Here is a 112079-nt window from a genome sequence, read left to right as displayed (position 1 = left end):
CCAGCTCGGCTGCGACGGCTTCGGCGCGGCGCTTCGACAGGTCGAGATTGTACTCATGGGCGCCTTGGCTGTCGGTGTGGCCGACGATGAAGACGTTGAGCTGCGGCTGGCTCGTCAGCAGCTTTGCGATCTGCTCCAGCGTCGGGCGGCTTTCCGGTTTGAGCACGGCCTTATCGGTGTCGAAATAGATGCCGTAGAGCGCGATGTGACCGGTCTCGCCAAGCCCCTTTGCCATTGCGGCGGCGTCCACCATCTTGTTCGCGATGGCGCCGAGCTCGGCGACGGTGACCTGCGCCGTGATGTCCTGGTTGTTCTGGCTGACCAGGACGCTGGCGAAGGTCTCGCGCCCGCCCTCGGTCTTGCGGCCGGCGTAGTAACGATAGTTGAAACCATCGACCCACATCTGCGGGACCGGCAGCGTGTCGATAGCTTCGGTAAAGGGAATGGCGCCGCAGGCATCGGTGTCGCAGGCGAGCAGGGTCTCGAAGCCGGCTTTCGCAAGCTGCGTCTCGAAATTGCGCGACACTTCCAGAATCGAGGGGCCGGGATTGGTGCGATAGGCGATGCGAAAGACGCGGCCCTCGAGCCGTCGCGCATCGACGGGCTGGCCGTCCTTGAAGGGAGCCGCCTGCATCCGCGCTGCGTCAAAATCCTTCATCACATAGCCGGTGATGACGCTGCCGGCGAACCGGCCGATGCCGGGATAGTCGCGGCCACCTGCGACATCGCGCGTCTGCGCGGAGGCGGCCGTCACGGTGAGGCAGAGCAAGGCGGGGACGGCGAGCATCCGGCGCGACATGGACATGATCATGGAGATCCGCATAGGCATGGTCATCTCGATCGGTTGGGGAGGGGGCGAGCGCATTTGATTTGTCGCAGGCAGGCAGCGATCGGTTCTGGCGAGGATTTGCCGCTTTGACGCGAATCCGGTTCCCGGGCATGATCGCGCGCTGCTTCCCCCGCCCATTCCCTGTAGGATTCATCCGAATGTCGAAATACGCCTTGGCCATCGCCTTCATCGCCTGTCTGGCCGGCGGATCGGCGCAAGCCGCGCGCTGCGGCGGCGACTTCAACAGCTTTGTCGCCAGCATGACCTCGGAAGCGCAAGCTGCCGGCGTCTCGGCGAGCGTGACCAGCGCGGCGCTCAGCGGTGTGCAGCAGGACGGTGCGGTGCTCGCCTTCGACCGGCGCCAGCGCTACACCTTCAACAAGAGTTTTGAGCAGTATGTCTCGACCCGTGTCGGCCCCGGCCGCATCAATGGCGGCAAGGCGCTGCTGCAGCGCCATGCCGCGCTGCTGTCGCGCATCGAGCAGCAGTTCGGCGTGCCCCGCTATATCCTGGTCGCGATCTGGGGCCTGGAGAGCGATTTCGGCAAGGGCGACATCGGCAAGCTGCCGGTGGTCCGCACGCTGGCGACGCTGGCGCATGATTGCCGCCGCACCGAGCTATTCCAGGGCGAGCTGCTCGCGGCGCTGAAGATCGTGCAGCGCGGTGACCTGCCGCTGCGCGACCTCATCGGTGCCTATGCCGGCGAGATCGGCCAGACCCAGTTCCTGCCGTCCTCCTACATCAAGTACGGCGTCGATTTCGACGGCGACGGCCACGTCGATCTCCGCCACAGCGTCCCCGACGTGCTCGCCTCGACCGCGAACCTGCTCCACACCAGCGGCTTCAAGATGGGCCAGCCCTACGGCGAAGGCACCCCTAATTTCGAAGCCATGCGCGAATGGAACAGGGCGGTGATCTATCGCAAGACCATCGGGTATTTTGCCGATCGGCTGGCGGGGCAGTGAGGGACGTGATTTCTCTCCGCCGTCGTCCTGGCGAAAGCCAGGACCAATTACCCCAGGCGGGACTCGTTACAACGACTCGCAGTCACGTCCCGGGTAACTGCCAGTCGTCGCCAAACTGAATTCGGTGGCTATGGGTCCTGGCTTTCGCCAGGACGACGGCCGCGGGTGAATGATGCCATTCGCCTCATGCCTCACTTCGTCCCCTTCGCCATCCTCTCCAGCTTGCGCTGCAACGGCGCCCAGTATGTTGCCGGGCGGAAACGCTGCAGGAGATCCATGAAGCGGGCGTCGTTGCCGATCAGGATGCGCGGCTCGTTTCTCTCGATGCCCTTGATGATGCGCAGCGCGGCGTCTCGCGGCGTGGTCTTGGCCGCGTTCTCGAACCGCTGGATCGATTGCGAGCGGCGCGCATTGTCGGTGACGCCGATCCCGGTGCTCGAATTGCGAGCGATGGCGGTGGCGACGCCGCCGGGATGCACGACCGACAGCCTGACAGGGCTGCCCGCGACTGCAAGCTCGTGCCGCACGCTCTCGGAAAAGCCGCGCACCGCGAATTTCGCCGCGGCATAGGCCGACTGTCCCGGCGGGGCGATGATGCCGAAGATCGAGGACAAATTGACGATGTGCGCCTCGCCCAGCGTCTTCAGATGCGGCAGGAAGGCGCGCGTGCCGTGCACCACGCCCCAGAAATTGATGTCGAACAGCCAGTCCATCTGCGCCTGGTCGATCTCGTCGAACGAGCCCATCAGCGCCACGCCGGCATTGTTGACGAGGATGCCGAGCGCGGGATGGGCGGTGGTCGCCTCACGCGCGAATTGCGCGATGTCGTCGGGTTCGCCGACGTCGACGCGGTGCAGGCTGACCTTGCATGCGGCTCCGATCTCGGCCGCGAGCGTCTTCAGCCCAGCCTCGTCGCGATCGGCGAGCGCGAGATCGCAATCGCGCCGCGCAAGCTCGATCGCCAGCGCGCGGCCGATGCCGCTTGCCGCTCCGGTGATAGCCGCGGCGCCGCGGATTGCAGTCATGATGATCCCCCCGTAGAGCCGCGAGCGGGAACTATGATTTACATTTTTTCATAATGGAACCGAACCGCATCGCTGTTCCCACCTTAACCTACGTTACTTGATGAAGACAGGCAGCATTGGGAGCCGCCGATGGGACAAGCACAACCGTTTCGAGCCACCGCACTGATCGTGGAAGACGACCTCATGCAGAGGGAGATGCTCAGTCTTCTTCTCGAAGAAAGCGGCTACGACGTCATCCAGTGCGAGAGCGCCGAGGCGGCCGAGCTTGTGCTGGAGAAGAGCGCCGGCGCGCTCTGCCTGATGATGACCGACGTGCAACTCGCCGGCCGCATGAACGGCGTCGAGCTCGCGCATGTCGCCAAGGACCGCAACCCGAAGCTCGACGTCGTCGTCACCTCCGGCCGCCCCTTAATGCAACCCTTGCCGAACGGCGCGAAGTTCTGGGCCAAGCCCTGGGCGCCGCTCGACGTGCTCCGCGAGGCCGAGATCGCGCAGCTGGCCTGACGGTCGGTCCGGCAGGCCGGCTTTCGTGGTCCCGGGCGCGGTGATAAGGTCGGTCCATGACCTTGTCCTTCCTGCTCACTTCGCTGATCGTCGTCGCCTCGCCCGGCACCGGCGTGCTCTACACGCTGGCCGCCGCGCTGACCCGCGGCTCGCGCGCGAGCATCGCGGCCGCGTTCGGCTGCACCCTCGGGATCGTGCCGCACATGACGGCCGCGATGCTCGGGCTCGCCGCCGTGCTCCACACCAGCGCGCTCGCCTTCGCCGCGCTGAAATGGTGCGGCGTCGCCTATCTGCTCTACATGTCCTGGCAGGCGCTACGCGAGACCGGGGCACTGGCGGTCGACGGCGAGATCCGCGAGCGTTCGGCTGGCCGGGTGATCGTGACCGGCTTCCTGATCAACATCCTCAATCCAAAACTGTCGATCTTCTTCCTGGCCTTCCTGCCGCAGTTCATCGCCGCGGACGAAGCCCATGTGCTGGCGCGGATGCTGGAATTGAGCGGCGCCTTCATGGCGATGACGTTTGCGGTGTTCGTGGTCTACGGCCTCTGTGCGGCATCGGTGCGCGAGCGCGTCATCTCCCGCCCGCGCGTCATGGCCTGGCTGCGCCGGAGTTTTGCCGCCGGCTTCGCCGCGCTCGGCGCCAAGCTGGCGTTCGCGGAGCGATAGCTTCTCCAGCCAATAAAGGCGGAAGCCAATAAAAAAGCGGGCCTTGCGCCCGCCGTCTTCCAACTCAGAACTCCTACCCGACGCCCGGGCGGAGCGAGCTCCACCCGGGCAAAGAATAAGAAGCCTCGTTACTTCTTCTTCGCTGCCTTCTTGGCCTTCTTCTTCGTCGCCTTCTTCGCCTTCTTCGCTTTCTTAGCCATAGGATCCTCTTCAGGGTTAATGGTGAAACGCGACACGAGGGATGCTCGGCGGAGGGCCAGCCTCGCAACATCCTCGACGACGAACTCAGCAGATTCGCGCGCTTCTGCCCCGCACTGTCACATCCGTGTCATCGCGTTATCCACAGCTCAGATGCATTTTCGGGTGATTTTGGCCCGCGAATCCGCATCGCCGGCGTGCTCGACGATCCGACCATGCGCTAGCCGTTCATGAATCCAAAACCAAAGGCATGTTTTCGCGGATCGCAGTGAGACTCCGTTAAGCGCGACGGCCGCATTGTCCTCCGCAAGAAAACGGGGACGGGGTCATGGACGGACAGCTGGCAGGGACAGAGGGCGCGACGCTGCGCGTGTGGCGCGCGCCATGCTGAACGTGCCGACACTCTGGACCGTGTTCGTCGTCAACTTCCTGGCGCTCGGCCTGATCTGGGCCTACGTGACGCGCTCCTATCCGAAATTCGCGGCCGCGCGGTTCTGGATGGCATCGTGCTTCGTCGGCGCGACCGGCACGATGGCGGCCCTGATCCGCCTTTTCGTCGTTTCGCCTGTCCCGCTTCTGCTCGGAGCCGCCGGCGTCATCGCGGCGAGCTGCCTTGCCGCCATGGGCATTCAGCGCTTCTACGGCCAGCCGGTGTCCTGGCGCGTCATGGCCGCGACGGGAATTCTCAGCCTCGGCGGCGTCGTGTTCTTCATGGTCGCATACGATCACATGCAGCTGCGCATGCTCAGCTACTCGCTCGGCCAGGGGCTGCCGCTGGCGCTGTCGCTGCGTTTGCTGCTGTCGCCGCCGGAAGGCCGCGCCAGCCCGGGAGCCCGGCTCTCCGGCATCGTCATCATCACCATCATCGCGATCTTCGCGGCCCGTGCGATCGGCAATCTGCTCGGCGGCGATTTCTCGTCGGTCGCCGGCGGGCAGTCTCATGCCGTCATGGTGCTGGGCCTGCTGTTTCTGTCGATGACGTTGAATTTCGGCTTCCTGCTGATGGCGATGGACCGTCTGCGCAACGAGGTTGCCGACCTCGCGCTGCTCGACGATCTCACCGGTGTCGCCAACCGGCGGCACCTGTTGCAGCGGCTGGGTGAAGAATGCGCCCGCTCGGAGCGCAGCAGCGAGCCGTTCTCGCTGCTGGTGATCGATCTCGACGGCTTCAAGACCATCAACGACACCCATGGTCATGCCGCGGGAGATGCCTGCCTCCAGCACTTCACCCTGATGGCGCAGACGCGCTTGAGGCCCGGCGACATGCTCGCCCGCACCGGCGGCGACGAATTCTGCGTCGTGCTACCGTCGTCGACCTTGCGCGAGGCGGCTGCGATCGCCCGCCGCGTGCTCGAGGTCTGCCGCCAGGATGCCGTCAACTGCACCGGCATCGACATCCCCATCGCGATTTCGATCGGGGTGGCGCAGTGGGACCGCGGCGTCGGCCAGTTTCCGGACCGGCTGATCGCGCATGCCGACCACGCCCTCTATGCGGCCAAGAAGAACGGCAAGAACGACTTTGCCGTCCACGATCCGGCGCCGCCGCTCATGCCTGACCCGATCGGTCCAGGCGAGGCCTTGCGCAAATTCGCGTAAGGGCGTGCTAACGTCCGGTCCGCATTGGACCCGCATGATGATCTCTCGCCTGCTCGGGGCGGTTCTCGCCGCCCTCATTCTGATCGCACCTGCCGCTGCGACCGACGCCGAGCTCGCAAAGCTCGCGCGCGCCTCCGGCACGCCCGACATTCCCGGCCTGAAGATGGTGTGGCTGGCGCCATGGGGCGATGTCGGCAACGCAAAACCGTGGCGCAACATCATCGTGCACCAGACCGAGGGACCGGCCGGCTCGGCGCGCGGCGGCGCGCAAGAGCAGGCGAAGAACCCCACGCGTCGCGGCGTCACATTGTGGGTGGAGACCGACGGCACCGTCTATTGGGCGGTCGCGGAAAACCTGGTGCCGACCCACGGCGACGGTGCCAACCGCAACGACAACAAGTACATCGACAACAAGCCGACCTATCGCCAGGTGGTGCGCGACAATTCGATCGGCGTCGAGTTCGCCGGCAACTATCCCGACGTCACCACGGGCCCGACCGCGGCGCAGGTCGCGGCGTGGAAGATCCTCGTCCAGATCCTGCGCGCGCGCTACGGCATCCCGCTCGAACGCGTCTATGCGCACAACTGGATCGACTACAAGGATGCCCGCTACTGCGAAGGCTGCTGGCTCGCGACGCTGGCGCGGATTTGGGGGGCAAGAACTTGGGGGGAATGACGAGCTACACCGGTTGCGACATCCAGCCGAACAGCCGCCGGATCAAGCCCGGCCGCCGCGGCAGTTCCGGTGGGTCATCCACCGCCAGCACGCGTTTGAAGAAGTAGTCCAGGAACACCATGTCGTTCGGCTCGGTGACGGTGAATGTCTCGTCGCCAAAGTAGACGCTGTAGTTGAAGAAGAACGGACCCATCAGCGGGATCGTCGCGGTCGAGGCGTAGTCCTTCGAAATCACGAACTCGGACGGCTCGAGCCCGTGGTCGCGCATCGCCTGCTCGACCAGCGGCAGCTTGCGCGTGAACTGGGCGGAGAAGCCGCCGACGGTGGATTGCAGGATGATCGACACGGTCTGTGTCCGTTCTCTTGAGGCTGCCGGTCCAATGCTTTTGGTCGGTCCACCGGCAGCACGGGTTCAAGGCAGAGCCACAAACCGGCTGTCATCGCCCGGTTCAACCGGGCGATCCAGTATTCCAGAGACCTGCATTGAAGACCTCGCTATCGCAATTAGCGCTGCGGCGTACTGGATGCCCCGCCTGCGCGGGGCATGACAGCGAGAGTTGCGGACAACAAAAAAGCCGGCGTTGCCGCCGGCTTTCTGTCTCTTGTCGATCCGCCAATCTCTGGCGCTAAAAACCTCGCGCTTAGAGCGCGGCTTCCAGCGCGGCCTGTTCGGCCTTTGCGATCGTGCCCTTGACCGCGGACTGCACCTTCTCGAAGGCGCGGACCTCGATCTGGCGGACGCGCTCGCGCGACACACCGAACTCGGCGGCAAGGTCTTCCAGCGTCATCGGCTCATCCGCGAGCCGGCGCGCCTCGAAGATGCGGCGTTCGCGCGGGTTGAGCACGCCCATGGCGCCATTCAGGGCGTCACGGCGGTGATCATACTCCTCGTGCTCAGCCAGCATGGCTTCCTGGTTGGGCGAATTGTCAACCAGCCAGTCCTGCCATTCGCCGGCTTCGCCGTCGTCGCGGATCGGAGCGTTGAGCGACGCGTCGCCACCGAGGCGGCGGTTCATGTCGACCACGTCCTGAGCCGTGACGCCGAGACGCTTGGCAATGATGGCCACCTGGTCGGGGCGGAGATCGCCTTCGTCCAGCGCGGAAATCTTGCTCTTCGCCTTGCGGAGGTTGAAGAACAGCTTCTTCTGGTTCGCGGTGGTGCCCATTTTCACGAGCGACCACGAACGCAGGATGTACTCTTGAATCGACGCCTTGATCCACCACATCGCGTAGGTGGCGAGACGGAAGCCCTTCTCGGGCTCGAACCGCTTCACCGCCTGCATCAGGCCGACATTGCCTTCCGAGACGACCTCGGAGATCGGCAGGCCGTAGCCGCGATAGCCCATGGCGATCTTGGCCACGAGACGGAGATGGCTGGTGACGAGTTGGTGCGCGGCGTCACGATCATCGTGCTCGCGCCAACGCTTGGCGAGCATGTATTCCTGCTGGGGTTCCAGCATCGGAAACTTGCGGATCTCGCCGAGGTAACGGGAAAGGCCGGATTCGCCATTAAGGACCGGCAGGGTAGCTGTACGGGCCATAGTGCGCCCTCCAAACAGGTTCAGGCCCCCGATAGCGGCGGGCCAGGCAGACGACCGCTTGGTTAAAGCCGATCGGTGCTGCGATGTTCCGCGTTGGTCTTCAACGCAAGCGCAATATACTCCATCGGGAGGCAAAAAGGGAAGGATTGCTGACGTCACGTCCCCGTGTGGCAGCTATAACTTTTTGTAATGTAAAGCATTTCTGAAGCGGCCTGCGTCATAGCGCCGCTTTCAGGGCCCCCTGAAGGAGAAGCAAATCCTCCGGCAGAGGCGCCTCCCAGTGGAGTAATTCTCCTGTCCTCGGGTGCTCCAATACCAGCAGGTAAGCGTGCAGGGCCTGCCGGCCCAGCGCGGTGAGAACGGCCTGCGACTCAGGGCTGAGCTGGTTTGCCTTGGTCTTGAAATGCGGGCCGTAGACGGCATCGCCCATCAGGGGGTGGCCGATATGGGCGAGGTGGACGCGGATTTGATGAGTGCGCCCGGTCTCGAGCTCGCAGGCGAGCAGCGCGGCGATAGGCTTGCCGTCGCGCCCGGCAAAACTCTCCAGAAGCTCCCAATGCGTCACGGCCTCGCGGCCGCCCTGGCGCACCGCCATCTTCTCGCGCGCATGCGGGTGGCGGTCGATCGGCGCGTCCACGGTGCCACGATGGCGGCCCGGCAGCCCCCAGGCGAAGGCCATGTAGCCGCGCCGCATCGGCCCGGTGCGGCCGTGATCGGCGAATTGCGCGGTGAGCGAGGCATGCGCAAGGTCGTTCTTGGCGACCACCATCAATCCCGTGGTGTCCTTGTCCAGCCGGTGCACGATGCCGGGCCGCCGCACCCCGCCGATCCCCGACAGCGATGAGCCGCAATGGGCGATCAGCGCATTGACCAGCGTGCCGGTCTCGTGGCCCGCCGCGGGATGCACCACCAGCCCCTTCGGCTTGTTGAGGACGACGATGTCGTCGTCCTCGAACACGATGTCGAGCGCGATATCCTCGCCTTTCGGCTCCGGCGGGGCCGCTTCCGGCACGTCGATTGTGATCGTATCACCGGAGGCGACGTGATAAGCGGGATCCCGGATCGCGGCGTCCCTGAGGCTCACCGCGCCCGCCAGAATCAGGGCTTTCAGCCTCGATCGCGACAGCTCGGCAAGGTGCGTCGCCAGCACGCGGTCGAGCCGGGTTGAGCCCTCGGAGCCTTCGACGACAACCTTCAACCTTTGCGCAGAGCCAGAATTTTCCATGACGACGTCTGATACCGTTGTTCCCGAACCGAGCCCCGAGCAGGCCGCGCTGTTCGCGCGGGTGCGGCGGATGATGCTGATCGCGGGGTTGACCACGGCGCTGGCAATCTGCGCTGTGCTGATCGGGGTGGGCTACCGCCTTTTCAAGTCGGAGGGAAGGGCGCCCGAGCCTGTCGGCGACGTCACCGCCACCCTGCCCAAGGGCGCCAAAATCGTCTCGACCGGCGTGGCCGGCGACCGGCTCGTGATCACGCTCGACATCGGCGGCGTCACCGAGATCCGCACCTTCGACGCCCACACCTTGCGGCCTGCCGGAAAGCTGAAATTCGCCAATGAGCCGTGAGGCGGCGGCTGGGGCGCGGAACCGGCCGCCATCGTCGTCCTGGCGAAAGCCAGGACCCATAACCACCGGATCCTGTTGCACGAACGACATCGTCGTTCCGATCTGCCTTAACCATCCGCATCTGGGGTAATGGTCCTGGCATTCGCCAGGACGACGCCGAGCGAGCGTCCAAAACCCCTCGATCCCCGCTTGCCGCCGGCAAAATTCGAGGCTATGTCCTCTCCCTCACGCTCCCTTCGTCTAGCGGTTAGGACGCGGCCCTCTCAAGGCTGAAACAGGGGTTCGATTCCCCTAGGGAGCGCCAACTTTAGAGTCGATCGGCCCCCGTTTGGCGATTGACTGTTCCGCCCACAGGGTGAGTCTGTGGCACTTGCCATCAACATCCGGGCCGACCATGCCTCCGCTGGCGAGATAGAACGTCTGTGGGATCAGGTTGCCGCGTTCGAGGTCGAGCCATCGATGCGTGCGCTGGGCTATCGGCCACATTTCACATTTGCCATCTACGATCCGCCTGCCATCGACGAGAAGACCGCATGGGGCGCCATGCAGGCGGCCGTCGTCGACGAACCGCAATTGCGCATCGAGTTCAAACGTATTCGCTGGTTCGAAGGCTCGCCACTCGTTCTCTGGGTGGAGCCGACCTGCAATGAGGCGCTAAGCCGCATCCACAGCTCTATCAGCGCCGCAATCGACCCGGCACATTGTCGTCCTCATTACCGGCCGGGAATGTGGACGCCGCATTGCACGCTCGGCACGCGTATCGCCGATGAATGTCGCGGTGACGCCCTTGCATTCGCACGCTCATTCGAGCGACGAATTGAAGTGCTGTTCGATGTGGTGGATTGCGTCGCCTTTCCGCCGCTGCGGATCATCTCCGAACAGAGACTTCCGTCGTAGCTGGCCGTCACGCGACTCATGCCGCCTTGTAAGCCGTGATCTTCTTGATTTGCGGTGCGAGCACGTCTTCGGCCGTTTCGAGGTCGAAGCGCGCCCGCATGTTCATCCAGAATGCAGCGCCGGTCTTGAAGAACTTGCCGAGCCGCAGTGCTGTGTCGGCAGTGACGGGCTTTTCCTCGCGCGCGATACGCTCGATCCCGGTGCGCGGCACGTTCAGGGCAGCCGCGACCGCGTAAGGTGTCAGCTTGAGCGGAACGAGAAATTCTTCACGCAGGATTTCGCCGGGATGAATCGGTGGAAGTTTTCTTGGCATCTGCGAGCTCCTGCCGGTTGACGCCCGTGGATGGCAAGCCGCGCCACGCTTGGATTCGCGGACCAGAGATGAGGAAATCGGATCACAGGCGAGTACCGACCGCACCGAAGCCCACGTCTCGTAGCGCTCTTGCTTGTAACTGTGCCCGACGAGCTATTCAAGGAAGTCACGAGCACAGTCGATTGGACCAATCGCCCGTCGGGCAAAACAGCTCCAATCAGTCAACCCCTCCCCACAAAAATATTCCACTTTACCGAAATTCGGAATTGTCGTATGTGTCGGCAATCCCAGCCCACAAAAGGGGCGGTCGTACGTCGTCACGAACGCGGTTTGGGAGTTGCGGTGGACGCGGGCGGCGTTAAAGGCGGGGTTGTGCATGCAGGGCGAGATGAACCTCGTGAGCATGGCACGAACCGCATCGACGGACGGCGCTCATGCTTGCGAAGTCTTTGGTGAAGCAGGACCATGTCCTGCGAAGCCGTTAGGCGAAGCAGGAAAGCCTGCGTACGGCGAAACCGTGTGGTCCTGGCCGTCGTTGCTACGGTCAAGCCTTTGCGAAGGCGTCAGCGCGTCAACCGGCGCGGTGCCGTGCGTTTCGCGGAGGTGACGGAGGCAAGAAGGAACTCGTCTCCGGGGAGAGCACGGCATAGGCCGTCAAACCATCGCGCAGGGAAGGCCTGGTCTCGGCTGCCCTGTGTCTCCCCTGTGCATTGCGTGTGCAATCAGTTCGCATGGGGGTTTTGATGGGTGCCAGCCGGCGCCCGGTCTTCCCTGCGCCCTTTCTTCAAGGGCGTTAAGCGAGAAGCATAGCTCGGGCAAAACATGCCGCGAGACTGCGGGCGCGTGTCCACGACCCGCATGTGAATTGACCCCGCTTTCGAGCCTGCCTTTCGAGCCTCCCTTTTGAGCCTTCCTTGCGAGCATGATGCGTCGGCATCGGTGGAGGTGGTCGTCCCTCGCGGAATCTGCCTTGATGCGAATTCAGCGTGAGGGAGCGACGATATGAGCGGCTTGGTGATCTCTGGCGGTCGGGTGGTGGATCCCGCCAGCGGAATGGACGCGGTTGGCGATGTGGCGGTGGTGGACGGCAAGGTCGCCGCGGTCGGCGCCTCGCTCGGCGGCGCCGAGCGGGTGATCGACGCCACCGGGCTCGTGGTCGCCCCCGGCTTCATCGACCTTCACGCGCATGGCCAATCGCTCCCCGCGGATCGCATGCAGGCGTTTGACGGTGTCACGACGACGCTCGATCTCGAGGCCGGCGTGCTGCCGGTCGGCTCCTGGTATGAGCGCCAGGCGCGGAAGGGACGCGTGCTGAACTACGGCGCCGCCACCAACTGGGCTTTCGCGCGTATTGGCGCGATGACGGGCTCCAATGCGGAGAGCTCGCTGGAGGCGTTCGGCAACGCCATGCGCGATCGCCGCTGGATGGACAACGTGGCGAGCGATGCAGAGGTTGCCGGCATCCTGGAGCGCCTTTCGCGCGGCCTGAACGAGGGCGGCATCGGCATCGGCATTCTGAACGCCTATGCGCCGGGCGCCGGCGTGCAGGAGTTGACCGCGGTCTGCCAGCTCGCGGCCGCGCAGGACGTGCCGACCTTCACCCATGTCGCCTACATGTCGCGCGTCGATCCCGAGAGCGCGGCGGAAGCCTATATCCGCCTGATCGGCTATGCCGGCGCCACCGGCGCGCACATGCACATCTGCCATTTCAACTCGTCGAGCAAGACCGACGTCGAGCGCTGCCGCGTGCTGATCGCGAAAGCGCAGGCGCAGGGCCTGCCGATCACCGTCGAGGCCTATCCTTACGGCACCGGCTCGACCGTGCTGGCGGCGGCCTTCTTCAGCGACCCCGAATTCGTCGAGCGCAACGGCACCGGTTACGATTCCGTGCAGCGGGTGACCGACGGCCATCGCTTCAGCGATCGCGAGGAGCTCTTGAAGGCGCAGGCCGACGAGCCGTCGTCGCTGGTGCTGTGGCACATCCTCGACACCGAGAACAATGCGCATCACCGCGACCTGCTCGACATGTCGGTGCTCTATCCCGGCGGCGCCATCGCCTCCGACGCGATGCCGTGGACGACGTCGGACGGCAAGACCTATACCGGCGATGCCTGGCCGCTGCCGGATGACGCCACCTCGCATCCGCGCTCGGCGGGCTGCTTCACGAAATTCATCCGCGAATGGGTGCGCGAGCGCAAGACCGTGTCGCTGCTCGAAGGCGTGCGCAAATGCGCGCTGATCCCGGCGGAGATCCTGTCGCAGAGCACGCCCGCGATGCGCGCCAAGGGAAGGCTCACGAAGGACGCCGATGCCGACATCGTCGTGTTCGACTACGAGAAGCTCAGCGATCGCGCGACCTTTACGGCGATGAACCGCCCCTCCGAAGGCGTACGGCATCTCGTCGTCAGCGGCCAACCGCTGATCACAGATGGTGTGTTGGATGTCGCGGCGCGGCCCGGCCGTCCCGTGCGCCGCCCCGTCGTCGGGGGCTGAGACATGCCGGTCCCCATTCTCCTGGTGACGGGCTTTCTGGGGGCCGGCAAGACCACTGTCGTGAACCATCTGCTGGCGCATGCGGAGGGACGGCGGATCGCCGCTGTGGTCAACGATTTCGGTGCGATCAACATCGATGCCGAGCTGATCGCGGGCGCAAGCGATGGCGTGGTCAGCCTCGCCAATGGCTGCATCTGCTGCACGCTCGAAGGCGACCTGCTGCGCACGCTTTCGACGCTGCTGCGACGTGATCCGAAGCCGGAATACATCGTCATCGAGACCAGCGGCGTCGCCGATCCCGCCGAGATCGTCCGCAACCTGATGGATCCCGTGATCCTGCGTGAGGCGCCGCTGGAGACGGTGCTCTGCGTGATGGACGCGGCGACACCGCCGGCCGCTCTCGACGATGCGCTGCATCGTTCACAGCTGCGCGTCGCCGACATCGTGGCGCTGAGCAAGCTGGATCTGGCAGACAAGGGCGCGGGCTCCCGCATGCGCGAGGCCATCCGCGCGCAACGCGTTCCTGCCGTGGTGGTCGATGCGCCGCACGGCGAGATTCCGTCCGCGCTGCTGTTTCCCGCGACCGTCGATCGGGCCCCCGCGCGACGCGAGCCCGGACCGAGACGGCCGGCAGAGCAACGCTTCGAAACGCTGAGCTGGACCTCGGACCGGCCGATCTCGCTGCCCCGCCTGCAGCAGGCGATGGGCCGCCTTGCGCCAAAACTCGCGCGAGCAAAAGGCCTGTTCGAGACCGTCGAGCAACCCGGGCGCCAGATGGTGTTTCAATTCGTCGCGGGCCGCGCCACGCTGGCGCCTGGCGAAGTGCCGACGTCGGGCGTGCCGCGTGCGCGGATCGTCTTCATCGCAGAGCTAGGCGTGCTCTCGCAGGCGGAGCTCGACGGGATCATGGAGACATGCGTTGTGAATCGGTGAAGCGATTGCCTCAAGCGAATTGCGCGAGGCGAACACGGTGATCTGGAAGGACCGCTAGCTGTCAGCACAACGCGAGCGCGTTGACGGCCCTCGTTGTCGCAGTCCCGTTCTCGTTGCCGACGAACTGGCAGACGGCGGCTCCAAGCTCACCCGGCTGGTTGCCGCGCGCCACCGCCAGCAGCCGCATCAATTCTGTCTCGTCCTGCGACAGGCGCCGGCACGACGGCGGCATGAAGCACAATGGGCATGGCCGGCCGCTGCGCAGGAGTCTGACCAGCGCGGCGACGCGTGCGACCAGCAGCGGGCTGTCGGCGATGCCGGGCGCCTCGTCGGCAAAGCGATAAGCCGCCTCCCAGCAATCGGACGCGCCGGTTGCATAGGCGGCGGCGATGAACCGGAACAGCGAGAGCGTGACGCGGCCAAAATCATCGTAGCTCTCGATGTCAGGCCGAGTCGCGAGCGCGACCCGAAGCGGACAGAGCCGCGCCTGGCCGGCTTCCGTGACAGACACAGAGCCGCAACTATCCTGCATCAGGCGCGCTTCCCGTCAGTGCAAGGTGGGGCTACCGACCAGCCAGCTCTTCATCGCCATCGTCCGGTCATGGTCGAAAGACGGAACGTGTCGGTCGGGCAGGATGAGACCCGCCATGCGGAAGATCGTTGCAAGCCCCCGCACGGGCGCGAGAGCCCAATCGGCGCCGACCGGCGGCAGCCAGCATTCGAACTGCTCGCGCGCGATATCGTCGCGCTCCTTTTGCGCGGCGGCGATCGCCCGCAACATGCCATGCTCGCTGTCGGACATGCGCGGGCAGGTTGGGCAGTGCACCGCGATGGCCGTATGCGCCGTGCAGGCAAAGATCTCGATGATGCATTCCAGCGAAGGCACGGCGTCGCCCACGCGAAAATGGTCGTACACTTGCTGAATATCGGCCGCGGTCGGAACGGCGCTTCCGCTGCGCGCCTTGGCCCGAAATCCCCAGATGAAGAGCCGCTCCGCCGCGCTCAGCGCCGGAAGGTCGAGGGATCCTGTCGATGTCGATTGATGCATTGAGCCTCTGGCCTCCGGCTGCGCCCGCGCCCCGGCTGGCGCTGATGATCTGCGCCGATCGTTCCGTCAGAGCCCCCTGCAAGTCAACGCTCGGAGGGGCGATGTCGAGGTCTTCTAGTTTTGAAGAGTTCGCATCTCGGATGCAGCGAGCCTGCGAGGCCGTCCGGGACATGCCGGTAGGATCCTACGGAGTTTGCGGGTTTTTGCGGGAACCCGAATGCTTAAAGCTTTGCTAAGGGACGCGGGATAAACTGGCATATCAGCCCTTCCAAATCTTGCGAGCACCGATGTTTTTCTCCCGCATCAGTTTCAAGCTGGTCCTGATTGTCGGCATCAGCCTCCTTGGCATGATCGCGCTGGCGCCGATCGCGCTTTCGACGCTGCGCGCGCAGATGATTGCGGATCGTGAGGCCAAGACGCAGCACATGGTCGATGTCGGCTACGGCATTCTGGCGCACTACCAGAAGCTCGAGAGCGAAGGAAAACTCCCACGCGAGCAGGCCCAGGCCGCCGCCATCGCAGAGATCAAGAGCCTGCGTTACGACAAGGTCGAGTATTTCTGGCTCAACGACATGACCCCCAAAATGGTCATGCATCCGATCAAGCCCGAGCTCGACGGCAAGGATCTCTCCGGGATGAAGGATCCGTCCGGCAACGCGCTGTTCGTCGGCTTCGTTGACGTCGTCAAGAAGCAGGGCGCGGGCTTCTACAGCTATCTCTGGCCGAAGCCCGGCTTCGACCAGCCGGTCGGGAAAATCTCCTATGTGAAGGGCTTTGCGCCCTGGGGCTGGATCATCGGCACCGGGATCTATCTCGACGACGTCGACGCCGTCTTCCGCCAGAATGCGATGACCTTCGCCCTGGTGTGCCTGGTCGTGTTCGTGCTTGTGCTCGGCGCCTCCTTCGTGATCGGCCGCAGCGTGACGCGGCCGCTGGCGAAGATCACCGCGCTCACCGAGCGCCTCGCCTCCGGCGACAGCGCGTTCGACGTGCCCCATACCGACCGTCGCGACGAGATCGGCGGGCTCGCCAAGGCGCTCGCCGTGTTCAAGGACAATGCGTCGGCCGTCGGCCGGATGCACGCCCAACAGCAGGAGACGAAGCAGAAGGCCGACGAGGAGAAGCGCAAGACGATGACCGATCTCGCCGGCAAGTTCGAGGCGAACGTTCAGGCTGTCGTCCGCGACGTCTTCAACGAGGCGCGCGCGATGCAGCAGGCCGCACAGGGCATGTCCGAAACCGCCAACAAGGCGACCGACCGCGCGAGCTTCGTCGCCACCGCCTGTCAGCAGGCTTCGAGCAACGTGCAGACGGTGGCCTCCGCCGCCGCGCAGCTGTCGTCCTCGATCACCGAGATCAGCCAGCGCGTCGCGCAGGCTGCAACCGTGGCCGACAAGGCCGCTGCCGACGGTCAGCGCACCAACGACACGGTGCAGGGGCTGGCGGCGGCCGCGCACAAGATCGGCGAGGTCATCGACCTCATCAACCAGATCGCCTCGCAGACCAATTTGCTGGCGCTCAACGCCACCATCGAGGCAGCGCGCGCCGGCGAGGCCGGCAAGGGCTTCGCGGTGGTGGCAAGCGAAGTGAAGTCGCTGGCGAGCCAGACCGCGAAGGCAACCGACGAGATCGGCGCGCAGATCACCGCGATCCAGGCCGAGACCAACCAGGTCGTCGGCAACATCGAGAGCATCCGCAGCACCATCATGGAGGTCAACGAGATCTCCTCGTCGATCGCCGCAGCGGTCGAGGAGCAGGGCGCCGCGACCGCGGCGATCGCCCACAGCGTACGGGAGGCCGCCTCCGGTACCGACCAGGTTTCGCAGAACATCTCGGGTGTGACGGACGCGACGGCGGAGACCGGCCAGGCCGCCGGCCTCGTGCTGCAATCGAGCGGTCGGCTGTCGCAGAAGCTGCAATCGCTGGAAGACGAGGTCAGCGCTTTCGTTGCGGGGGTTCGGGCGGCCTAGCGCGCGACCGCACGAAAATGCGCCGCGATGTCGGCGCGTGTCGCGACCCAGACGCGACCATCGAGCCGCGCAAGCTCGGCGAGAATGGCCTTCACGGCACGGAAGCGCGCCGGCCGGCCGCAAATGCGCAGGTGAAGGCCGATCGACAGCATCGCGGAGCGGCCGCGTTCGGCTTCCTCGGTCAGCGTCGCGAGCGTGGCGCTGACATAGTTTGGAAAATCCTCCGGCTGCACAAAGCCGTTGGGGTGGAAGAACTTCATATCGTTGGTGTCGAAGCCGTAGGGCAGGATCAGCATCGATCCCTTTGGTGACCCGCTCCAATAGGGTAGGTCGTCATCGAGTGCATTGGAATCGTAGGCGAAGCCGAGCTCGATCAGGATATCACGCGTCCAGGCGCTCTGGCTGCCGCGCGTCATGAAGCCGACTGGTGTGACGCCGGTCGCACGCGTAATGACGTCGCGCGTCTTCTCGATGTCGCGCCGCTCGGTCTCGGCATCGCCATAGAGCGCGTGCGGCAGCCAGCGCCAGCCGTGCACCGCGGGCTCGTGCCCGGCTTCGACCGCGGCACGCGCAAGGTCCGGCACGCGCTCGACGGCACGGCCGCACATCATGAAGGTTGAGCGGACATTGGCATCCGTGAAGGCGTCGAGGAAGCGCCACAAGCCCACGCGCATGCCGTAGTCGAACACCTGCTCCTGCACCAGATCGCGAACGCCCGGCGGCGATGTCGAGGCGACCTCCCCGTAACGTTCCGTTTCCGCGTCGCCCTGCTCCACGGCGAGCTCGGCGCCTTCCTCGAAATTCACCACCAGCGACACCGCGACACGGGCGCCGTTGGGCCAGACGACATCGGGGCGTGCCCGGCCATATCCGCGAAGGTCGCGTTCGATCGGCATGGTCAGCGGTTCCCAATCTGACGGCTGATGCCGCCGAAGATTTCCGCACAGACGAGACCGGTCAACGTCACGAGTACGATGACGCCGGAGACGGCGGCGACGCGCACATCGAGGCTGCCTTCGAGGATCGCCCAGAGCTTGATCGGTAGCACTTCGGTGCGTGCGTCGGCCAGGAACAACGACACCGGAACATTGTCGAACGAGGTCAGGAACGCCACAAAGCAGCTCGCCACGATGCCGCGGCGGATCAGCGGCAGCGTGACGCGGCGGAAGGTGTACCAGTGGCTGGCGCCAAGGCTGAGCGAGCAGGTGATCAGCACCGGATTGAGCTGCTGCACTGACGCCCCGACCATCCGGATCACGAAGGGCACGCAGATGATGGTGTGGCCGAGCACCAGCGTCGCCGCCGACAGGCGGATGCCGAGCAGATTGAAGACCAGCAGCAGCGACAGGCCGAAGGCCATGGCAGGTAGCACCATCGGTGACATGAACAGCGCATCGAGTGCGCGCGCGATCTTCAGCCGGCTGCGCGCGAGCCCAAGCGCTGCTGCGCCGCCCAGCACCGCGGAGAGGATTGTCGCCGCCGCCGCGACCTTGAGACTGGTCAGCGCAGGCTCGATGATTTCCTGCGATTGCAGTAGCTCGACATACCAGCGCAGCGACCAGCTCGGCGGCGGAAATCTCAGCGTGATGCCGCCGCTGAAGGAAATGATGACGACGACCAGCGTCGGCGCTAGCAGCAGCAGCATGCCGAAGCCAGTGATCGTTCCGACGACGGCGGAATAGGCGCGGTCGACGAGGCTACGCTGCATCGACGCCTCGCACGTAGCGGCGGGACAGCGCGCCGATGGCGAAGACGATGCCGGTCACGGCCAGCGTGAAGATCAGCGACAGCGCGGCCGAGAACGGCCAGTCCTGCACGCCGACCGCCTGCTGGTAGATATAAGACGGCATCAGGATGATGCGTCCGCCGCCGACCAGCGTCTGGGTGATGAAGGCGGTCGCTGCCGCCGCGAAGACGAGGAGCCAGCCGGCAATCGCGCCCGGCAGCGTCAGCGGCAGGATGACCGTGATGAAAATGCGCGCGCGACTCGCGCCAAGCCCTTCCGCCGCCCGTGTCAGATTGCCGTCGAGCCGCAGCAGGCTGTTGATGACAGGCAGAGCCATCAAGGGAAGCTGGATTTGGGTCAGCGCCAGAACCATGCCCTCCCAGGTGTAGAGCAGCCGGGCCGGCGCCTGCCAGAACCCGAGTGACAGCATCGCCGAGTTGATGATGCCGTCGCGGCCGAGGATGACGATCCAGGCAAAGGTGCGCACCACCGTGCTGGTCAGGAGCGGCAGCATGATCAGGAAGGTGATCAGCGTACGCATGAACGCGCCGCTCGCGACGTAGACCAGCGCGAGCGGATAGGCGAGGACCAGCGCCGCCAGCGCGACCTCGGCGCCGAGCCACAGCGTATCCGTCAGCACCCTGAGGCTGAACGGGTCGGACAGGAAACGAAGATATTGGACCAGCGACAGGCCCGAGAATTGTGGATCGCGGAACAGGCTGACCAGCACAAGCGCGGCCAGCGGCAGCACAAAGGCTGCAAGAAACAGCACTGCCAGCGGAGCCACCGGCAGCAGCTGTCTTGATGCACTCGTGCCGGCCGGTGCCATCTAGATCTTCACTTCCTTGCTGAAGCGGGTGATCCATTCGCCGCGCTGCGCCTGGAATTTGGTCCAGTCGAGCAGCACATTGCTGGCGACGAGGTCGTCGACGCTCTTGGCAACGGTGAGGTTTGCGCCGGTCAGCGGCACCTTGCCGTTAGTGGGCATCATCACCCAGGGCGAAGCTTCCAGCCCCTTCTGCGTCTCGACCGACATCACCGTGTCGAGATAGTCCAGCACCGCCTTGGGGTCCTGATTGTTCTTCACGATCTGCGCGCTGGTGCGGATCACGACCGCGCCGGACTTCGGTTTGGCGAAGGCGATGTCGACGCCCTTGGCGGCGAGCAACGCCACGTTGTTCCAGAAATTGAAGGCGATATCGATCTCGCCCTGCTGGAACAGCGCAGCCAGTGCGCCGGGCGAAGCCGCGATCGCGCCGACATTCGGCAGCAGCTTCTTGATGGCCTCGAAGGCCGGCTCGATGTTGGTTTCGGAGCCGCCGTTGAGCTTCGCGATCTCGACCATGAAGGCGGTGCCGAGGCTCGAGCCGAGCCCGGTGATGCCGACGCGCCCCTTGTATTCCGGCTTCCACAGATCCTCCCACGAGGTCGGCGGCGTCGTGATCTTCTTCGGGTTATAGGCGATGCCGATCAGCTGACAGGTGATGACCGGCGCGTAACCGTCAGGATGACGGAATGCGCTTGGAACGTCGGCAAAGGATTTCGACTGCTCGACCGGGAATTTTTCCAGGACGCCGCTCGCAATCGCGGGGATCAGCGGCCCCTCGTCGAACAGCACCACGTCGAAGGGCGGCGTGTTGCGCGAGGCCTGGATCTTGCCGATCTGGTCGACGCCGAGCAGCGGCGTGAAGGTGACGCTGCTGTCGCTGGCTTTCTTGAAAGCGGGCCCGACCACCGAGCGGAAGGCTTCGTCAAAGCTGCCCGGATAGGTCGTGGCCACGATCGAGGAGGCGGCGCGCGACGTTGTCGGCCATCCCCAGCTTGCCGCCGCAAGAGCGGCCGAACCTGAGGCGAGCAGCGATCTCCGGGATAGACTCATGTCAAACACTCCTTTGCTGATCGGTTGGGACGCCGTCGGCCGGCGTGCTGAAAATGCTGACGCGCGAGACGTCGGATATAGCGAGCCAGGCGGTCGATCCTGTCTGCACTTTCGCGATGCCGGCCGCGCGGGCCTGGCTGATCTTCACGGCCTCGCCGCTCGCAGTGATACCTTCGGTGACGCTGACGGCGCCGAGCGGCACGGTGGCGCGGATCGTGATGGGAATGGCGCCGGGTTGTTCCGCCGCGCCGAACGCGATGTTCTCCGGCCGGACCGAGATCGTCACCGGGGTGCCGCGTCGGCGCTGCGCGGAACGGCCGAGGTCGATCTCGGGCCCTGAGTCCAGCTGCACGCGATCCGTCTCGGTGACGGTGCCCCGCAAGAGATTGGTGTGGCCGATGAAGCTCGAGATGAACAGGCTTGCCGGGCGGTCGTAGAGTGCGTCGGGGCTGTCGATCTGTTCGATGCGTCCTTTGTTGAGCACGACGATGCGGTCGGCCATCGACAGTGCCTCCTCCTGGTCGTGCGTGACGATGATGGACGTGACGCCAAAGGTCTTGAGCAGGCTCTTGATCTCGATCTGCATGTCGAGGCGCAAATTCTTGTCGAGTGCGGAGAACGGCTCGTCGAGCAGCACGAGGCCCGGATCGATCGCAAGCGCACGCGCCAGCGCCACGCGCTGCTGCTGTCCGCCGGACAGCTCTCCCGGAAGCCTTCGCGCGTACGATGTCATCTGCGCGAGGCCCAGCATCTGCTCGACCTTGGCTGCGACCGCCACGTTCGGTGTCTTGCGCGCCCGCAATCCGTACGCGACGTTCTCGAACACGGTGAGATGCGGAAACAGGGCATAGTTCTGGAACACCATGCCGATGCGGCGGCGGTTGGCGGGGATGTGCTCCACCCGCGCACCGTCGAAGCGGACCTCGCCCTTGGACGGACGCAGGAATCCCGCGATGATCTGGAGCATGGTGGTCTTGCCGCAGCCGGAGGGGCCGAGCAGCGCGATCAGCTCACCGGCTGCAGCGGTGAGGCTGATCTCGTCCAGCGCAACCGTCGCGCCGAAAGCGTGGCCTATGCCCTTGAGATCCAGCGAATGTCCGCGTACGTCGCTCAACGCCAGCTCCATCCTTCGCGTTGTCCTGCGCGAGGAGAGGTTAGCAATCGTCGTGCCAGCGCGGTCCGTTCGCTAAGGCGTTGCAGGCGTTGTGATAATTTTAGGCGCCAAAAATTGGCGCCAATACAATGACCATATTGTAAACAGTAATAGTTCCGGTTTGTATAAAAAATGGGCTGCGGCAACATTCCAGAATCCTGTAAAACCGACGCATGAAGCGAAGCCGTCCCCTCAAGAGCAAGCCGAAGCGCTCCGAGCCGAAGCGTCCGGAGCCTGACGCGATGGATCTCCGCAGCATCGACGACGATCCGGTGGTGCAGGGCATCCTGACCGCGATCAGCCAGAAACGGCTGAAGCCCGGTGCCAAGCTCGGCGAGGACAAGCTCGCGGCTGCGTTCGGCACCACACGGATTCACATCCGCCAGGCACTGTCCCATCTCGCCTCGCGCAAGGTGGTGATGCAGATCCCCAACCGCGGCGCCTTCGTGTATCGGCCGAGTTGGGAGGAAGCCCAGGACATCTTCGCCGTGCGGCGCCTCATCGAGACAGCGACCGTCGCCGCGGCGATCGACCGGCTGGACAAGTCAGGCAAGGCCGCGCTGAAATCGCATATGGAGCTCGAGGCCAAGCACGACCGCAACGACCGCTGGGCCTCGCTGTCGCTCACGGCGGAATTCCACGTCCTGGTCGCCAAGCTTGCGGGCAACCAGGTGCTGCTGGACATGTCGCGCGAATTGATGCTGCGGACCTCGCTGGCGATCGCGACCTTCGAGGAGCCGGGCGAGCCGGATTGTTCGCCCGACGCGCACCCCGACATCGGGGCGCTGATCCTGGCAAAGGACAAGGCCGGGGCGATCCATGCCATGCGCCACCACATCGAGGAGATGGAAAAGCGTATCACGCCGCGAGAGGACAAGGACGAGGTCGACGAGCTCACCGCGATCTTCCAGGAGATCGGGGCGCGCGCGCGGGCAGGCGGATAGCATGGCCGGCCGCCGCATCCTCCTGATCAATCCGAACAGCAACGAGGCGACGACCGCGATGATGGTCGCGATCGCGAAGTCCGCGGCGGGCGACGGCTTCGACCTCGTCGGCGCAACGGCGATGCGTGCGCCGACGATGATAGTGTCGGCGGAGGCGCTGGAGGCGGCTGCGCCCGAGGTCGAGAAGATCGCGCTGGCCGGCAGCGGCGAGTGCGACGGCATTATCGTCTCGGCATTCGGGGATCCCGGCCTCGCCGCCATCAAGGCGGCCCTAAGCTTGCCTGCAGCCGGCATCGGCGAGTCCGCGATGCTGGCAGCCGCGGAAAATGGCCGCCGCTTCGGCGTGGCGACCACGACGCCGCTGTTGGCAGCGAAGATCGACGCCTTGCCCGCCGTGCTGGGGCTGCGATCGCGTTACACCGGTGTCCGCTTCGCGGAGGGCGATCCGCAGGAGCTGATGCGCGATCCGGCGCGGCTGCGCACAGCGCTCGCCGGCGCGGTCGAGGCCTGCATCGCGCAGGATGGCGCGGAGGCGGTCATCATCGGTGGCGGGCCGCTGGGCGAAGCCGCGCGCGAGCTTCAGCCGATGTTCAGCGTGCCGGTCATCGCGCCGATCCCGTCTGCCGTGGCGCGGATTATTCGCCTCATCACGGCGCGCGCGACCGACTGAAATTCCGGCCCGCGGGACCGGTCATCGCGACCGGCGTTCTTGCCCTTGACGGCCTCGGTTAAAGTGACGAAGCAGAACCATCGGACCTGCCGACTCGCGCTTGGGCACGCGGGCATGGAGACGCTGCATGTCGTTCAAAAAGCTCCTGATCGCCAATCGCGGCGAGATCGCCGTCCGCATCGCGCGCGCGGCAGCCGATGCCGGCCTCGCCACGGTCGCGATCCACCCCGCGGACGATGCGCTGTCGCTGCATGTGCGCGTTGCCGATGAGGCGGTCGAAATCCCCGGTCGCGGCGCGCGGGCCTATCTCGATATCGAGGCCGTGGTCAAGGCGGCAATGGCGTCCGGCTGCGACGCCGTGCATCCCGGCTACGGCTTCCTCAGCGAGAACGCGGCGTTCGCCACGGCCTGCGCTGATGCAGGCATAGCCTTCGTCGGGCCGAAGGCCGCGGCGCTCGAACTGTTCGGCGACAAGGTTGCGGCACGGCAACTGGCAAAGCGTTGTGGCGTGCCGATCATCGCCGGCACCAGCGGGCCGTCCTCGCTGGAGGACATCACGGCGTTCTTCACCTCCCTCGGCAGCAACGCGGCGATCGTGATCAAGGCGATGGCCGGCGGCGGCGGGCGGGGCATGCGCGTGGTCGAGCGCGCTGCCGATCTGGCGGAGGCCTATGCGCGCTGCCAGTCCGAGGCCAAGGCCGCGTTCGGCTTCGACGGCGTCTATGCCGAGCGGTTGATCCGGCAGGCGCGCCATATCGAGGTGCAGATCATCGGCGATCGCCAGGGCGCAATCTCCCACCTCTGGGAACGCGAATGCACCATCCAGCGCCGGCACCAGAAGCTGATCGAGGTGGCGCCGAGCCCGTCGCTCAGCGACGGCTTGCGTGGCCGCATCATCGAGGCGGCGAAGCAACTCGCGGTGGCCGCGTCTTACGACAATCTCGGCACGTTCGAGTTCCTGGTCGACGGCGCTGCCGCAGACAGTTTTGCCTTCATCGAGGCCAACCCGCGGCTCCAGGTCGAGCACACTGTCACCGAGGAGGTGCTCGGCCTCGATCTCGTCCGGGCCCAGCTCGCGGTCGCTGGCGGTGCCTCGCTTGCCTCGCTCGGTTTGGCGCAAGGCTCGATCCCGAAACCGCGCGGCTACGCCATGCAGTTGCGTGTCAACATGGAGACGCTGGACGAGCTGGGGGCGACGCACCCGACCGGTGGCGTGCTTGCCGTGTTCGAGCCGCCGTCAGGTCCCGGCGTCCGCGTCGATAGTTTTGGGTATGCCGGCTACAAGACCAGCGCCGCCTTCGACTCGCTGCTGGCAAAGGTCATCGTGCATACGCCCGGTGAAGCCTGGCACGAGATCGTTGCCAAGGCTTCGCGCGCCTTGCGCGAGTTTCGGATCGACGGCGTCGTCACCAATATCGGCTTCCTCCAGGCCGTGCTGGCGCATCCCGACTTCAAGGCTAACCGCATCGCGACAGATTTCATCGATCGCAACATTGGCAAGCTCGTCGAAGCCGCGGATGGCGCCGCCAAACCACTCTATTTTGCCGCGACCGAGCGAAGCGGTGGCCACGGCACCGATGCACACGTCGCACAGGTGGTGCCTGAAGGCGCCGTGATGGTCGCAGCGCCCTTGCAGGGAACCATCGTCACTATTCAGGTGAAGGAAGGCGAGGTCGTGCGCCCGGGCCAGCAGCTCGCCGTGATCGAATCCATGAAGATGGAGCATCTGGTCATGGCCGAGCAGGGCGGTCGCGTCATGCAGCTACTCGCCGGCGACGGTGTCACGTTGATGCATGGCGAACCGATCATGTATCTGGAGCCGCTCGAAGTTGCGGCTGATGCGTCGGCCACGGAAACCGATATCGATCTCGACCACATCCGTCCTGATCTAGCCGAACTGATCGCGCGCCAGGCCAACACGCTCGACGAAAATCGCCCTGCCTCGGTCGAGCGCCGCCGCAACACCAATCAGCGCACCGCGCGCGAGAATGTCGCGCAGCTCGTCGACGACGGCTCGTTCATGGAGTATGGCAGCCTTGCGATCGCGGCGCAGCGGCGGCGGCGCAAGCTCGACGATCTCGTCAAGAACACGCCGGCCGACGGCCTCGTCATGGGCGTCGCGACCGTCAACGCCGAGAAGTTCGGCCCCGAGGGCGGCCGCTGCATCGTCGTGGCCTATGACTACACCGTGCTCGCGGGCACGCAGGGCCACATGAACCACAAGAAGATCGACCGCATGCTGACGCTCGCGGAAGACTGGCGCGTGCCGCTGGTGTTTTATGCCGAAGGCGGTGGCGGCCGGCCTGGCGATACCGACCGGCTCGGCATGACAGGCCTCGACGGCCCGTCCTTCGTGCAGTTCGCACGGCTCTCGGGTCTCGTGCCGGTCATCGGCGTGGTCTCCGGTTACTGCTTCGCCGGCAATGCCGCGATGCTCGGCTGCTGCGATGTCATCATAGCCACCAAAAACGCCTCGATCGGCATGGGCGGCCCCGCCATGATCGAGGGCGGCGGGCTCGGCATCTATCACCCGGCCGAGGTCGGGCCTGTTACGTTTCAGTCGCCGAACGGCGTCATCGACATCCTCGTCGAGGACGAGGAGGAAGCAACGCGTGTTGCGCAAAAATATCTCTCCTATTTCCAGGGCGCGGTGACCGAGTGGCAGGCCGCCGACCAGCGGCTGCTGCGCCGCGCGATCCCCGAGAACCGCCTGCGGGTCTACGACATCCGCAGCGTGATCGAGCTCGTCGCCGACAAGGACTCCGTGCTGGAGCTGCGCCGCGACTACGGTGTCGGCATGATCACCGCCTTGATCCGCATCGAGGGCAGGCCGTTCGGCCTGATCGCCAACAATCCGCGCCATCTCGGCGGCGCGATTGACGCAGATGCCGGCGACAAGGCCGCGCGCTTCCTCCAGCTCTGCGACGCCTTCGATCTGCCGATCGTCTCGCTGTGCGACACGCCCGGCTTCATGGTCGGCCCGGAAGCCGAGAAGACCGCGATCGTGCGCCACGTCTCGCGCATGTTCGTGACGGGCGCGAGCCTCACAGTGCCGCTGTTCGGCATCGTGCTGCGCAAGGGCTATGGACTCGGGGCGCAGTCGATGATCGGTGGCGGCTTCCACGCCTCGTTCTTCACCGCGGCCTGGCCGACCGGCGAGTTCGGAGGCATGGGCCTGGAGGGTTACGTCCGCCTCGGCTTCCGCAAGGAGATGGAGGCGATCGCCGACCCCGCCGAGCGCGAGACCTATTATCGCAACAAGGTCGCCGAGCTCTATGCCAACGGCAAGGCCGTCTCGATCGCCTCCGTGTTCGAGATCGACAACGTCATCGATCCCACCGAGACGCGGCGGTGGATCATGGCGGGCCTGCGCTCGGTGCCAAAGCCGCCGGCGCGGACCGGGAAGAAGCGGCCGTGCATCGATACGTGGTGAGGGCGGTGCAGCAATTCTGATTGCGCTTCGCCGCGTTCCCGGTTCCCGATTGACATCCCCGCCTGCGGTGCCAGACTTTGCACAATAATACAGGGTGGAGACGTCCGCGATGGCCAGCCTTTCGGCCTCGAACCATGTCGCCCGCGTCTTGTCCGTCGCCAATCAGGTTACAAACCGCTTGGCCGACGTCGATGCCTCTTCGCGTATTGCCAATTCCTGGCGGCGCTGCCTGGTCAGCCACAAGCTCGATCCCGCCCGTCAGGGGCCGCCGCAGACGCTCACCGAAGCCGAGATCCGTCACGTCGCCGAACCCATGGAGGAGACGATCCGGCTCGTAACACCGGAGCTCGACGGGCTCGCCCGTGTGCTGCGCGATGCCGGCTATTGCGTCAATCTGGCAGACGTGAACGCAACCATGCTGTTCAGCCGCCTGCCCGCCGAAGCCGACGCGAGACTATTCATGGACTGGAAGATCTACACCGGCTCGAATTTTTCGGAGGCTTTTGAAGGCACCAACGGGCTCGGCACCGCGCTCGCCGAGCAGAAGCCGATCCTGGTACATCGCGACGAGCACTTTCGCGCGCAGTGGCACATGTTTTCCTGCGCCGTGACGCCGCTGTTCGACCAGGCCGGACGGCTCGCAGGCGCCGTGAACATCACTTCCTGCCGCGAAGACCTCGAACGCACCGCGCATCAGCTCGCGCTCGCAGTGACGATGGAGGCGACGCGGCGCATGGAGGGCGCGATCTTCCGTGGTCATTTCCGCAACGCCTGGATCGCGACCGTGCCGGGCGATGGCGGCAGCGGCCTGCTCGCCTATGACGACGATCGCCGCATCGTCGGCGCATGCCGTTCGGCGCGCGCACTGCTGGGTCTCACCGACGGCTTGATCGCAGCCGGCATCGATCTGTCGCGCTACGTCAAGTTCGATCATCCCGCCGCGCGCGACGCAGACGGCATCGTCGAGCTGCGCCGGGCCGATGGCAGTCCCTTGGGGCATGGCCATGTCGCGCCGCCGCTGCGGCCTCGGCCGTCCACGCAGCGTCGTGACGTTCCTGTGGACCGGTTCGACGCGCTGCACCGGCTCGCCGGTCGCGATCCCGGACTGATCAAGAGTGTAAAGCGGCTCAGAAGCATCGGCGATCGCAATCTGCCAGTCCTGCTGCATGGCGAGACCGGCGTCGGCAAGGATGTGTTCGCTCGTGCCATTCACGCAGCCGGCAATCGCGCACGCCACAACTATGTCGCGCTGAACTGCGCGGCGATGCCGGACAGCCTGATCGATGCCGAGCTGTTCGGCTACGAGGCCGGCGCCTTCACCGGCGCACGCCGCGACGGCTCGAAGGGCCTGATCGTGCAGGCCGACGGCGGCACGCTGTTCCTCGATGAGATCGGCGACATGCCGATCGCGCTGCAGACGCGGCTGTTGCGTGTGCTGGAGAACCGCGAAGTCTGGCCGCTCGGCGCGCTGAAGCCCGTGCCGGTCGACATTCGCCTGATCAGCGCCACCCATCGCGATCTCGGCCGCATGGCCGAGGAGGGCGCCTTCCGCACCGACCTCTATTTTCGTCTGCGCGGCATGGAGGTGCGGCTGCCGGCCTTGCGCGAGCGCGCCGACCGCGACGACGTCATCCGCCAGATCGCGCACGAGGAGGCGCCGAATTGCTCGCTCTCGGACGAAGCCTGGGCGCAGCTCGCGTCCTATCCCTATCCCGGCAACATGCGCCAGCTCCGGCATGTGCTGCGGCTCGCCGGCTGCACGGCGGAGGATGGCGTCATCACCGATGCCGATCTCGATCTGCCCCCGTTTGGTGGAAGGGCAGTGGAGGCGGACCTCACGGCGGCGGAGCGCGCGGCGATTGTCGAAGCCTTGCGCAAGCATGGCGGCCGCGTGACGGAAACAGCGCGCGCGCTGAAGCTGAGCCGCGCCACGCTGTATCGCAAGATCAAGCTGTTGAAGATCGAGACGACGCAGTAGCGCTCAGCAGCGTGCGGCGCACGTTCTTCCCCTCTCCCCTTGCGGGAGAGGGTGGCTCGCCGCGACAGCGGCGAGACGGGTGAGGGGTTCTCTCCGCGAGCACTTCTCTCTTGCAGTTGAACGTGCGGAGAGAACCCCTCATCCGGCCCTTCGGGCCACCTTCTCCCACAAGGGGAGAAGGGAACGGCAGCGAGCTCGCCGCCGCTGCCTTACGAAAAATCGCTCCAGCTCAGATGCCGCGAGTCGAGATCTCCGACTGTGACGGTGCCGCGGATTTCGTGAGGGACGTGGAAGCTGCTGCGCAGATAGACCAGCGGCGCCGCGCCGTCGGAATGCGATGCGCCGCGCACCTCGCCGACGAAGATCGAATGCGTCGTCGTCTCGAATTCCTGCGCCAGCACGCAGTCGAACGCGGCGACCGCGTCCGTCAGCACCGGCGCGCCGGTCACCCCGCGCGTCCACTCCCCGAACGCAAAACGGTCGTCGCCATTGACGCCCTTCTGGCCACTGAAGGTGAGCGCCAGGAGAGCGTGGTCCTCATGCAGGAAGTTGATCGCGAACGCGCCTTCCTCGCGGATGCGCGCGTGCGCACTGGCGTTGCGGTTGACGCAGACGATCAGGGATGGCGGTGAGTCCGAGAGTGAGCAGGCGGAGGTGACCGTCAGCCCCGTGCGCTTGCCGTGCTCGGCACCGACGGTCACCAGCGCCACGGCGCCGGCGCACTGGCGCATCGCCTGCTTGAATTCCTTTGCGTCCACGCTCACGCGATGGTCTCCAGAAAGAACGGGTGCGGCACGATCGCGCCGCACCCGCGTCGGGTCAAGCCGCCTTCTGCGCGGAGCCGAGATGCTTCAGGCGCGGCATCACTTCGTTCCTCAGCAGCGACAGCGAGTGATGCCAGGCTTCAGCCTTGTGCTTGTAGTCGAAGCCGAACACCAGCAGCACGCCGAAGCCGCCTACCTCCTCGTAGATCTTCTCGATTTTCTCGGCGACGGTCGCGGGCGAGCCGACGATCCAGTTCCGCTTGGCGCAATATTCGACGGTGACGTCGCTATCGGGCACGTCGGGCACGTGCTTCAAATAGTCCTTGAAGCCGAAATGGCCGAGCAGTGGCAGAAAGTACTCGCCCATCATCCGGCCCATCATGTCGCCGGTGGAGAGCCTCCACGCTTCCTCGTCGGTATCGGCGACGAACACCTCGCGCACCAGCCGCCAATCCGCGCGGTCCGGCTTGCGTCCGGTCTTGGCGGCACCTGCTACGACCGAATCCCAATGACTGCCGACATAGGCGGGGTTCAGGTTGAGGCTCATCGGGATGAAGCCACGCTCGCCGGCGAGCTTCAGCGTGTCCGAATTCTTCGAGAGACCGGCGACGCCAATCGGCGGATGCGGCGTCTGCAACGGCTTGATGTGGGGTTTCAGGAAGTCGAACATGGTGTCCGGCTTGGTCACCGTCCAGAATTTGCCCTTGTAGGTCCAGGGCGCGGGATCGCTCCACATCTTCAGAATGATCTCCAGCGCCTCGCGCGTCATGTCGCGGTTCTGTCCGCTCATGCCGTCGACGTTGAACATGGCCCAGTCGCTCGGCAGGCCGCTGGCCGCAACGCCGAAATTGAGCCGCCCCCCGGAGAGATGATCGAGCATCGCGACGCGGTTGGCGAGCTCGGCCGGGTGGTGATAGGGAAGCAGGAAGCCGCCTGGTCCGATGCGGATGTTCTTGGTCTGCATCAGCGCCTGCGCGATCAGCAGGTCCGGCGTGGGATTGGGTTCCCAGGGCGCGGTATGGTGCTCGCCCACCCAGGCCTCCTGATAGCCGAGCTCGTCGAGCCAGCGCATGACCTGCAGGTCCCAGTCGTTCCCTTCCTTCAGGCCGCACTCCGGCGGGTGCGAAGGCATCGTGAAATAGCCGATCTCCATGGGTTTCCTCTCCACAATTGACGCGTCTTGTTGCGCGGTTCACGGATGTGAGCAGGGATGCTTGAGCAAGCGGTGTGCCACCGCTCCGCAAGCGGTGTGCCACCGCTACAGCGTCTCAGACCTGCGAGAAAACGCTGGTTTGCGGCGGCAATAGCCGATATCTCCGGGGCGAAATTGCCTGATGTCGTCTCATCGTCGCGAGACGGCGTCTTGCCGGTGAGACGAGGACGAGAATCGAGATGACCGAACCCGCCTACGTCGCGGTGGACTGGGGCACCAGCAGCTTCCGGCTCTGGTTGATCGATCGTACCGGCGTGGTGCTGGCCGAACGCCGCAGCGGCGAGGGCATGCTGGCGGCGGCAAAGACCGGCTTCGCGGCCGTGCTGCAATCGCATCTTGCCGCCGTCGAAGCACCAGCTCATCTGCCGGTTCTGGTCTGTGGCATGGCCGGCGCCAAGACGGGCTGGGTCGAAGCCGGATATGTCGATACACCGGCGCCGCTCGCGGCCGTCCTGAAGCAGGCCGCGCGCGTGCCGGGCGAAGCGCGCGACATCCGCATCCTGCCGGGTATCGCGCAGCGCGATGCAAAAGCGCCGGACGTGATGCGCGGCGAGGAGACGCAGCTGCTCGGCGCGCTTGGCCTCAACGCCGCCGGTGAAGCGCTGGTCTGCATGCCCGGTACGCATTCGAAATGGGTGCGCCTGAAGGACGATACTGTCGCGCATTTCTCTACCTTCATGACTGGCGAGCTCTTCAGCGTGGTGTCGCGCGAGACGATTTTGTCGCTTGCGGTCGCGGGCGCCGAAGACGCCGAGGATGTCACGAGCTTCCAGGCTGCGGTGAAGGCCGCGTACGAGGCACCGGCCTTCGCCGCCAATTTTCTGTTCGGCGCGCGGTCGCGTCAGCTCCTGTTCGGGGGCACACCGGCCGCGGCGCGCGAAACGCTGTCGGGCACGTTGATCGGCGTCGAACTGGCGGCAGGGCTCTCCGGCGCGATGCCGAAAGCTGGAATCACGCTGATTGCCTCGGGGCGGCTCGCGATGCTGTACAGGCTGGCTTTCGAGGCGCTGTCGGTCACCGTGATGCCGGTCGACGCCGATGAAGCCGTCCGCGGCGGTCTGTCGATGGCGGCTGCCGCGATCTGGACGAAATGAGAGGACTGTTGAGATGAGCGTTCCCTTTCCGGCGATGAAACGGCCACTGGTCGCGATCCTGCGCGGCATCAAGCCGGAGGAAGCCGAGGCCATCGTCGGCGTGCTGATCGAGGCCGGCATGACCGCGATCGAGATCCCGCTAAACTCGCCCGATCCGTTCCGCTCCATCGCCACCGCCGTCAAGCTCGCGCCGGCCGGCGTGCTGATCGGCGCCGGCACGGTGCTGACCACAGCGGATGTCGATCGGCTCAACGATGTCGGCGGCAAGCTGATGGTGTCGCCGAATGTCGATACACAGGTGCTCACGCGTGCGCACCAATACGCGATGGTCACGCTACCGGGCGTGTTCTCGCCGACCGAGGCGCTGCTTGCCGCGCGCTCCGGCGCCTCTGGCCTGAAGTTCTTTCCGGCCAGCGTGCTCGGCGCGTCCGGCATCGCCGCGGTCCGTGCCGTGCTGCCGGCCGGCGTGATGATCGCCGCCGTCGGCGGCGTCTCCGACCAGAATTTTGCGGAGTACATCAAGGGCGGCGTCACCGCGTTCGGGCTCGGCTCCAGCCTCTACAAACCCGGCATGACGGCAACGGATGTTGCCGCTCGCGCAAAATTGACGATCGCGGCCTACGATCGGGCGATTGCGAAAGACTGAGTCGGCAATAAACAAGCCGTGATGCCGTCACGGTTGCGCGTTATCCTATCTTGCCGCAGAAGCGAGATCAGGAGACCGACATGGCGATCAACAACGTGGCCGATCTGTTCGTGGCAACGCTCGAACAGGCTGGCGTCAAGCGCATCTACGGCATCGTCGGCGACAGCCTGAATGCACTGACCGAAGCGCTGCGGCGGCGCGGCACGATCGAATGGATCCATGTCCGGCACGAGGAGGTCGCGGCCTTCGCCGCCGCCGGGGAAGCGGAAATGACGGGCAGCCTTGCGGTATGCGCGGGCTCGTGTGGTCCGGGCAATCTGCATCTGATCAACGGCCTGTTCGACGCCCATCGCAGCCGCGTTCCGGTGCTGGCGATCGCCGCGCAAATCCCGACGGCCGAGATCGGCAGCGGCTATTTCCAGGAGACGCATCCGCAAAACCTGTTCCGCGAGTGCAGCCATTATTGCGAGCTGGTCTCCGATTCGAGTCAGCTGCCCTATGTGCTGGAAAACGCCATCCGCGCGGCGGTCGGCATGCGCGGCGTCGCCGTCGTCGCCATGCCCGGCGACGTCGCTTTCCGCAGCCCACCGAAGCGCGCGCTGTCGACGGCGCGTGGTCTTGCGCTGTCGGCGCCGAAGGTCGTGCCGCAGGCCGATGAGCTGAAGGCGCTTGCGGACCTCTTGAACGGCGCCGAGCGCATCACCTTGTTCTGCGGCCGCGGCTGCGCCGGTGCGCATGCGCCGTTGATGCAACTCGCGGAAGCCTTGAAGAGCCCGATCGTGCATGCGCTCGGCGGCAAGGAGCACGTCGAATACGACAATCCCTACGACGTCGGCATGACCGGCTTCATCGGCTTCTCCTCCGGCTATGCCGCCATGCACGCCTGCGACGCGCTGGTGATGCTCGGCACTGATTTTCCCTACAAGCAGTTCTTCCCGACTGATGCGAAGGTCGCCCAGATCGACATCCGCCCGGAGAATCTCGGTCGTCGCTGCAAGATCGATCTCGGCCTCGTCGGCGACGTCAAGCCCACCATCGAGGCGCTGCTGCCGCTGCTCAAGGCCAAGACGCAGCGCAGGCATCTCGACGATGCGATCGCGCACTACAAGAAAGCACGCGAGGGCCTCGACTCGCTCGCCAAGGGCACGCCCGGAGCCAAGCCGATCCATCCGCAATATCTCGCAAAGGTCATCAGCGATCACGCGAGCGATGATGCGGTGTTCACCGCCGATGTCGGCACGCCGACGGTGTGGGCCGCGCGCTATCTCGACATGAACGGCCGCCGCCGGCTGATCGGCTCGTTCGTGCACGGCTCGATGGCCAATGCCATGCCGCAAGCGATCGGCGCGCAGGCCGCGCAGTCCGGCCGCCAGGTGATCTCGCTCTCCGGCGACGGCGGCTTCACCATGCTGATGGGCGATCTGATCACGCTGACGCAGATGAAGCTGCCGGTGAAGGTCGTCATCTTCAACAACGGCGTGCTCGGCTTCGTCGCACTGGAGATGAAGGCGGCCGGCTTCGTCGACACCAATGTCGATCTGGAGAATCCGGACTTCGCTGCGATGGCGCGTGCGATGGGTATCTTTGCGCGGCGCGTCGAGGATCCCGGCGAGCTCCCGGGCGCGATGAAGGACATCCTGGCCCACGACGGGCCGGCGCTGCTCGATGTGGTCACCGCCAAGCAAGAGCTGTCGATGCCGCCGACCATCACGCCCGAACAGATCAAGGGCTTCAGCCTCTGGGTCTTGCGCGCCGTGATGAACGGCCGCGGCGACGAGGTCGTCGATCTCGCCAAGACCAATTTGCTGCCGCGCTAAGGCGCGCATCGTCGGCGTATCCCGGCTCGTCTCCGACCACGACGCGAAGCCCTCCGGCCGGTGTCCCCCGCCGGAGGGCATTCGGTCGCGGCCGATCAACTTGCTATCTGCACGATGTGATTGTATCGTGATATGTTACTCGCAGAGAATGTTGTTCGGGCCGCCCAATTTCGGGGAGGGCGCATTTATGAACGTCGAACTGCAGATCAACAACAGTACAGCTCCAGAAGCGCGCTTCGTTGCATGGGTACCGTCTCCGTGCCGGATTCGCGTGACTGACCCATCTGGCGCCAACGCGTCAACGGTCAGCGTTAGACTTGCCGCCGTATCGGCGGCAAATGGCGGTGGAGTCGGATTTCGCAGCGGCACGACTGGAGCGTTAGCGAGCAGCCTCACTCTGACCGTCCCGACGAACGGCACAACGGTTCCGTTCTTCGTTGCCGGGAAATTTGGCCAGCCCAGTACCAACTCCGGCGACGTCAAGATCGAGGCACGCGTCGGAAACACGCTCGTCGGATCGTCCCAACTGATGGTGCGCATCCGCAAGAATGCCAACAAACTCACGAACGGCGAGCGCGATCGGTTCACCGCGGCGTTTGCCAAGCTCAATAACCAGGGTCTCGGCCGCTTCGCGGATTTCAATAACATGCACAAGGCGCCCGGTTATCCGCAGGCGCATGCCGCGCCCGGTTTCCTGCCATGGCATCGCGCCTATCTGCTTGACCTCGAGCGTGAGCTTCAAGCGATCGATCCGGGTGTGGCGCTCCCCTATTGGCGCTTCGACCAGCCCGCTCCGAACGTTTTTACACGCGACTTCCTGGGCGAGTCCGACGCAAATGGCACCGTTAAATTCCGCAATGGTAATCCGCTGGAATTCTGGGCGACGGACGGCACTCCTGGAATCAATCGTACTCCGGACTTTCCCACGTCGCAGGCTCCTCCAAATCCGATGAGGGAAGCGCAAACGCTGGCGCTGGGCAATCAGTTTCGCGCGTTCCGGGGCATGGAGGGAAATCCGCACGGCCTTGCGCACACCAGCTTTGGTGGCTCTATCCAAAATCCCACGACCGCGGCGAAGGACCCGTTGTTTTTCCTGCTTCACTGCAACGTCGATCGACTGTGGGCAAGGTGGCAACGCCAGAATGGACGTTTCGATCCGGCGACCGCGGCGTCGTTCGACGAGAGACCAACCAGTCGGCCGGGCCACAAGCTGAATGATACCATGTGGCCGTGGAACGGCGTCACCAGCCCCGCGGACCCCACCCGTCCCCCGGACGCGCCGGGCGGGACGTTGGCCACATCACCCTGCGTCGCGGCGCCGGGGCTGCAGCCGCATGTCAAGGACTGCATCGATTACCTCGGCGTCATCAATGCGGCATCCAACATGGGATTCGGCTATGATGACGTGCAGATCTAGCGCGCGCCTGCGCGGGGAGATGAGATGATGGCAACGAAGCGGAAAGTTGCAAAGAAGAAGGCCGCAAAGAAGAAGGTCGCGACGCGAAAGCGAAAAACCTCCGCCCCGGCCCCTGTCCAGGTAGCAGAGAGCACCGACGATGTTCAGCGTCTATTGAAGGTCTTGTGCGACTCCGGCAAGGTCATCGAGGTGCGGATGGCCGCGCTGCAATCGCTCGGCGCGGCGGCCTTCAGTGTCCCCAATTTCGAATCCGTCAATGCGGACTACATTGCGGCCTTACGCGAGGTCTCGACCGATTCTCATGAGCAGCTGCGGCGGCGGTCGCTCGGTATTCTCATGCGCAACAAGGATGGATTTGCGCAAAAGAAGCTCCTGGACGGCCTGAGGAACCCCGCCAAGGCGCTGCTCCCGCCCGAGAAGGCGCTTCAGCTCCTCGGCAACGACGCTCATGCCGATGCGTACTCGATAGCGCGCGCGATCGTGAAAAAGCCGCCGAACCAGGACGCGAAGCGCGAGGCACTGCGTCTGTTAGCGGCCGATGCCAAGTCTGCGCCGCTGTTCGAGAAGATGCTCCGCGACAAAAAGGAGCTGCGCGAAAACCGGCAGCTCGCTGCCTCTGCATTGCACTCGTTGAATCCGCAAAAACTGCAACAGCAGGCGCTCAAGATACTGAAGGACAAATCGGACTATTCGGACATCAAAGCCACGAGTTTGATCGCTTTGGAGCAGTTCGGCGACGATGCCGCGCTCGCCAAGGACAAAGTCTTGATGCGGAGTGTGACTCGCTTCAACTCGTCCAAAACGCCGACAAAGTACAAGCAGTCCGCGCGCCGCTTCCTCAGCAAGTACGATCAGTAGATGACCATTTCCGGCGACGCAACGCGCGTGATGTCGGAAGACCGGTTCGCCGATCTGGTCGACACACTCGCCGCCGATCCGGTCGGTGGCGCGGAGCTCGCGGATCTTCTGCGCGAAGAGCATCCCGTCTACGCCGGGCGAGGGACAGCGACTGTGGTCCAGATGCGAGGCTGGATCCTCCTTGCTCTGGCGCGCGCTGGACTCTCAGATCAAGCGCTGATCTTCGTGCTCGAAGAGCTGGATACGGGTATCGATGCTTACCTGGTCGCTGCGGCCGCGCGCGCATTGCGTTCTTATTCAAAGCCGAACGAAGCCTTTGCGCCCTTTGTCGCGCGGGCGCTCAACCGGATTCGATTCCATGACGAGCCGGTTTCGTTCGAGAGGTATGGCGAGTACGCGACATCATCCACCGGAACCAGTGCGGTATCGGAGTTGCTGGCCGTGCTGGCCTGGCTTGGTTCGAGGGCGCAAGCCGTTCAACACCAGCTCGAGGGCTGGCGCGCGGAGCTCGGTCTGTCACGGAAGTTGCGGCTCGATCTCGATCGGGCGCTGAAGGCCATCCGCGAGCCCGACGGTGCCGTTCCTTCATGCTGCGGCGGCTTACCGGCGGCCGGAAATGTCTCGATCCGGGCGCCGATGGCGAACTTGGAGCCTTGCTCGATCGATTCCATCCTGATGCAGGATCAAGACGGGAAATCGGTGAGGTTCCTAGAGTTCTTCAGTGGCAACCCGGCCATCGTGGTCTTCTTCTATACTCGTTGCGATAATCCGATGAAGTGCTCGCTCAGCGTCACGAAGCTGGGACGCGTCCAGGCATTGCTCGGCGCGCGGGGACTCGCGGGACGGATACGTACGGCTGCGATCACGTATGATCCGGCGTTCGATAGGGCCGAACGGTTGCGGGTCTATGGCCAGGACCGTGCCGTGCGTATGGACGAAGATCACCGGTTGCTACGAGCCGTCGAGGGGAACGACGCGCTGCGCTCATATTTCGAGCTTGGTGTCAATTTTGGCGAATCGCTCGTGAACCGTCACCGCATCGAACTCTTCATTCTTGATGCAACAGGACGGATCGCGGTGTCCTTCGAACGTCTTCACTGGGATGAGGAGCAAATCGTGGCTCGCGCGGTCGAGACGTTGACCGGCTACGAACCGCGCTAACCCCGCTTGACCGACGGCACGGGCAGCCGCTCATGACGGCGCTGGAAGCGTTGCCAGTGCAGCACGATGCCGATCAGCAGCGCCGGTACGAAGCCGAGCGCAATCAGGAAATGCGGCAGCTGCGCCGGCGAGATGAACGCGATGCCGATGTCGGAGATCAGCCAGAGTGCTGCGAACATCACCGCGAAATCGGTACGCGGGCAGCGCAGATAGTAGAACACGGCGGTGATGACGACGGCGGGTCCGATGGCGATGCCGATCATCACCGTCGTCAGCTCCTTCGGCGTCAGCGCGTCGAGCACCATCGCTGCCAGCAGCCAGAGCGCGGCGAACATGGCGACGATGTCGAGCGGATGCCGCAACCCAATACCTCTCGCGGGAACATGCTATCGTTGTGGCCCAGACCTTGGCCGTCAAGGGAAAATGCGCCTATTCCTCGTCGTTTCCGGGCGTCGGCCGCAGCATGAAATGGCCGAAGGCCGTGGCGATCGGCTTGTTCGCATCGTCCTGCCAGGCCCGCGCCTCGAAGGCGACGATGCGCCGGCCCTGCTTCACGATCGAGACGTTGGCGAAGGTGTCGAGCGCGCGGCCCGAGCGCAGATAGTTGACGGTCAGTCCGATCGGCTTGGGCAGCGCGGTTGCGCCGAGTTCGCGCGCCACTCCGAAGATCGCGGTGGTCTCGAGGAAAGCGCCGGTCATGCCGCCATGGATCGCAGGCAGGATCGGGTTGCCGATGATCTTTGGCGAGAACGGCATCGTCAGTGTGTCGTCGTCGTTGACGCGAATGCCGAGGCAGCGTGCGAACGGGCTGTTGGCGAACGGGCCGTCCGGATCGGCCGGCGCCTCCAGCGTCGGGATGTTGCGGGAGTCCATCCTGCGGTCCGCGAGCATGTTGGTGCGGTTGGCGCCGATCATGAAACATGCTGTCGCGGTTGCGACCGGATCGTCCTCGGACTCCTGATAGGCGGTGGAGCGCACGAAGGCGATCGAACGCGTGGTGCGGTAGCAGACCGAATGCGCCTTGATGTCGAGGCCCGGCGTCGCCGGCTTCTGGTAGTCGATGCGCAGATCGAGGGTCGCGATCGCGCTCGTGCCGTCGAGCGCAAGTTGCACCGCCATGCCGCAGCTCTCGTCCAGCATCGCGGTGACGACGCCGCCATGCAGCACGCCGGTCTCGGTGTCGCCGACGAAGACGGGACGGTAGGGCAGGCTGGACCAGGCCTCGCGAGGTGCGAAGCGGTCGAGCTGGAGCCCGCTGATACGACCGTAATCGGAGCGGCGGCCCTTGATCGCCTCGGCGAGTTCCTCGAACGAAAGTGTGGTCGGTGAGCTGGACATGAGGACGTTCTAGACCAGTGGCGGGCGCGGCGCAAAACCCCGGATGCGCGTCCCACGGCAGGCGTGCCGGGGCGGTTTGGCCTCGACAGGGCGGGCCGAAGCAACGATGGTGGGCGCCTCGTTCGTTCGACTAGCCGCAAGGAGTGCCCATGGCCGATCCCGAAACGCCCGCCACCAGCCAGGGGCCCGTCATCATTTCGACCTCGAGCTCGGAGCGGGCGCCGATCATCTATTTCGACGGTGCATCCTGCTTCGGCCACCACAACGGCGCGATCCAGATCGAGCTTGCGGCCAATTTGTTGATGCCGGTCGGCGCCGCCGTCAGGGTCGACGTGGTCCAGACCGCGCATCTGCGCTGCAGCGTGGCCGCGGCGCTGGCGCTGCGCGAAGCGCTCGAAAAGGCGCTGGCAATGTACCAGCAGGGCCAGCAGCAGCCCCGGCCGGAGGAAATTCCGACGGTGAAGAACTGAGGCAGTTAGCGGATCGCAAGTTAATGCGATCAACTCGCTCAGCTCACATGCACCTTCGGCTTCCTGCCGTCGTTCCACTTGCCGTCGAGCGCGCGCTCGATCTGGGCGGCGAGTTGCAGCAGGAGGCCGTCATTGGCCTGTTTCGCAATCGCCTGGATGCCGAGCGGCAGGCCGTGGTCCTGCGTGGCCATCGGCATCGAGATCGCCGGCATGCCGCAGAGATTGGCGAGCGGCGTGAAGGCGAAGAAGCGCCAGAGATTGCCGAACCAGTCGAGCACGTCAGGATTGTCGGAGATGGTGAGATATTCCCTGGTGCCGACCTTCGGTGTCGGCAGCGCGGTAATCGGCGTCAGGATCACGTCCCACTGCTCGAAGAAGGCGCCGAAGGCGCGCGAGGTCGTGTTGAACACGCCTTGCATCTTCGCCCGCTCGGCGAAGCTCGTATGCCGGCCGGCTTCCCAGATCCGGATATTCATCGGCTCGATCAGATCTTCCGGCGGCTTTTCCCATCCGCGCGCGGCGAGCATGTTGGAGATCACCACGGCAAAATTCGAGATGTAGCAGGTGGTCTGCGCCTCGAACGCGGCGCGGAAGTCGAGCTCGGGCAAGGCGTAGTCGACGTGATGGCCGAGGCCTTCAAGGAAGCGGCCGGCCTTCGCCAGCTCGGCCGCGATCTCTGGTGTCGCGGTGTAGTCGCCCCAGCTGTGCGACAGCGCGATGCGAAGTTTTGACGGATCGCGCTTGATCATCTCGGAATATGGCTGCGCCGTGGTCCAGAACGGCATGAACTCGCCGGGCGCCGCTCCCCTTGCGTGATCGACGAAGGCGGCGGTGTCGCGCACCGAGCGTGACTGGCAGCCCTGGATCGAGACGAGGCCGGTGAGATCCGACATGTGCGGTGCCAGCGAGAACACGCCGCGCGAGACCTTCAGGCCGATATTGCCGTTGACGCCGGCGGGAATGCGGATCGATCCGCCGCCGTCGGTCGCATGTGCGATCGGCACCACGCCGGCCGCGACCATTGCGGCGCTGCCGGCCGACGAGCCGCAGGTGGTGTAGTCGGTATCCCAGGGATTGCGCGTGACATAGACGGCCGGATTGTCGGCCGAGCTGCAGACGCCGAATTCCGGCGTCGTGGTGCGTCCGATCAGGTTCAGTCCGGCCTGGCGGAATTTGCCGGTCAGGAACGTGTCGGCACCGGCGCGATTGCCGCGCATCAACAGCGAGCCCATCTCCTGGAGCCGGCCTTTCATGGTCGGGCCGAGGTCCTTCATCAGGAAGGGCAGGCCTGCGAACGGGCCGGCGAGATTGGCGCCGTCCTTGGCCGGATCGGCGATCACGTCATCGAACAGCTCGACCACGCCCGACAGTGCCGGATTGACCTTGGCGACGCCCGCGGCGGCCTGGCGTGCCAATTCCTTCGCCGTGAGCTCGCCCTTGCGGACGCGCGCCGCCAGCCCCACGCCATCGTGCTGCGCCCATTCGTTCCAGCTCATCGGAAAAGTCATGCGGTCCAAACCTCTTCGTGCGACGCCACCTTAGTTTCGCACGGGAACATTTTAATCAACTGAGGCGGCGCGAAGGGCAGGGTTGCGCCGGATGGAGAGGTATTCCTCCATTGCATGCGCACGCATCAATCCGAGAGTTTTGCGATCACCGCGACCGGCCCGCCGCCGGCGGGGCCCTGATGCTCGGCGCCGCCGGAGACATAGACCGCACCGGTGCCGGCAAGGCCGGCAATCAGTCCGCCGACGGCAGCCCGGGCGTGCCGTGTCGAGCTGATATCGGTATCTTCCAGCATGGTGTGGCGGAAGCCGCGCACGCTGCCATCAGGCGAGGCCTCGGCCTTGGCGAAGACGTTGACGAGCTCGCGGCCGGTCGTCGTCTGCGGTGCGGCGCGGAGCCCAACGCTCTCCAGCGCCGCAAGCACGGCGGCGGCGTCGATCGCATCGTCCATCACGGCATGCCCGATCTCGAATTCGCTCGTCGAGGACATCGAATTGCCGAGCACGATGACGACGTTGTGCATCAGCTCGATTCCGGATGAGGTCGAGGCGACGTTCGAGAACAGATCGTAGCGTCGCAGCACGTCTTCGTCGCGCATGTCGGTTGCGATCTCGCCGAGCGCGACCGCAACCCCGAGCGCGGAAGCGCCGCGCGAATAGGCCATCGAGCTGTAGGCGCTGGTCGTCGCCGTCTTGTGGCCGCGCGCATTCGCCGCTTCGACGCGCTCGCTGGTGAGCAGCGGGCACTTGATCTGCACGAAGTGGACGTCGGCGGGATCGGTGATGCCGGCATCCGCCATCGCGGCCTTCACGGCGTTGGCTGTCTCCGTGATCTGAGCGGAGCGGCCGAGCTCTTCAGGGAGAAAATCCCGCGTGTGCGCCATACCGATGCTCAGGCGCTTACCGGAGATGCCTGCCGGGCGCTGCGGGACCTCCCTGCGCGTGAACACGGTGATGTGCGGGCTGAGCACGCCCTCGGTGCCGCCCGACATCACGAAAGCGATGCGTTGCTCGACCTCCTGCGGCGACAGCCCGAGCCGTGGCGCCAGCGCCGTGCACAGCGCGGCAACGGCATATTCCCGGGTGAAGTCGTTGACGCCGCCATTGCCTTCGGTCTTGCCGAGGATCGCCAGGATGGATGTCGGATCGATCGCGCCGGAGCCGATCATGCTCATCAATCCGGAGACGTCGCCGGGGCCTTTGGTGGCGACCTTGAAGACGCCGACCGATGTCGTCCGCATGATAGTCCTCACATGGGGTTCAGGAGCCCGGCGGACAAAACAGCCGTCGAACCGGGGCTGCTGTCAAGGTGTCGAGGCAATCCCCCTCGTCGTCCTGGCGTTCGCCAGGACGACGGCGGAGTATGTGCGTCGCCTGCGTCGCACCCACGATTGTGGCGAGATCGCATCGCTTCGGCAAAAAATCCCCTGTCGACGGTCGTTCGCCGCACCTTGATGAATCAACCCCGATTGGTCCATAAGCGGCGTCCCGCAGCCGGTGGTTCGCCTCCGCGATGCGTGCTTGGATAGAGGGGTTCTCGCGTGGCAAATATCAACCAGAAAATTGCGCAGGAGCTTGGGGTTCGGGCGGAGCAGGTCGAGGCGACAGTGGCGCTGCTCGACGGCGGTGCTACGGTTCCCTTCATCGCCCGCTACCGCAAGGAAGCGACCGGTGCGCTCGACGACGCGCAATTGCGCACGCTGGAGGAACGCCTGGGTTACCTGCGCGAGCTCGAGGACCGCCGCAAGGCCATCCTCGAATCGGTCCGCGAGCAGGGTAAGCTCGATGCCGCGCTGGAAGCCTCCATTCTCGCCGCCGACAGCAAGGCGCGCCTGGAAGACATCTATCTGCCGTTCAAGCCGAAGCGCCGCACCAAGGCCGAGATCGCCAAGGAAGCCGGCCTGGAGCCGCTCGCCAATCAGCTCATGGCCGAGCCCACCAACGATCCGAAGGTCGTCGCCGAAGCCTTCGTCAATGCCGAGAAGGGCGTTGCGGATGCCGCTGCGGCACTCGACGGCGCCCGCGCCATCCTGGTCGAGCGTTTCGACGAAGACGCCGATCTGATCGGCGCGCTTCGCGAGGAGGTGTGGACCAATGCGCGCATGGCGTCCAAGGTACGCGACGGCAAGAAGACCGAGGGCGAAAAGTTTGCCGACTATTTCGAGTTCTCCGAGCCACTGACGAAGCTGCCCTCGCACCGCATCCTCGCGATGTTCCGCGGCGAGAAGGAAGATATCCTCGATCTCCAGATCCAGGCCGAGACCGAAGCATCGCCGCCGGGCGTGCCGAGCGTCTATGAGCTGAAGATCATGAAGCGGTTCGGCATCGCCGACCTCAAGCGCGCCGGCGACCGCTGGATGATCGACACCGTGCGCTGGGCCTGGCGCACCAAGATCCAGGTGCATCTCAACATCGACCTGCGCATGCGGCTGTGGAATGCCGCCGAGACCGAGGCCGTGCGCGTGTTCGCGTCCAATTTGCGCGACTTGCTGCTCGCGGCGCCAGCCGGCACCCGCGTCACCATGGGCCTCGATCCCGGCTTCCGCACCGGCGTCAAGGTCGCCGTCACCGACGCGACCGGCAAGGTGGTGGATACCGCCGTGATCTACCCGCACGAGCCGCAGCGGCAGTGGAACGAGGCGCTTGCGATCCTCGGCAAGCTCGCATTGAAGCATCGCGTCGAGCTGATCGCGATCGGCAACGGCACCGCCTCGCGCGAGACCGACAAGCTCGCGGCCGATCTCGTCAAGGGCCTGCCCGACTTGAAGATGACCAAGATCGTGGTGTCGGAAGCCGGCGCGTCGGTTTATTCGGCCTCGGCTTTCGCCTCGGAGGAATTGCCTGATCTCGACGTCACCTTGCGCGGTGCGGTGTCAATCGCGCGGAGGCTTCAGGATCCGCTCGCCGAGCTCGTCAAGATCGAGCCCAAGGCGATCGGCGTCGGCCAGTACCAGCACGACCTCGGCCAGGCCAAGCTCGCCAAATCGCTCGACGCCGTGGTCGAAGACTGCGTGAACGCCGTTGGCGTCGACGTCAACACCGCGTCCGCTCCGCTGCTCGCGCGCGTGTCGGGTGTCGGCTCCGGCCTCGCCTCGAGCATCGTGGCACACCGCGACGCCAACGGGCCGTTCAAGTCGCGCAAGGCGCTGAAGGACGTGCCGCGGCTAGGCCCCAAGGCGTTCGAGCAGTGCGCGGGCTTCCTGCGCATCCTCGGCGGGGAGGACCCGCTCGACGCCTCCGGCGTGCATCCGGAAGCCTATCCGGTGGTGCGCCGGATTCTCAGCGCCACCAAGAGCGACATCAAGGCGCTGATCGGCAGCAGCGACATCGTTCGCACGCTGAAGCCGAAAGACTTCGTGGACGAGACGTTTGGTCTGCCGACCGTCACCGACATCCTGCGCGAGCTCGAGAAGCCCGGCCGCGACCCGCGTCCGGCGTTCAAGGCCGCTGTGTTCATGGACGGCGTCGAGGAGATCAAGCACCTCAAGAAGGGCATGATCCTCGAGGGCACCGTGACCAACGTCGCCGCGTTCGGCGCCTTCGTCGACATCGGCGTGCATCAGGACGGCCTGGTGCACATTTCGGCGATGTCCAAGACCTACATCAAGGATCCGCGCGAGGTGGTGAAGCCCGGCGACATCGTCAAGGTGAAGGTGCTGGACTTCGAGGTCGCGCGCAAGCGCATCTCGCTGACATTGCGCCTCGACGACGAGGTCGGCGCCAAGAAGGACGCGCCCGGCATGCAGCGGGACAACAGCTCACGCAACCCCTCCCGCATGACTTCGTCGGCCCCGCGCCAGCAGGAATCTTCCGGCGGCGGCGGCGGTGCGCTCGCCGAAGCGCTGCGCCGCGCGGCGGAGAAGAACGGCGGCAAGCGGGCGTGATCTTCAACCTCTCCCCGCTCTTTGCGGGGAGAGGTCGGAGCGTCTCCGCGCGTTGAGCTGCTCGATGTATTAAGAGTTCTATCCGCGTCGTCATTGCGAGCGCAGCGAAGCAATCCAGAATCTTTCCACAGCGGGACTCTGGATTGCTTCGTCGCAAGGGCTCCTCGCAATGACGAGGAGAGAGCAGGTCCTCTCCCTAACACCGGCGTCAGAATCTGGCGCGTTTGTAAGTTGAAGGCGCCTGTCCCTTGCTCTCATCTGATCCTCCTCGCGCGGTAGAAATATCGCCGCGCAGCACGGAGGATGCTTCGATGGACAACAGGCTTCTCAAAGGCCTCACCGCGGTGACGATCGCAGCGGTGATGGCGCTCGCTTCACCGGTGCTCGCCAGAGGTGGCGGTGGTGGCGGTCATGGCGGATTCGGCGGCGGCGGGCATTTCGGCGGTGGTGGGCATTTCGGTGGCGGTATGCACGCCGGTGGCTTCGGCGGCATGCATGTGGGCGGCATGGGCGGTGCGCGCTTTGCCCATGTTGGCGGAGCAGGCTTCGGTGGACCGCGCTTTGCGCATGGCGCGATCGGACCACGCTTTGCGGGTGCCGGCTGGCACGGCCACCATGCCTTCCACCACCATCACTTCCGTCGTTTCGCCGTCTTCCGTGCGCCCTATTACTATGCCGGCTACAATGACGGCTGTTGGCGCAGGAGCTTGACGCCCTATGGGTGGCAATGGGTCAATGTGTGCGGAGACAGTTGGTACTAGCATCGCCGTACCGCACCATTGTCGCGATCGTCATCGGGCGGTTCCGCTCAGCCCCGGAACGGGATAGTCTGGTGGCGATCGTCGCGCGGAGTTTGTCATGTCCGGAGCTCACCGCCGCATTCTGGTCGTCGAGGACGATGCGGAAACCGCAGGCCAGCTCGTCGAGGAGCTGACGATTTCTGGCTACGACGTCGATCTCGCCGCCACGGGACGCGAAGCCCTCAGCCACGGCGCCGCGCGCGACTATGCCGTGATCACCATCGACCGCATGCTGCCCGACATCGACGGCATCAGCGTAATGCGCCAGTTGCGCGACGACGGCATCGCCGCGCCGTTCCTGATCATTTCCGCACTTGGCGAGGTCGACGACCGCGTGCGGGGCTTGCGCGCCGGCGGTGACGATTATCTCGTCAAGCCGTTCTCCTTCACCGAATTGCTGGCGCGGCTGGAGGCACTCGGCCGGCGCAGCGACACCGTTGCCAAGGAGACGATCCTGCGGGTCGGCGATCTTGCCATCGACCTGATCGCGCGGAGCGCGAGCCGCCGCGGCCGGAAGATTCCGCTGTTGCCGCGGGAATTCCAGCTGCTCGAATATCTCGTCCGCAACGAGGGCCGCGTCGTCTCGCGTGCGATGCTGCTCCAGCATGTCTGGGATCTGCACTTCGATCCCTCCACCAACATCATCGACGTCTATGTCGGTCGCGTCCGCCGCAAGGTTGATGATGCCCAGGCCTATCCGCTGATCCACACCATCCGCGGCATCGGATATTGTCTCCGTGCTCCTGGCTAAAACGCTCCGCTCCTCGACCTTCCGCCTTGCGCTGATCGCGATCGCGGTGTTTGGGCTGATCGTCGCGGCGATCATGGCCTATGTCTATTTCGGCACGATCGCCTATGTGCAGAACCGTGTCGGCGATGCCGGCGATCACAGCGGCTTCACCGCGATGATCGAGCTCGCAATGATCGCTGTCGCGGTGCTGATGCTGGTGCTCGCGGGGCTCGCCGCGGTGCTGGTGACGCGCCGCACGGTCGGGCGAATCGAGGAGATCAACGCCACCAGCCGCGCCATCATGATGTCCGGCCTCGACCAGCGCATTCCCTTGCGCGGCAGCCACGACGAGTGGGACCGGGTCGCCGAAAATCTCAACCAGATGCTCGACCGCATCGAGACGCTGATGGGCGAGGTCAAGCAGGTCAGCGACAACGTCGCCCATGATTTGCGCACGCCGCTGACGCGCATGCGGGGTCGGCTGGAGAAGGCCTATCACGCCCCGCGCAACGGCGAAGCCGACGCGGCGCTGATCGGCGACACCATCGCCGATCTCGACGCCGTGCTCGGCATGTTCGCCTCCATCACCCGCATCTCGGAGATTGAGACCCGAGCCCGCCGCAGCGCGTTTCGCAACCTCAATCTCGCCGAAATCGCCGGCGAGGTCGTCGAGCTCTACGATGCCGCCGCCGAACAGGTCGCGACGCGGCTCAGCCTGGGCGGCGACCGCGAGGTGGCGATTATTGGCGATCGCGACCTGCTGTTCGACGCCATCGCCAATCTCGTCGACAACGCGATCAAGCACGGCTGCAAAGGCGGGCAGGTGACCGTCACCTGCCGCAGTGCCAACGAGGGGGCAGTGATCGCGATCGTCGACGACGGTCCGGGCATTCCGGCGGATCAGCGCGATCATGTGTTCAAACGCTTCTACCGGCTGGAGCAGAGCCGCTACACCCCGGGTAACGGCCTTGGTTTAAGCCTGGTCGCCGCGGTCGCTCGCCTCCATGGCGCCGAGATTGCCCTGCACGACAACGCGCCGGGCCTGACGGTCCAGCTCAGCTTCCCGCCGCATCCGCCCTAGAGTTCGATCACGCCGCGGCGGGCCGCATGTGCCACCGCATCGGTTCGGCCGGTGGCGTCGAGCTTGTCGAGCAGCGAGCCGACATGGAATTTCACGGTGTGGACGGAAATGCCGAGCTGACGCGCGATCATCTTGTTGGAGCCACCTTCCGCCATCAACGCCAGCACATCGAGCTCGCGCTGTGTCAGCGCGATGTCCTCAGGCATGATGCGCGGATCGCGGGTGACGATCGCCGCTGCGGCCTTCTCGCCGGGTTCGGCGAGGCGAAGCCCGGCGATATTGCCGAGCAGAGCAGCCAGGCGATCGGCGAGGGCGGGATCGTCGATCTCCAAAGCCAGCACGATCTCGGGCGCGATGTCCTCGCTCACGCCGCCGGCCTCTCGCCGATCGTGACCTTGAAGCTGACCGGCTCGCCGCCGCGGCGCGCCGCGACATCGACCACGGTGCCGACACTCGCCGGACCCAGCGTCCGCGACAGCGCGCGCACGCCGGAAAGCTTCTGGTCGTTGACCGCGACGATGACGTCGCCCTGGCGGATGCCGGCCGCGGCCGAAGGGCCGGCCTTGTCGACATTCATCACCATCGCGCCGACACCGTCGTCGAGCCGGACCGGCTGCAGCCCGAGGCCGAGATATCCGCGCGCGATGCGGCCGCGGACCTCTAACTGGGCCGCGACCCGCTCGATCGTCGCCGTCGGGATTACCAGCACACGCCTCGGGCCGAGCACGGCCATGCCGAAGACCTCGCCCGATGCATCGAGCGCGAGGCCGCCCTGCTGGCTGGAGCGCAAGCGGACGTCGAGCTCGATCCGCGCATCGATATCGCCGCCGCGCAGCGACCGCCAGCTCTTGCCGGAGGCCGACACCATCCCGAGCGCGGCGCTCGGCGTATCGCGGTTTGTGGCGACGACGACCGACAACGCGCCGAGGGGCGGGACAATTGTGGCCAGCTTGACCGGGGTGATCGCGCTATCGGCACGCAGCAGTGCGATATCCGTCGTATGGTCGCGGCCTGCAATCGTGGCGGCTGCGGTGCTGCCGTCGGGGAGGCCGATCTCGACGTCGCCCTCATCGGCCAGCGCCTCGTCGGCGGTGACGATCAGGCCCGGCTTCCAGACGAAGCCGGTGGCGCGGGAGCGATGCGAATGGACGGCAATGATGGACGGCGCGGTGCGGGACACCACATCCGCGAGCGCGGACGACAGCGAAGTCAGGGGAGTTGAGTCGGTCATGGCAGGCTCCTGTAAGCTGTCCTCAATCTGGGATGTCGCGGGCGATCGCGTAACTGGCCGTATGGCCAGGAAATAAGCAGGGAAGCTGGTCCGTAAGACCACGGCCGACGAACATGTGATTGGGAGCCGCTCACGGCAACGTGTAGCAATCGAGAAATTGCGCCGCACGGCCCTAAACCTTTCAGCGAGCTGACCAATGACCATCGACCTCACCCGCCGCACCCTGCTTCAACTTGCCGGCGCCACCTCGCTGGCCATGGCGGCGGCGGGCGCGGCGCGCGCCGAGGGCGCACCACAGGGCGGTGGGCCGACCTATGCCAGTCGCACGCCGATGCGGGTCGGCATGGTGACACTCCGGGTGAAAAATCTCGACAAGGTTGCGGACTACTACCGCGACGTCATCGGCCTTACCGTGATGGAGCGCTCTGCCAGCGCCGCCAAGCTCGGCACAGCCGGTATCACGCTGCTGGTGCTCGAGGCCCGCCCCGATGCCGCAATCGAGCCGCGCAACGCCGCCGGCCTTTACCACACCGCCTTCCTGATGCCGACCCGCAAGGACCTGGCGCGCTGGCTGGTGGCAGCCGCTTCGCATCGCGTGCCGCTGTCGGGCTTTGCCGATCATCTCGTCAGCGAGTCCGTCTATCTCGACGACCCCGAAGGCAACGGCATCGAGGTCTATGCCGACCGCGATCCCTCGCAATGGCAGTGGAGCGAGGGCAGCGTGAAGATGGCGGCCGACGAGCTCAACATTCCCGACCTGCTGTCGCTGACCAATACGCGCGTGCCTGATTATGCCAAGGCGCCGGACGGTCTGCGCATCGGCCACATGCATCTGCGCGTCGGCGACCTCGCGCAGGCCGAGCGCTTCTACCACGGTGCCATCGGCCTGGACCCGACCCGCAGCCGCAACGGCGCCGCGTTCCTGTCGTCAGGCCGCTACCACCATCACCTCGGCATGAATGTCTGGCAGAGCCAGGGCGCCGGCGCACGCGACGATCAGGCAACAGGGCTCGCCTGGTTCTCGCTGGTGACGGAGAAGCCGGACCTGCTTGCCGCGCAGGACGAGCGCCTGCGCAAGGGCGGCGCAAAAGTCACGGCGCTGGCGAATGGCGTGGAGGCGATCGATCCCTGGGGCACGCGGGTGCGGCTGATCAGGGTTTGATCGCCGGCGCGAGCGTTGGTAAGACCGGTCAGGCGCAAGCCAGTTTCCGGGATCCACACCTGACATGTCCGATTTTCACGGCGTCTTCCCCTATCTCGTTTCGCCCGTTGATGCCGACGGCGTGGTGCGGACGAATGTGCTCGCGAAGCTCTGCGACGATCTGATCGGCGCCGGCGTCCACGGCCTGACCCCGCTCGGTTCGACTGGCGAATTCGCCTATCTCAATGCCGCGCAGCGCAGCGCGATCGTGCAGACCACGATCGAGGCGGCAAGGGGGCGTGTGCCTGTTGTCGCGGGCGTCGCCTCCACCTCGACGGCGGACGCCGTGGCGCAGGCGAAGGCGTATCAGAAGCTCGGCGCCGACGGCATTCTGGCGATCCTGGAAGCCTATTTCCCGCTCGCCGATGCCCAAATCGAATCCTATTTTCGCGCCATCGCGGATGCCGTGGACATCCCCGTCGTGATCTACACCAATCCGCAATTCCAGCGCTCTGATCTGACGCTCGACGTCATCGCGCGCCTCGCCGAACATCCGCGCATCGGCTACATCAAGGACGCCTCGACCAACACCGGCCGGCTGCTCTCCATCATGAATCGCTGCGGCGATGCCTTGCGGGTGTTCTCGGCCTCCGCCCACATCCCGGCTGCCGTGATGCTGATCGGCGGGCTCGGCTGGATGGCGGGGCCCGCCTGCATCATCCCGCGCCAGAGCGTCGCGCTGTACGAGCTCTGCAAGGCCGGCCGCTGGGACGAGGCGATGGCGCTCCAGCGCAGGCTGTGGCGTATCAACGAGGCTTTTGCCCGCTTCAACCTGGCGGCCTGCATCAAGGCCGGATTGGCCTTCCAGGGCTATGACGTCGGCGATCCCGTCCCGCCGCAGTCCGCACTCACGGCCGATGCGCGCAAGATCGTGGAAGCGGCCCTGCGGGAGCTGGGCTAGGCGTCCATAGGACGGCTTCGCTTCCGCTCGCCTATGCCCGGGGCATGACGAAATCGTGGATATACCGCCCAAAACCGCGGCTGGCCTCGCATGCCTCGATCCGCTAAAAGGCGGCCGCATTTGAGAGATTAAGGGACCCCACGGAATGAACATTCTTCCCGGCAATTTGCGTTTCGGAGCGGGGCAGCCCGTCAAGCGTTTGGAAGACCAGCGACTGCTCACCGGGAAGGGGCAGTTCATCGACGACAAGCCGGAAGATGGCGCGCTGTGGTTGTACCTGCTGCGCTCGCCGCATGCCCACGCGAAGATCGTCTCGATCGACACGGCCGCCGCCACGGCAATGCCTGGCGTGACCGCGGTCTACACCGGCGCCGACCTCGTCAAGGACGACATCGGAATCATCCCGACGCTGAGCATCTTCAAGCGCCCCGACGGCAAGCCGATGACGGTGCCGCCACGCCGCCTGCTGGCGCACGAAATCGTACGCTATGCCGGCGAGGCCGTGGCCGCCGTGGTGGCCTCCTCGCGTGCCGACGCGCAGAACGCAGCCGAAGCGATCGTGGTCGAATATGACGTGCAGCCGGCGGTGGTCGATCCCGTCGAGGCGGTCAAGCCCGGCGCGCCATTGGTGTGGCCGGAGGCGCCCGACAACATCGTCGGCGCGATGGCTTACGGCGATGCCGCCAAGGTGGACGAGGCTTTTGCCAAGGCGGCGCATACCGTTGAGCTCGATCTCGTCAGCCAGCGCCTCGTGCCGTCGGCCATGGAGCCGCGCTCGACTATTGCCGAGATCGACAAGACTGGCCGCCTTCTGCTGCATGTGCAATCGCAGACGCCGGCCTCGACCCGCGACGTGCTGGCCGAGGCCGTGCTGAAGCGTCCGAAGGACAGCGTTCGCGTCCTCGTCGGCGATATCGGCGGCGGCTTTGGCCAGAAGACCAACCTCTATCCCGAGGACGGCATCGTTGCTTACGCCGCGACCAAGCTGAACAGGAAGATCCGCTGGCGCGGGGACCGCACCGACGAATTCGTCGGCGGCACCCACGGCCGCGATCTCACCTCGACCGCTTCCTTCGCGCTCGACGAGAAGGGCAAGGTGCTGGCCTATCGCGTCAAGTCGATCGGCTGCACCGGAGCTTACTCGTCAGGTGCAGGCAATATCATCCCGCTGGTGCTGGGGCCGTTCGTGCAGACCGGCGTCTATGATTTGCCGCTGGTGCATTTCGAGGTGAAGTCGGTGATGACCCACACCGCGCCGGTCGGCGCCTATCGCGGCGCGGGCCGGCCGGAGGCCGTGTTCATCGTCGAGCGCCTGTTCGACGCTGCCGCGCGGAAAATCGGCATGGATCCGCGCGCGATCCGGAAAGCCAACTACATCAAGCCGGCGCAACTGCCCTACACCAATGCGGCGGGGCAGGTTTACGATTCCGGCGCCTTCGCGCACATGCTCGATCGCGCCGTGAAGCTTGCGGATTGGGACGGCTTTGCCGCGCGCAAGAAGGCGGCGAAGAAGAAGGGCCTGCTCTACGGCCGCGGGCTCACTTCCTATATAGAATGGACCGGCGGCCGTGCCCACACCGAAAAGGTCAGCCTGCACGCGACGTCGGAAGGCCGCGTCATCCTGCATTCCGGCACCATGGCGATGGGGCAGGGGTTGCAGACCACCTACACCCAGATGATCTCCGACACGCTCGGCATTGCCATGGACAAGATCGACGTGGTCCAGGGCGATACTGATCTGGCGACGGGCTTCGGCAGCGTCGGCTCGCGTTCGCTGTTCGTCGGCGGCACGGCGGTCGCGGTCTCCTCCAACGATCTGATCCAAAAGGCGCGCGAGAAGGCGGCGAACGTGCTGGAGACCTCGATCGAGGACATCGAATATCAGGGCGGCCTGCTCACCGTGGTCGGTACCGACCGCCGTATCAGCCTGTTCGATATTGCAGAGAAGGAGAGCGGCGCAAAACTCAGCGTCGATTCCGAAGGCGAAGTGGATGGTCCGAGCTGGCCCAACGGCACGCATATCTGCGAGGTCGAGATCGATCCCGAGACCGGCGTCTCCAAGGTCGTGCGCTACACCACCGTCGACGACGTCGGTGTCGCCGTGAACCCGATGCTGGTCACCGGCCAGATCCATGGCGGCGTGGCGCAGGGTATCGGCCAGGCGCTGTATGAGGGCGTGTCCTACGATGCCGACGGCCAGCTGCTCACCGCGAGCTACCAGGACTATTGCATCCCGCGCGCCGACGACGTTCCGCCGATCGTGGTGACGCTGGATGATTCCGCGCCCTGCCGCACCAATCCGCTCGGCGCCAAGGGCTGCGGCGAATCCGGCGCCATCGGCGGCCCGCCCTGCGTCACCAACGGCGTGATGGACGCGCTCGCCGAGCTCGGCATCACCCAGCTCAACACGCCGCTGACGCCGCAGAAGATCTGGCAGGCGATCCGGGACGCGAAGGTGGGGTAGTTGAGCCCGCGCTGTGGCGGCGATCTCCGCCGTCGTCCCGGCGAAGGCCGGGACCCATAACCACCGAGTCTGATTTGGTGACGGCTGGTGGTGACCAGCTTCGCGCTACAACTTGGTCACGGCGTATAGGTCCCGGCCCCCCGTGCGCAATTGCGCACTAGGCCGGGACGACAGTGAGAATGTAGCGCCAGTGCCCCTCAAATCCCCAGCATCATCTTCGCGATGATATCGCGCTGGATTTCCGAGGTGCCGCCGAAGATCGTATAGGCGCGCCCGTTGAGATATTCCGGCATCACCGTCAGCATCTCCTCCGGCATCGCCGGCTCATGGTTAAGCCTGTAGAGCGGGCGCATCGGCTCGACCGCGAGGGCGTCATGGCCGATCACGTCGGCGCCGAGCCGGGTCACGGCCTGGCGGATCTCGCTGTTGCGCAGCTTCAGGATCGACGACACCGCACCGGGATTCTGTCCGGTCTGCAGTGCCGACAGCACGCGCAGCTCGGTCATCTCCAGCGCGTCGATGTCGATTTCGACCTCGGAGATGCGCGTCGCGATATCAGGACTGTCGATCGCGCGGCCCGTCAGGTCCGATTCAGCAAGCTCCGCGACCGCCTTGAGCCCCTCGCGCAATTTTGCCGAGGCGATGCCAGAGCCGCGCTCGAACTCGAGCAGATACTTGCCGTAGGTCCAGCCCTTGCCTTCCTCGCCGACGCGGTTCGCCACGGGAACGCGCACGTCGTCGAAGAACACCTGGTTGACCTCGTGGTCGCCGCCGATGGTGAGGATCGGGCGCGTCGTGATGCCCGGCGTCTTCATGTCGATCAGGATGAAGCTGATGCCGTCCTGCTGCCGCGGGCCGTCGCTGGTGCGCACCAGCGCGAACATGCGGTTGGCGTGATGGGCATGCGTGGTCCAGATCTTGGTACCGTTGATGATGTAGTCGTCGCCGTCGCGCACCGCGCGCGTCTTCAGCGAGGAGAGATCGGAGCCGGAGCCCGGCTCGGAATAGCCCTGGCACCAATAGTCCTCGCCGGAGAGAATGCGCGGCAGGTAGAAATTCTTCTGCTCCGCCGAGCCGAAGCCGATGATGACGGGCCCGACCATCTTCACGCCCATCACGTTGACATTGGGCACGCCGGCCCGCGCGCTTTCAGTCTCGAAGATCCAGCGCTGCGCCGGCGTCCAATCGGGACCGCCATGCTCGACCGGCCAGCCCGGCGCGCCCCAGCCGCGGCTGTGCAGCGTGCGCTGCCAGGCCATGCCGATATCGGGGTCGGAGAACACGGACGGCGTCAGCGCGGTCGCGCGCTTCATCTCCTCGGTGAGATTTTTGGCAATGAAGCCGCGCACCTGATCCTGAAAGGCGCGCTCTTCGGCATTGAACGACAAATCCATGATGCGCTCCTTGTCTCAGGCCGGCACGGTGGTGCGGCCAAGCAGGGCGTGGCGGCCGTAATGGTGGGCGCTGCCGCCGAACAGCGTGTCGAACGCGACCAGCCGCTTGAAATAGGCGCCGACCTCGAGCTCCTCGGTGACGCCCATGCCGCCGTGAAGCTGGATCGATTGCTCGCCGACGAAGCGCGCGGATTTGCCGATCTTCGCCTTCGCGCCCGACGCGGCCCGCGCGCGCTCGACCGGATCGGCGTCCACCTTCAGCGCGGCGCGCAACGCTATCGAGCGCGCTTCGTCCACCTGCACCGCCATGTCGGCGAGGCGGTGACGGATCACCTGGTTGGCCGAGAGCGGCCGGCCGAATTGCTTTCGGATCTTTGTGTACTCCAGCGTGGTGTCCAGCAGCACCTGCATGATGCCGACGGCTTCGGCGCCGAGTGCCGCCATGGCGCGGTCAACGGCCCATTCGATGGCCGGCAGCGCGTCATGCCCATTGTCGAGCAAGGCATCCTCCGGCAATTGCACGTCCGACAGCTCGATGTTGCAGGCCCGCCCGCCGCCGAGCCGCTCGTAGTCGGAGATCGCAACACCCGGCGTCGTCGCCGGCACCAGAAACAGGCCGATCCGCGCCGATGGCCCCTGATGATCATGGATATGCGCGGAGACGATGATCTCGTCGGCGGCGTGGCCGTCGAGCACGGCAATCTTGCTGCCGGCCAGGCGCCAGCCTTGCGCCGTCTTGTTCGCAGTCGTTGCGACCTTGGCAAGATCGAACCGCGCCGCGCGCTCGGAATGCGCGAACCCGAGCTTCAACGATCCATCCGCGATCTTCGGCAGCATTGCCTGCTTCTGCGCCGTGCCGCCGCATCGCTCGATCAACGCAGCGCCAAGCACGATTGTTGCGATATACGGCTCCGACACCAGCCCGCGGCCGAAGGCTTCCATCAAAATGCCGATCTCGACCGCGCTGCCGCCGAGCCCGCCAAACTCCTCCGCAATCGGCAGCGCCAGCCAGCCCAGTTCTGCGAATTGTTTCCACACCGCCGGACTGAAGCCGAGGGGATCGTTCGCCATCTTGCGGCGGTGATCGGCATCGTAGCTTTCGGCCACGAAGCGCTCCGCGCTTTCGCGCAGCAGGCGTTGCTCGTCGGTGAGATTGAGATCCATCCTGTCTACTCCGCGGCCGCCGGCGGCTTACGCACGGAGGGGTGCAGGCCGGATGGATCGACCACCATGCCGAATTCCTGAAGATTATGCGCGTGACAGAGCTGATGCAGCGCAAAGGCCTGGTCGATTGCGGCCGGTTGGCCCATCACGTCAACCGAACGATTCACGGCTTCCTTGGTCAGCTTCAGCGCAAAGGATGGTTTCGACGCGATCCGGCGCGCGAGCTCCAGCACGGCGGATGAAAGCTCCGCGCGCGGCACGACCTTGTTGACCATGCCGAGCTGGTGCGCCTCCTGTGCGCTCCAGCTGTCTGCCGTGAACAGGAATTCCTTGGCCTTGCGCGGGCCGAGCTCCCAGGGATGCACGAACCATTCGACGCCGCAGACACCCATGGTGACCACGGGATCGCAGAACTGCGCATCGTCGCTGGCGACGATGAGATCGCAGGCCCAGGCCAGCATCAGGCCGCCGGCGATGCACTTGCCGTGAACCTCCGCAATGGTCGGCTTGGCGAGGTTGCGCCAGCGCCGCGTGATCTGGAGATAGATCTCCTGCTCGCGCGCAAAGCGGCCATGAGCGTTTGGTTCGGCGAAGCCGCCCCAATTTCCGATCGGCGGAAAATCCACGCCCGCTTCATTCTTGCTGCCGGGTCGCAGGTCATGGCCTGAGGAGAAGTGCGGACCATTGCCGGCCAGAATGATCACCTTGACCGCATCGTCCTGCACCGCCTGATCGAAGGCGGCGTTGAGATCGTAGGTCATTTGCAGGTTCTGCGCGTTGCGCGCGTCGGGCCGGTTCATCACGATCCGGGCAATCGCCGGCTCCGGCCTCTCCACGAGGATGGTCTCGAACGAACTCATCGCGTTCCCCTGGCGTTCCCGACCCGGTATTATTGTTCCCTCAAGTTGACTATTACAGCCGGGATTAAGCAAGAGGCTTGCGTACATCGGCTGCCTTTCGCGGCTTCGGCCGGCACGCAAGATGTCTGGCATCTCGCGCGCGCAATCTGGTAGCTTGCGCCCGATTCCACCGGGAGAAATTTGATGCGGAAGATCCTGACCGTGCTGGCGGCGCTGGCCTCGTTGAGCCTCACCAATTGCGGCTATAACGCCATCCAGAGCGAGGACGAGCAGATCAAGGCCAACTGGTCCGAGGTCGTGAACCAGTATCAGCGCCGCGCCGATCTCGTGCCCAACCTCGTCAACTCGGTGAAGGGTTTTGCGCAGCAGGAGAAGGACGTGCTGCTCGGCGTCACCAATGCCCGCGCCAAGGTCGGCAGCATCCAGGCGACGCCCGAGGTGCTGAACGATCCCGCCGCATTCCAGAAATTCCAGGCGGCCCAGGGCGAGCTCTCCGGCGCGCTGTCCCGGCTTCTGGTGGTCACCGAGAACTACCCGCAGCTCAAGTCGGATGCGCTGTTCAAGGATTTGATGTCGCAGCTCGAAGGCACCGAGAACCGCATCACGGTGGCGCGCAACCGCTACATCAAGGCGGTGCAGGACTATAACGTCACCATCCGTTCGTTCCCGAGCAACGTCACCGCGATGATGTTCGGCTACAAGGAGAAGCCGAATTTCTCGGTCGGAAACGAGAAGGAAATCTCGACCGCGCCGAAGGTCGATTTCAATCCGGCGCCCGCGCCGTCGAAGTAAGTGCGCGCTATTTCGCGCATGCGCGCAGCCCCACCCACCGCCGTCATTCCCCGCGAAAGCGGGGAATCCAGTACGCCGCGGCATCTCCGTATCTCGCTGGCGTCTCTGGAATACTGGACCGCCCGGTCGAGCCGGGCGATGACAGCGCATGTGTGGCGCACGATAATCGTATTCTCGCTATTGTTTGGCTCGGTATTCCCCGCCTCAGCCGATGTCGCCATACCCCAGCTCACCGGCCGCGTGGTCGATCAGACCGGCACGCTCTCCAGTGGCGACATCGCCGCACTGTCGCAAAAGCTGCAGGACTTCGAGACCCGCAAAGGCAGCCAGCTCGTCGTCCTGATCGTGCCGACGACGGATCCTGAGACGATCGAGCAGTTCGCGATCCGCGTTGCGGAGGCCTGGAAGATCGGACGCAAGAAGGTCGACGACGGCGCCATCCTCGTCGTGGCCAAGAACGACCGACACCTTCGCATCGAGGTCGGTTACGGCCTCGAGGGCGCGCTTACCGACGTCACGTCGCGGCGCATCATCGACGAAGCCATCACGCCGAAATTCAGGAGTGGCGATTTTGCCGGCGGCATCACGGCGGGCGTCGACCGCATGATCCGCGTCATCGACGGCGAGCCGTTGCCGACGCCCTCGCGCAGCGTGAATTTCGGCGATTGGAACGACGTCGAGCCGCTTTTTTACTTCTTGCTGTTCGGCCCGCTGGTCATCGGCGGCATCCTGCGCTCCATGTTCGGGCGGCTGTTCGGTTCGGGGATAACGGGAGCGATCGTTGGTGTCCTCGCCTGGTTCGTGATCGGTTCCGCGGTCATTGGACTGGGCGTCGGTTTGCTCGGCGCCGTCCTGACGTTTATCGCCGATCTATTTGGGGCGGGATCGGGCACGGGGTCCTCGCGTCGTGGCTCGTGGTCGAGCGGCTCGTCGTCCGGCGGCTGGAGCAGCGGATCGTCATCGAGCGGCGGCTTCAGCGGCGGTGGCGGCAGTTTTGGCGGCGGCGGCGCCTCGGGGAGCTGGTAGGTCATGACCATCAGGCGCATCACTCTGCATCTGCTCCAGCACCATTGGCGTGCCAGGCAGGTGTTTCCGAAGGACGTGCTCGACCGCATCGAGCAGGCGATCAAGCGCGGCGAAGCCAGCCATTCCGGCCAGGTTCGCTTCGTGGTCGAAGGCGCGCTCGACGGCGGCCCGCTGTTTCGCAACCAGCCGGCGCGCGTGCGTGCGCTCGACGTGTTCTCGCAACTGCGCATCTGGGACACCGCGCACAACAATGGCGTCCTGATCTATCTCCTGCTTGCCGACCGCGATGTCGAGATCATCGCCGACCGCGGTATCGATGCGAAGGTTGGCGCCGAGGGCTGGGAGGGCATCTGCCGCGCGATGGAGGCGGATTTCAGGTCAGGGCAATTCGAGCGCGGCCTGATCGGCGGGATTGAGGCGGTGTCGCGAGAGCTGGCGAAGCATTTCCCGTCGCGGGGCCCGCATGCGAACGAGTTGCCGGATGCGCCGGTGGTGATGTAGCCGCTACAAGCAGGCGGTGATGGAGCCCCGCTGTCGTCCTGGCGAAAGCCAGGACCCATTACCCCAGGGAGAAGTTTGGCGAAGATTTATCGTTCGGTACGCCTGCTGCGTACAACCGATAGACCTCGCGGTATGGGTCCTGGCTTTCGCCAGGACGACGTTGTGGGGACATCGGTGCTTCGCCTCGCGGGCACACGCAGCCGCCAGCCCACCTAATCGTCCAGCTTGTTCAGATCCCGCACCGATTGCATGATCGGTTCGAAGTTCGAGCGCGCATCCAGCGCGTCGAACAATTGTGCGGTGTCCTCCAGTAGACCGTGCGACCGCGCGATGGCGATGCGCACGTCTTCCTGTGGCGTGTCCGACAGCCGGCCGTGGCCTGACAGCAGGATCTTCGCGTTCAATCCTTTGAGCCGCTCCAGCGATTCGATGTAGTCGGCGATGCTGCCCGAGCCGAACACGCCGCCCATCACGCCGCCTGGCATGAGCGTATCGGCGGCGAACAACAGCCCCTTGTCCTGGTCGAACAGCGTGATGCAGGCCGAGGTGTGGCCGGGCGTGTGCATCACGTTGAGACGGAAATTGCCGAGGTCGATCAGATTGCCCTCCTCGAGCCAGATGTCGATGTTAACAGGCACGTTCGGCTCGTTGAACATCTTGCGCAGCATCGAGAAGTCGTCGCGCAGCATGATCTTGTTGGCTGCGAGGCGATGGGCGGCGACGAAGGTGCGACGCTCGTTGAAGTGCCAGGCCGCGCCGATGTGGTCGAGATGCTCGTGGCTGAGCACCACCATGTCGATCTTCTCCGGCGGGCAGCCGACGAAATTCAGGCATTCGACCATCGCCGCATAATTCGAGGACAGCCCGGTATCGATCAGGATGGTCCGCGCCGAGCCGCGCACGAGATAGACGTTGGCGGCGCGATTGGAGAAACGGATCTGGTAGACGTCGTCCGCCGCCTGGATCAGCGAGCAGGTGTCGTTCTTCATCAGGACCGGAAAGGCCGTCGGCTTGCCGTCGCTCATGATTGGGCCGCCCGGTAGCTGACCGCGTTGGCGGCGCGCAGGCGCTTCGACAGCGCGTCCATCACCATCAGCGCAAACGCCGGCTGCTGGCTGACGAGATAGACGAAGCGGGCGTGGTTGACCCTCATCACCCTGGTGTTCGGCGCCGCCGCGATCGCGGTCGCCGAACGTGCCGAGCCGTCGATCACGGCCATTTCGCCGAAGAATTCGCCCTTGCCGAGTTTGATGATGCTGGTCTTGCTGGCGCCGCTGATCTTGGCGATCTCGACCTCCCCGTCGAGGACAACGTAAAGCTCGCGGCCGGTCGAGCCCTCCTCGAAGATGATGTCATCGACGCCAAACTCGTTGATGCACTTCTCGATCGTCATGACACCCCCCAAGGGCCTCTGCAGCCGTTCTGGCTGACAGGCAGTCATGTTAGCGGGGTAACAGGGGCGGGCAAACAGCCTGTTCTGGCGGGAACGTGGCCTGCCGCAGGGCAGCATCGGCTGACAATTTGTTGCACAGCGTCACACCGGTTCCACGTTCCCGGCCCAATTCGGCCCCGGATGAGTTCCTAAAATTTCGGTAAGCGGGTCCGCAGGTAAGGAATTCGCAAGCAATGAAAGTTACCAAAAGGTCAACCGAGACTGGAGTATTTGAGCCGTGAGCGAACCAATGCCCGAGCAGGCCGCCCAGGATACTGGCGTCGTCGAAGCCGCAGCGACCGTGCCGCAGGCCATCGAGGCTGCTGCCGGCATCGAGGCCCCCTCGATTGCCCCCGACCACGAGACGCCGCCCAAGCCTGATCCGGTCAAGATCGAGCCGCCGCGGATCGAGGTGCCCAAGTTCGAGGCCAAGCCTGAAACCAGGTCCGAGCCAAAGCCCGGCAAGCTCATCGTCATGGCACCCGCGGAGCGGTCCTGGGACCGAGAGGAGTTTGCGCCGCATGTGAAAGCAGACGAGCCACGCGAGACCGGCGGCAAGCGCCGCCTGTCGGCCATGGCCGCGGTGGTGGCGATTGCGGCCAGTGTCGGCGCCATCAGCGGCGCGCTCGCGACCGCAGGGATGATGCACTTCGCAAGCCCGGCGCCGGCACAGGTTGCCGACACCAGCGCGCTGGAATCCTCGGTCGCCCGGATCGATGCCGATGTCGTCGCGCTCAAGGCCAATGTCGAGCATACCTCCAAGACCGGCCTCGGCCAGTTCAACAGGACCAACGACCGCCTCGACAAGCTCGAGAAGGCGCAGGCCGAGCCGATGGCCAAGATCGCGAAGCTGTCCGAGACCGTCGACAAGCTCCGTGCCACCCCGCCGGCGGCGCCCGCCCAGGCCGCAGCCGCCGTGCCGGCCCGTGAGACCACCGGCTCGATCGCGCCGGCCCAGGTTGCGACCGCCGTAGCTGCGCCGGCTCCCGCTGTACCCAAGACCGAGGTCGGCCGGTTGCCGACCGTCGAAGGCTGGGTGCTCCGCGACGTCTCCAACGGTGGTGCACTGGTCGAGGGCCGCGGTGGGCTCTACGAGGTTTATGCCGGTGACCCCATCCCGGGGGTCGGCCGTGTCGATGCGATCCGCCGCCAAGACGGCCGCTGGGTGGTCGTCACCAGCAAGGGGCTGATCGTGGCGCGCTGAGCGGCTCATCATCCGATTTCCGAAAAGGCGCTTCACCACCATGTGAAGCGCCTTTTTGCTTGAATAGCCGTCCCTGCGCGGTGTTACCTGAGGCATGAGCCGCGCCTTGCGAATTCTCGTTGCCGCCGCCGTGTTTTTCGGCGGCATCGTGTCGTTGTTGGCCGCGGAGAACGCGCAACTGGCGCGCGGCACGGCGATCACCGATCCCGATCTCCTGCGCGAGCTCGACCAGCACGATGCGCTCACGATCTCGCGTCTGTTGTGGCCGGAGCGGAACGCGAACTTTCCGCTGACGACCGATCTGATGTTTTCGTGGCTGTCGCAGCTCAAGGAAATTCGCCCCGCAATCGACGCCGAGATCGACCGTTACGTCGCGCGGCAGAAGGCGGCATATCCGACCGAGACCATCGGCGTCGGCGAGGACTTCGACGTACAATTGTTTGATCGCGCCAATCTGAAATCCCGCGATACCCGCTTCGTGCTGGCCGGCATCGTCAACCGCATGGACCGCGCCTATGTCTCGGAAGACTCTTGCGGCGAGATCAGGCTGATCTATCGTCTCGCGCGTTTCGAGACCAAGCCGGACGGCAGCAAGGCCGCAACGCGGCTGCCGATGACGCTCAATCTGGTGATGAAGGCGCGCGATGCGCGGCAGACGGACGGGAACGGCAAGCCGATCACCTGCGCCGAAGTCGCGCGACGCTGGCTCGGCAATGGCGACTGGCAGGGGCTGATCGGCAGCGATTTCTTCCCTTACGACGCGATGCTCGATCGCATCGAGACCAATGTTCAGATCTCGGTGGCAGCGAAATCGGCGCTGCACGATTTCCGCTCCGACTATCTGCTCATGGTGTTCAAGTACGACGCTGCCTCGAAGACCTTCGAGGAATCGACGCTGGAGAACCAGATCGACCGCGACCGCATTCTCGCCGACAATGATCTCCGGCGCGACTTCAGGGATTGGCTGCTCGCGTCCGATCATCTTCGCGACTTCGATCGCGGCACGGTGCTGATCCCGGAGAAATTCCTCGCCAAGGCTGCAATCGTGCCGACGCCGGCCGGCCTCGATGCTTCTCCGTTGCAGCCGGAGTTCGGGATGATGCAAGGGGAGGGCAACGGAGAGGGGCAAGGCGAGCCGGTCTTCTCCGACAACGACGTAGTTGGTGCGCTGAAGCAGGCGGCGGCGCGTGGCATCGATCTGCAGAACGTCCGCTCGGTCGCGGGCTTCCAGCGCCGCCTCAACGACGTCACCTGTTCCGGCTGCCACCAGACCCGCGGCATTGGCGGCTTTCATTTCCCGGGCGTCGATTGGCTCGCGGACAAGCCGTCCAATGCGACCATCGTGCCGGCTTCGCCGCATTTTCTGGGCGACCAGGTCCGCCGCCGCGACATCCTGACCGCGATGGCCGCAGGCAAACGCCCTGACTTCTCACGCGGATTTGCCAGCCGACCGCAGACCCGCGGCAGCACTGAGCTGGCGGGGACCGAATATCAGGACGGCTGGGGCGGGCATTGTTCCTTGGAAAATGCGGGATCGGGATCGGCCGACAAGAGTTTTACGTCATGGAGCTGTGCTAAAGGATTGACCTGTCAGGCTGCCGCGGCCTCGCGCCGCATCGGCATGTGCTTCATCAAGACGCGTTAAGCCCACAAGCGATTTGGATGACCCATGACGAATACGAGCGACGCCAACAAGGAGCGCAATCGCGAGATCGCGCAGAATGAAGAGGCCAAGCAGGTCACCGGCAGCATCCGCGTCAGCACCTGGGCGATCGCGGTCGTCGTCATCATCGGTGGAATCCTGTTCACGCTCGGCTGGTTGGCGCTGAAGTAGACGGCACGCTCACTTCGCGTAATTCGTCATCCGCTTGCCGGGCAGCAGCTCGTAGGCCGGCTTCCACCCGGGCAGTGCGGCCATGCGGCCAAGCCAAGCGTGGATGGCGGGATAGCTTTCCGCGAATTCAAAGCCGTGCTCGTCGCTCGGATAGTGCAGATAGGCCATCATCGAGATATCGGCGACGGTCGGCCTGGTGCCGATCGCGAATTCATTGTGCTGGAGATGGCCGTCGAGAATGCCGAGGAAATCTTCGAGCCGCCTGCGAAAGTGTTTCAGCACCTGCGGATCGTTGTTTTGCGTGAAGGCGCGCATGAAGCGGTAGGTCGCCATGTAGCCGGTGAGCTTGTGGTTGTCCCAGAACAGCCAGCGCAGCAGCTCGAACTTTTCCTGCTCGGTCTCGGCACCGAAACGCCCGTACTGCTCGGCAAGCTTGAGCAGGAGAGGCGCGGTCTGCGTCATCTTCACACCGTCGACCTCGAGCACGGGAATTTCGCCCATCTCGTTCACGCTCTTGCGCCATTCCGGCGTGCGCGTGACGCCGCCGCCAAAGTCGGTCCAGACCGGCTCGAACCTCTCGCCGCAAAGCGTCAGCATCAGCGCCAGCTTGTAGCTGTTGCCGGATTCGGGGAAGTAGTGCAGGCGATAGCTGGGCATGGGACCTCGCGATGGCGGTGATTGTTGAAGCAAGCTATTCCCTTACGGTCGTCCCGGCGAAGGCCGGGACCCATAACCACCGAACGTGGTTTGGCGAAGACTTGGAGTTGTCGGCCTTGCGCGACAACTCTCACTCTGGGATATGGGTCCCGGCCGTCGCCGGGACGACATAGTAGATGCAGCGAGCCCCCTTACCCCACCGCCCCCTGCGACCGCAGTTGCTTGATCGTGGCCTCGTCGTATCCCGCGCCACGCAAAATCTCGTCACTGTGCTCGCCCACGCCGGGCGGCTTGCGGGGCTGCACTTTCTTGGCGCCGTCGATCCAGATCGGGCTGGAGATAGTGAGCATGGTGTCGTTCTCGAACGGCACCAGAACCTCGTTGTCGAGCATCTGCTTGTCGTTCGGGATGTCGTCCAGGATGCCGACGATACCGAACACCAGCCCGTTGCCGTCGAGGATCTTGCGCCATTCGGCGAGATCCCTGGTTGCAAAGGTCTCGTCGAAGATCTTGATCAGCTCGACGGAGCGGGCGTGGCGGTCGGGTTTGGTAGCGAAACGCGGATCGGTGATGAGGTCTTCGCGGCCGAGACACCTGGCCAGCGTCGGAAACTGCTTCTCCTCGCTCAGCAGCGACAGGATCAGCCAGCGGCCGTCCTTGCATTGGTAGTGGTTGGCGACCGCGTTCAGCGCGCGTTCGCGCGGCCGCCGCTCGGCGAACTTGGCGCCGCAGAGCTTTGCCTGCGCCAGCACGCTCGCAGCCCACACGCCGTTTGCCATCAAATTGGAGGCGACATGCGAGCCCTTGCCGGTCTTCTCGCGCTGATACAGCGCGGTGACGATCGCGCCATAGAACGCCATCGCGCAGGGATGGTCGCCCATGCCGGCGACCGAGCGGGCCGGCGTCGTGTCGGTGTCGGCGCGGACGAGGTCCATCAGGCCGGAGCGCGCCCAATAGGCGTTGCTGTCGAAGCCGGGCTTGTTGGCCTCTTCGCCTTTCTCGCCATAGCCGGTGAAGGAGGCGTAGATCAGGCGATCATTGAGATGGGCGAGATGGTCGTAGGTGATGCCGAGCTTGGTGCGCACCGGCGGCGGCATGTTGGTGATGAAGACGTCGGCCTCTTCCACCAGCTTGTAGAGCACGGCCTGCGCTTCCGGCTTTGCGAGGTCGAGCGCGATGCTCTTCTTGTTGCGGGCCTCCAGCAGCCAGGCGAAATTGTGCTCACTCGTCGGATAGCCCGGAATGTTGGGCAGATTGCGGTAGGGATCGCCGGCTCCGGGCGGCTCGATCTTGACGACATCGGCGCCGAAATCCGACAGCACGGTCGCGGCCGCTGGCGCTGCGATGAAACTCGCGCAATCCAGCACCTTGAGCCCTGCAAAAATGCCCTTTTCCATCGCGGCGTCGCTCCCTCACTCGTGTTGTTTCCCGCGCGCTGGAATTGGCGAGGGCCACGTCACGGGCAGCATTAGACCGATGTTTCGGCGGGATGCAACGCTCCTCGCCGCGCCTCACTCATCCCCTGCGAGCAGGGCAGCGTTGCCACCGGCTGCTGCGGTGTTGATCGTCACGGTCTGCTCGGTCGCAAAGCGCGCGAGGTAGTGCGGGCCGCCGGCTTTCGGGCCGGTTCCGGACAGGCCGTTGCCGCCGAACGGCTGCACCCCGACCACGGCGCCGATCATGTTGCGGTTGACGTAGATGTTGCCGATCTGCACGCGGTCGACGATCGCCTCGATGGTATCGTCGATGCGGGAATGGATGCCGAGCGTCAGCCCGTAGCCGGTGCGCTCGATCGCTTGCAGGACGCGTTCGAGATTTTCCGCAGGGTAGCGCACCACGTGGAGGATCGGGCCGAACACCTCCTCGGTGAGCTGGCCGGCATCCTTGAGTTCGACGATGTGCGGCGCGACGAAGCAGCCCTCCGGCGCGGTCCCGGCAAAGTGCAGCCGCGCCTCTCTCTTCATCCGTGCGATATGCGCATCGAGACGCCGCTTGGCCTCGCTATCGATCACCGGGCCGATATGGGTTGCGACGTCGCTGGGGTCGCCGATCTTCAACTCGCGCGCCGCGCCCGCGATCATCTCGATCATACGGTCGGCGACGTCCTCCTGCACGAACAGCAGCCGCAGCGCCGAGCAGCGCTGGCCGGCGGAACGAAACGCCGAGGTGACGACATCGTCCGCGACCTGCTCGGGCAACGCAGTCGCATCCGCGATCATGGTGTTGATGCCGCCGGTCTCCGCGATCAGCGGCACGATCGGCCCGTCCTTGGCTGCCAGCGCCCGGTTGATGCTGCGCGCGACCTCGGTCGAGCCGGTGAAGACGATTCCGGCGATATCGGGGTGTGCGGTCAGCGCGGCGCCGATGCGGCCGTCGCCGGCGACGAGATGCAGCGCGCTTGCGGGGATGCCGGCCTCGTGCAGCAGCCGCACCGCCTCGACCGCGATCCGCGGGGTCTGCTCCGCGGGCTTCGCCACCACGCTGTTGCCGGCCATCAGCGCGGCCGTGACCTGGCCGAGGAAGATCGCCAGCGGAAAATTCCAGGGCGAGATCGCCACGAAGACGCCGCGGCCGCGCATGGCCAGTGCGTTGCTCTCGCCGGTCGGACCCGGCATCGCCACATCGTTGCCGAACAGCTTGCGGCCCCGCGCGGCATAATAGCGGCAGAAGTCGGCGGCCTCGCGCAGCTCCGACAGCGCATCGTCGAGCGTCTTGCCGCCCTCGCGCTGCAGCAGCGCGATGAAATGGGGCGCGCGATTCTCCAGAAGATGCGCGGCCTGCTCCAGCGCCGCCGCGCGCGTGGCTGCCGGAGTCCGGCTCCAGGCGGCAAAGCCGGCGCGCGCTGCAGCCACTGCCGCATTGGCCTGATCCGGCGTTGCGTCCGCGATCGGTTCGAGGTCGATCGTCTCGGCTTTGACCTCCGTCAGCAACCGGTCGAGCGCGGCGCGCGCGCCGAACTCGACGCCACGTGAATTGCGCCGCTCCGGCGCGAACAGGTCGCACGGCAACGGAATCTTGGGATGGGCGGCCTGCTGCGGCCGGACGATGGCATCCGCCGGACGTTGCAGCAGCGCCGTAACCGGCACGCGGTAATCGGACGCCTGCGCCACGAAGGAGGAGTTGGCACCGTTCTCCAACAGTCGCCGCACCAGATAGGCGAGCAGGTCGCGATGGCTGCCGACCGGGGCGTAGGTGCGGTAGGCGATCTCGGGGTGGTCCTTGGCGAGCTGCTCGTAGAGCGCTTCGCCCATGCCATGCAGGCGTTGGAATTCGAAGCCGCCGTTGACGCCGGCAAGCTCCAGCACGGTCGCGACGCTCAGCGCGTTATGGGTGGCAAATTGCGGGAAGATGCGCGGCCGCAGGCTCAACAGCTTTTGAGCGCAAGCGACGTAGTTCAGATCCGTCATCGCCTTGCGGGTGAACACGGGATAGCCGTCGAGCCCGCGCTCCTGCGCGCGCTTGATCTCGGTGTCCCAATAGGCGCCCTTGACCAGCCGCACCATCAGCTTGCGGTCGTGCGCGCGGGCGAGCGCATCGACATAGTCGATCACGTCGCCGGCGCGCTTCTGATAGGCCTGGATCGCGAGGCCAAATCCGTCCCAACCGGCAAGCGAGGGATCGGCGAGCGTTGCCGCGATCACGTCGAGCGACAATTCCAGCCGGTCGGCTTCCTCGGCATCGACGGTGAAATTGAGATCATGGGCCTTGGCGCGCTGCGCCAGGTCCAGCAGTCGCGGCACCAGCTCAGTCATCACGCGGTCGCGGCTGATCGCCTCGAAGCGCGGATGCAGCGCCGAGAGCTTGACGGAGATGCCGGGCCGATCGGGCAGGGGATGGCGCCCCGCCGCCTTGCCGATGGTCTCGATCGCACTGGCATAGGCGTCGAAATAGCGCTTGGCGTCAGTGGCGGTGCGGGCGCCTTCGCCGAGCATGTCGAAGGAATAACGCGTCTTTTGGCCGGAGCGCGGCTTACCTCGGTCCAGGGCCTGCGCGATGGTTTCCCCGAGCACGAAATGATTGCCCATCAGCCGCATCGCCTGGCGTGTGGCGGTGCGCACGGCCGGTGCGCCCAGCCGCTTCACCAGCCGGCCGATGGTGCCGTCGGGCGTCTCGCCGGGCTGGATCACCCGTGCCGAGAGGCCCAATGCCCAGGCCGAGGCGTTGACCAGGAAGGCGGTGGACTTGGTCTCGTGGTGGATGAAGTCGCCCTCGCCGAGCTTGTCCTCGATGAACTGGTCGGCGGTGCGCGCGTCCGGCACGCGCAGCAGCGCCTCGGCCAGCACCATCAAGGCGAGGCCTTCCTTGGTCGAGAGTGCGAATTCCCGCAGCATGTCCTCGACCCCGCCAAGACCGCCGCCAAGCCGGTCGTCGCGCTTGCGGATGGCTTCGATCAGCCGCGTCGCGGTGCGATCGATCCGCGCCTCCTGCGGCGCGCCCGGATGTGCAGACGGCAAGAGGCGCGCGGCGATATCGACATCATCAGGCGCGTAGGGGGCGGAGAAGAGAGGCGGAATGTTCGGCATGGCGTGTCCTGTGGCTCTAATCCAGGATAGTGCCCAGGCTACCTTAGCTCGATAGACAATTTCGGCGATCTGCCTTAGAAAATGAGGCTTACTAGCCATTAGGCCTTATGAAACATGGAATTAGATCGAACCGACCGGAAAATCCTCTCAATTTTGCAGCAGGACGGGCGAATCGCCAATGTCGAGCTCGCGGAACGCATTGGGCTGTCGCCGACCTCGATCGGCGAGCGGCTGAAGCGTTTGCAGCGAGAGGGCTTTATCGAAGGCTATGGCGCGCGGCTCAACCCGCACCGGCTCGGCCTCGGGCTCCTGGTGTTCGTCGAAGTGCTGCTCGACAAGACCACGCCCGACAATTTCGAGCGTTTTGCCCGCGCGGTGAAACTCGCGCCCGAAGTGCTGGAGTGTCACATGGTTGCCGGCGGCTTCGACTATCTTGTGAAGGCGCGGCTGGCAGACATGACCGCGTATCGCCGCTTCCTCGGCGAGACCCTGCTGTCGATGCCGGGCGTGCGCGAGACGCGAACCTATGCGGTGATGGAAGAGATCAAGCGCGACGCACCATTGCCGGTGGACTAACGAAGTGCAGTCGCGATTGTCATTGCTGTGGCATTGAACGGGCGGTCTTCGCGGGCAAATAGTTCTCCGTGTGCAATCGCAACGCCTGTCGTCGAATGCACTGACCGTCTTCTGAAATTTCTTGGCCCGGCTCCCGGATCGATCCGGGAGTTAGCAACAGCCGGCGGGCTTATACTTTGAGGTTCTCTGCGGAGCTTTTGCCTCGGTTTGCGATCTCTTCATATTCCACCGTCTGTCCTTCGTTCAGGGACGACAGACCGGCTTTCTGCACTGCCGAGATATGCACGAACACATCCTTGCCGCCCGACGCAGGCTGGATAAATCCATAACCCTTCGTCGGGTTGAACCACTTGACCGTACCTTTAGCCATCACGACTTCTCCGCGGGTCTTCCTCCGAGATCGCGAACCGCCAGTCCCCGCCAACCGGCCGGTTCGGTCCTAATACGATACGCGGAATGTGGCTGGCTTGGTAGCTCAAACCACATCCGCCTTTCGCCGAATTCCGCTCAACTTCGCGGCGTTTTTGCCGGATTTGCCCGTTTCGCGGTCACTTGGTCCGCGCGCCGCGCGCCATCCGTCAATAAGTCGCGGCCAGATAATCGACGATCTTGCCGACATCGGCATCGTCGATGGGGGCGCCATAGACCTTGATCATCTTGGTGACCTCGGCCTGCCAGAAACCTTTCTTGTCCTTCATCGGCGGCTGCGTGTTGATGTAGTCGGCGGAGTGGCAGGCGCTGCAATTGCCTTGCACGACTTCGAGATTGGGCCCGGGCTTGAACGCCGCGACCTCATCGGGGGTCTTGTAGTTGACCGGTGCTGCAAGTGCCGAACCCACCATGGCGGCGAGGGCGAGCGAGATGGCGAGGAAAACGGTGCGCTGCATGATCATTCCCCTCAAGCCACGGTGACGCGGACGGTTTCGACGACGTTGCGCAAGTAACCCGCCGGATTCCAGCGCGGCGTATCCGGCTGGGTTTCGCCGCCATTGCCGGTGGCGCGCACCTTGAGTTCGTGGGAGCCCGCCGCGAGCTTCACCGGCAGCGTCCATTCACGGAACGAGTATTTGCCGAGATCCTTGCCGAGCTTGGCGTTGGTCCAGGTCTTGCCGCCGTCGGTGGAGACCGCGACCTCCTTGATACCCTTGCCGCCGTCGAAGGCGATGCCGCGCAGCGTCGTGCCGCCTGCTTTCAGCTTGGCGCCGTCGGGGACGCTGGTGATGAAGGAACGGATGGTGAAGCGGTTGATCGGGATCGTCGCCTTCGGCGCGGTGCCCGGCTCGACCGCATTGTTCGGGGTGTCCGGAATGCGATAGGCCGACTTCATCCAGAAGCCGTCATAGACATTGTCGATGACGGTGATCTCGTTGACGTGCTTGACCCAATAGGTGCCGTAATAGCCGGGCACGATCAGGCGCAGCGGAAAGCCGTTGAGGAACGGCAGGTCCTCGCCGTTCATGCCATAGGCCAGCATCACCTCGCCGTCGCTGGCGTGATCGATATCGAGTGCCTTGACGAAGTCGGGCGTCTTGTCGCTGACCGGACCGTCCATGCCATTGAAGGTGACCTGCTTGGCGCCGCTCTGCACGCCCGCCATCGCCAGCACCGCCTTCAGCGGCACGCCGCGCCAGCGCGCATTGCCCATCGCGCCGTTGGCGAGCTGGCCACCGGCCACGCGCGGATCCAGGAAGCCGCGGCTGTTGCCGGAGCACTGGTTGACGGCGACGATCTCGGTCGCCTTCATCTTCCTGATGTCCTTCAGCGACAGCTTGAGCGGCTTGTCGACCTTGCCCTTGACCTCGAGCGTGAACTTGTCGGGGTCGAGACTGTAGGGCAGGTCGGACAGGTGATAGCGCACGAAGAACGCGTTATTTGGCGTGATCGGGCCGTCGTTGAAGACCGCGAACGGCGTCTCGAGCTGCGGCGGACGGCTGGTCAGGCCGATCATCGGCCGCTTCTGCGGATATTTCACCAAAGGCCGCTCGCCATTTGCAAAGGGCAGGGCGACGGTGTCGAGTGCCAGCGCTTTGGTCGGGCTCAGTGTAGTCGCAACAGCGGCAAGGCCCGCTCCTTTGAGCAGGTCGCGTCGATCGAACATGTGGTCTCCTCCCGGAGCTTTTCGGTGGATCACGGTCATCACCGCGATCTCGCACTCATGTGTCGCAACGACTCAGTTGAAGTCAATTCGTGCTTTCGCAGCAGGCCCATGCCGTTGCGTTGCAGCAAGCCGGTGTTACGCGGAGTCGAGTCGTAACCGCGGCGACGGTGCACTCCCTCGCCCCGTTCTTACGGGGAGAGGGTTGGGGTGAGGGGCTGCTTCCGCAAGGATGGTAAGAGTTGGACACGCGGAGAGTCCCCCTCACCCGGATCGCTCCGCGATCCGACCTCTCCCCGCAAGCGGGGCGAGGTTGCGCCTCACGCCGCGACGCGTTCGCCGCGATCGACGAGCGCCGACAGCTCCCTCGCGTCCGCGACGACGCGCACGGCCATCGGTTCGTCGCGGCCGCGGATCGCGACCTCCTGCTGCGGCAGCGCATCGTCGGCAAGGCCCGCGGTGCGGCGGACTTCCTCCGAGACGATCGCTTCGCAGGCCAGTGTCTTGGTCATGTCCTGGAGGCGGGCCGCGACGTTGACGGCGTCGCCCAGCGCCGTGAAGACGATGTGATCGCGATAGCCGATGTCGCCGATAATGACCTCGCCGCCGTGGATGCCGATGCCGAAGCGGATCGGCTGCCGCAGATCGTGGCTCAAGAGCTCGTTCAGATCGTCGATTTGCCTGGCGATGCCGGCGGCGGCCTTCAGCGCCTGCCGGCAGGCCTCTTGCGGATCGGCGCTCAGTCCGAACAACGCCAGCATGCCGTCGCCGACGAACTGGTTCGGCTGGCCGCCATTCTCGATCACGGCCTGCGAGACGGCGCCGAGGAAGCGGTTGACGATGAACACGGTGTCGAACGGCAACCGCTTCTCCGCGAGCTGCGTCGAGCCGCGCATGTCCACGAACAGGCTGACGAGATAGCGCTCTTGGCCGATTCTGGCGGGCGTCGAGGCCTGGGTGTTTGCCGACAGGGTATGCGCGGTGAAGAGCTGGAAGAAGGAGAGATCCGACGTCGGCCGCAGCTGGCAGGCGAGCCTGATCGAGGGGTCGCTGGTGCCGACACGGGTGAGCACGAACGCCTCGCGCTGCGACGGCTCGGGCAGGGCGCCATGATCGCCGATGATGCGGATGCGGCAGGTCGAGCAGCGGGCGCGGCCGCCGCAGACGCTGGCATGCGGCACATTGTGGCGCAGGCTCGCCTCCAGCACGGAGAGGCCCTTGGGGACGCGCACCGTCTTGCCGTTGCCGTAGGACAGCGCGATCATGCCACCGCGTCGTTCGCGCAAGGCCCGTACGCCGCGTGCGGCGAGCGCCAAGGCGAGCAATCCGAGATAACCGGCGGTGAGGCCACCGGTGATGCGGTCGAGCGTCGCGGCCTCGGCCGTGGTGCCGACCTGGCTGCGCGTGAGATTATGCGTCCGCCATTCCCCGTCGTCGGCCTCGACCTCGACGCTGCGGCCACCCTGGTAGACACCCAGCAGCGACAGCGTCGGGATCAGCACGGCCGCCGCGAGCAGATAGGGCGCTGCGCGCGTGAAGAACGGTTTGAGGCGAAGCCAGAAATAGATGCCGATGCAGCCGTGCACCCAGGCGATGAGAAGCAGGATCGTCATCGTCCAGATACGGTTCGACGCGACGAAGAACAGGTAGAGTTCCTGCGGATAGAGTTTTTGGTGCCCGTACAGCGTCTGGCCGAGCCGCACCCCGATCACATGCGCCATGACCAGCGCGGGGATGCTCAAGCCCAGCACGAGCTGCAGCGGCTCGACCGTCCGCCAGCGGAACTGCCGGCGTTGATACAGTGCATAGATGCCGAGCCCCATATGCGTGAGCGCCGCCGTGTAGAACGTGATCGCAACCGGCAGGAACTGCCAGAACAGCGTGTGGTAGGTGACCCCGATCTCCATGGCATCGACCGAGATGTTGCCGAGCGCATGGTTGAGGAAATGGCTGACCACATAGGCGAACAGGATGACGCCGCAGACCAGCCGCACCTGGCGCAAGCTGATGGCGCGGGAGAGCTCGGAAAATCGTGAGGATGCGGTTGCGGCCATGATTCGCTTGTATCAGTTCATGAAGGAGAACAGCCAGCGCCGCGTTTAATTCCGGGGGTGGACAGCTTGCGGGATCACATCCGCGGCAGGGTGACGAAATCGTAGGGTGGGCAAAGGCGCCTTGGCGCCGTGCCCACCAATCGGCACTTGCGGTGGGCACGCTTCGCTTTGCCCACCCTACAGTCTCCTCGTCGGGGCTGGGATCGCGACAGCCGAATAGGTGGATCCGACCCCCAACATTGACTCCCCCTCCCAGGTTGGCGAAAAGCGCCGCCGTGGCGACAACTCCCGACATCACGATGCCCCCCGCAGGCGCGGCGCGCCGGCCGCTCGTCGTGGCCGCGGCGATCATCGCCGCGATGACGCTGCTGCGCATGGTCTACGCCTCGGCTATCGAGCTGCGTACGGACGAGGCCTATTACTGGACGTGGTCGCAGGAGACGGCGCTCAGCTTCCTGGATCACCCCCCCGGCATCGCCTGGCTGATCCGGTTCGGCACTGCGATCTTCGGCGACACCAGGCTCGGTGTGCGCTTCGGCGGCATCGTCGCGATGCTGGTGACGCAGCTCCTGCTCGCCGATATCGTCCGCCGCCTCACCCATGATGTGCGCGCCGTCGTGCTCGCGGTGCTGATGCCGGAGGCCGCGCTCTATTACGGCCTGCTGATGGCCAAGGTTGCGCCCGATGTCGCCATGATGCCGTTTGCGGTGGCGATGATGTGGTGCCTGGTGCGGCTTGCGCAGGGCGGCGACGGCCGCTGGTGGCTCGCGGCCGGCCTGTTCGCCGGATTGGCGATGCTGTCGAAATTCACCGTGATCATGTTCGCGCCGGCGGTTGCCGCCTTTCTGCTGGTGCCGGATTGGCGCTGGCGCTGGCTGCGCAGCCCCTATCCGTATCTCGCGGTCCTGATCGCAATCGTCGTGTTCTCGCCCGTGCTGATCTGGAACGTGCAGCACGACTGGGCTGCGATTCGCTTCCAGGGCGTGCGCGCCACCACTAGCTACGGCATCTCGCTCCGCACCTTCGGCGATTACATCGGCCTGCAATTCGGACTGGTCGGCTTCGTCATGCTGCCGGTGGTGCTGACGGGAGTGGTGATGACGGCGTGGCGCGGCTATCGCACGCGCGAGCCGGTCGCGATTTTGTTGTCGACCGCGGTCCTGGTGCCGTTTCTCTATTTTCTCGCGAAATCCCTGACCCTCCGCGTCGGCGACACCTGGCCGATGTTCATGTGGCCGGTCGGTTTCGCCGCCGCCGCTGTCAACCTCACCATGTTGCAGCGTGAAAAATGGTCTGCGCGGATGATCAGGTCGGCGCTGTTCTGGGCCAACACAGCGGTGGTCTCCGGCATCGCCTTTGTCGTCATCGTGTTCCTCTATTACGTCGCCGCACCCTGGAATTTTCTCGGCAAGATCGATCCGATCGGTGCCGAGTCCGGCTACGAGCAGGTCGCCGCGCGCGCACAGGCCGCATTGGACGAGACCGGCGCGACCTGGATCGCCACCACGGACTACCGCACCTACGCCATGATGCGCTGGCTGTTCCGGGGCCGCGTGCCCGTGATCGAGATCAACGAGCGCGGCCGCTTCCAGGACTTTCGTGATCCCGGCATGGACCGGATCAAGGGCCGCGCCGGCATTTATGTCGGGCGCGAGCCGGACAAACATTCATCGCTATGGGAGAACATCCCCGCCAAGCGCGAGCCGCTCGGTCAAGTCGAGCGCCGCTGGCGCGGCCTCGTGATGGATACGTATGTGCTAGAGAAGCTGTCTGGCTGGACCCCAGTGCTGTCGCCGCCGAAGAACTCGCCGCTATTCCAGTGGCGCGTGCTGGCGGGGGAATTCGAGAGGCGTATGCTCAGCTAGCGCGGCAAGCTCCGAATTCCCTTCTCTCCATGTGGGAGAAGGTGGCGCGAAGCGCGGATGAGGGGTATCTCTCCGCAAATTCGAGTGAGAGTTGGACTCGCGGAGAGAGACCCCTCACCCGTCTCGCCGCTTCGCGTCGAGCCACCCTCTCCCACAAGGGGAGAGGGGAAAACGAGCGCGTCGGCCAAACAGAACGCTACTCCTCCTCGTCCTTCTTTCGCAGCAGATCCGTCGCGAGATCCGACAGCTTCGGCGGCGGCAGTGCCGCGAACGGCAGCGGCCGTGTGACGTCGATCGCGGCGAGGCCCAGCCGTGCCGTCAGCAATCCATTCAGCATGCCTTCGCCCAGCCGCTGCGACAGCTTCGCCGCAATGCCGTGGCCGAGCATCTGCTGCACCAGGCTGTCACTCGCCGCCATGCCGCCGGTGATGGCGAGATGGGCGATGACGTGGCGGAGCAGGCGGATCATGCCAAGCGCGCCGGGACGGCCGCCATAGAGAAAAGCGAGCTGGCGTATCAATCTCAGCGAGGCCACGAACACGAACAGCACGTCGATCAGCGCGCGGGGCGAAACCGCCGTGACGATCGAGACCTTCTGCGCGGCTGACGACACCAGCCGCCGCGCCTCGATGTCCAGCGGCGACATCAATTCGCGCTCGGCGAGCCGGATCATGTCGGCGCCGTCGATGATCTCGCCGGCGTGGCTCTCCAGTGCGGCACGGGCGCGCGCGAGCTGCGGGTTCTGATGTGCGATCTTGAGCAGATCCTGCACGATGATGCGGCTCTCCTTGCGATCGTCGCTGGCAAGGACGGCGGCCGCGCGCTGATGCAGCTTTTCGATCGTTGCCAGCCGCGCCAGCCCGTACGCCTCGCGTCCGGTCACCACCGCGAGCGCAAGCGCGGTGACGGAGGCAAGCGCCAGTCCGACGAAGCCGAGGCTTTCGCTGCGCGCAAACAGATCCTCGATCAGACGGACGACGCCGAGCCCGACCCCGAGCAGCGTCAGCCCGGCAACGCCGGACCAGAACAATGCGCCCCAGGGGAAGCCGCGCCGCGCCGGGAGCGCGGATGCGATCGGCACCGGCAAATTCGCCGGATCGGGCTCCGGCGTGATCTGGATGGTGGTGCGGCCGAGCCGGGTCGTCTCGTCGGCCTCCGTGACGACGACGCCGGGGTCGTCGAGCCGGAACGTCGCCGGTCGCCGTGGCTTCGATCGGTCGTTCATGACAATTTGTCTCCGATCAGGAACTGCAAGGCACGGTCGAGGCGGATGTGAGGCAGCGCCGGCTGGTCGGCCCCCTCGCGCTCGAGCTTTGGCGGACGGAAGCGCAGGAAGCGAAAATCGCTCTTCTCGGCGGCCTCGGTCGAGAGCCCGCGGAACGCGTCGGTGCCGTTGAACAGCGGCTCGGGATCGAGCGGCAGGTCGCCCGGAAAGGTCGCGACCTCGGTGTTGCCGTCGAAGAACTCGCCGCCGGCGCTTTCGCCCGCGGCCGGCGTCCCCAGGATCGAGGGCAATTTGTCACGGCCATGCGCGACCTGCGCCTCGCGGGTGGCGCGGACGGCGGCGAGCGCGACGACGTCGATCGCCGCGCCGGTAGTTTCCGCGCGCGCAACCGCATGGGTGACCGCGCGGCGCAGCACGGCCTCAAGCCGGTCATGGCTGGAATGATGCAGATGATCCGCCTTGGTCGCCGCGAACAGCACGCGGTCGATCCGCGGCCGGAACAGGCCGGAGAGGATCGTGCTGCGGCCGATGTTGAAGCAGTCGAGAATGCCCGCGAGTGCGGCTTCGAGATCGTGCAGCGCTTCGGGGCCGGCGTTGAACGCGGCGAGTGCGTCGGCCAGCACGATCTGGCGATCGAGCCGGGCAAAATGATCGCGGAAGAACGGCCGCACCACGACGTCCTTGTAGGCCTCGTAGCGACGTACCATCATCGCCCACAGCGATCCCTCCGGTGCCTGGCCGCCCGCGGGCACGTCGAGCGGCGCAAAGGTCAGCGCCGGTGTGTCGGCGAGGTTGCCCGGCATCAGGAAGCGGCCGGGCGGCAGCAGGCTCATCGCAAACCGCTCGTCGCGGCAGCCTTGCAAATAGCCCCTGAACAGCTTCGCGGCCGTCAGCGTCGCCTGCTCGTCCTCGCGCGCCTCGGGCTTGAGGGTTGCGAGATGCGCGTGCCAGTCCGCGGCAAGATGGACGCGCGGCGCCTCGCGCGACAGGGCGAGACTTTCGGCTGACCATTGCTCAAAGCTCTTCTGGAGCAGCGGCAGGTCGAGCAGCCACTCGCCGGGATAGTCGACGATGTCGAGCGTCAGTGTGCGGTCGGCGCCGTTCGGGCGCTGGTAGTCGATCACGAGCCTGAGCTCGCTGATGTCGACAGTCGAGCTCGGCCAGCGCCGCTCCTCGATCAGCGCGCGCAGATGGCTCTCATAAGCAAAGCGGGGCACGGCGTCGTCCGGCTGGGGCGCCAGATGCGCCCGCGCGATCCGCCCGGACGAATAGGCCTCGAATACCGGAAAACGGCCGCCGCGGGTGAGGCCGTGGATCAGCGCGGTGATGAACACCGTCTTGCCGGCCCGGGACAGGCCGGTGACCCCGAGCCGCACCGTCGGGTTGAAGAAGTGCTCGCCATAGTCGATCAGCGCCCTCGCCGACAGCCGCGCTTCTTCGACCATATCCTGGAAACTGAATGCCATTTGAACGTTAAGTGATCTCGGCGGGAGAAAATGTGTGACCGATCACAAAAGTGGCAATTGCGTGGGGAAAATCAAGCTTCATACTTCCACCTCCTTTGTCGGCAAATCAGCCGTTTGCAAATCAACCGTTTGCAAGTCACCCGTTTGAACGACGCACCGGTCCCAAAACACCCATACAAGAGGGTATTGTCTCACTTTGCGGATTGCCATGACCGTCTTCCAACTGAAACAGCTCGCATCCTCCTCCGTCCACGCCGCCGCTGACGCGGTCGGCTGGCATTACGACCGCGCCGAGTTGATCGCCGACGGCGTGATCCACGCGATCGGCGTGCTCTGCGGCCTCATTGCCGCGACCGTGCTGGTGGTGCTGACGGTGCTCTTTGCCGACGCGACCGACATCGTCGGCGTCTCGATCTACGTCGCCGGCCTGCTCTCGATGCTGGTGTTGTCGGCGACCTATAATCTCTGGCCGGTCTCGCCGGCCAAATGGCTGCTGCGGCGCTTCGACCATTCGGCGATCTATCTCCTGATCGCGGCGACCTACACGCCGTTCATCCTGGAGGTGAAGGACAGCGGGTTCGCGCTGGTGCTGCTCGCCGGCGTCTGGTGCGTGGCACTCCTCGGCATCGTGCTGAAACTTCTCTACCCCGGCCGGTTCGACCGCGTCGCGGTCGGCATCTACCTCGCGATGGGCTGGACCGGCGTGATGCTCTACGATTCCGTGGTCAAGGCGCTGCCTGCGCTGGTGCTGGGCTTCATCCTTGCGGGTGGCCTGCTCTACAGCTTCGGCGTGATCTTCCATGCCTGGCGACGGCTGCGCTTCCAGAATGCGATCTGGCACGGCTTTGTCTTGGCCGGTGCGGCGTGCCATTATACCGCGGTGCTCGACCTCGTGTTGAGCTGAGCAAGCTCCGCCAAGCGGAATAAGCCAAAACGGTATAAAACAAGAGGAGACGTCGCATGCAGGTGACCGGCAAGGTCGTGGTCGTCACGGGCGGCGCCAACGGCATCGGCAAGGCGCTGTGCGAAGCGTTTCACAAGGCTGGCGCGGCCAAAGTCGTCGTCGCCGACATGGACGCGGACAACGCGCGGGCGGTCGCTGCTACGGTAGATGGCGCGGCCTTCAAATGCGACGTCGCGCAGGAAAAGGATATTTCCCACGTCATCGAGGAGACCGAGCGGCAGTTCGGCCCGATCGAATTGTTCTGCTCCAATGCCGGCATCGGCGGCGGCTTCGACCCGATGTCGGTCAATGCCGGCGGTGCCTCCGACGAGCCTTGGCAGCGCAGCTGGGCTATTCACGTCATGGCGCATGTCTATGCGGCGCGGCATCTGATCCCGCGCATGAAGGCGCGCGGCGGCGGTTATTTCCTCAACACCATCTCGGCCGCGGGACTGTTGTCGCAGGTGGGCAGTCCGGCTTACTCCACCACCAAGCATGCCGCGGTCGGCTTTGCCGAAAACCTCGCGATCTCGCACAAGGCGCACAACATCCGTGTCTCGATCCTCTGCCCCCAGGGCGTCGACACCAACATGCTGCGTTCGATTCCCAAGGGCCCGCAATCCGGCGACGGCGATCTCTCGGCCGAGCAGGTTGCCAAGGACGTGCTCGCCGGTCTCGATCAGGAGACGTTCCTGATCCTGCCGCACCCGCAGGTGCTCGGCTACATGCGCAAGAAGACCGAGAATTACGACCGCTGGATCGGCGGCATGGCCAAGATCCAGGCCAGGATGCGCGACGAGTTCGGGAGGTAGGGAAGAGGCCGGCCACGACCTCCGGTGTCGTCCTGGCGAAGGCCAGGACCCATACCGCGAGGTCTACCGATCTTGCCGTGGTAGCAGTACCGAACGACAAGTCTTCGCCAAACTACTTCCTGGGGTAATGGGTCCTGGCTTCCGCCAGGACGACGCTAGTGGCTAGGCGGCAGTCCGCCCCTCGCCCTCCACCCGGCTCTGACGCAATGCCTGCGCATAGAGCATCATCCCTTCCCGCACCGTGCGCTGCTCGGCCTCCGTCAGCGCGGCAAGGGCGCCGCTCACCTGCTGCCGTCCGAACGCGTGCAGCGCCTCCAGCGTGCGGCGGCCCTTCGCGGTCAGCGACAGCTGCTTGCTGCGTGCGTCGGTCTCGTCGGGCGTCTCCCGCAGCTCGCCGCAGTCGACCAGCTTGCGCACCAGGCGGCTGACGCTCGATTTCTCCAGCCGCAGGAAATCGCCGAGCGCGCCCGAATTCATCGGCCCGCGGATACCGATCTCCAGAATGGTGTGCACGGCCGACGGCGGATAGTCCGATGCCGCCACGGTCGCATCCATGAAGCCGAGCTCCCGCACCATCAGGCGCGAGGCCGCGCGAATGTCGTCGATCAGCGAAAGCCCGGTCATGCTTGACTCCGCGCATATAGTTGTACCATACAACTATATGCGCGCAACGGCGTACGCAAGCGTTTTGGAGTGAGCCATGAGCGGAATTTTGCCTGCGGGGGTCCGAATGAGGGGCAAGGTCTGCCTGGTGACGGGCGGCGGCAGCGGCATCGGCCGTGCCACGGCGTTGCGAATGGCGTCTGAAGGCGCGGAGGCGATTGTCGTGGCGGGCCGGCGCGAAGCCGAGATCGACGCAACCGCCGCGGCGTGCCGCGAAGTCGGTGCGAACGCCATCGCGCTCAAGACCGACATCACGCGCGAGGACGACGTCGCGCGCCTGGTTGGCACGGCGGTCGAGCGTTGCGGCCGGCTCGACGTCGCCTTCAACAATGCCGGCTTCCAGGAGCGGCGCGCGCCGCTGGAGCAGCAGGGCACGGATGTCTACGATAGCGTGTTCGACACCAATGTCCGCGCGCTGTTCCTGTGCCTGCGCCATCAATTGCCGGTCATGCTCGCGCAAGGCCGCGGCAGCATCGTCGTCAACGCCTCCGTCAGCGGCGTGCGCAATCCCAATCCCGGCTTCTCGCTCTACTCGGCATCCAAAGCTGCAGCGATCTCGCTGACACGCTCTGCTGCGATGGAAAACGCTCCACGCGGCATCCGCATCAACGCCGTCGCACCTGGCCGCGTCGTCACTGACATGATGCTGCGCGCCGGGGTCGGCGATGTCGCAACCGTCGCCGCCGGCCTGCCGCTGCGGCGGATGGGGAGCCCGGAGGAGGTGGCCGAGGCGGTGGTCTGGCTATCGTCCGACGCGTCGTCGTATGTCGTCGGGCATGTGCTGGCGGCGGATGGAGGATTCCTGGCGTCGTAGTTGCGGACGGTCGTGCCAAACATTCGCTGTCGTCACGGCCTAGTGCGCAATTGCGCACGGGGGCCGGGACCCATAACCCCAGGGAGTAATTTGGCGAAGATTGGTTGTTCGGGATTAGCAATGCGCGCAATCGATAGATCACGCGGTATGGGTCCCGGCCTTCGCCGGGACGACGATGTGGATATACCGTGCGTCCCTAATGCTTCTGCCCGTACAGCACCGGCACCGCCGAATCCACGATCACCTCCACCAGGCTCGTCCCGTCGAATGCCATCCCGCGCTCGAGCGCCTCGCCAAGCTCCGCCGCCTTGCTCACCCGCACCGCATGGCAACCCATGCCCTCGGCGAGCCGGACGAAATCGATCCCCGGCAACTCCAGTCCCGGCACGTTCCTCACCTGCATCACCTGGCTGAACGAGCGCATCGCGCCGTAGCCGGAATTGTTGATGACGACGATGGTGAGCGGCAGCTTGCGCTGCGCGGCGGTCCACAGCGCCTGGATCGAATACATCGCCGAGCCGTCGCCGATCAGGCACACCGTGCGGCTCGTCGGCTTGCCGAGCGCCATGCCGACCGCGGCCGGCAGCGAGTAGCCGAGCCCGCCGCTCGCCATGGTGTAAAAACTGTCCTGGCCGCGCATCGGCATGAACTTTTGCATCGCCGGCCGGTGCGAGGGGATTTCCTCGACCAGCGACGCGCCGTCCGGCATCGCCTGCGACAGCGAATGCAGCAGGAATTCGACCGGCAGCGGATCGCCGGCTTGCGGGGCCGGCGGCAGCGTTCGCCCCTTCGGTGCCGCGCGCTTGCTCTCCGGCAAGAGGTCGAGCAGCATTGCGAGCGCCGGCTTCATCGTCGCGATGATGCTGGTTCCGACCGGCGTCACCGCGGCGGCATCCGGGTCATCCGTGATCTGGAAGAGCGTCGTGCCGCCATCGAAGATCGCGGCGTGGCCTTCGACGTGGAAAGTGAACACCGGCGCGCCGATCACGACGACGAGGTCGTGCTCGCGTAATGCGTCGGAGAGCTGCGCGGGAGAGGCGTGCAGGAAACCTGCAAACTGCGGATGGCGTTCCGGGAACGAGCAGCGCGCCGAGAACGGGCTGACCCAGACGCTGGCCTTGGCCTTCTCGGCCACGCGCACCATCAGCTCGACCGCGCCGGCGCGATCGACACCGGGGCCGACGACGAGGGCAGGGTGCTTGGCTGAACCGAGCGCGGCGACCAACGCCTTCATCCCGTCAGCCTCGGGCGCCATCTCGCGACTGACCTTGCGGGCTTCGATGGGAGCTGTCGCATGCGCCCAGTCGTCGACCGGAATCGAGACGAAAGTCGGCCCGCAGGGCGGCTGCATCGCGGTGTAATAGGCGCGCGCGATCGCGGCCGGCACGTCCTCGGGCCGCGCCGGCTCGACGCTGTATTTCACATAAGGCCGCGGGAATTCGGACGCACGCTCGGCATAGAGGAATGCCTGCAACGGCAGGATCGAGCGCGCCTGCTGGCCCGCGGTGATCACCAGCGGCGTCTGGTTGCGATGCGCGGTATAGATGTTGCCGAGTGCGTTGCCGACGCCGGCGGCCGAATGCAGATTGACGAAGCCGGCATTGCGCGTCGCCTGCGCATAACCATCGGCCATGCCGACCGCGGAGGCTTCCTGAAGCGCCAGCACGTAGTCGATATCGTCGGGCCAGTCGCTCAGGAACGGCAGCTCGGTCGAGCCGGGGTTGCCGAACACGCGTCTGATGCCGAAGGAGCGCAGCAGGTCGAGCGTCGCCTGCTTGACGGTGACGGATTTGCTGCCGGTCTTGCCGTTCTTCGCCATGGTTTCCGTTCCCTGATGTTTATCGGCGCCGCTAACCCACCTGTCATTGCGAGCGCAGCGAAGCAATCCAGAATGCCGCCGCGGTGACAGTCTGGATTGCTTCGTCGCTTCGCTCCTCGCAATGACGCGGAGAGACTATCACCACACCGCGGTCCCCTTCATCGTCGGCTGCCCCTCCGCGTTCGCGGTCCACAGCTCCATGCCATCAGCGGTCTCATTGGCGTTGATGGAGAACTCGCTGCCCTCGAACAGCGGCTGCACCCCGCGATAGGTAAACTTCTTCGGAGCCTTGCCGCCGTGCAGCTTCGCCGCCATCTCGATGATGAACGTTGCCTGCAACGGCCCGTGGAAGATCAGGCCCGGATAGCCCTCGACTTTGGTCACGTAATCGCGGTCGTAATGGATGCGGTGGCCGTTGAAGGTCAGCGCGGAATATCGAAACAGCAGCACGGGATCGGAGACATGGCTCTCGCGATGCTGCGCCTTGGGCGGCGGAGGCAGGGCCTTTGCCGGCGCGGGCGTCGTCGTCATCTCGCGATAGACGATGTCCTGCCGCTCGCGGATGGCGATGCCGCGCGGCGAGGAGATGCTGTGCTCGACCGAGACGAAGCAAAGCGTGCCGGTCGACCCTGATTTCACCTGTACGTCCGCGATGCGCGAGCTCCGCGTCGATTCATCGCCGACGCGCAACGGCTGCAGGAACTCGATCTCGCCGCCGGCCCACATCCGGCGCGGCAGCGGCACCGGCGGCAGGAAGCCGCCGCGGGTGGGATGGCCGTCGGGACCGAGCATCGACATCGGAAACACCGGCTGCGCCAGGCACCAATGCACCGTGAACGGCGCCGCATCGCCGATCTTGGGCGAACCGACCTCCTGGAACAGCGTCGCGCGCAGGCCCTTCACGAGCTGCGCGGTGACAATGTCGGTCGCCTCTTCGCTGCGGCCGATCCACTGCCTGAGATGATCGATGTCGAGCTTCTCGGTCATGACGCCTCGCTCTTGTTGTTACGATTTCTTGACCGGTCGTTCGCCGATCCCCGGCACCGCGCCATAGCTGCGCGTCTCGCCGACAATGATCGGCGCCGGCGCGGGATAGCTGACACGTCCCTGCGGCGTGTCGACCTCCATGCGGCGCAGATGCGGATGTTTGGTGAGGTCGGCCATGGTGTTGACCTCGGCAAAGGCGATATCGGCATCGGACAGCCGCTTCAATAGCTCATCGCGCGTCATTTTGCCGAAGGCATCCGCGACTGTCTTGTCGGTGAAGTCGCGGTTGCGCACGCGCTCGACCATGTTGGCAACGCGCGGGTCTGCGGGCAGATCCGGCTGGTCCAGCACTTTTGCGCAGAGCGTCTTCCACTCGCGCTCGCTCTGGATCGAGATCAGGATGTCCTTGCCGTCGCTGGACGTGAACACGCCATAGGGCGCGATCGAGGGATGGCGCAGCCCCATGCGCTTGGGCGGATTGCCGGCTTCGGAGTTGAGCAGCGGCACGGTGCACCAGTCCGCCATCACGTCGAACATGGAGATCCGGATGTCGGCGCCCTTGCCGGTGCGTCCGCGCCCGATCAGCGCCTCCAAAATTGCCGCATGCGCGGTGGCGCCGGTCGCGACGTCGACGATGGACATGCCGACGCGCGAGGCGCCGTCGGGATTGCCGGTGATCGAGGCAAGGCCGCTCTCGGCCTGGATCAGCAGATCGTACGCCTTGCGGTGCGCATAGGGGCCCTCGTCGCCATAGCCGGTGATCGTGCACGAGATCAGCCTGGGATAATCCTTCAGCAGCCGCTCGCGCGAAAAGCCGAGCTTGTCCATCGAGCCGGGCTTGAGATTCTGGATCAGCACGTCGGCGCTCGCGATCAGTCTCTCCAGCTCGGCGCAGCCTTCCTTGGTGGCGAGATCGACCACCGCCGATTGCTTGCCGCGGTTGAGCCACACGAAGTAGCTGCTCTGGCCCTTGGCCGCCGCGTCATAGCCGCGGGCGAAATCGCCTTCGGGCCGCTCGATCTTGATAACCTCCGCGCCGGCATCCGCCAGCCGCGACGAGCAGAATGGCGCCGCCACCGCCTGCTCGACCGCAATCACCCTGATCCCGTCAAGAGCTCCCATGATGCTGCCTCAGTACGAACGGGGCATGCCGAGCACGTGCTCGGCGATGAAGGACAGCACGAGATTGGTCGAGATCGGCGCCACCTGATAGAGCCGCGTCTCGCGGAATTTGCGCTCGACGTCGTACTCCTCGGCAAATCCAAAGCCGCCATGGGTCTGGACGCAGGCATTGGCCGCTTCCCACGACGCATCAGCCGCGAGCATTTTTGCCATGTTGGCCTCCGCGCCGCAGTCGAGCCCGGCCTCGTATTTGCGCGTCGCTTCCTTCACCATCAGTTCGGCCGCGCGCATCGCGGCATAGGCCTTGGCGATCGGAAACTGGATGCCTTGATTCTGGCCGATCGGCCGGCCGAAAACGCTGCGCTCCTTGGCGTAGTTGGTGGCCTTTGCGATGAACCATTTGGCATCGCCGACGCATTCGGCCGCGATCAGGATGCGTTCGGCATTCATGCCGGAGAGGATGTAGCGAAAGCCCTTGCCCTCTTCGCCGATCAGATTCTCTGCCGGCACCTTCATGTCGGTAAAGAACACCTCGGTGGTGGCGTGATTCATCATGGTGCGGATCGGGCGGATCTCGAGGCCCTTGTTCTTGGCCTCGCGCATGTCGACGATGAACACCGAAAGACCGTCGGTGCGCTTCTTGACCTGGTCCTTCGGCGTGGTGCGCGCCAGCAGCAGCATCAGGTCGGAATGCTCGGCCCGACTGGTCCAGATTTTCTGGCCGTTGACGACGTAGCCGGCATTGCCGTCCTTGCGCGCGAAGGTCTTCAGCGAGGTGGTGTCGGTGCCGCTGGTCGGCTCGGTGACGCCGAAGGCCTGCAGGCGCAATTCGCCGCTCGCGACCTTCGGCAGATATTTTGCCTTCTGCTCGTCATTGCCGTGCCGCAGCACGGTGCCCATCGTGTACATCTGGGCGTGGCAGCCGCCGCCGTTGCAGCCCGCGCGCTGGATCTCTTCGAGGATCGCCGCGGCTGCAGAAAGCTTCAAGCCCGCCCCGCCATATTCCTCGGGGATCAGCACCGAGAGATAGCCGGCCTGCGTCAACGCGTCGACGAAGGCCGTGGGGTAGGCCATCTCACGGTCGAGCTTGCGCCAGTATTCGCCGGGAAACTGCGCGCAGAGCTTTGCGACGGCTTCGCGGATGTCGGCGTGATCTTCGGTGTGGTGTTCTTCACTCATGGCGTTTCCAGTTGGGTGCGGCAGTTAAGATAACGCCGGCCGATCCTCTGGCGTTGTGAAAACAATGCCAGCCCCCTATGCTCATTTGCTATAGCGTATGGAGTAGCCTTCCAGGATTGGCAAGCATGGATTTCCGTCAGCTCAGGACCTTCAGTTGCGTGGCGGAGCTCGGCAGCCTCTCCAAGGCATCCGACACGTTGCGTGTGGCGCAGCCGGCGCTCTCCAGGCAGATCAAGCTGCTGGAACACGAGTTGCGCACCGAATTGTTCACCCGCAACGGCCGCGGCATGGTGCTCACGGATGCCGGCCGCCTGTTGCTGGCGCGCACCTCCGGCATCGTGCGGCAGATCGACCAGATCCGCGACGACATCCAGTCGTCGAAGGGGCCGCCGTCCGGCCAGGTCGTGCTCGGTCTGGTCCCGACCGTGAGCTGCGTGCTGTCGGCGCGCTTTGCGCGGCGCTGCGTCGAAAAATTTCCCGGCATTTCGCTGCGCATCGTCGAGAGCTACAGCGGCCATCTGGTCGAATGGCTGCATCGCGGCGAGATGGATCTCGCCATCCTCTACGGCCGCTCCGCCGATCTGCATCTCAACGTCGAGAGCCTCGGGCGCGACAACATCGTCGCGGTGGGTCCGCGCGGTTGTGGCTTGGCGCGCAAGAAGAGCGTCGATGTCGGCTGGCTGCTGCGGCAACGGCTGGTGCTGCCCAGTCATTCCCACGGTCTCCGCGCACTGATCGAGCACGCGGCGGCGCAACGCAAGATCAAGCTCAACGTCCAGCTCGAGGCGGATTCGTTTCGCGTGCTCACGAGCCTCGTCGAAGAAGGCCTCGGCTTCGCGCTGCTGCCGCCCTCGTCGGTCCACGCCGAGGTCGCGGACGGGCGGCTGGAAACGGCTGTCGTCTCGAAGCCGATGACGCGCGAGCTCATATTCGCCTCTCCGATCGACCGTCCGGTCTCCACCGCCTCGGTTGCCGTCACCACCCTCCTGCGCGAGGAAGTCGCCGCCTGCCGCAAGGAAGGCGTGTGGGACATCAAGTTGAGTTAGATGTGCCGGTGCGGTTTAGGACAGAAGGCCGTATGCGACCCATCGCATGTTGTGCGAGCTGTCATGCCGGAATTTTATAGCTGGGTTCGTGCGTCGCCAGTTTGGCGCGCACGTGCCTCGTCATTGCGAGCGCAGCGAAGCAATCCAGCAATCTCTCCGCCGTGGCGATCTGGATTGCTTCGTCGCAAGGGCTCCTCGCAATGACGGAGGATGAGCCTACCCAGGAATCCTCACCGGCAGCGACTCGTATCCCTTGATGAAGCTCGAATAGATCCGCTTGGGCTCGCCAACCACCTCGATGCGGTCGAAGCGCTTCAGCATCTCTTCCCAGACAATCTTGAGCTGGAGCTCGGCGAGGCGCATGCCGACGCAGCGGTGGATGCCGAAGCCGAAGGAGAGGTGGGTGCGCGGCCGCGGCCGGTCGATGATGAACTCGTTCGGCCTCTCGAACATCTCCTCGTCGCGGTTGCCCGAGACGTACCACATCACGACGCGGTCGCCCTTCTTGATCTGCTTGCCGCCAACTTCAGTGTCCTGCAGTGCGGTGCGCCGCATATGCGCGAGCGGGGTCTGCCAGCGGATCACCTCGGGCACCATGGAATCGATCAATTCCGGGTTGGCGCGCAGCCTGTCGTACTGCTCCGGGTTCTCGTTCAGCGCCAGCACTGAGCCCGTCATGGTGTTGCGCGTGGTGTCGTTGCCGCCGACGATGAGCAGGATGATGTTGCCCATGAGATTGTCGGGATCCATGAACCGCGTGGCGTCGTTGTGCGCCATCAGCGACAACAAATCGTTGCGCGGGGCGGAGTTGACGCGCTCGTTCCAGAGCTTGGACATGTAGGCGTAGCATTCGTCCATCTCGCGGCGGCGCTCTTCGGCCGACGCCACGATGCCGCTTTTGGGCAGCGCGGTCGCGACATCGGACCAGCGCGTGAGCTTGCGCCGTTCTTCCCAGGGAAAGTCGAACAGGGTGGCCAGCATCTGCGTCGTCAGCTCGATCGAGACGCGCTCGACGAAATTGAAGATCTCGTTGCGCGGCAGATTGTCGAGCACGGTCTGCGAGCGCTGGCGGATCAGTTTTGCCAATTCGTCTAGATGGGTCGGCGTGAACATCGGCGACACCGTCTTGCGCTGCGACGAATGACGCGGCTGGTCCATGGCGATGAAGCTCGGCCAGTCATAACCTTCCGGCACGTCGCGGATCCCGATGCCGCCGAGCGTCGAGTCGGAGGAGAACAGGCCGTGGTTGGTGTCGACATGCATGATGTCGTTGTACTTCACCACCGACCAATACGGCTCGATCGGCGCGTTGGTGCAGTAATGCACCGGCTCTTCCTTGCGCAGCCGCTCGAACCACGGCCACAGGGTGTCGTCCTGGAACAGCCTGGGCGCGCCCGGGTGGAACTGCGCCAGCGGGGTCGCATAGGCCTCCTCGCGAGCCCTGCGCATGCGTTCGGCCTTGTCCACTTGAACCGGCGCTTGGATGTTCATGGTGGTTGCTCCAGTGTTTGAATCGGACGCCGGGGACGCAGTTCACCTCGCCCCGCTTGCGGGGAGAGGTCGGATCGCATCGCTAGATGCGATCCGGGTGAGGGGGAGTCTCCACGAGTCGGCTGTCACCGTCCTCGTGGAGACTCCCCCTCACCCCACCCTCTCCCCGCAAGCGGGGCGAGGGAGAGAAGCACCGGCGTATGCCACATCACGCCGCAATCTTCACCGGCAAGGTTTCGAGACCCTTTACGAAACTCGAATAGACCCGCTTGGGTTCGCCGACCACCTCGATGTGGTCGAATCGCTTGAGGATCTCTTCCCAGATAATCTTGAGCTGGAGTTCGGCAAGCCGCAAGCCGACGCAGCGGTGGATGCCGAAGCCGAACGAGAGATGCGTGCGCGGCCGCGCGCGGTCAATGATGAATTCGTAGGGCTTTTCGATCGCGTCGGCGTCGCGGTTGCCCGAGACGTACCACATCACGACCTTGTCACCTTTCTTGATCTGCTTGCCACGGAACTCGAAGTCCGCAAGCGCGGTGCGGCGCATATGGGCCAGCGGCGTCTGCCAGCGGATCACTTCCGGCACGAAGCTGTCGAGCAGCGCGGGGTTTTCGCGCAGCTTGCGATATTGCTCCGGATGCTGGCTGAGTGCGTCGAGCGATCCGGACATGGTGTTGCGAGTGGTGTCGTTGCCGCCGACGATCAAAAGGATGAGATTGCCAAGAAAGTTTTTCGCGTCCATGTCGCGCGTCGCGGCACCATGCGCCATCATCGACAACAAGTCGCTCTTGGGCGGCTGCTCGATGCGCTCCTTCCACAGCCGCGCGAAATAGCCCGCGCATTCCGTCAGCTCGGCCTGACGCTCGTCTTCGCTGGCGACGAGGCCGTCGGGTCCGGGAATGGTGGTCGCGATGTCCGACCAGCGCGTCAGCTTGCGGCGGTCCTCCCAGGGGAAGTCGAACAGCACGGCGAGCATCTGCGTTGTGAGCTCGATCGAGACGCGGTCGACCCAGTCGAACACCTCGCCACGCGGCAGATTGTCCAGGCACTCGGCCGAGCGCTTGCGGATGCTGAGCGCGAGATTGTCCAGATGCGTCGGCGTGAACATCGGCGCCACGGTCTTGCGCTGCGCCGCGTGACGCGGCGGGTCCATCGAGATGAAGCTCTCGCGGCGCAGTTCCGGATCGATGTCGCGGATGGTGATGCCGCCGAGCGAGGAGGCCGAGGAGAACACCGAATGGTTGGTCTCGATCTCCATGATGTCGTTGTAGCGCGTCACCGACCAATACGGGCCGAACATCGAGTCCTTGCAATAGTGCACGGGATCTTCGCGGCGCAGGCGATCGAAATAGGGCCAGAACGTATCGGTCCTGAACAGCTCGGGGTCGCCCGGATCGAACTGCTCCAGCGGCAGTGACGTTGCGCGTGCGCGTAACGCGTCGAGCTTCGCCGCGCTTTCGATGGTCCCATGCATGACCGCTCTCCCTGACATGAACCGCGCGTTCTCGTTGAATTCTGCGCTGCGGTATTTGATTTGCAATTACAGCCGGTTGTCTGCGCCGGAGCAAGGGCGAGTTTTGCCACATGGGTGTGATGTAGCCCGGATGGAGCGAAGCGAAATCCGGGATTCGGTCCGCCACTGCCGCTCTCCCAGATTGCACCGCGCTCCATCCGGGCTACGGGACATTCGCGAACGTGATCTCGCGCACGCCCTCGGCCGTGGAATCGTGCCAGAAATCGACCGGAATCGAGCCAAATCGAACCCGCCAATCTTGGGGATCGACTAATCTCTGATCTATAAGTTTGATCGAACCAGGTCCGCACCCCGAGGTTGCCGCCGTGAACGACATGCAATGGGCCCCCATCGGCTCCGAACCCTTACCCCCGCCGCTGCCGCCCACGCGGGTCGATTTCACCGGCAACCGTACCGAGTTTCGCAAATTGGTCACCAAGGGTGCCATGCTGGAGCTCGTCACCTTCGGCTTCTACCGGTTCTGGCTCGTCACCGACATCCGCCGCCATCTGTGGGCGAACACCGCGGTTGATGGCGACGCCGCCGAATATACCGGACGGGCCAAGGAGCTTCTGGTCGGCTTCCTGTTCGCGCTCGCGATCCTGGTGCCGATCTACCTCGCTTACTTCCTCGTCGGTATCGAGTTCGAGCGCTGGCAGGGCTTTGCCTCGACGCCGCTGTTCATCAGCTTCTACGCCTTCGGTCAGTTTGCGATTTTTCGCGCGCGGCGCTATCGGCTGACGCGCACGGTCTGGCGCGGCGTGCGGTTCTGGATGGACGGATCGGGCTGGGCCTATTCGTTCCGCGCCATGCTGTGGGGCTTGCTGGTGTTCCTGACGCTCGGGCTCGCATTGCCGTGGCGCGAGGCCTCGCTCGAACGCTACAAGATGCGGCACACCCATTACGGCGATTTGCGCGGCGATTTCGCGGGCAATGGCTGGACGTTCTTCAAGCGCGCCTGGTGGCTGTGGCTGCTGAGCCCGATCGCAATGGTGATCTTTCCGCTGGCGCCGTTCTTCTATGCCGAATTCAAGGCGCGCGAGTGGCGCTGGTGGCTCGACGGTATCCGCATCGGCGACGTCAGCCTGTCCTCGCAACTGCCGCACAATGCATTCTACGGCCTGTACTGGAAAGTGATCGGTTGGTGGACGCTGCTCTCGGCCATCTTCGCCGCCTATATCGGCGGAGCGACCATGCTCGTGGTCACCCTGAGTGGCCTTTCGGTCGAGCAGGCGTTGGGGCCCGGGAATGCCGGCAAGAGCATCCCGACATTGGTGATGATGGTCGTCGGCTATCTCGCTCTCGCCCTGGCCCTCAACATCGTCATGCGGGTCTATCTCCAGCGCGATCTCTGGGCCAAGGTGCTGGAAACCGTCGATGTGCACAACATCGCCGCAGCCGCGGATGTGCGCGGCAGCGCCGAGCTTGCCAGCGCGCTCGGCGAAGGCTTTGCCGATGGACTCGATGTCGCGGGATTCTGAGCTGTGAGTGACGTATTCGCTGAGACCCCGGCGCAATCCGCAAAGCCGACGATCTTCTTCGACGGCGTGTCGAGCCGCAGGCGGCAGGTGGCGCTGACGCTCAGTGACGCGCTCGAGATCCTCGAAGAGGGTGCGACGCCCGTTCGCTGGGACTATGCCGACATCCGCCGTGCCGACAGCCCGCCCGGCATTTTGCGGCTCGCCTGCGCTTCCGCGCCGCCGCTGGCGCGGCTGGAAATCCGCGACGCTTTGCTCGCCTCAGACGTGACCGCGCGCTGCATGCGGCTCGACGACCACCAGACCTCGCGCCGCGGCGTCGCAAAAATCGTCGGCTGGTCGATGGCTGCCGCCGTCTCCATCGTCTGCGTCGTGCTGTTCGGCGTGCCGCTCGCTGCCGACCGCCTCGCGCCGCTGGTGCCGAAACCGATCGAGCGGCGTATTGGCGATGCGTCGGAGGTTCAGGTGAAGACCATCTTCGGCCGCAATGCGTGCGAGGATGCGGCGGGGAAGGCGGCCTTCGTCAAGCTCGTCAACCGGCTGCGTGATGCCGCCGGCCTCGACGACGATTCGATGACCGCGGGCGTGCTGCCGACCCCGGTGCCGAACGCGTTCGCGCTGCCGGGCGGCAAGGTGTTCGTGCTGAAGGGTCTGCTCGACAAGGCTGAAAGTCCCGACGAACTCGCCGGCATCCTCGCCCACGAGCTCGGTCATCTCAAGCATTACGACAACATGCGCGGGTTGATCTACAACGGCGGCACCTCGTTCCTGATCGGCCTGTTGTTCGGCGACGTCACCGGCTCGAGCGCCGTGATCTTCGCCTCGCGCAGCGTGGTCGAGGCCTCCTATTCGCGTGAGGCCGAGACCGCCGCGGATAGTTTTGCCATCGAGATCATGCACAAGCTCGGCCGCTCGCCCAAACCCGCGGCGGAACTGATGTTCCGCATCACCGGCAAGGAGGGCGGCGGCCTCACGTCGATCCTGGCGAGCCATCCGCTGACCGAGGACCGCCTCGCGCGCATGACGAAAGAGGATCGCCCCGCCAGCGGCCCGCCGCTGCTGACGAATGCGGAGTGGCAGGCGCTGAAGGGGATCTGCGGCAGTGGCAAGATCTGAATCTCTTGCCGCCGACGCGTCGGCCCCGCGCCAAATCATCCGTCGGTAAGGAACGATCCGTCGGGGTCTGGTTATCCCCCGATAGACAGCGGGAAGTTCCTCATGGCTTACAGTCGTTTCGTCACGATGATCGTGGCTTCCACCGTGATCATGTTCGGTCTGATGTATCTCAACACCTTCGCTCTGGATCACGTCTGGTACAGCCAGACCCGGACGTGGATGGCGTTGCTGATGGGCGCAGTCATGGCCGCCGTGATGCTCGCTTTCATGTGGGGCATGTACAGGAACCGTACGGCGAACGTCGCCATTCTGGCGGCCAGCGCCGTCGTGTTCGCGGTTTCGCTCTGGCTCGTTCGAAGCCAGCAGACCGTGACCGACGTCGCCTATATGGAGGCGATGATCCCGCATCATTCCATCGCGGTTCTCACCAGCGAGCGTGCGCACATCAGGGATCCCCGAGTCCGCAAGCTGGCCGACGACATTATCGAAGCCCAGGTGCGGGAGATCGGCGAAATGGAACGGTTGATCGCCGACCTCAAGGAGAAGCCCGCGCCCGCGGACGCGAAGGATCTGCCGCCGCGGCCGCCGACCTGACGGATCGGCGCGTATCACTTTGCCGGGGCGGCCGGATTGGTCGAGCCCGTGGTGACGCTCGGCGCGTTGTTCGGGCTGCTGGTGGTCGTCTGCGGACCGACGTCGCGTCCATTGTAGAAGAAGACGGCCGCGACCACGGCGATCACGAAGATCGCGCCGATCGCCCAGCCCACCGGGCTGTTGCGGCGTGCTCTGTCTGCCCTGCGGTCATCCTGATAGGTCATCGTGCTCTCCATCGTAGAGCAGGAAAACCTTGCGCGAGCGAAGCTGTTCCTAACGTGACGCGGTTTGCAGGCCGACGCTTATCGCGTCCCGTAGGCGCGGTCGCCGGCGTCGCCGAGGCCCGGCAGGATAAAGCCGTTCTCGTCGAGACCTTCGTCGACCGCAGCGGTCCAGATCGGGACGTCAGGATGCAATCCGCGCAGCCGTTCGAGCCCTTCTGGGGCGGCGATCAGGCAGGCGAGGCGGATGTCCTTGGCGCCGCGCTCCTTCAGCCGGTCGATTGCGGCCACAGCCGTGTTGGCGGTCGCAACCACCGGCGTCACCACGATCGCCAGGCGTTCGCCGAGATCGGACGGCGATTTGAAGAAATACTCGACCGCCGCAAAACTGTGCGGCTCGCGATAGAGCCCGATATGCGCGACGCGCGCCGTCGGCACCAAATCCATCATGCCGTCGACGAAGGTCGTGCCGGCGCGCAGCATCGGTACGAAGACCAGCTTCTTGCCCGCGATCTTGGCCGAGTGCATCGTCGCCAGCGGCGTCTCGATGACGGTATCGGCAAGCGGCAGGTCGCGCGTCACCTCGTAGCACAGCAGCATGCCGATCTCCTTGATCAGCTCCCGAAACGATTTGGTCGAAATCGATTTGTCCCGCACCAGGGTCAGCTTGTGCTGCACCAACGGATGATCGACGATCGTGACGCCTTGCATGACGGGATGCCTTTCTTCCTTCTCCCCTTGTGGGAGAAGGTGGCGCGAAGCGCCGGATGAGGGGTCTGTTTCCGCGAACTCGAACGAGAGACTAGAAAACCGTGCCGTCGCTGATCACCTTGAGCGGCGGCGAACCGTCGGGCCGGCGCGCGAAGGCGATGGCGCGGCCCGCGGCCCAGGTGCCGCCTTCCAGAATGCTGGCGAGCGGCAATGTCTCAGGAGTGCGGCCGAGCTTGGCGCGGACCAGTTCGGCAAGCCGGTCCAGCAGCGCCACGGTCAGCGCGCGCCATTCGACGACGAGCAGCGAATCCACCGCATGCGCACGCTCGGCGTCGGCGGCGTCGCGCAGGCGCAGCACCTCGTGATCGACGAACAGGCCGCCATTGCGGTATTCGGCAAGCCCGGTTAGGCCATGGATGTCGGTGACGTCAATTCCGGCGCGCTGCAGCGGCTCGATCAGCGAATAGCTCAGCCATTGCGATAGCTTGTGCAGGGGCACGAGGCCCGAGGTCGCATCGCTGGCCTTGATCGCCGGATGGCGCCAGCAATCGCCGAGCGGAATTCCGGCAAGCTCCAGTCGCGACGGCCAGATCGGTCCGAGCTGGTTCAGCACCGCCGAGAGAATCGCGGGTGCGGGAACCGCTCCGCCCTTCGCCTGTGCCGCGATGTGATCGAACAACCCGCCTGGCCGCGGCGTGTCGTGCGCGCCGAACACGTCCGCGCGCTCCGTCACCAGCCTGCCCAGGCGTCCCAGCAGATCGGTCCGCCCCTCGAGCCCGAGCAGCGGATTGGTGTCGCTCACCTGAAACGCCGAGCTGAGCGCGGCGAGCGGCAGCTGCGCAAGCACGTCGGCATCTGCCCTGAAGGGCGCGCGGGGATCGTGGGAAAAAAGACCGCCCGTGAACATCTCGAGACTTGCAATCGCGAGTCCCTCGGATCGACCGATGCTTTGTCCGGTCACGGCGTCGCGGTACCGCCAGACGGCACCGGCGCCGGCGTCGAGCAGCACGCTGACGATGGCAAGATCGAACTCCGCGCGCGCCCGCGCCGCGCGATCGGGCCAGGATGCCGCATCCGCAAGCCGCGCCCACCGGTCGACACCGCCGAGCACGAAATGGCGCCAGCGCGCATGGAACGGAATCTCCAGCGTCGGATAGGCTTTTCGCGTGACAGCCAACACGGCCTCCGCAACGCCGTCCATGCGATCGAGATCGATGGTGAAGTGCGTCAGCCCGCCGTTCAGGCCGATCTCGAACATCTCGCCGGCACGCGCGCGAACCGCTGCTGCGCTGAGCAGCGAACGGGCCTGCAATTCCAGAGCGTCTGCCATCAATCGATCAGTATTTTTCCAGCGAACGCCCGACCACGCCGTCGACGTCCTTCTCGGGCGCAATGTCGGTGGAGTAATAGCCGGCGGCCTTCTTCGCGGCGATCTCGACATAGGCGTCGGCGGGAATGAGCTCGGGCGGGATCGGCACGCGCTCGACGATGTCGATGCCCTGCGAGGTCAACGCGTCATGCTTCATGTCGCTCATCGAGAGAAAGCGGTCGATGCGCTTCAGGCCGAGCCAGTGGATGGTGTCGGGCATCAATTGCTGGAAGCGCGCGTCCTGGACGCCGGCGACGCATTCGGTGCGCTCGAAATAGGCGGCGGCCGCATCGCCGTCCTCCTGGCGCTTGCGCGCGTTGTAGACCAGGAACTTCGTGACCTCGCCGAGCGCGCGGCCTTCCTTGCGGTTGTAGATCACGAGCCCGAGCCCGCTCTCCTGCGCGCCACGCGCGGATTCCTCGATGCCGTGAATGAGGTAGGGACGGCAGGTGCAGATGTCGGAGCCGAACACGTCGGAGCCGTTGCACTCGTCATGCACGCGGCAGGTGATCTTGGTGCGGTGGTCGGGCAGTTTTGTCACATCGCCGAACATGTAGACGGTGGTGCCGCCGATCGGCGGCAGAAACACCTTCATGTCCGGCCGGGTCACGAGCTCAGGGAACATGCCGGCGGTCTGCTCGAACAGCGTGCGCCGCAGCTCGGTCTCGTTGGTTGCAAAGCGTTCCGCAAGGCCCGGCAGATACCAGACCGGATCGATCGCGATCTTCACCACCGACACGCTGCCATTGGCGTGCACGACGTCGCCGTCGGCGCGCAGGCGCTTGGCGGCGAGCGCCTCGCGGATCTCCGGCAGGTCCAGCCGCGCCCGCGTCACCGCGATGCTCGGCCTGATGTCGATACCCTCGGCGATGTCCTTGCCGAAATTCTCGGCGACGAGATGCCCCCAGGGATCGAGCGCGACGATCTTGGCGGGATCGCTCCATTGCGGGAACGGCCCGATGGTCGCCGCGGGAAACGTGTTGGTGAGATCGGGCCTACGAATCGGATCGAGCGCGCCGGCGGACACCGCGAGCGCGCGGTACATCGCATACGACCCGCCATGGCTGCCGATCACGTTGCGATCCCCCGCGCGCGACACCGTGCCGATGATCGGTCCGCGGGCGCGCGCGTCGGCGGCGCCCCAGTGGATCGGGAATGCGGCTGTCCTGCCCGGCTCCGGATGGGAGGTGAGGCGGATGTGGTCGGTACGGTTCGCGCGGCTCATGACCAAACTCCTAAAAAGCCAACGGCCCGCCGCTCGGACGGGCCTTGGCTCGTCGCGCTGCCGATGCGGAACACCGGCGGCGCGAGCTCAATCCAACATATTGTAGCGGGCAGTCGCGACAGACAAGTTAATCGTGCTGCGCGGGGCAGGGCGGCTCGTGGCCAAATTCCCGTCGTCCCGCGACCCGGCAGCGCTTGCCCGAGTGCCACGCCACCGCACTGGCGGACCTCGCCGCCAGCGAAGTAAGCTGATGAAGTAACTATGGTTTTCACGTTTTCAAGAGGCGCCGCACGGTTGGCGCGCCGGGCGTCGAGTTTCCGGACAAAACGTGTCATCAAACCCAACGTACAGATCGCCTTTGCCCCATCGTCTTCCTTGGAGACCGCCATGCCCGCCGCCGCCTACATCGACCCCCGTAACGGTAAGCTCTATCCGCTGGACCAGCCGCGCTGGTGCTCGGACGAGCGCATGCCGCTGCTGGTGACGCCGGGGGCGGGGATGTCGCGCGAGGACATCGACGGCCGGGCGCGCTCGCTCTGGCGCTACCGGGCGGCGCTGCCGGTCGAGATCACGGCTCCGATCACGCTCGGCGAAGGCTGCACGCCGCTGGTGCAGCAGGCCTGGGGCGAGCTGCGCCCGTTCTTCAAGCTCGAATGGTTCAACCCGACCGGCAGCTTCAAGGATCGGGGCTCCGCCGTGATGCTGTCGTTCCTGCGGCAGATCGGCGTCGAGGCCATTCTGGAGGACTCGTCCGGCAACGGCGGCTCGTCGATGGCGGGGTTAGGTGCCGCCGGCGGCATGCGCGTGAAGATTCTCGCGCCGGCATCGACGTCACCGGCCAAGATCGCGCAGGTCCGCGCCTATGGCGCAGCGGTGCAGCTCGTCGAGGGCCCGCGCGAGGAATCGGAGGCCGAGGCGATCCGGCAGTCGCAACAGACCTTCTATGCCAGCCACAATTGGCAGCCGTTCTTCCTCGAAGGCACCAAGTCGCTCGCCTATGAGATCTGGGAAGACCTTGGCTTCCGCGCCCCCGACAACGTCATCGTCCCCGTCGGCGCCGGCAGCAGCCTTTTGGGTTGCGCCTTTGGTTTCCGTGAGCTGTTGAAAGCCGGCCAGATCGCCAGGCTGCCGCGGCTGTTCGCGGCGCAGCCGCTCAATTGCTCGCCGATCGATGCAAGTTTTCAGGCGGGCGTCGATACGCCTGTCGCGCGCGAGGTGAACAAGACCGTCGCCGAAGGCACCGCGATCAAGCATCCTCTGCGCCTGCGCGAGATCATCGCCGCGTTGCGCGAGAGCGGCGGCGGCACGATCGCACTCACCGAGGATGAGATCGTCACCGCGCTGCGGCGTCTCGCGCGGCAGGGCCTGTTCGCCGAGCCGACCAGCGCAAGTGCGGCCGCCGCGCTGGACAAACTATCCGCCACCGGTGCGATCAAGGCGAACGAGACCACGGTCGCGGTCCTCACCGGCACCGGCCTCAAGGCCGCGACCATCGTCGCCGATCTCGTGCAATAGGAGCGCCAAGGAGGCGAAGCCGTCGCCGTCATGGGACCGCGTTGAACCTTTGGCATCCGTCGTCAGCCTCATGAAGGCCGATATCGAGCGAAGGGAGAGTTCCATGACCGCGCAAGACCCGTTTGCTGGTTTCAAGGCCGTCCAGAAGGAAGCCTGGTCGCTGTTCACGCCGATGGAAGTGTTCACGACACCCTCGGCCGCCAAGCTCGTGAGCTTCGCCGGGGTCGCGACCGGCCAAAGGCTGCTCGACGTCGGATGCGGCACCGGCGTTGCCGCGATCACGGCGGCGCGCCGCGGTGCCAAGGTCAGGGGCCTCGACCTGTCGCCAGTCCTGCTCGAACGCGCCCGCGAGCACGCGCAGCTGGCGAACCTCGATGTCGACTTCGCCGAAGGCGACGCCGAAAGCCTGCCCTATGGCGACAACGAGTTCGACGTGGTGCTCAGCCAGTTCGGCCACATGTTCGCGCCGCGCCCCGAGGTCGCCATCGGCGAGATGCTGCGCGTGCTGAAGCCCGGCGGCACTATCGCCTTCTCCACCTGGCCGCCGCATCTCTATGTCGGACGGATGTTCGCGCTGATCGGCCGCCATCTGCCGCCGCCCGAGGGCGTGGCATCACCGGTGTCGTGGGGCGATCCGAAGATCGTGTCCGAACGTCTCGCAGGGAAAGCGAAGGACATCGCCTTCGACATGGATATCATGACGCCGTCCGCACTCAGCCCGCAGCATTTCCGCCGCACCATGGAAACGACGATCGGGCCTTTGATCAAGCTCATTGCCCAGTACAAGGACGAGCCGGACAGGCTGCGGAGTTTTCGCAACGAGTTCGAGGCGCTGATTTCCGAATACTACGACGGAAGCAACAACGTGATGCGCCAGCAATTCCTGATGTCGAAGGCGAAGAAGGCGTGAGCAGGCTGCGATAAGTAGCCAGAACCGCTGGTGCCTTTTTCCTTCTCCCCTTGTGGGAGAAGGTGGCTCGCCGCGCGGCGGCGAGACGGATGAGGGGTCTCGGTCCGCGTGTACGCTGCGAGATGTGGATCGCGGATAGAACCCCTCATCCGGCGCTTCGCGCCACCTTCTCCCACAAGGGGAGAAGGAAGAGCCTCATTCCTTCAGATCGTTCACGCGCCTCACCCAAACGCGCACGTCGGTGAGCACGTCGGGCAGCGCCGCCTTGACCTCAGCCACGGTCATGCCGGCCTTGATGCGGGGATCGTAGAGCAGGTTGAGGATGTACTGGTCGTAGACGTCGAAATAGCCCATCGAGACGTTGTCGTTGAACATGGTCCAGGGCACGCTCGCGGTGTCGTTGATCGGGCCGAGCGATTGCAGCAGCTCCTCATAGGCGCAGTCGAGGAAGGTGAAATCGCCGTTGTCGACGGTGAGGATGACGTCGGAATGCTCGATCTCGAAATTGTCGTTCTTGCGAAAGCCTGACAGGCATTGCGGATCGAGCGAGGTGCGGATCTCGCGGGCCTTCTCCGCACCGTAGAAGCTCGAGATGGTGCGGAACAGATCGCGGTCCCGCACGAGCTTGACCCGCACATTCGCCGCTTCGCTGGAGTCGATCATGGCGATGTCGAGATGCTGCACGCGCTTGCCGATGTCGGCCACGACCTTTGCGAGCTGCGCCTTGCGGTCGGCGCGGTCGCTCTCGGCGAACACGCGCACCGGTCCGTCGAACTTGCGAATGCGGTCGACGCGGCCGGCAAGGTGATATTCGGCGCCGAACGCCGTCTTGAGAAAGCCATCGACGATCTCGCCGTCGGTAAAGCTCTTCTTCTCGGCCCGCTGGCGCGAGGCGATCGCGGGCAATTCGCCCGCGACGGCGATGGTAGCGGTGTCAGGGGCAAACGCGACGGTGGCGAGCGCCAGCAGGGCGATGCGAAAGCCGGACGAAGACGGGGCCAATGCGCTCATTGCCAGGCGACGCTGCCGTATTCGGAAGCGACGCACAAGGCCGCATATCCACGCGCCCGCCGGTTCCTGCTAGTTGTTCAGCACGACCACGGTGGTGCCGACCCCGACGCGGCCATAGAGGTCGGTGACGTCGTCGTTGGTCATGCGGAAGCAGCCCGAGGATACCGCCTGGCCGATCGTCTCCGGCTCGTTGGAGCCGTGGATGCGGTAGAGCGTCGAGCCCAGATACATCGCGCGCGCGCCGAGCGGATTCTCGACGCCGCCCTTCATGTGACGCGGCAGGTCCGGCCGGCGGGCCAGCATCTGCGACGGCGGCGTCCAGTCCGGCCATTCCTTCTTGGCGGTGATCCTGTGCACGCCGCCCCAGCGAAAGCCGTCGCGGCCGACGCCGATGCCGTAGCGCAGGGCCTGGCCGTTTTGAAGCACCAGATAGAGCCGGCGCTCTGAGGTGTTCACCACGATCGTGCCGGGGGCGTAATTGCCGTTATACATGACGGTGGTGCGGGGGACCGGGCTCGAGCCGCCGCGGAAGAAGTTCGGGCCGCCGCCCATGATGTCGCGGGAGTCGAATTCCTCGGCGAAGGCGCCGCCGGCGGTAGCCGACAGCAGTGCGATGGCGGCAATCGGCGCGGCAAAATACCGGATCATAGTTTCCCCCAGCAAAAATCGATTCAACTGAAGTCACAGGCCATATTTGCGAGCTTTCCGCAAGCCACGGCACCGTGAGGGAGGCATCCTTAATGAAGGAAGTTACCAAATCGGCAACCATGCCAATTTGGCGAAAAGCGTTAGCCAAACCAGCGCATCGCAGGGCGGCGATGCCGGCTATTGCTTTGACGAGACGAGCGAACAATGATTGATCGGACGGATTGTTGGAACATTGCCGGTTGCGGGAGCTGACGGATGAACGGTGCGGAAAGTCTGGTGCGGACGATGGTCAAGGGCGGGGTCGACGTCTGCTTCTCCAACCCCGGCACCTCCGAGATGCATTTTGTCGCAGCGCTCGACCGCGTGCCCGGCATGCGTTGCGTGCTCGGCCTGTTCGAAGGCGTGGTAACAGGCGCCGCCGACGGTTATTTCCGCATGAAGGGCACGCCGGCCTCGACGCTGCTGCATCTCGGTCCCGGCCTCGCCAACGGCCTTGCCAATCTGCACAACGCCAAGAAGGCGAATTCCGGCATCGTCAACATCGTCGGCCAGCACGCCGTCTACCACATCGGCTACAACGCGCCGCTGACCTCCGACATCGAGGGCCTGGCCCGGCCGATGTCGTCCTGGGTCCGGACCTCGCCGGACTCAAAATCGGTCGCCGCCGACGGCGCCGCGGCGATCGCCGCCGCCAAGAGCGCGCCGCCGCAGATCGCGACCCTGATCCTGCCCGCCGACACCGCCTGGAATGAAGCGGACGGCATCGCCGAGGTTCCGGCCGAGCAGCAACGCGCGAGCTATTCGCCGCAGGCGGTCGAGCAGGCCGCAAAGATCCTGCATGGCGACGGCGAGGGCACCCTGCTGCTGATGACCGGCAGTGCGCTGAGCGAGCAGGGCCTGGCGCTGGCCGAGCGCATCGCTGCCAAGACCGGCTGCACCGTGATGGGCCCGACCTTCCGTCCCCGGATGGCGCGCGGCCGCGGCCGCTTCTCGATCGATCGCATCCATTACGTGATCGACAACGCGCTGCAGATGCTGGCGAGGTTCCGCCATATCGTGCTGGTCGAGTCCGACGATCCCGTGGCCTTCTTCGCCTATCCGAACAAGCCGAGCATCCTCAAGCCCGAGGGCTGCGACGTGCATCGCATGACCTCCTGGGGCGAGAATTCGGTCGCTGCACTTGAAGCGCTCGCCGGCGCGGTCAAGGCCAGCGCGAAGGACGTCAAGCCGCAGGCCGCGGCCGAGCTGCTCAAGCCGACCGGCGCACTGACCCACGCCTCGATCGCGCAGTCGATCGCCTATGCCATCCCCGAGAATGCGATCCTGGTCGACGAATCCCTCACCACCGGCCGCGCCTTCTTCCCGCCGACCGCGGCGGCTGCTCCGCATGACTGGCTCCAGAACATGGGCGGCTCGATCGGCTTCTCGACGCCGCTCTCGATTGGTGCTGCGATCGCCTGCCCGGACCGCAAGGTGATCTGCATGGTCGGCGATGGCAGCGCGATGTACACGATCCAGTCGCTGTGGACGCAGGCGCGCGAAAACCTCAACATCGTCACCATCGTGTTCGCCAATCGCATCTACCAGATCCTGCGCGGCGAGTTCGACAATGTCGGCGCCGGCGAACCCGGCCAGCGCGCCAATGACATGCTTCGTCTCGACCGGCCGACGCTGGATTTCGTGGCGCTGGCCAAGGGCATGGGCGTGCCCGGCCGCGCCGTCACCAACGCGGACGAGTTCAACAAAGCGCTGGCGGAGGCCGTCGCCGAGCCCGGGCCGCGGCTGATCGAAGTCCAGATGTAGGGCACCGCATCAGGAGCGCCGAGGGCCGGGGGGCAAAATGCAGACCGAGCTGAACAAGGTGATTGCGGCGCTCCGGGACTTCTACGCCCACGAAGCCTTCCTGTTCGCGAAGGACATCGGCGAGCGCGCCATCACGCACCGCTTCGCCGTGCATCTGGAGAAGCAATTCTCCGGCTGGTCGGTCGATTGCAATTACGACCGGCTCGGCGAACGCACGCTGCATCTGCCGCACGGCACCATCATCTCGACCGACGATCATCTGGGCAAGTCGATCTATCCTGACGTCGTCGTGCATCAGCGCGAGATCCCGAACAATTTGCTCACCGTGGAGATCCGCAAGGCGAGCAATCACACCGCGCTTGACCACGACCAGCACAAGCTGATGGCGCTGACCGATGCGCATGTCTGGTTCGCCTTTTGGATCGGCGTGCTGCTGGTGCTGGACAAGGACCACGTGACGATCTCGGAAGTCTATGTCAGCGGGGTCCTCGATCAGCCACTGTCGCGCTGGTTCGCGACGCGGCTCGCGGAGATCGGCCTCGGGGCTGCGCGGTAAGGCGCGTGCCGAGATTGTCGCCTTTAATTCAGCTATTGCTTTGAGTCATAACCCAAGGGCGATCTCAGCCCATTTCAGCATGCGGTCGCTATTGAGGAATGACAGCACCGCCGGCTCCAGTGACGCGGTCGCGCCCGGTGCGAGCAAAGCCGTCGCGGCCACCATGTCGCAGCGTTGATTGAAGGCGAGTGAAAGCGCGGCCTTCGGGTTTCCCTCAACGCGAAATGCCCGGCTGCGGCCGCGCATTGGACCGACCACGATCTCTCGGCCGGCAGCCGTCGGCGTTGCCTTTCCAATCAGCGCCAGGTCGCCCATCTGTTCGAGGTCGCCGTCGTCCGCAACGCCGGTGGCGCAATTGCAAAAGCCGAGCTTGGCGCGAACGTAGAGCTGGACCTCGCCGCCGCAATCCGCGGCCTTGCAGCGGAACGCCTTTCCTTTCCCCCAGGGATCCGCGCCGAAAGGCCAGTCGATTTCCGTCCACACCGGGCGGACCTCGCCGGAAGCCGCTGTTGCGGGTGCCGGTTCACCGGATCGCGATATCCAGAGCGCTGCGGCGACGCAGAGCAGCGCACTGGCTGCGCTGATTGCAACGAATTTGCTTGTCAGGCGCATGGAAGTTGCCGCGGCACCTTTGCTAATTCTGAGCCATCAACTTTCGTGCGGCCGCGAGGTCTTCCCGAGATGAGTCGCCATTTCTCGCTGTTTCGACGACTTTGGCGTAGTACTGGCGGGCCTTCACAGTATCCCCCGCTTTCTCGGCCGCGTGAGCGGCGCCGATCGTCGCGCCAAAGCGGTTCGGCTCCTTGCGCATGGTGCTTTCAAATGCGGCCAATGCCTCCGTCGCCATGCCGCGTTCGAGCAGCATGGTCCCGTAAAGCTCGCGCGCGGGGGCAAGCGGACCCGGCGTCACGATGGATTTCTCAGTCTTGTCTTCGGCATCGGCGGCAAGGCGCATCGCTTCCAACGCATCCGCCTGTTTCCCCAGGGCGTTGAGCTGCCACGCTGTGGCGACCTGCCGCTGAATGTCCACGATTTCGGTCCAGTAGGCGTCCTTGTCCTGCTGCAGCTTGTCCCGCAACTCCGCCAGCTTGGCGATGTCCGCCGCTGCTGCGTCTGCATTGCCGGAGCGCGCGGCGCCGAGGGCGCGAGCGAAATAGGTGATGGCGTCGACATAGGCAAACCGGCTCGGCTCGACCTTCAGCGCGGCAGCACCCTGCCAATCACCGCGCTCGACCATATAGCGCGCTTGGCTGGCCGCGATCGCGTAGGGACCGGCGCGGACAGCCGGCGCATAGCCAGTGGTCGCAATCATGTCCGCGATGACGTCGCTGGCTCGGCTGTCCTGCGCGAGCTGGAGCAGCGCGTAGACCATATAGTCGTCGGCATGCAGCTGCTCGCTGGGGTCCTTGCCCTCCTTGGCAGCCTTGGCGGAACGGCTATTGGCGTCAATGGATTCGTTCCAGTAGCCGACGCGCGTGAAGATGTGGGACGGCATATGCAAGGCGTGCGGTGCCGCCGGCGCGATCTCGGAGTAGCGCTTGGCAGCGTCGAGTCCTTGCCCTGCGATCGCTGGATAGTCATAGAGATGGATCAGGTAATGCGCGACGCCGGGATGCCGCGGCTGGCGCTTGAAGATCGGCTCCAGGATAGCGGCGCCCTTGAGCTGGTTGGCATAGGACTTGTCGTTTGGTGACGCCGTGACATTCAGCGTGATGGCGTAGGCGATCTGCGCCTCGTCATCATCGGGATAGCGCGCGGCGACGGCTTCGGTTGCCTTGAGATAGGACTGCGCGCGCTGGCCAAACGTCGTCTTTTCCTCGCCCGTATAGAAGGCCAGCAGCGCGTCGATATAGTCACGTTCGCGTTCGCTCTTGGCGCCGAGTGCCTTGGCCTTCTGCAGCGCGGCGAGACCTGCGGTAAGGTTTTCCTTCGGCGCGGCAAAATGCGGATTGTACAGCAGGCTCAGGGCAATGCCCCAATAGGCGATCGCGCATTCCGGATCGGCCTGCAGCGTCTCCTCGAAAATTTCCTTTGCGGGCCGGTACCAGAACGAGTGCTGATAACGCATCCCGCGATCGAAGCGGCGCTGCGCCACCTCGTTGCAGGAGGTCTGGAAGTGCACCTTGCCAAATTGCTCATCGGCCCCGTCCTCCGCGCGTGCGGCAGGCGTGCCGGAAATCGAGCCTAGGGTAGCGAGGGCGAGAAGAGAAATGGTTCTCAAGGCGAGCGCGCGCATCGGCCCCTCCGTTTTCTGTTCAGAATAAATCTGGTCAGATGGCGCCGACAAAACCGAGGGCGCCGAAGTTCGTACCGCTGAGATTGGCAATGGCAATTGTTGCTAAAGGATTTCTCCATTCGAGATGCGAGTCAACAGGAAGCGGACAGATTTGCGTTAGGGAAGCACGCCTGCCAGGATCCATTCGCCCGCGCGTCGAGGCGAGTGGGCCACAAGGCCGCTCGCACGACGAGCGGCCTTGCACCATCGTCCCTCACCCGCTCAATGCAGCGGATCGCCCTGGCCGAGCGCGTAGGCGACGAGGTCCTTCAGCGCGAAGCCGGAGCCGGTCACTGGCGTCCATTGCGGGTCGAGCGACAGCACGGAGGAATTATCTCCGAACATCATGCCGAGGAAGACCTCGGCCACGATGCGACCGCCGACCGGTCCGAGCTGCGGTGTCTTGACCGTGGCGGGCCCACCGGTGGCGGAGATTGGCATGTCCGTCGCGTTTTGTCGTGCCTCGGCGAGGATGTAGGCCCACAGCGGGCAGTTGTCGGCAAACACGCCGTTCGCGATGGTCGCGATCTTGACCTGCGGATCGCCCGGTCCCGGTTCGTCGACGGCCTTGCCGATGATGATCTCGTCGTCGCTCAGCGGCGTCAGGTTCATCGCCCTGGCGACGGCCTGGCCCGACGGCAGTCCGAGCCGCCAGCTGCGCTCGAGATTGCGCAGCGCCAGCGACGCCGGATTGGAGGCGACTTCCGGCGGCAGCTTGCGCAGCGGGTCCACCAGCGAGGAATCGATGCGATAGGCGAACTGCAGCCGTCTCTTGTTGTCGGGATTGGTGTCGTCGTCCTCGACGCCATAGGGGCGCGTGTCGAGATCGATGAAGCGGCCCCAGTCCATGGCGCGTCCCGGTCCCATCGCGCGGAAGCCGGTCAGTGCGTTGTGGTCGGGATTGTTGGGATCGGGGAAGATCTGCAGCAGCATGTTGGCCGCGTCGTTCAACCTATAGCCGGGGCGGATCATGGAATGCCCGAGCCGGTAGGCCGCGACCGAGAACTCGACCGGCATGAACGGATAGGTCTTCCAATGGTAGTAAGCGAGCTTGCTGCGGTCGTAGTGACCTGCGGTCTTCAGCTCGTCCAGCACGCTGGCGTGGACGATGCGCGGCAGGAAGTCGTTCAGCACCACATACTGATAGTGGAATCGAACGCGCTGCTGCACGTCTTCGAACGACAGGCTGTCATTGTCGTCGACCATGCGGTTGTGAAAGCGCAGCATCAAGGCCTGGAATTGCGAGACGATGCTGTTCTCGTCGTTGCGGGGATCGCCGATCAGCGCGCGGCCCTTGAAGCGCGGCAGATCGACGGCATCGGCCACGCCCGCGCCGGTGACCTTCTCGCCGAGCCGGAACTTGATGCCGTCATACATGTAGGGCTGGTCGTTCGGACCGCGGCCGTAGAGATTGTCCATGTCGAGCGACGGCGTGCGGAAGTCGACGAGCCCGTCGGGATCCTGCTGCTTGGTCAGCGAACTGACCGGATCGAAGGTGATGTCGTGGTCGATGAACTGGCCGAAGTAAGTGTAGAGCGAGGGAATGCCGCTCTCTTCCGCGTCCGGCCCGTCCTTCGGCCCATCGAAGCCGGCGACCATCTTGTCGGCCAGCGCCGACAAGTTTGCGAAATTGTCGGAATCGTTCGGGCCGAATTTGGCCGGTGCGAGCTTGCGGAACATGCGGCCGAAGCGGCCTTGCGAAAGCGGCGAACGCGTTGCGTTCAGACCGCGCGGAACAATTGCGTGACGGCTGCTCATTGAAACACCTTCCTGAAAAGTCGGATGAAACAGTTCGGGCTCAAGTTTCTCGCGCTGGGATTTGCAGCCTAGACGCGATCACGCCTGCCACGAGCGAGATGGATCACAATTGCCCGGCATCGAAATTTTCGGTAGGTGCGGCTTTCCCGCAAGCCACGGCTGCGCATCGTGAATTTCTTCGAGGCGATGACGGATAACATTCTCGTCATCGACGGACGCGGGCGGGTTCGCACAGTTTCAATTCGCCGAGGCGTCGGCGAAATGGATCGGCTTCACGCAAAAATTGTGGCGGCGCGCGCGTCATGCGCGCACGCCGCCAATTCGTCAGTAGTCGCGCTGCTGCGAGAACGCGTAGCGCGGGTTGATGCCACAATAGGACGACGTGCCGGACGCGGTGGCGAGGCACTGCTGGTAGCTGGCGAACTGGCAATTGCCGGGGTAACCCCATGAGCGGCCCTGGATGCAATATCGATCGTTCGCAGGATGTGCCTGGGCTGCCGGGGATGCTACGGCGAGCAGGGCCGCGAGCGATGCGAGAGTGAGGATGGTGCGACGCATGTCAGTCTCCTTCGAGAGCGAGTGGGTGGGAATGTCAGCGAGCCTGGCTCGTCTGTTGCGCAGTCATGCTTGTATTGGTGTCGCCGGAATGCCTTGCGTTCGCGACAAGGCACATCATGACGCAGCCTGCCGCCGGCAATGTGATCTCGGCCACAGTTCACGACGGGGTTCCGGCCTATCGTGAGCGGACTTGCACGCGTCGATCCCGGAGAACTACGCTTGCCTTATTCGGATCAGGTCTTTTGGAGGTTCTAATGCAGAAATCATACTTGCTGGCTGCGACAGCAGCGCTGGCGCTTCTCATGCAGACACCGCTCGCGTTGGCGCAGGGCGCACCAGCCGCCGCCGGAACCGCGGCGCCTGTGACGACAAATGCCGCGCCGGCAGCGACGACGACGGCGCCGGGCGCAACCAACGACGCTTCCAGCCAGCCCACCGACTCCAAGAAGAGTGCGTCGAAGAAGCCGGCGAAGAAGAAAATGACGCGGCAGCAGGAGATCGATCACTCGGTCGACAGCGGCACGGTGCCCGCGCGCTACCGCAGCTCGGTGCCCAAGCAGTACCAGCAATACGTTCCGTTCGATAAGCAGTGACAGATCGCACGGCGGCGCGGCGCGATCGGGCGTCGCGCCGCCGGTGCCATAGCGTGACGGTCTTGAAATAGGACCTTGGCCGGACGGAATCCGGCCATACATCCCCAGTGGCGGTCCACGCGAGCGGTGCTAGAGTAGGCCGAAGCCTGGGGGAAGTTATGAGTGACGACGTGAGGGATGCTGGCCTTGTGGCCATGATCAGCAGCATCCTGGGAGGTAACAAGCGCGCCGCAGAAAGTGTCGCGCCGCCGCCACTCATCGAGGTTCCGCCGCCGATAGCGCCGACGAATGGATTTGAGCTGGTCGAGCCCGCCCCCGATACGCCGCCGGCCGAGCTCGAGAACAACTCGGAGAATGATTCCGAGGGCGGGCCCGATGTGACGCCGGCTGCCGCGAAGCCGGTCGAGCCGCCGGCGAAGATCGCCACGACGCCTGATGGCAAGCAGTTGCTGCCTGCTGAAGCGATCGCCGATCTCGTCCTGGGTGAGCTGCGCAAGCTGGAGAATTTTCCGGCGACCGGCGCCTCCGTGACGGTCTACGGTTACAGGCACTGGAACGCGATGATCACCTTCGCGCCGTTCTCGACCACGTTCCGCGATGCCACCCGGTTCCGCCAGGCCGTGCCGGACATCGTCTTCAAGCTGCGCCGTTTCGTCGTACTTGAGATATGATCCAGGATGATCGCCAGCTTTTGCCCGCCGCGAGTCCTCGCGGCGCGCAGGCGCGGGCCGTGAGCCCGAACAGTTCGACAGGATTTTCGACTTGAGCGTTGCCTTTACCAAAGAAGAGAGCGCGGAAACCGCTGCCGAGACGCTGTTGCCGGATCGGCCGATCTCGCCGCATCCGAACCTCGTGACGGAAGCAGGCTTGCAGGCGTTGCAAAGGCAGCTTCAGGACGCACGCGAGGCCTATGAAGCCGCGCAAGCCATCGAGGACGTCAACGAAAAGCGCCGGCAATCGGCGGTGCCCTTGCGCGACGCCCGCTATCTCACCGAACGGCTGCGCACGGCGCAGGTCATTCCGGCCCCGGCCTCGACCGATATCGTCGCCTTCGGCAGCACGGTGACCTTCAGCCGCGCCGATGGCCGCGTGCAAACCTATCGCATCGTTGGCGAGGACGAAGCCGATCCCAAGGCCGGCTCGATTTCGTTCGTGGCGCCGGTGGCAAAGTCGTTGATGGGGAAGGCGGTCGGGGATGTCGTGGGATCGGGTGCGCAGGAGATCGAGATTTTGTCGATTGGGTAGGGGGCGTTTATCGATGGTTTCCGCTGTGTCCGCGCAACAAAGCGCGCTAGCTGGATGAGGCGGTTTCTGTCGGGAGCGTTGCCGTTCTACGCGCTGGCCGGGTTGGCCATGGGCATGTATCTCGTCCTTTACAGGACAAACCTCTTCGACCTGAACGCCATCGTCCAGGATGCGACCGGTTCGGCGTGGTTTCCGGTCTTCATATTCGTCTGCGTGTTGCTGGAGGCGGTCTTCCCGTATTTTGGCTATTTCCCCGGAACCGCTCTCATCCTGATGTCCGTGGCGCTCAATCCGAAGCCCGCGGACGTCTCCGTCTTTGTCGTGGCGTGGCTGGCCATCATCGTGGGGGCCGTCCTGAGCTACGGGCAGGCTCGCTTTTTCCGACCGCTGTTGCAGCGGGTCGCCTCAAAGGCGGCGCTGAACCGGTGTGAGTCCCTCCTCGACGCCTACGGTCCTTACGCGCGCATTGCCCTGTTCGTTCATCCCAACGCCTGCGCGATGTATTTCACGGCACTCGGACTTCTCGGCCGCAACCTGACGCGCGAGCTCGCCTATCTCAGCGTGGGTGCAGCAGCCTCCGTGGGCATTCTGTTCGTCGTCGTGACCAGACTCGTGTCGTCCGTAGGCACCACCGACGACGGCGAATTGCAGCTGCTGCTGGCCGGAGCGCTTGTCGCTATCGGGACCCTGGTCGGTCTGTACGCAGCTTGGCGGCCGGCGCGGGCTGCTTGACCCGCCATCAGACTTCAGCCCCGCGACGATGCCATCATGCCGGTGTTTTGCCCGACGGCGCAAGCTGATTCGGAAAAGGCGTATCCGGTCGGCGCGCATCGCGCGGTGACGTCTCGCGCAGCGCAGGCGCGGTTACGGCAAACGGACCTTCGCCAAGCCGATCGCTTTTGCTGATCTGACGAATCGCTGATCAAAGGTCAGGAAGGCATCGCAGGAAGCAGCTCGTCCCAAGTGGAGCGCATCGGCAAAATCCATGCCGTCGTCCATTCGATCCAGAGCAAACGCGACCAGTCCGGGATCCTCGAACGCGACGTTTGCAAGCCCACCGAAACCCCGAAGCGCCTTGCACACGCGGGTGGCGTCAAAACCATAGGCGCTGCGCAGGACCCATTCGGTTTCCAGCATCACCGTCGTGCTGACGAAGACTTCCTCTCCGTCGATGACGGCCTTGGCTTTCTTCGATTGCTGGGGATGATCGCCCGTGAGGTAGCGAACAACGAGATTGGTATCAATCGCGAGCATGACGTCGTCGCGCCTCTGCGGCGATACCCGCCTCCATCTCTTCCACGCTCTTTGGCTTGCCCCGATAGGGTAGCGAGCCGAAGACATCCGCCGTCTTGGCGGGCGGGAACAGCGAGGCCGGCTTGAGAAGCACTCCGTCCGGCGTGCTCTCGATCGTGAGCTGCGTGCCCGCACGCCAGCGGCGCTCATCACGGATTGCTTTCGGCAGGACGACCTGGCCCTTGGTCGAGACGGTCGTTGTCAGCTTGTCGGAAGCCATGAGGTCTCCCCTGGTAAGACCAAGGTAAGATAAGTCGGCCCGCGACTTCAGGCAAGGGCGAGGCAGCTTTCGATCGCCGCGGATGGTCCCATCACGCCGGTGGTACCCGACGAATCAAGACATTCGGGAAAGGCGTAACCCATTGATCCGACTGGGGTCGGCTACTGTGCATGGGGTTGTTTTCGACATTTTTGATTGAGACGGTGCCGACACGCGGCCGTGCGTCGACGATGGGGCCGCGATCAGCAGGGTTCAGGAAGGTGGATGGTGGGCGCACAAGGGATCGAACCTTGGACCTCTCCCGTGTGAACCACAATCCGTAGACCCGAGCCAACCAAATC

105 protein-coding genes and 1 tRNA gene (1 of these 106 running past the window's edge) are annotated in these 112079 nt (G+C 65.0%); 52 read left to right on the top strand and 54 right to left on the bottom strand.

Annotated features, from left to right (window positions below; genetic code table 11):
• A protein-coding gene (locus AC0L3J_RS11225) for an OmpA family protein (RefSeq protein WP_473347310.1) crosses the window boundary here: on the bottom strand, positions 1-811 show its 5' portion. It extends 128 nt beyond the left edge of the window; the window shows 811 of its 939 coding nt (coding positions 1-811); it begins with the start codon at positions 809-811; its stop codon lies beyond the left edge, outside the window.
• 176 nt (positions 812-987) lie between these two features.
• Here AC0L3J_RS11225 and AC0L3J_RS11220 point away from each other — a divergent pair, with 176 nt between their 5' ends.
• Positions 988-1794: a lytic murein transglycosylase gene (locus tag AC0L3J_RS11220; protein WP_456767838.1), complete on the top strand. Its 807-nt coding sequence runs from the start codon at positions 988-990 to the stop codon at positions 1792-1794.
• A gap of 191 nt (positions 1795-1985) precedes the next feature.
• Here the strand turns inward: AC0L3J_RS11220 and AC0L3J_RS11215 are convergent, their stop codons facing one another.
• Complete coding sequence (locus tag AC0L3J_RS11215; protein ID WP_473346990.1) at positions 1986-2819, bottom strand: SDR family NAD(P)-dependent oxidoreductase; 834 nt, start codon at positions 2817-2819, stop codon at positions 1986-1988.
• 129 nt (positions 2820-2948) lie between these two features.
• Between AC0L3J_RS11215 and AC0L3J_RS11210 the strand changes: the two genes are divergently transcribed.
• The 4 genes from AC0L3J_RS11210 to AC0L3J_RS11195 all read left to right on the top strand — a co-directional run bounded on the left by AC0L3J_RS11210 (position 2949) and on the right by AC0L3J_RS11195 (position 6461).
• The gene (locus AC0L3J_RS11210; RefSeq protein WP_456767840.1) at positions 2949-3323 is read left to right on the top strand and encodes a response regulator; all 375 of its coding nucleotides are present in this window, start codon (positions 2949-2951) and stop codon (positions 3321-3323) included.
• A 56-nt stretch (positions 3324-3379) separates the two neighbouring features.
• Positions 3380-3991, top strand: a complete 612-nt coding sequence (locus AC0L3J_RS11205; protein ID WP_354061724.1) for a LysE family translocator — start codon at positions 3380-3382, stop codon at positions 3989-3991.
• Between the two features lie 582 nt (positions 3992-4573).
• A complete protein-coding gene (locus AC0L3J_RS11200) occupies positions 4574-5785 on the top strand; it encodes a GGDEF domain-containing protein (RefSeq protein ID WP_473346989.1) in 1212 nt (403 codons plus the stop codon).
• A 34-nt stretch (positions 5786-5819) separates the two neighbouring features.
• Positions 5820-6461, top strand: coding sequence for a peptidoglycan recognition protein family protein (locus AC0L3J_RS11195; protein WP_473346988.1), 642 nt, complete (start codon positions 5820-5822; stop codon positions 6459-6461).
• Positions 6462-6465: 4 nt separating this feature from the next.
• Here AC0L3J_RS11195 and AC0L3J_RS11190 read toward each other — a convergent pair whose 3' ends face one another.
• From AC0L3J_RS11190 to AC0L3J_RS11180, 3 genes are all read right to left on the bottom strand, one after another.
• Positions 6466-6807, bottom strand: a complete 342-nt coding sequence (locus AC0L3J_RS11190; RefSeq protein ID WP_473346987.1) for a hypothetical protein — start codon at positions 6805-6807, stop codon at positions 6466-6468.
• Positions 6808-7102: 295 nt separating this feature from the next.
• A complete protein-coding gene (rpoH, locus tag AC0L3J_RS11185) occupies positions 7103-8002 on the bottom strand; it encodes an RNA polymerase sigma factor RpoH (protein ID WP_007596598.1) in 900 nt (299 codons plus the stop codon).
• 217 nt (positions 8003-8219) lie between these two features.
• A complete protein-coding gene (locus tag AC0L3J_RS11180) occupies positions 8220-9227 on the bottom strand; it encodes an RluA family pseudouridine synthase (RefSeq protein ID WP_473346986.1) in 1008 nt (335 codons plus the stop codon).
• Here AC0L3J_RS11180 and AC0L3J_RS11175 point away from each other — a divergent pair.
• From AC0L3J_RS11175 to AC0L3J_RS11165, 3 genes are all read left to right on the top strand, one after another.
• Entirely contained in the window at positions 9226-9570 is a 345-nt protein-coding gene (locus AC0L3J_RS11175; RefSeq protein WP_473346985.1) for a hypothetical protein, read from the top strand. The genes AC0L3J_RS11180 and AC0L3J_RS11175 overlap by 2 nt on opposite strands.
• Positions 9571-9799: 229 nt before the next feature.
• A tRNA-Glu gene (locus tag AC0L3J_RS11170) sits at positions 9800-9874 on the top strand.
• 59 nt (positions 9875-9933) lie between these two features.
• Positions 9934-10467 carry a 2'-5' RNA ligase family protein gene (locus AC0L3J_RS11165; RefSeq protein ID WP_473288087.1) on the top strand — a complete coding sequence of 178 codons (534 nt, stop codon included), beginning with the start codon at positions 9934-9936 and terminating at the stop codon, positions 10465-10467.
• 16 nt (positions 10468-10483) lie between these two features.
• On the opposite strand, the gene AC0L3J_RS11160 is transcribed toward AC0L3J_RS11165, so the two are convergent.
• Positions 10484-10780 carry a HigA family addiction module antitoxin gene (locus AC0L3J_RS11160; RefSeq protein ID WP_473346984.1) on the bottom strand — a complete coding sequence of 99 codons (297 nt, stop codon included), beginning with the start codon at positions 10778-10780 and terminating at the stop codon, positions 10484-10486.
• 1002 nt (positions 10781-11782) lie between these two features.
• Between AC0L3J_RS11160 and AC0L3J_RS11155 the strand changes: the two genes are divergently transcribed.
• On the top strand, positions 11783-13273 hold the full coding sequence (locus AC0L3J_RS11155; protein WP_473346983.1) for an amidohydrolase family protein: 1491 nt from the start codon (positions 11783-11785) through the stop codon (positions 13271-13273).
• 3 nt (positions 13274-13276) lie between these two features.
• On the top strand, positions 13277-14206 hold the full coding sequence (locus tag AC0L3J_RS11150) for a CobW family GTP-binding protein (RefSeq protein WP_473346981.1): 930 nt from the start codon (positions 13277-13279) through the stop codon (positions 14204-14206).
• Between the two features lie 61 nt (positions 14207-14267).
• Here the strand turns inward: AC0L3J_RS11150 and AC0L3J_RS11145 are convergent, their stop codons facing one another.
• Positions 14268-14741 (bottom strand): hypothetical protein, encoded by a 474-nt coding sequence (locus AC0L3J_RS11145; RefSeq protein WP_473347309.1) that lies wholly within the window; start codon positions 14739-14741, stop codon positions 14268-14270.
• A 12-nt stretch (positions 14742-14753) separates the two neighbouring features.
• On the bottom strand, positions 14754-15254 hold the full coding sequence (locus AC0L3J_RS11140; protein ID WP_473288093.1) for a hypothetical protein: 501 nt from the start codon (positions 15252-15254) through the stop codon (positions 14754-14756).
• Between the two features lie 287 nt (positions 15255-15541).
• On the opposite strand from AC0L3J_RS11140, the gene AC0L3J_RS11135 reads away from it, so the two are divergent.
• Positions 15542-17224 carry a methyl-accepting chemotaxis protein gene (locus AC0L3J_RS11135; RefSeq protein ID WP_473346979.1) on the top strand — a complete coding sequence of 561 codons (1683 nt, stop codon included), beginning with the start codon at positions 15542-15544 and terminating at the stop codon, positions 17222-17224.
• On the opposite strand, the gene AC0L3J_RS11130 is transcribed toward AC0L3J_RS11135, so the two are convergent.
• From AC0L3J_RS11130 to AC0L3J_RS11110, 5 genes are read right to left on the bottom strand one after another with little or no spacing between them, the layout of a single operon-like run.
• Positions 17221-18120, bottom strand: a complete 900-nt coding sequence (locus AC0L3J_RS11130; RefSeq protein WP_473346978.1) for a polysaccharide deacetylase family protein — start codon at positions 18118-18120, stop codon at positions 17221-17223. The two genes, AC0L3J_RS11135 and AC0L3J_RS11130, sit on opposite strands and share 4 nt — an antisense overlap.
• A 2-nt stretch (positions 18121-18122) precedes the next feature.
• Positions 18123-18932 carry an ABC transporter permease gene (locus AC0L3J_RS11125; protein ID WP_473346977.1) on the bottom strand — a complete coding sequence of 270 codons (810 nt, stop codon included), beginning with the start codon at positions 18930-18932 and terminating at the stop codon, positions 18123-18125.
• Positions 18922-19779 (bottom strand): ABC transporter permease, encoded by an 858-nt coding sequence (locus tag AC0L3J_RS11120; RefSeq protein ID WP_473346976.1) that lies wholly within the window; start codon positions 19777-19779, stop codon positions 18922-18924. The genes AC0L3J_RS11125 and AC0L3J_RS11120 overlap by 11 nt, the downstream gene beginning before the upstream one ends.
• Positions 19780-20829 carry an ABC transporter substrate-binding protein gene (locus tag AC0L3J_RS11115; protein WP_473346975.1) on the bottom strand — a complete coding sequence of 350 codons (1050 nt, stop codon included), beginning with the start codon at positions 20827-20829 and terminating at the stop codon, positions 19780-19782.
• Between the two features lies 1 nt (position 20830).
• Positions 20831-21955, bottom strand: a complete 1125-nt coding sequence (locus AC0L3J_RS11110) for an ABC transporter ATP-binding protein (protein ID WP_473346974.1) — start codon at positions 21953-21955, stop codon at positions 20831-20833.
• Between the two features lie 200 nt (positions 21956-22155).
• Here AC0L3J_RS11110 and AC0L3J_RS11105 point away from each other — a divergent pair, with 200 nt between their 5' ends.
• The 4 genes from AC0L3J_RS11105 to AC0L3J_RS11090 all read left to right on the top strand — a co-directional run bounded on the left by AC0L3J_RS11105 (position 22156) and on the right by AC0L3J_RS11090 (position 29007).
• A complete protein-coding gene (locus AC0L3J_RS11105) occupies positions 22156-22926 on the top strand; it encodes a GntR family transcriptional regulator (RefSeq protein WP_473346973.1) in 771 nt (256 codons plus the stop codon).
• Between the two features lies 1 nt (position 22927).
• The gene (locus tag AC0L3J_RS11100) at positions 22928-23596 is read left to right on the top strand and encodes an aspartate/glutamate racemase family protein (RefSeq protein WP_473346972.1); all 669 of its coding nucleotides are present in this window, start codon (positions 22928-22930) and stop codon (positions 23594-23596) included.
• Positions 23597-23723: 127 nt separating this feature from the next.
• The gene (locus tag AC0L3J_RS11095; protein ID WP_473346971.1) at positions 23724-27029 is read left to right on the top strand and encodes an acetyl-CoA carboxylase family protein; all 3306 of its coding nucleotides are present in this window, start codon (positions 23724-23726) and stop codon (positions 27027-27029) included.
• A gap of 109 nt (positions 27030-27138) precedes the next feature.
• Complete coding sequence (locus tag AC0L3J_RS11090) at positions 27139-29007, top strand: sigma-54-dependent Fis family transcriptional regulator (protein WP_473346970.1); 1869 nt, start codon at positions 27139-27141, stop codon at positions 29005-29007.
• Positions 29008-29216: 209 nt separating this feature from the next.
• Here the strand turns inward: AC0L3J_RS11090 and AC0L3J_RS11085 are convergent, their stop codons facing one another.
• On the bottom strand, positions 29217-29771 hold the full coding sequence (locus AC0L3J_RS11085) for a flavin reductase family protein (protein ID WP_473346969.1): 555 nt from the start codon (positions 29769-29771) through the stop codon (positions 29217-29219).
• Between the two features lie 55 nt (positions 29772-29826).
• On the bottom strand, positions 29827-30924 hold the full coding sequence (locus AC0L3J_RS11080) for an LLM class flavin-dependent oxidoreductase (protein ID WP_473346968.1): 1098 nt from the start codon (positions 30922-30924) through the stop codon (positions 29827-29829).
• Between the two features lie 239 nt (positions 30925-31163).
• On the opposite strand from AC0L3J_RS11080, the gene AC0L3J_RS11075 reads away from it, so the two are divergent.
• The 6 genes from AC0L3J_RS11075 to AC0L3J_RS11050 all read left to right on the top strand — a co-directional run bounded on the left by AC0L3J_RS11075 (position 31164) and on the right by AC0L3J_RS11050 (position 37977).
• Complete coding sequence (locus AC0L3J_RS11075; protein WP_473346967.1) at positions 31164-32078, top strand: 2-dehydro-3-deoxygalactonokinase; 915 nt, start codon at positions 31164-31166, stop codon at positions 32076-32078.
• A 13-nt stretch (positions 32079-32091) separates the two neighbouring features.
• On the top strand, positions 32092-32724 hold the full coding sequence (locus AC0L3J_RS11070) for a 2-dehydro-3-deoxy-6-phosphogalactonate aldolase (RefSeq protein WP_473346966.1): 633 nt from the start codon (positions 32092-32094) through the stop codon (positions 32722-32724).
• Positions 32725-32804: 80 nt separating this feature from the next.
• A complete protein-coding gene (gene poxB / locus AC0L3J_RS11065) occupies positions 32805-34541 on the top strand; it encodes a ubiquinone-dependent pyruvate dehydrogenase (RefSeq protein ID WP_473346964.1) in 1737 nt (578 codons plus the stop codon).
• Between the two features lie 187 nt (positions 34542-34728).
• Positions 34729-35958 carry a tyrosinase family protein gene (locus AC0L3J_RS11060; protein ID WP_473346963.1) on the top strand — a complete coding sequence of 410 codons (1230 nt, stop codon included), beginning with the start codon at positions 34729-34731 and terminating at the stop codon, positions 35956-35958.
• Positions 35959-36153: 195 nt separating this feature from the next.
• A complete protein-coding gene (locus AC0L3J_RS11055) occupies positions 36154-36816 on the top strand; it encodes a hypothetical protein (protein WP_473346962.1) in 663 nt (220 codons plus the stop codon).
• Positions 36817-37977 carry an SCO family protein gene (locus AC0L3J_RS11050; protein ID WP_473346961.1) on the top strand — a complete coding sequence of 387 codons (1161 nt, stop codon included), beginning with the start codon at positions 36817-36819 and terminating at the stop codon, positions 37975-37977.
• On the opposite strand, the gene AC0L3J_RS11045 is transcribed toward AC0L3J_RS11050, so the two are convergent.
• Together AC0L3J_RS11045 and AC0L3J_RS11040 are read right to left on the bottom strand one after the other, a co-directional pair.
• Positions 37974-38339, bottom strand: a complete 366-nt coding sequence (locus AC0L3J_RS11045) for a hypothetical protein (protein WP_027565260.1) — start codon at positions 38337-38339, stop codon at positions 37974-37976. The two genes, AC0L3J_RS11050 and AC0L3J_RS11045, sit on opposite strands and share 4 nt — an antisense overlap.
• 67 nt (positions 38340-38406) lie before the next feature.
• The gene (locus tag AC0L3J_RS11040; RefSeq protein ID WP_473346960.1) at positions 38407-39315 is read right to left on the bottom strand and encodes a PaaI family thioesterase; all 909 of its coding nucleotides are present in this window, start codon (positions 39313-39315) and stop codon (positions 38407-38409) included.
• Between the two features lie 149 nt (positions 39316-39464).
• Here AC0L3J_RS11040 and AC0L3J_RS11035 point away from each other — a divergent pair, with 149 nt between their 5' ends.
• Positions 39465-39785, top strand: coding sequence for a hypothetical protein (locus tag AC0L3J_RS11035; protein ID WP_354061762.1), 321 nt, complete (start codon positions 39465-39467; stop codon positions 39783-39785).
• Positions 39786-39823: 38 nt separating this feature from the next.
• Here AC0L3J_RS11035 and AC0L3J_RS11030 read toward each other — a convergent pair whose 3' ends face one another.
• Positions 39824-41293: an amidase gene (locus tag AC0L3J_RS11030; RefSeq protein WP_473346959.1), complete on the bottom strand. Its 1470-nt coding sequence runs from the start codon at positions 41291-41293 to the stop codon at positions 39824-39826.
• 125 nt (positions 41294-41418) lie between these two features.
• Positions 41419-42531, bottom strand: a complete 1113-nt coding sequence (gene atzD, locus AC0L3J_RS11025) for a cyanuric acid amidohydrolase (protein WP_473346958.1) — start codon at positions 42529-42531, stop codon at positions 41419-41421.
• 300 nt (positions 42532-42831) lie between these two features.
• Here atzD and AC0L3J_RS11020 point away from each other — a divergent pair, with 300 nt between their 5' ends.
• The 4 genes from AC0L3J_RS11020 to AC0L3J_RS11005 all read left to right on the top strand — a co-directional run bounded on the left by AC0L3J_RS11020 (position 42832) and on the right by AC0L3J_RS11005 (position 47785).
• Positions 42832-45174, top strand: coding sequence for a Tex family protein (locus AC0L3J_RS11020; protein ID WP_473346957.1), 2343 nt, complete (start codon positions 42832-42834; stop codon positions 45172-45174).
• A gap of 311 nt (positions 45175-45485) precedes the next feature.
• Positions 45486-45935 (top strand): hypothetical protein, encoded by a 450-nt coding sequence (locus tag AC0L3J_RS11015; protein WP_473346956.1) that lies wholly within the window; start codon positions 45486-45488, stop codon positions 45933-45935.
• Between the two features lie 97 nt (positions 45936-46032).
• Positions 46033-46725, top strand: a complete 693-nt coding sequence (locus tag AC0L3J_RS11010) for a response regulator transcription factor (RefSeq protein ID WP_473346955.1) — start codon at positions 46033-46035, stop codon at positions 46723-46725.
• A complete protein-coding gene (locus AC0L3J_RS11005; protein WP_473346954.1) occupies positions 46712-47785 on the top strand; it encodes a sensor histidine kinase in 1074 nt (357 codons plus the stop codon). The genes AC0L3J_RS11010 and AC0L3J_RS11005 overlap by 14 nt, the downstream gene beginning before the upstream one ends.
• Here the strand turns inward: AC0L3J_RS11005 and AC0L3J_RS11000 are convergent.
• Together AC0L3J_RS11000 and AC0L3J_RS10995 are read right to left on the bottom strand one after the other, a co-directional pair.
• Positions 47782-48153, bottom strand: a complete 372-nt coding sequence (locus tag AC0L3J_RS11000) for a response regulator transcription factor (protein WP_106945913.1) — start codon at positions 48151-48153, stop codon at positions 47782-47784. The two genes, AC0L3J_RS11005 and AC0L3J_RS11000, sit on opposite strands and share 4 nt — an antisense overlap.
• The gene (locus tag AC0L3J_RS10995; protein WP_473346953.1) at positions 48150-49016 is read right to left on the bottom strand and encodes a S1C family serine protease; all 867 of its coding nucleotides are present in this window, start codon (positions 49014-49016) and stop codon (positions 48150-48152) included. Before AC0L3J_RS10995 ends, AC0L3J_RS11000 begins: the two co-directional genes overlap by 4 nt.
• Positions 49017-49212: 196 nt before the next feature.
• On the opposite strand from AC0L3J_RS10995, the gene AC0L3J_RS10990 reads away from it, so the two are divergent.
• The 3 genes from AC0L3J_RS10990 (at position 49213) to AC0L3J_RS10980 (ending at position 53582) form a co-directional block, all read left to right on the top strand.
• Positions 49213-50178 carry a VOC family protein gene (locus tag AC0L3J_RS10990; protein WP_473346952.1) on the top strand — a complete coding sequence of 322 codons (966 nt, stop codon included), beginning with the start codon at positions 49213-49215 and terminating at the stop codon, positions 50176-50178.
• Positions 50179-50242: 64 nt separating this feature from the next.
• Entirely contained in the window at positions 50243-51118 is an 876-nt protein-coding gene (locus AC0L3J_RS10985) for a dihydrodipicolinate synthase family protein (RefSeq protein ID WP_473346951.1), read from the top strand.
• Positions 51119-51263: 145 nt separating this feature from the next.
• Positions 51264-53582: a xanthine dehydrogenase family protein molybdopterin-binding subunit gene (locus tag AC0L3J_RS10980; protein WP_473346950.1), complete on the top strand. Its 2319-nt coding sequence runs from the start codon at positions 51264-51266 to the stop codon at positions 53580-53582.
• Between the two features lie 197 nt (positions 53583-53779).
• Here AC0L3J_RS10980 and AC0L3J_RS10975 read toward each other — a convergent pair whose 3' ends face one another.
• From AC0L3J_RS10975 to AC0L3J_RS10965, 3 genes are read right to left on the bottom strand one after another with little or no spacing between them, the layout of a single operon-like run.
• The gene (locus AC0L3J_RS10975) at positions 53780-54976 is read right to left on the bottom strand and encodes an acyl-CoA dehydrogenase family protein (protein WP_473346949.1); all 1197 of its coding nucleotides are present in this window, start codon (positions 54974-54976) and stop codon (positions 53780-53782) included.
• Between the two features lie 15 nt (positions 54977-54991).
• Positions 54992-56140: an acyl-CoA dehydrogenase family protein gene (locus AC0L3J_RS10970; protein ID WP_473346948.1), complete on the bottom strand. Its 1149-nt coding sequence runs from the start codon at positions 56138-56140 to the stop codon at positions 54992-54994.
• Between the two features lie 5 nt (positions 56141-56145).
• Entirely contained in the window at positions 56146-57000 is an 855-nt protein-coding gene (locus AC0L3J_RS10965; protein WP_473346947.1) for an enoyl-CoA hydratase, read from the bottom strand.
• A gap of 183 nt (positions 57001-57183) precedes the next feature.
• Between AC0L3J_RS10965 and AC0L3J_RS10960 the strand changes: the two genes are divergently transcribed.
• The 3 genes from AC0L3J_RS10960 to AC0L3J_RS10950 all read left to right on the top strand — a co-directional run bounded on the left by AC0L3J_RS10960 (position 57184) and on the right by AC0L3J_RS10950 (position 59319).
• A complete protein-coding gene (locus tag AC0L3J_RS10960) occupies positions 57184-57792 on the top strand; it encodes a LemA family protein (RefSeq protein WP_027520238.1) in 609 nt (202 codons plus the stop codon).
• A gap of 138 nt (positions 57793-57930) precedes the next feature.
• Positions 57931-58818 (top strand): TPM domain-containing protein, encoded by an 888-nt coding sequence (locus AC0L3J_RS10955; RefSeq protein ID WP_473346946.1) that lies wholly within the window; start codon positions 57931-57933, stop codon positions 58816-58818.
• 3 nt (positions 58819-58821) lie between these two features.
• Positions 58822-59319, top strand: coding sequence for a TPM domain-containing protein (locus tag AC0L3J_RS10950; RefSeq protein WP_473346945.1), 498 nt, complete (start codon positions 58822-58824; stop codon positions 59317-59319).
• A gap of 212 nt (positions 59320-59531) precedes the next feature.
• Here the strand turns inward: AC0L3J_RS10950 and AC0L3J_RS10945 are convergent, their stop codons facing one another.
• Together AC0L3J_RS10945 and AC0L3J_RS10940 are read right to left on the bottom strand one after the other, a co-directional pair.
• Entirely contained in the window at positions 59532-60344 is an 813-nt protein-coding gene (locus tag AC0L3J_RS10945; protein ID WP_027520235.1) for an MBL fold metallo-hydrolase, read from the bottom strand.
• Positions 60341-60712, bottom strand: coding sequence for a Crp/Fnr family transcriptional regulator (locus AC0L3J_RS10940; RefSeq protein WP_473346944.1), 372 nt, complete (start codon positions 60710-60712; stop codon positions 60341-60343). Before AC0L3J_RS10940 ends, AC0L3J_RS10945 begins: the two co-directional genes overlap by 4 nt.
• A gap of 289 nt (positions 60713-61001) precedes the next feature.
• On the opposite strand from AC0L3J_RS10940, the gene AC0L3J_RS10935 reads away from it, so the two are divergent.
• From AC0L3J_RS10935 to AC0L3J_RS10925, 3 genes are all read left to right on the top strand, one after another.
• Positions 61002-61955 carry a hypothetical protein gene (locus AC0L3J_RS10935; protein ID WP_473347308.1) on the top strand — a complete coding sequence of 318 codons (954 nt, stop codon included), beginning with the start codon at positions 61002-61004 and terminating at the stop codon, positions 61953-61955.
• 94 nt (positions 61956-62049) lie between these two features.
• Positions 62050-63600 carry a hypothetical protein gene (locus AC0L3J_RS10930; RefSeq protein ID WP_473346943.1) on the top strand — a complete coding sequence of 517 codons (1551 nt, stop codon included), beginning with the start codon at positions 62050-62052 and terminating at the stop codon, positions 63598-63600.
• Positions 63601-63624: 24 nt separating this feature from the next.
• Positions 63625-63789 (top strand): hypothetical protein, encoded by a 165-nt coding sequence (locus tag AC0L3J_RS10925; RefSeq protein ID WP_473346942.1) that lies wholly within the window; start codon positions 63625-63627, stop codon positions 63787-63789.
• Positions 63790-63798: 9 nt separating this feature from the next.
• Here AC0L3J_RS10925 and AC0L3J_RS10920 read toward each other — a convergent pair whose 3' ends face one another.
• The 3 genes from AC0L3J_RS10920 to putA all read right to left on the bottom strand — a co-directional run bounded on the left by AC0L3J_RS10920 (position 63799) and on the right by putA (position 68969).
• Entirely contained in the window at positions 63799-64446 is a 648-nt protein-coding gene (locus tag AC0L3J_RS10920) for a glutathione S-transferase family protein (protein WP_473346940.1), read from the bottom strand.
• A gap of 191 nt (positions 64447-64637) precedes the next feature.
• On the bottom strand, positions 64638-65843 hold the full coding sequence (locus AC0L3J_RS10915; protein ID WP_473346938.1) for a CaiB/BaiF CoA transferase family protein: 1206 nt from the start codon (positions 65841-65843) through the stop codon (positions 64638-64640).
• A 114-nt stretch (positions 65844-65957) separates the two neighbouring features.
• A complete protein-coding gene (gene putA, locus AC0L3J_RS10910) occupies positions 65958-68969 on the bottom strand; it encodes a bifunctional proline dehydrogenase/L-glutamate gamma-semialdehyde dehydrogenase PutA (RefSeq protein ID WP_473346936.1) in 3012 nt (1003 codons plus the stop codon).
• 114 nt (positions 68970-69083) lie between these two features.
• On the opposite strand from putA, the gene AC0L3J_RS10905 reads away from it, so the two are divergent.
• Complete coding sequence (locus tag AC0L3J_RS10905; protein WP_007596520.1) at positions 69084-69545, top strand: Lrp/AsnC ligand binding domain-containing protein; 462 nt, start codon at positions 69084-69086, stop codon at positions 69543-69545.
• A gap of 169 nt (positions 69546-69714) precedes the next feature.
• On the opposite strand, the gene AC0L3J_RS10900 is transcribed toward AC0L3J_RS10905, so the two are convergent.
• The 4 genes from AC0L3J_RS10900 to AC0L3J_RS10885 form a co-directional block, all read right to left on the bottom strand.
• A complete protein-coding gene (locus AC0L3J_RS10900) occupies positions 69715-69915 on the bottom strand; it encodes a cold-shock protein (RefSeq protein ID WP_007596519.1) in 201 nt (66 codons plus the stop codon).
• A gap of 208 nt (positions 69916-70123) precedes the next feature.
• On the bottom strand, positions 70124-70432 hold the full coding sequence (sorB, locus tag AC0L3J_RS10895) for a SorB family sulfite dehydrogenase c-type cytochrome subunit (protein WP_473346934.1): 309 nt from the start codon (positions 70430-70432) through the stop codon (positions 70124-70126).
• 11 nt (positions 70433-70443) lie between these two features.
• Positions 70444-71643 (bottom strand): SorA family sulfite dehydrogenase catalytic subunit, encoded by a 1200-nt coding sequence (gene sorA / locus AC0L3J_RS10890; protein WP_473346932.1) that lies wholly within the window; start codon positions 71641-71643, stop codon positions 70444-70446.
• A gap of 317 nt (positions 71644-71960) precedes the next feature.
• Positions 71961-73694 carry an adenylate/guanylate cyclase domain-containing protein gene (locus AC0L3J_RS10885; protein WP_473346930.1) on the bottom strand — a complete coding sequence of 578 codons (1734 nt, stop codon included), beginning with the start codon at positions 73692-73694 and terminating at the stop codon, positions 71961-71963.
• A 299-nt stretch (positions 73695-73993) separates the two neighbouring features.
• Here AC0L3J_RS10885 and AC0L3J_RS10880 point away from each other — a divergent pair, with 299 nt between their 5' ends.
• Entirely contained in the window at positions 73994-75559 is a 1566-nt protein-coding gene (locus tag AC0L3J_RS10880; protein WP_473347307.1) for a glycosyltransferase family 39 protein, read from the top strand.
• Positions 75560-75755: 196 nt separating this feature from the next.
• Here AC0L3J_RS10880 and AC0L3J_RS10875 read toward each other — a convergent pair whose 3' ends face one another.
• On the bottom strand, positions 75756-76784 hold the full coding sequence (locus tag AC0L3J_RS10875) for a YcjF family protein (protein WP_473288132.1): 1029 nt from the start codon (positions 76782-76784) through the stop codon (positions 75756-75758).
• A complete protein-coding gene (locus tag AC0L3J_RS10870) occupies positions 76781-78250 on the bottom strand; it encodes a YcjX family GTP-binding protein (protein WP_473346928.1) in 1470 nt (489 codons plus the stop codon). The genes AC0L3J_RS10875 and AC0L3J_RS10870 overlap by 4 nt, the downstream gene beginning before the upstream one ends.
• Before the next feature lie 208 nt (positions 78251-78458).
• On the opposite strand from AC0L3J_RS10870, the gene trhA reads away from it, so the two are divergent.
• Together trhA and AC0L3J_RS10860 are read left to right on the top strand one after the other, a co-directional pair.
• Positions 78459-79154 carry a PAQR family membrane homeostasis protein TrhA gene (trhA, locus tag AC0L3J_RS10865; protein ID WP_473346926.1) on the top strand — a complete coding sequence of 232 codons (696 nt, stop codon included), beginning with the start codon at positions 78459-78461 and terminating at the stop codon, positions 79152-79154.
• A 56-nt stretch (positions 79155-79210) separates the two neighbouring features.
• The gene (locus tag AC0L3J_RS10860; protein ID WP_473346924.1) at positions 79211-80005 is read left to right on the top strand and encodes an SDR family oxidoreductase; all 795 of its coding nucleotides are present in this window, start codon (positions 79211-79213) and stop codon (positions 80003-80005) included.
• Positions 80006-80167: 162 nt separating this feature from the next.
• On the opposite strand, the gene AC0L3J_RS10855 is transcribed toward AC0L3J_RS10860, so the two are convergent.
• Positions 80168-80629 carry a MarR family winged helix-turn-helix transcriptional regulator gene (locus AC0L3J_RS10855; RefSeq protein ID WP_473346922.1) on the bottom strand — a complete coding sequence of 154 codons (462 nt, stop codon included), beginning with the start codon at positions 80627-80629 and terminating at the stop codon, positions 80168-80170.
• 76 nt (positions 80630-80705) lie between these two features.
• On the opposite strand from AC0L3J_RS10855, the gene AC0L3J_RS10850 reads away from it, so the two are divergent.
• Positions 80706-81482 carry an SDR family NAD(P)-dependent oxidoreductase gene (locus tag AC0L3J_RS10850; RefSeq protein ID WP_473346920.1) on the top strand — a complete coding sequence of 259 codons (777 nt, stop codon included), beginning with the start codon at positions 80706-80708 and terminating at the stop codon, positions 81480-81482.
• Positions 81483-81678: 196 nt separating this feature from the next.
• Here AC0L3J_RS10850 and mdlC read toward each other — a convergent pair whose 3' ends face one another.
• The 4 genes from mdlC to AC0L3J_RS10830 form a co-directional block, all read right to left on the bottom strand.
• Positions 81679-83301 carry a benzoylformate decarboxylase gene (gene mdlC, locus AC0L3J_RS10845; protein WP_473346918.1) on the bottom strand — a complete coding sequence of 541 codons (1623 nt, stop codon included), beginning with the start codon at positions 83299-83301 and terminating at the stop codon, positions 81679-81681.
• Positions 83302-83439: 138 nt separating this feature from the next.
• Positions 83440-84288: an HTD2 family dehydratase gene (locus AC0L3J_RS10840; protein WP_473346916.1), complete on the bottom strand. Its 849-nt coding sequence runs from the start codon at positions 84286-84288 to the stop codon at positions 83440-83442.
• Positions 84289-84306: 18 nt separating this feature from the next.
• Positions 84307-85410 carry a CaiB/BaiF CoA transferase family protein gene (locus tag AC0L3J_RS10835; RefSeq protein ID WP_473346914.1) on the bottom strand — a complete coding sequence of 368 codons (1104 nt, stop codon included), beginning with the start codon at positions 85408-85410 and terminating at the stop codon, positions 84307-84309.
• A 9-nt stretch (positions 85411-85419) separates the two neighbouring features.
• On the bottom strand, positions 85420-86589 hold the full coding sequence (locus AC0L3J_RS10830) for an acyl-CoA dehydrogenase family protein (protein WP_473346912.1): 1170 nt from the start codon (positions 86587-86589) through the stop codon (positions 85420-85422).
• Positions 86590-86714: 125 nt separating this feature from the next.
• Here AC0L3J_RS10830 and AC0L3J_RS10825 point away from each other — a divergent pair, with 125 nt between their 5' ends.
• On the top strand, positions 86715-87635 hold the full coding sequence (locus AC0L3J_RS10825) for a LysR substrate-binding domain-containing protein (RefSeq protein ID WP_473346910.1): 921 nt from the start codon (positions 86715-86717) through the stop codon (positions 87633-87635).
• 216 nt (positions 87636-87851) lie between these two features.
• Here AC0L3J_RS10825 and AC0L3J_RS10820 read toward each other — a convergent pair whose 3' ends face one another.
• Together AC0L3J_RS10820 and AC0L3J_RS10815 are read right to left on the bottom strand one after the other, a co-directional pair.
• A complete protein-coding gene (locus tag AC0L3J_RS10820; RefSeq protein WP_473346908.1) occupies positions 87852-89126 on the bottom strand; it encodes a cytochrome P450 in 1275 nt (424 codons plus the stop codon).
• Between the two features lie 208 nt (positions 89127-89334).
• Positions 89335-90600 carry a cytochrome P450 gene (locus tag AC0L3J_RS10815; protein WP_473346906.1) on the bottom strand — a complete coding sequence of 422 codons (1266 nt, stop codon included), beginning with the start codon at positions 90598-90600 and terminating at the stop codon, positions 89335-89337.
• Between the two features lie 374 nt (positions 90601-90974).
• On the opposite strand from AC0L3J_RS10815, the gene AC0L3J_RS10810 reads away from it, so the two are divergent.
• From AC0L3J_RS10810 to AC0L3J_RS10800, 3 genes are all read left to right on the top strand, one after another.
• Complete coding sequence (locus AC0L3J_RS10810; RefSeq protein WP_473347306.1) at positions 90975-92120, top strand: DUF898 family protein; 1146 nt, start codon at positions 90975-90977, stop codon at positions 92118-92120.
• Positions 92121-92123: 3 nt separating this feature from the next.
• Positions 92124-93233: a M48 family metallopeptidase gene (locus AC0L3J_RS10805; protein ID WP_473346904.1), complete on the top strand. Its 1110-nt coding sequence runs from the start codon at positions 92124-92126 to the stop codon at positions 93231-93233.
• A gap of 102 nt (positions 93234-93335) precedes the next feature.
• On the top strand, positions 93336-93827 hold the full coding sequence (locus AC0L3J_RS10800; protein WP_473346902.1) for a DUF305 domain-containing protein: 492 nt from the start codon (positions 93336-93338) through the stop codon (positions 93825-93827).
• A gap of 14 nt (positions 93828-93841) precedes the next feature.
• Here AC0L3J_RS10800 and AC0L3J_RS10795 read toward each other — a convergent pair whose 3' ends face one another.
• The 4 genes from AC0L3J_RS10795 to AC0L3J_RS10780 form a co-directional block, all read right to left on the bottom strand.
• Positions 93842-94051, bottom strand: coding sequence for a hypothetical protein (locus tag AC0L3J_RS10795; protein ID WP_473346900.1), 210 nt, complete (start codon positions 94049-94051; stop codon positions 93842-93844).
• A gap of 78 nt (positions 94052-94129) precedes the next feature.
• Entirely contained in the window at positions 94130-94759 is a 630-nt protein-coding gene (upp, locus tag AC0L3J_RS10790; protein WP_027520210.1) for a uracil phosphoribosyltransferase, read from the bottom strand.
• 91 nt (positions 94760-94850) lie between these two features.
• Positions 94851-96089, bottom strand: a complete 1239-nt coding sequence (locus AC0L3J_RS10785) for a URC4/urg3 family protein (RefSeq protein ID WP_473346898.1) — start codon at positions 96087-96089, stop codon at positions 94851-94853.
• A gap of 7 nt (positions 96090-96096) precedes the next feature.
• Entirely contained in the window at positions 96097-97353 is a 1257-nt protein-coding gene (locus AC0L3J_RS10780) for a GTP cyclohydrolase II (RefSeq protein WP_473346896.1), read from the bottom strand.
• A gap of 387 nt (positions 97354-97740) precedes the next feature.
• Between AC0L3J_RS10780 and AC0L3J_RS10775 the strand changes: the two genes are divergently transcribed.
• Together AC0L3J_RS10775 and AC0L3J_RS10770 are read left to right on the top strand one after the other, a co-directional pair.
• Positions 97741-98868 carry a threonine synthase gene (locus AC0L3J_RS10775; RefSeq protein WP_473346894.1) on the top strand — a complete coding sequence of 376 codons (1128 nt, stop codon included), beginning with the start codon at positions 97741-97743 and terminating at the stop codon, positions 98866-98868.
• A 103-nt stretch (positions 98869-98971) separates the two neighbouring features.
• Positions 98972-99778, top strand: a complete 807-nt coding sequence (locus AC0L3J_RS10770; RefSeq protein WP_473346892.1) for a class I SAM-dependent methyltransferase — start codon at positions 98972-98974, stop codon at positions 99776-99778.
• A gap of 195 nt (positions 99779-99973) precedes the next feature.
• Here AC0L3J_RS10770 and AC0L3J_RS10765 read toward each other — a convergent pair whose 3' ends face one another.
• On the bottom strand, positions 99974-100789 hold the full coding sequence (locus tag AC0L3J_RS10765) for a DUF2927 domain-containing protein (protein ID WP_473346889.1): 816 nt from the start codon (positions 100787-100789) through the stop codon (positions 99974-99976).
• Between the two features lie 69 nt (positions 100790-100858).
• Positions 100859-101437, bottom strand: coding sequence for a L,D-transpeptidase (locus AC0L3J_RS10760; protein WP_007596474.1), 579 nt, complete (start codon positions 101435-101437; stop codon positions 100859-100861).
• A 255-nt stretch (positions 101438-101692) separates the two neighbouring features.
• Between AC0L3J_RS10760 and AC0L3J_RS10755 the strand changes: the two genes are divergently transcribed.
• Both AC0L3J_RS10755 and AC0L3J_RS10750 read left to right on the top strand, forming a co-directional pair.
• Entirely contained in the window at positions 101693-103240 is a 1548-nt protein-coding gene (locus tag AC0L3J_RS10755) for an acetolactate synthase large subunit (RefSeq protein ID WP_027520204.1), read from the top strand.
• 37 nt (positions 103241-103277) lie between these two features.
• Positions 103278-103796, top strand: coding sequence for a hypothetical protein (locus tag AC0L3J_RS10750; protein ID WP_473346886.1), 519 nt, complete (start codon positions 103278-103280; stop codon positions 103794-103796).
• Positions 103797-103841: 45 nt separating this feature from the next.
• On the opposite strand, the gene AC0L3J_RS10745 is transcribed toward AC0L3J_RS10750, so the two are convergent.
• The 4 genes from AC0L3J_RS10745 to AC0L3J_RS10730 form a co-directional block, all read right to left on the bottom strand.
• Entirely contained in the window at positions 103842-104408 is a 567-nt protein-coding gene (locus AC0L3J_RS10745; protein ID WP_473346884.1) for a hypothetical protein, read from the bottom strand.
• Positions 104409-104430: 22 nt separating this feature from the next.
• Complete coding sequence (locus tag AC0L3J_RS10740) at positions 104431-106032, bottom strand: tetratricopeptide repeat protein (protein ID WP_473346882.1); 1602 nt, start codon at positions 106030-106032, stop codon at positions 104431-104433.
• A 261-nt stretch (positions 106033-106293) separates the two neighbouring features.
• A complete protein-coding gene (locus AC0L3J_RS10735) occupies positions 106294-107829 on the bottom strand; it encodes a peroxidase family protein (protein WP_473346880.1) in 1536 nt (511 codons plus the stop codon).
• A 324-nt stretch (positions 107830-108153) separates the two neighbouring features.
• Positions 108154-108387, bottom strand: a complete 234-nt coding sequence (locus AC0L3J_RS10730) for a DUF3551 domain-containing protein (protein WP_007596464.1) — start codon at positions 108385-108387, stop codon at positions 108154-108156.
• A 254-nt stretch (positions 108388-108641) separates the two neighbouring features.
• On the opposite strand from AC0L3J_RS10730, the gene AC0L3J_RS10725 reads away from it, so the two are divergent.
• The 4 genes from AC0L3J_RS10725 to AC0L3J_RS10710 all read left to right on the top strand — a co-directional run bounded on the left by AC0L3J_RS10725 (position 108642) and on the right by AC0L3J_RS10710 (position 110957).
• The gene (locus AC0L3J_RS10725; protein WP_473346878.1) at positions 108642-108980 is read left to right on the top strand and encodes a hypothetical protein; all 339 of its coding nucleotides are present in this window, start codon (positions 108642-108644) and stop codon (positions 108978-108980) included.
• Between the two features lie 158 nt (positions 108981-109138).
• On the top strand, positions 109139-109651 hold the full coding sequence (locus AC0L3J_RS10720) for a hypothetical protein (protein ID WP_473346876.1): 513 nt from the start codon (positions 109139-109141) through the stop codon (positions 109649-109651).
• 91 nt (positions 109652-109742) lie between these two features.
• Positions 109743-110225: a transcription elongation factor GreA gene (gene greA, locus AC0L3J_RS10715; RefSeq protein WP_027520196.1), complete on the top strand. Its 483-nt coding sequence runs from the start codon at positions 109743-109745 to the stop codon at positions 110223-110225.
• 54 nt (positions 110226-110279) lie between these two features.
• A complete protein-coding gene (locus AC0L3J_RS10710) occupies positions 110280-110957 on the top strand; it encodes a hypothetical protein (RefSeq protein WP_473346874.1) in 678 nt (225 codons plus the stop codon).
• 132 nt (positions 110958-111089) lie between these two features.
• Here the strand turns inward: AC0L3J_RS10710 and AC0L3J_RS10705 are convergent, their stop codons facing one another.
• Positions 111090-111479, bottom strand: a complete 390-nt coding sequence (locus tag AC0L3J_RS10705; protein WP_473288159.1) for a type II toxin-antitoxin system VapC family toxin — start codon at positions 111477-111479, stop codon at positions 111090-111092.
• Entirely contained in the window at positions 111466-111738 is a 273-nt protein-coding gene (locus AC0L3J_RS10700) for an AbrB/MazE/SpoVT family DNA-binding domain-containing protein (RefSeq protein ID WP_473288160.1), read from the bottom strand. Before AC0L3J_RS10700 ends, AC0L3J_RS10705 begins: the two co-directional genes overlap by 14 nt.
• Between the last annotated feature and the right edge of the window lie 341 nt (positions 111739-112079).

The organism is Bradyrhizobium sp. Kon37, assembly GCF_055807535.1.
This window is presented reverse-complemented; position numbering and strand designations above follow the sequence as displayed.

Coding starts and splice junctions, on each gene's coding strand:
- AC0L3J_RS10745 (WP_473346884.1), bottom strand. CDS start 104,408: ATGCGCCTGACAAGCAAATTCGTTGCAATCAGCGCAGCCAGTGCGCTG.
- AC0L3J_RS11120 (WP_473346976.1), bottom strand. CDS start 19,779: ATGGCACCGGCCGGCACGAGTGCATCAAGACAGCTGCTGCCGGTGGCT.
- AC0L3J_RS10970 (WP_473346948.1), bottom strand. CDS start 56,140: ATGGATCTCAATCTCACCGACGAGCAACGCCTGCTGCGCGAAAGCGCG.
- AC0L3J_RS11035 (WP_354061762.1), top strand. CDS start 39,465: ATGGCCGATCCCGAAACGCCCGCCACCAGCCAGGGGCCCGTCATCATT.
- AC0L3J_RS10950 (WP_473346945.1), top strand. CDS start 58,822: ATGACCATCAGGCGCATCACTCTGCATCTGCTCCAGCACCATTGGCGT.
- AC0L3J_RS11050 (WP_473346961.1), top strand. CDS start 36,817: ATGACCATTTCCGGCGACGCAACGCGCGTGATGTCGGAAGACCGGTTC.
- AC0L3J_RS11160 (WP_473346984.1), bottom strand. CDS start 10,780: ATGCCAAGAAAACTTCCACCGATTCATCCCGGCGAAATCCTGCGTGAA.
- AC0L3J_RS10935 (WP_473347308.1), top strand. CDS start 61,002: ATGCCCGAGCAGGCCGCCCAGGATACTGGCGTCGTCGAAGCCGCAGCG.
- AC0L3J_RS11095 (WP_473346971.1), top strand. CDS start 23,724: ATGTCGTTCAAAAAGCTCCTGATCGCCAATCGCGGCGAGATCGCCGTC.
- AC0L3J_RS11215 (WP_473346990.1), bottom strand. CDS start 2,819: ATGACTGCAATCCGCGGCGCCGCGGCTATCACCGGAGCGGCAAGCGGC.
- AC0L3J_RS10955 (WP_473346946.1), top strand. CDS start 57,931: ATGACAGCGCATGTGTGGCGCACGATAATCGTATTCTCGCTATTGTTT.
- AC0L3J_RS10775 (WP_473346894.1), top strand. CDS start 97,741: ATGCCCGCCGCCGCCTACATCGACCCCCGTAACGGTAAGCTCTATCCG.
- AC0L3J_RS11155 (WP_473346983.1), top strand. CDS start 11,783: ATGAGCGGCTTGGTGATCTCTGGCGGTCGGGTGGTGGATCCCGCCAGC.
- AC0L3J_RS11150 (WP_473346981.1), top strand. CDS start 13,277: ATGCCGGTCCCCATTCTCCTGGTGACGGGCTTTCTGGGGGCCGGCAAG.
- upp (WP_027520210.1), bottom strand. CDS start 94,759: ATGCAAGGCGTCACGATCGTCGATCATCCGTTGGTGCAGCACAAGCTG.
- AC0L3J_RS11115 (WP_473346975.1), bottom strand. CDS start 20,829: ATGAGTCTATCCCGGAGATCGCTGCTCGCCTCAGGTTCGGCCGCTCTT.
- AC0L3J_RS10780 (WP_473346896.1), bottom strand. CDS start 97,353: ATGAGCCGCGCGAACCGTACCGACCACATCCGCCTCACCTCCCATCCG.
- AC0L3J_RS10800 (WP_473346902.1), top strand. CDS start 93,336: ATGGCTTACAGTCGTTTCGTCACGATGATCGTGGCTTCCACCGTGATC.
- AC0L3J_RS11060 (WP_473346963.1), top strand. CDS start 34,729: ATGAACGTCGAACTGCAGATCAACAACAGTACAGCTCCAGAAGCGCGC.
- AC0L3J_RS11100 (WP_473346972.1), top strand. CDS start 22,928: ATGGCCGGCCGCCGCATCCTCCTGATCAATCCGAACAGCAACGAGGCG.
- trhA (WP_473346926.1), top strand. CDS start 78,459: ATGACCGTCTTCCAACTGAAACAGCTCGCATCCTCCTCCGTCCACGCC.
- AC0L3J_RS11130 (WP_473346978.1), bottom strand. CDS start 18,120: ATGCCGATCGAACGCGACCTTCGCGGATATGGCCGGGCACGCCCCGAT.
- sorB (WP_473346934.1), bottom strand. CDS start 70,432: ATGCAGCGCACCGTTTTCCTCGCCATCTCGCTCGCCCTCGCCGCCATG.
- AC0L3J_RS11210 (WP_456767840.1), top strand. CDS start 2,949: ATGGGACAAGCACAACCGTTTCGAGCCACCGCACTGATCGTGGAAGAC.
- AC0L3J_RS10920 (WP_473346940.1), bottom strand. CDS start 64,446: ATGCCCAGCTATCGCCTGCACTACTTCCCCGAATCCGGCAACAGCTAC.
- AC0L3J_RS11040 (WP_473346960.1), bottom strand. CDS start 39,315: ATGTCCAGCTCACCGACCACACTTTCGTTCGAGGAACTCGCCGAGGCG.
- rpoH (WP_007596598.1), bottom strand. CDS start 8,002: ATGGCCCGTACAGCTACCCTGCCGGTCCTTAATGGCGAATCCGGCCTT.
- AC0L3J_RS10810 (WP_473347306.1), top strand. CDS start 90,975: ATGCAATGGGCCCCCATCGGCTCCGAACCCTTACCCCCGCCGCTGCCG.
- AC0L3J_RS11110 (WP_473346974.1), bottom strand. CDS start 21,955: ATGGAGCTGGCGTTGAGCGACGTACGCGGACATTCGCTGGATCTCAAG.
- AC0L3J_RS10735 (WP_473346880.1), bottom strand. CDS start 107,829: ATGAGCAGCCGTCACGCAATTGTTCCGCGCGGTCTGAACGCAACGCGT.
- AC0L3J_RS10730 (WP_007596464.1), bottom strand. CDS start 108,387: ATGCGTCGCACCATCCTCACTCTCGCATCGCTCGCGGCCCTGCTCGCC.
- AC0L3J_RS10710 (WP_473346874.1), top strand. CDS start 110,280: ATGAGGCGGTTTCTGTCGGGAGCGTTGCCGTTCTACGCGCTGGCCGGG.
- AC0L3J_RS10795 (WP_473346900.1), bottom strand. CDS start 94,051: ATGACCTATCAGGATGACCGCAGGGCAGACAGAGCACGCCGCAACAGC.
- AC0L3J_RS10850 (WP_473346920.1), top strand. CDS start 80,706: ATGAGCGGAATTTTGCCTGCGGGGGTCCGAATGAGGGGCAAGGTCTGC.
- AC0L3J_RS11135 (WP_473346979.1), top strand. CDS start 15,542: ATGTTTTTCTCCCGCATCAGTTTCAAGCTGGTCCTGATTGTCGGCATC.
- AC0L3J_RS10915 (WP_473346938.1), bottom strand. CDS start 65,843: ATGGAAAAGGGCATTTTTGCAGGGCTCAAGGTGCTGGATTGCGCGAGT.
- AC0L3J_RS10765 (WP_473346889.1), bottom strand. CDS start 100,789: ATGAGCGCATTGGCCCCGTCTTCGTCCGGCTTTCGCATCGCCCTGCTG.
- AC0L3J_RS10925 (WP_473346942.1), top strand. CDS start 63,625: ATGACGAATACGAGCGACGCCAACAAGGAGCGCAATCGCGAGATCGCG.
- AC0L3J_RS10875 (WP_473288132.1), bottom strand. CDS start 76,784: ATGAACGACCGATCGAAGCCACGGCGACCGGCGACGTTCCGGCTCGAC.
- AC0L3J_RS11180 (WP_473346986.1), bottom strand. CDS start 9,227: ATGGAAAATTCTGGCTCTGCGCAAAGGTTGAAGGTTGTCGTCGAAGGC.
- AC0L3J_RS11030 (WP_473346959.1), bottom strand. CDS start 41,293: ATGACTTTTCCGATGAGCTGGAACGAATGGGCGCAGCACGATGGCGTG.
- AC0L3J_RS10785 (WP_473346898.1), bottom strand. CDS start 96,089: ATGGCAGACGCTCTGGAATTGCAGGCCCGTTCGCTGCTCAGCGCAGCA.
- poxB (WP_473346964.1), top strand. CDS start 32,805: ATGGCGATCAACAACGTGGCCGATCTGTTCGTGGCAACGCTCGAACAG.
- putA (WP_473346936.1), bottom strand. CDS start 68,969: ATGCCGAACATTCCGCCTCTCTTCTCCGCCCCCTACGCGCCTGATGAT.
- AC0L3J_RS10885 (WP_473346930.1), bottom strand. CDS start 73,694: ATGGCCGCAACCGCATCCTCACGATTTTCCGAGCTCTCCCGCGCCATC.
- AC0L3J_RS11195 (WP_473346988.1), top strand. CDS start 5,820: ATGATGATCTCTCGCCTGCTCGGGGCGGTTCTCGCCGCCCTCATTCTG.
- AC0L3J_RS10825 (WP_473346910.1), top strand. CDS start 86,715: ATGGATTTCCGTCAGCTCAGGACCTTCAGTTGCGTGGCGGAGCTCGGC.
- AC0L3J_RS11080 (WP_473346968.1), bottom strand. CDS start 30,924: ATGGAGATCGGCTATTTCACGATGCCTTCGCACCCGCCGGAGTGCGGC.
- AC0L3J_RS10705 (WP_473288159.1), bottom strand. CDS start 111,479: ATGCTCGCGATTGATACCAATCTCGTTGTTCGCTACCTCACGGGCGAT.
- AC0L3J_RS11125 (WP_473346977.1), bottom strand. CDS start 18,932: ATGCAGCGTAGCCTCGTCGACCGCGCCTATTCCGCCGTCGTCGGAACG.
- AC0L3J_RS10740 (WP_473346882.1), bottom strand. CDS start 106,032: ATGCGCGCGCTCGCCTTGAGAACCATTTCTCTTCTCGCCCTCGCTACC.
- AC0L3J_RS10750 (WP_473346886.1), top strand. CDS start 103,278: ATGCAGACCGAGCTGAACAAGGTGATTGCGGCGCTCCGGGACTTCTAC.
- AC0L3J_RS10940 (WP_473346944.1), bottom strand. CDS start 60,712: ATGACGATCGAGAAGTGCATCAACGAGTTTGGCGTCGATGACATCATC.
- AC0L3J_RS10855 (WP_473346922.1), bottom strand. CDS start 80,629: ATGACCGGGCTTTCGCTGATCGACGACATTCGCGCGGCCTCGCGCCTG.
- AC0L3J_RS10870 (WP_473346928.1), bottom strand. CDS start 78,250: ATGGCATTCAGTTTCCAGGATATGGTCGAAGAAGCGCGGCTGTCGGCG.
- AC0L3J_RS10990 (WP_473346952.1), top strand. CDS start 49,213: ATGACCATCGACCTCACCCGCCGCACCCTGCTTCAACTTGCCGGCGCC.
- AC0L3J_RS10720 (WP_473346876.1), top strand. CDS start 109,139: ATGAGTGACGACGTGAGGGATGCTGGCCTTGTGGCCATGATCAGCAGC.
- AC0L3J_RS10820 (WP_473346908.1), bottom strand. CDS start 89,126: ATGAACATCCAAGCGCCGGTTCAAGTGGACAAGGCCGAACGCATGCGC.
- AC0L3J_RS10830 (WP_473346912.1), bottom strand. CDS start 86,589: ATGAGTGAAGAACACCACACCGAAGATCACGCCGACATCCGCGAAGCC.
- AC0L3J_RS10930 (WP_473346943.1), top strand. CDS start 62,050: ATGAGCCGCGCCTTGCGAATTCTCGTTGCCGCCGCCGTGTTTTTCGGC.
- atzD (WP_473346958.1), bottom strand. CDS start 42,531: ATGCGGACGACATCGGTCGGCGTCTTCAAGGTCGCCACCAAAGGCCCC.
- AC0L3J_RS11070 (WP_473346966.1), top strand. CDS start 32,092: ATGAGCGTTCCCTTTCCGGCGATGAAACGGCCACTGGTCGCGATCCTG.
- AC0L3J_RS10880 (WP_473347307.1), top strand. CDS start 73,994: ATGCCCCCCGCAGGCGCGGCGCGCCGGCCGCTCGTCGTGGCCGCGGCG.
- sorA (WP_473346932.1), bottom strand. CDS start 71,643: ATGTTCGATCGACGCGACCTGCTCAAAGGAGCGGGCCTTGCCGCTGTT.
- AC0L3J_RS10760 (WP_007596474.1), bottom strand. CDS start 101,437: ATGATCCGGTATTTTGCCGCGCCGATTGCCGCCATCGCACTGCTGTCG.
- AC0L3J_RS10835 (WP_473346914.1), bottom strand. CDS start 85,410: ATGGGAGCTCTTGACGGGATCAGGGTGATTGCGGTCGAGCAGGCGGTG.
- AC0L3J_RS10960 (WP_027520238.1), top strand. CDS start 57,184: ATGCGGAAGATCCTGACCGTGCTGGCGGCGCTGGCCTCGTTGAGCCTC.
- AC0L3J_RS10995 (WP_473346953.1), bottom strand. CDS start 49,016: ATGACCGACTCAACTCCCCTGACTTCGCTGTCGTCCGCGCTCGCGGAT.
- AC0L3J_RS10975 (WP_473346949.1), bottom strand. CDS start 54,976: ATGGATTTGTCGTTCAATGCCGAAGAGCGCGCCTTTCAGGATCAGGTG.
- AC0L3J_RS11015 (WP_473346956.1), top strand. CDS start 45,486: ATGGACAACAGGCTTCTCAAAGGCCTCACCGCGGTGACGATCGCAGCG.
- AC0L3J_RS10840 (WP_473346916.1), bottom strand. CDS start 84,288: ATGACCGAGAAGCTCGACATCGATCATCTCAGGCAGTGGATCGGCCGC.
- AC0L3J_RS10700 (WP_473288160.1), bottom strand. CDS start 111,738: ATGGCTTCCGACAAGCTGACAACGACCGTCTCGACCAAGGGCCAGGTC.
- AC0L3J_RS11055 (WP_473346962.1), top strand. CDS start 36,154: ATGGCCGCGCTGCAATCGCTCGGCGCGGCGGCCTTCAGTGTCCCCAAT.
- AC0L3J_RS11105 (WP_473346973.1), top strand. CDS start 22,156: ATGAAGCGAAGCCGTCCCCTCAAGAGCAAGCCGAAGCGCTCCGAGCCG.
- AC0L3J_RS10815 (WP_473346906.1), bottom strand. CDS start 90,600: ATGCATGGGACCATCGAAAGCGCGGCGAAGCTCGACGCGTTACGCGCA.
- AC0L3J_RS11175 (WP_473346985.1), top strand. CDS start 9,226: ATGACGACGTCTGATACCGTTGTTCCCGAACCGAGCCCCGAGCAGGCC.
- AC0L3J_RS10980 (WP_473346950.1), top strand. CDS start 51,264: ATGAACATTCTTCCCGGCAATTTGCGTTTCGGAGCGGGGCAGCCCGTC.
- AC0L3J_RS10965 (WP_473346947.1), bottom strand. CDS start 57,000: ATGAGTTCGTTCGAGACCATCCTCGTGGAGAGGCCGGAGCCGGCGATT.
- AC0L3J_RS11205 (WP_354061724.1), top strand. CDS start 3,380: ATGACCTTGTCCTTCCTGCTCACTTCGCTGATCGTCGTCGCCTCGCCC.
- AC0L3J_RS10725 (WP_473346878.1), top strand. CDS start 108,642: ATGCAGAAATCATACTTGCTGGCTGCGACAGCAGCGCTGGCGCTTCTC.
- AC0L3J_RS10900 (WP_007596519.1), bottom strand. CDS start 69,915: ATGGCTAAAGGTACGGTCAAGTGGTTCAACCCGACGAAGGGTTATGGA.
- AC0L3J_RS10770 (WP_473346892.1), top strand. CDS start 98,972: ATGACCGCGCAAGACCCGTTTGCTGGTTTCAAGGCCGTCCAGAAGGAA.
- AC0L3J_RS11140 (WP_473288093.1), bottom strand. CDS start 15,254: ATGCATCAATCGACATCGACAGGATCCCTCGACCTTCCGGCGCTGAGC.
- AC0L3J_RS10755 (WP_027520204.1), top strand. CDS start 101,693: ATGAACGGTGCGGAAAGTCTGGTGCGGACGATGGTCAAGGGCGGGGTC.
- AC0L3J_RS10905 (WP_007596520.1), top strand. CDS start 69,084: ATGGAATTAGATCGAACCGACCGGAAAATCCTCTCAATTTTGCAGCAG.
- AC0L3J_RS11010 (WP_473346955.1), top strand. CDS start 46,033: ATGTCCGGAGCTCACCGCCGCATTCTGGTCGTCGAGGACGATGCGGAA.
- AC0L3J_RS10860 (WP_473346924.1), top strand. CDS start 79,211: ATGCAGGTGACCGGCAAGGTCGTGGTCGTCACGGGCGGCGCCAACGGC.
- AC0L3J_RS11075 (WP_473346967.1), top strand. CDS start 31,164: ATGACCGAACCCGCCTACGTCGCGGTGGACTGGGGCACCAGCAGCTTC.
- mdlC (WP_473346918.1), bottom strand. CDS start 83,301: ATGGCGAAGAACGGCAAGACCGGCAGCAAATCCGTCACCGTCAAGCAG.
- AC0L3J_RS11090 (WP_473346970.1), top strand. CDS start 27,139: ATGGCCAGCCTTTCGGCCTCGAACCATGTCGCCCGCGTCTTGTCCGTC.
- AC0L3J_RS10985 (WP_473346951.1), top strand. CDS start 50,243: ATGTCCGATTTTCACGGCGTCTTCCCCTATCTCGTTTCGCCCGTTGAT.
- AC0L3J_RS11200 (WP_473346989.1), top strand. CDS start 4,574: ATGCTGAACGTGCCGACACTCTGGACCGTGTTCGTCGTCAACTTCCTG.
- AC0L3J_RS10945 (WP_027520235.1), bottom strand. CDS start 60,344: ATGAGCGACGGCAAGCCGACGGCCTTTCCGGTCCTGATGAAGAACGAC.
- AC0L3J_RS11220 (WP_456767838.1), top strand. CDS start 988: ATGTCGAAATACGCCTTGGCCATCGCCTTCATCGCCTGTCTGGCCGGC.